General features: G+C 34.6%; 109 protein-coding genes (2 of these 109 running past the window's edge). 70 read left to right on the top strand and 39 right to left on the bottom strand.

All coding sequences use genetic code 11. The features are described from left to right. From Q1A60_RS08955 to Q1A60_RS08905, 11 genes are all read left to right on the top strand, one after another. Positions 1-1,758: the 3' portion of a TonB-dependent receptor gene (locus Q1A60_RS08955; protein WP_299766064.1), read on the top strand. It extends 618 nt beyond the left edge of the window; 1,758 of the gene's 2,376 nt are visible here — the last part of the coding sequence; the start codon falls outside the window, past its left edge; it ends in the stop codon at positions 1,756-1,758. Positions 1,759-1,815: 57 nt separating this feature from the next. Beyond that, positions 1,816-2,646, top strand: a complete 831-nt coding sequence (locus Q1A60_RS08950; RefSeq protein ID WP_299766066.1) for a DUF4249 family protein — start codon at positions 1,816-1,818, stop codon at positions 2,644-2,646. Positions 2,647-2,659: 13 nt separating this feature from the next. Then, positions 2,660-3,553, top strand: a complete 894-nt coding sequence (locus Q1A60_RS08945; protein WP_299766068.1) for a DUF4249 family protein — start codon at positions 2,660-2,662, stop codon at positions 3,551-3,553. Between the two features lie 68 nt (positions 3,554-3,621). Further along, the gene (udk, locus tag Q1A60_RS08940; protein WP_299766070.1) at positions 3,622-4,230 is read left to right on the top strand and encodes a uridine kinase; all 609 of its coding nucleotides are present in this window, start codon (positions 3,622-3,624) and stop codon (positions 4,228-4,230) included. 22 nt (positions 4,231-4,252) lie between these two features. Continuing rightward, positions 4,253-4,585: a septum formation initiator family protein gene (locus Q1A60_RS08935; protein WP_299766072.1), complete on the top strand. Its 333-nt coding sequence runs from the start codon at positions 4,253-4,255 to the stop codon at positions 4,583-4,585. Next, positions 4,572-5,939: a methylmalonyl-CoA mutase subunit beta gene (locus Q1A60_RS08930; RefSeq protein ID WP_299766074.1), complete on the top strand. Its 1,368-nt coding sequence runs from the start codon at positions 4,572-4,574 to the stop codon at positions 5,937-5,939. Before Q1A60_RS08935 ends, Q1A60_RS08930 begins: the two co-directional genes overlap by 14 nt. A gap of 24 nt (positions 5,940-5,963) precedes the next feature. Continuing rightward, entirely contained in the window at positions 5,964-6,536 is a 573-nt protein-coding gene (locus Q1A60_RS08925; RefSeq protein ID WP_299766076.1) for a hypothetical protein, read from the top strand. Positions 6,537-6,541: 5 nt separating this feature from the next. After that, positions 6,542-8,677, top strand: coding sequence for a methylmalonyl-CoA mutase (scpA, locus tag Q1A60_RS08920; protein ID WP_299766078.1), 2,136 nt, complete (start codon positions 6,542-6,544; stop codon positions 8,675-8,677). Positions 8,678-9,144: 467 nt separating this feature from the next. Further along, positions 9,145-10,641 carry a hypothetical protein gene (locus Q1A60_RS08915; protein ID WP_299766080.1) on the top strand — a complete coding sequence of 499 codons (1,497 nt, stop codon included), beginning with the start codon at positions 9,145-9,147 and terminating at the stop codon, positions 10,639-10,641. 129 nt (positions 10,642-10,770) lie between these two features. Then, on the top strand, positions 10,771-12,210 hold the full coding sequence (locus Q1A60_RS08910; protein ID WP_299766082.1) for an MBOAT family O-acyltransferase: 1,440 nt from the start codon (positions 10,771-10,773) through the stop codon (positions 12,208-12,210). Further along, positions 12,210-13,130, top strand: a complete 921-nt coding sequence (locus Q1A60_RS08905) for a hypothetical protein (protein ID WP_299766084.1) — start codon at positions 12,210-12,212, stop codon at positions 13,128-13,130. The genes Q1A60_RS08910 and Q1A60_RS08905 overlap by 1 nt, the downstream gene beginning before the upstream one ends. On the opposite strand, the gene Q1A60_RS08900 is transcribed toward Q1A60_RS08905, so the two are convergent. Beyond that, positions 13,127-13,966 (bottom strand): 1,4-dihydroxy-2-naphthoyl-CoA synthase, encoded by an 840-nt coding sequence (locus tag Q1A60_RS08900; RefSeq protein WP_299766086.1) that lies wholly within the window; start codon positions 13,964-13,966, stop codon positions 13,127-13,129. The genes Q1A60_RS08905 and Q1A60_RS08900 overlap by 4 nt on opposite strands. Before the next feature lie 47 nt (positions 13,967-14,013). Here Q1A60_RS08900 and Q1A60_RS08895 point away from each other — a divergent pair, with 47 nt between their 5' ends. The 4 genes from Q1A60_RS08895 (at position 14,014) to Q1A60_RS08880 (ending at position 16,715) form a co-directional block, all read left to right on the top strand. After that, the gene (locus Q1A60_RS08895; RefSeq protein WP_299766088.1) at positions 14,014-15,147 is read left to right on the top strand and encodes a C1 family peptidase; all 1,134 of its coding nucleotides are present in this window, start codon (positions 14,014-14,016) and stop codon (positions 15,145-15,147) included. 144 nt (positions 15,148-15,291) lie between these two features. Beyond that, positions 15,292-15,711 carry a hypothetical protein gene (locus Q1A60_RS08890; RefSeq protein ID WP_299766089.1) on the top strand — a complete coding sequence of 140 codons (420 nt, stop codon included), beginning with the start codon at positions 15,292-15,294 and terminating at the stop codon, positions 15,709-15,711. Between the two features lie 114 nt (positions 15,712-15,825). Further along, positions 15,826-16,239 (top strand): hypothetical protein, encoded by a 414-nt coding sequence (locus Q1A60_RS08885; RefSeq protein WP_299766091.1) that lies wholly within the window; start codon positions 15,826-15,828, stop codon positions 16,237-16,239. 53 nt (positions 16,240-16,292) lie between these two features. Continuing rightward, the gene (locus tag Q1A60_RS08880; protein ID WP_299766093.1) at positions 16,293-16,715 is read left to right on the top strand and encodes a hypothetical protein; all 423 of its coding nucleotides are present in this window, start codon (positions 16,293-16,295) and stop codon (positions 16,713-16,715) included. Between the two features lie 8 nt (positions 16,716-16,723). Here Q1A60_RS08880 and Q1A60_RS08875 read toward each other — a convergent pair whose 3' ends face one another. The 5 genes from Q1A60_RS08875 to Q1A60_RS08855 form a co-directional block, all read right to left on the bottom strand. Beyond that, positions 16,724-17,557, bottom strand: a complete 834-nt coding sequence (locus tag Q1A60_RS08875; protein WP_299766095.1) for a S1-like domain-containing RNA-binding protein — start codon at positions 17,555-17,557, stop codon at positions 16,724-16,726. A 101-nt stretch (positions 17,558-17,658) separates the two neighbouring features. Then, positions 17,659-18,000: a DUF2853 family protein gene (locus Q1A60_RS08870; protein WP_299766097.1), complete on the bottom strand. Its 342-nt coding sequence runs from the start codon at positions 17,998-18,000 to the stop codon at positions 17,659-17,661. A 79-nt stretch (positions 18,001-18,079) separates the two neighbouring features. Next, positions 18,080-19,798, bottom strand: a complete 1,719-nt coding sequence (gene menD / locus Q1A60_RS08865) for a 2-succinyl-5-enolpyruvyl-6-hydroxy-3-cyclohexene-1-carboxylic-acid synthase (RefSeq protein WP_299766099.1) — start codon at positions 19,796-19,798, stop codon at positions 18,080-18,082. 48 nt (positions 19,799-19,846) lie between these two features. Beyond that, positions 19,847-20,968 (bottom strand): chorismate-binding protein, encoded by a 1,122-nt coding sequence (locus Q1A60_RS08860; RefSeq protein WP_299766101.1) that lies wholly within the window; start codon positions 20,966-20,968, stop codon positions 19,847-19,849. Then, positions 20,968-21,390 (bottom strand): hotdog fold thioesterase, encoded by a 423-nt coding sequence (locus Q1A60_RS08855; protein WP_299766103.1) that lies wholly within the window; start codon positions 21,388-21,390, stop codon positions 20,968-20,970. Before Q1A60_RS08855 ends, Q1A60_RS08860 begins: the two co-directional genes overlap by 1 nt. Positions 21,391-21,422: 32 nt before the next feature. Between Q1A60_RS08855 and Q1A60_RS08850 the strand changes: the two genes are divergently transcribed. The 3 genes from Q1A60_RS08850 (at position 21,423) to Q1A60_RS08840 (ending at position 23,363) form a co-directional block, all read left to right on the top strand. Beyond that, positions 21,423-22,004, top strand: coding sequence for a GNAT family protein (locus Q1A60_RS08850; RefSeq protein WP_299766105.1), 582 nt, complete (start codon positions 21,423-21,425; stop codon positions 22,002-22,004). Positions 22,005-22,060: 56 nt separating this feature from the next. Next, on the top strand, positions 22,061-22,717 hold the full coding sequence (locus Q1A60_RS08845; RefSeq protein ID WP_299766107.1) for an esterase: 657 nt from the start codon (positions 22,061-22,063) through the stop codon (positions 22,715-22,717). A gap of 79 nt (positions 22,718-22,796) precedes the next feature. Beyond that, positions 22,797-23,363 carry a hypothetical protein gene (locus Q1A60_RS08840; protein WP_299766109.1) on the top strand — a complete coding sequence of 189 codons (567 nt, stop codon included), beginning with the start codon at positions 22,797-22,799 and terminating at the stop codon, positions 23,361-23,363. A 27-nt stretch (positions 23,364-23,390) separates the two neighbouring features. Here Q1A60_RS08840 and Q1A60_RS08835 read toward each other — a convergent pair whose 3' ends face one another. From Q1A60_RS08835 to Q1A60_RS08820, 4 genes are all read right to left on the bottom strand, one after another. After that, positions 23,391-25,148: an FG-GAP-like repeat-containing protein gene (locus tag Q1A60_RS08835; protein WP_299766111.1), complete on the bottom strand. Its 1,758-nt coding sequence runs from the start codon at positions 25,146-25,148 to the stop codon at positions 23,391-23,393. A 278-nt stretch (positions 25,149-25,426) separates the two neighbouring features. Beyond that, complete coding sequence (gene dnaK, locus Q1A60_RS08830; RefSeq protein WP_299766113.1) at positions 25,427-27,343, bottom strand: molecular chaperone DnaK; 1,917 nt, start codon at positions 27,341-27,343, stop codon at positions 25,427-25,429. A 135-nt stretch (positions 27,344-27,478) separates the two neighbouring features. Then, positions 27,479-28,756 carry a Y-family DNA polymerase gene (locus Q1A60_RS08825; RefSeq protein ID WP_299766319.1) on the bottom strand — a complete coding sequence of 426 codons (1,278 nt, stop codon included), beginning with the start codon at positions 28,754-28,756 and terminating at the stop codon, positions 27,479-27,481. Beyond that, a complete protein-coding gene (locus Q1A60_RS08820) occupies positions 28,753-29,121 on the bottom strand; it encodes a S24 family peptidase (protein WP_299766115.1) in 369 nt (122 codons plus the stop codon). The genes Q1A60_RS08825 and Q1A60_RS08820 overlap by 4 nt, the downstream gene beginning before the upstream one ends. Positions 29,122-29,352: 231 nt before the next feature. On the opposite strand from Q1A60_RS08820, the gene Q1A60_RS08815 reads away from it, so the two are divergent. The 5 genes from Q1A60_RS08815 to Q1A60_RS08795 all read left to right on the top strand — a co-directional run bounded on the left by Q1A60_RS08815 (position 29,353) and on the right by Q1A60_RS08795 (position 33,117). Then, positions 29,353-29,967, top strand: coding sequence for a hypothetical protein (locus Q1A60_RS08815; RefSeq protein ID WP_299766117.1), 615 nt, complete (start codon positions 29,353-29,355; stop codon positions 29,965-29,967). 12 nt (positions 29,968-29,979) lie between these two features. Beyond that, positions 29,980-30,324, top strand: coding sequence for a hypothetical protein (locus Q1A60_RS08810; protein ID WP_299766119.1), 345 nt, complete (start codon positions 29,980-29,982; stop codon positions 30,322-30,324). A 123-nt stretch (positions 30,325-30,447) separates the two neighbouring features. Then, a complete protein-coding gene (locus Q1A60_RS08805) occupies positions 30,448-31,113 on the top strand; it encodes a CPBP family intramembrane glutamic endopeptidase (RefSeq protein ID WP_299766121.1) in 666 nt (221 codons plus the stop codon). Between the two features lie 58 nt (positions 31,114-31,171). Further along, on the top strand, positions 31,172-31,684 hold the full coding sequence (locus tag Q1A60_RS08800; RefSeq protein ID WP_299766123.1) for a GNAT family N-acetyltransferase: 513 nt from the start codon (positions 31,172-31,174) through the stop codon (positions 31,682-31,684). Then, positions 31,681-33,117, top strand: a complete 1,437-nt coding sequence (locus tag Q1A60_RS08795; protein ID WP_299766125.1) for an L-serine ammonia-lyase — start codon at positions 31,681-31,683, stop codon at positions 33,115-33,117. Before Q1A60_RS08800 ends, Q1A60_RS08795 begins: the two co-directional genes overlap by 4 nt. A gap of 117 nt (positions 33,118-33,234) precedes the next feature. Here Q1A60_RS08795 and Q1A60_RS08790 read toward each other — a convergent pair whose 3' ends face one another. Continuing rightward, positions 33,235-34,638: a hypothetical protein gene (locus Q1A60_RS08790; protein WP_299766127.1), complete on the bottom strand. Its 1,404-nt coding sequence runs from the start codon at positions 34,636-34,638 to the stop codon at positions 33,235-33,237. A 406-nt stretch (positions 34,639-35,044) separates the two neighbouring features. Next, positions 35,045-35,551 carry a nuclear transport factor 2 family protein gene (locus tag Q1A60_RS08785; protein WP_299766129.1) on the bottom strand — a complete coding sequence of 169 codons (507 nt, stop codon included), beginning with the start codon at positions 35,549-35,551 and terminating at the stop codon, positions 35,045-35,047. 60 nt (positions 35,552-35,611) lie between these two features. Between Q1A60_RS08785 and panB the strand changes: the two genes are divergently transcribed. From panB to Q1A60_RS08745, 8 genes are all read left to right on the top strand, one after another. Next, positions 35,612-36,430 (top strand): 3-methyl-2-oxobutanoate hydroxymethyltransferase, encoded by an 819-nt coding sequence (gene panB / locus Q1A60_RS08780; RefSeq protein WP_299766131.1) that lies wholly within the window; start codon positions 35,612-35,614, stop codon positions 36,428-36,430. 69 nt (positions 36,431-36,499) lie between these two features. Then, positions 36,500-36,835, top strand: a complete 336-nt coding sequence (locus tag Q1A60_RS08775) for a gamma-glutamylcyclotransferase family protein (RefSeq protein ID WP_299766133.1) — start codon at positions 36,500-36,502, stop codon at positions 36,833-36,835. An 88-nt stretch (positions 36,836-36,923) separates the two neighbouring features. Further along, positions 36,924-37,157, top strand: coding sequence for a thioredoxin family protein (locus Q1A60_RS08770; protein ID WP_299766134.1), 234 nt, complete (start codon positions 36,924-36,926; stop codon positions 37,155-37,157). 61 nt (positions 37,158-37,218) lie between these two features. Then, entirely contained in the window at positions 37,219-37,947 is a 729-nt protein-coding gene (locus Q1A60_RS08765) for a hypothetical protein (protein ID WP_299766136.1), read from the top strand. Between the two features lie 7 nt (positions 37,948-37,954). Further along, complete coding sequence (locus Q1A60_RS08760) at positions 37,955-38,218, top strand: DUF2024 family protein (protein WP_299766138.1); 264 nt, start codon at positions 37,955-37,957, stop codon at positions 38,216-38,218. A 70-nt stretch (positions 38,219-38,288) separates the two neighbouring features. Then, the gene (locus Q1A60_RS08755; RefSeq protein ID WP_299766139.1) at positions 38,289-38,897 is read left to right on the top strand and encodes a helix-turn-helix domain-containing protein; all 609 of its coding nucleotides are present in this window, start codon (positions 38,289-38,291) and stop codon (positions 38,895-38,897) included. Between the two features lie 6 nt (positions 38,898-38,903). Beyond that, a complete protein-coding gene (locus Q1A60_RS08750) occupies positions 38,904-39,605 on the top strand; it encodes an RluA family pseudouridine synthase (protein ID WP_299766141.1) in 702 nt (233 codons plus the stop codon). A gap of 226 nt (positions 39,606-39,831) precedes the next feature. Further along, positions 39,832-43,404, top strand: a complete 3,573-nt coding sequence (locus Q1A60_RS08745) for a T9SS type A sorting domain-containing protein (RefSeq protein ID WP_299766142.1) — start codon at positions 39,832-39,834, stop codon at positions 43,402-43,404. 198 nt (positions 43,405-43,602) lie between these two features. On the opposite strand, the gene Q1A60_RS08740 is transcribed toward Q1A60_RS08745, so the two are convergent. From Q1A60_RS08740 to Q1A60_RS08720, 5 genes are all read right to left on the bottom strand, one after another. Then, positions 43,603-44,673 (bottom strand): family 16 glycosylhydrolase, encoded by a 1,071-nt coding sequence (locus Q1A60_RS08740; protein ID WP_299766144.1) that lies wholly within the window; start codon positions 44,671-44,673, stop codon positions 43,603-43,605. A 231-nt stretch (positions 44,674-44,904) separates the two neighbouring features. Continuing rightward, positions 44,905-46,812, bottom strand: a complete 1,908-nt coding sequence (locus tag Q1A60_RS08735) for a lipoxygenase family protein (protein ID WP_299766146.1) — start codon at positions 46,810-46,812, stop codon at positions 44,905-44,907. Between the two features lie 104 nt (positions 46,813-46,916). Further along, on the bottom strand, positions 46,917-47,777 hold the full coding sequence (locus Q1A60_RS08730; RefSeq protein WP_299766148.1) for a DMT family transporter: 861 nt from the start codon (positions 47,775-47,777) through the stop codon (positions 46,917-46,919). Between the two features lie 18 nt (positions 47,778-47,795). Beyond that, positions 47,796-48,473, bottom strand: a complete 678-nt coding sequence (locus tag Q1A60_RS08725) for a hypothetical protein (protein WP_299766150.1) — start codon at positions 48,471-48,473, stop codon at positions 47,796-47,798. A gap of 204 nt (positions 48,474-48,677) precedes the next feature. Then, the gene (locus tag Q1A60_RS08720) at positions 48,678-50,240 is read right to left on the bottom strand and encodes a hypothetical protein (protein ID WP_299766152.1); all 1,563 of its coding nucleotides are present in this window, start codon (positions 50,238-50,240) and stop codon (positions 48,678-48,680) included. Positions 50,241-50,358: 118 nt separating this feature from the next. On the opposite strand from Q1A60_RS08720, the gene Q1A60_RS08715 reads away from it, so the two are divergent. The 9 genes from Q1A60_RS08715 to Q1A60_RS08675 all read left to right on the top strand — a co-directional run bounded on the left by Q1A60_RS08715 (position 50,359) and on the right by Q1A60_RS08675 (position 60,226). Then, positions 50,359-51,531: a 2-isopropylmalate synthase gene (locus Q1A60_RS08715; protein ID WP_299766154.1), complete on the top strand. Its 1,173-nt coding sequence runs from the start codon at positions 50,359-50,361 to the stop codon at positions 51,529-51,531. 582 nt (positions 51,532-52,113) lie between these two features. Then, a complete protein-coding gene (gene leuC / locus Q1A60_RS08710) occupies positions 52,114-53,499 on the top strand; it encodes a 3-isopropylmalate dehydratase large subunit (protein WP_299766156.1) in 1,386 nt (461 codons plus the stop codon). Then, entirely contained in the window at positions 53,499-54,113 is a 615-nt protein-coding gene (gene leuD / locus Q1A60_RS08705; protein WP_299766158.1) for a 3-isopropylmalate dehydratase small subunit, read from the top strand. The genes leuC and leuD overlap by 1 nt, the downstream gene beginning before the upstream one ends. A gap of 487 nt (positions 54,114-54,600) precedes the next feature. Further along, positions 54,601-55,716, top strand: coding sequence for a 3-isopropylmalate dehydrogenase (gene leuB, locus Q1A60_RS08700; RefSeq protein ID WP_299766160.1), 1,116 nt, complete (start codon positions 54,601-54,603; stop codon positions 55,714-55,716). A gap of 569 nt (positions 55,717-56,285) precedes the next feature. Further along, a complete protein-coding gene (locus tag Q1A60_RS08695) occupies positions 56,286-57,320 on the top strand; it encodes a metallophosphoesterase (protein ID WP_299766163.1) in 1,035 nt (344 codons plus the stop codon). Between the two features lie 80 nt (positions 57,321-57,400). Beyond that, a complete protein-coding gene (locus Q1A60_RS08690) occupies positions 57,401-57,820 on the top strand; it encodes a hypothetical protein (RefSeq protein WP_299766165.1) in 420 nt (139 codons plus the stop codon). A gap of 24 nt (positions 57,821-57,844) precedes the next feature. Continuing rightward, a complete protein-coding gene (locus Q1A60_RS08685; protein WP_299766167.1) occupies positions 57,845-58,198 on the top strand; it encodes a hypothetical protein in 354 nt (117 codons plus the stop codon). Positions 58,199-58,276: 78 nt separating this feature from the next. Further along, positions 58,277-58,582: a hypothetical protein gene (locus Q1A60_RS08680; RefSeq protein WP_299766169.1), complete on the top strand. Its 306-nt coding sequence runs from the start codon at positions 58,277-58,279 to the stop codon at positions 58,580-58,582. 360 nt (positions 58,583-58,942) lie between these two features. After that, a complete protein-coding gene (locus Q1A60_RS08675) occupies positions 58,943-60,226 on the top strand; it encodes a Zn-dependent hydrolase (protein ID WP_299766171.1) in 1,284 nt (427 codons plus the stop codon). Positions 60,227-60,307: 81 nt separating this feature from the next. Here the strand turns inward: Q1A60_RS08675 and Q1A60_RS08670 are convergent, their stop codons facing one another. Together Q1A60_RS08670 and Q1A60_RS08665 are read right to left on the bottom strand one after the other, a co-directional pair. Beyond that, positions 60,308-63,934: a M1 family aminopeptidase gene (locus Q1A60_RS08670; RefSeq protein WP_299766173.1), complete on the bottom strand. Its 3,627-nt coding sequence runs from the start codon at positions 63,932-63,934 to the stop codon at positions 60,308-60,310. 56 nt (positions 63,935-63,990) lie between these two features. Beyond that, positions 63,991-64,881 (bottom strand): ABC transporter ATP-binding protein, encoded by an 891-nt coding sequence (locus Q1A60_RS08665; protein WP_299766175.1) that lies wholly within the window; start codon positions 64,879-64,881, stop codon positions 63,991-63,993. 299 nt (positions 64,882-65,180) lie between these two features. Between Q1A60_RS08665 and Q1A60_RS08660 the strand changes: the two genes are divergently transcribed. Beyond that, complete coding sequence (locus Q1A60_RS08660; protein WP_299766177.1) at positions 65,181-65,984, top strand: CPBP family intramembrane glutamic endopeptidase; 804 nt, start codon at positions 65,181-65,183, stop codon at positions 65,982-65,984. A gap of 190 nt (positions 65,985-66,174) precedes the next feature. Here Q1A60_RS08660 and katG read toward each other — a convergent pair whose 3' ends face one another. The 3 genes from katG to Q1A60_RS08645 all read right to left on the bottom strand — a co-directional run bounded on the left by katG (position 66,175) and on the right by Q1A60_RS08645 (position 70,363). After that, positions 66,175-68,370 (bottom strand): catalase/peroxidase HPI, encoded by a 2,196-nt coding sequence (gene katG, locus Q1A60_RS08655; protein ID WP_299766179.1) that lies wholly within the window; start codon positions 68,368-68,370, stop codon positions 66,175-66,177. 203 nt (positions 68,371-68,573) lie between these two features. Beyond that, positions 68,574-69,281 carry a LytTR family DNA-binding domain-containing protein gene (locus Q1A60_RS08650; RefSeq protein ID WP_299766181.1) on the bottom strand — a complete coding sequence of 236 codons (708 nt, stop codon included), beginning with the start codon at positions 69,279-69,281 and terminating at the stop codon, positions 68,574-68,576. Then, positions 69,281-70,363 carry a sensor histidine kinase gene (locus Q1A60_RS08645; protein ID WP_299766183.1) on the bottom strand — a complete coding sequence of 361 codons (1,083 nt, stop codon included), beginning with the start codon at positions 70,361-70,363 and terminating at the stop codon, positions 69,281-69,283. The genes Q1A60_RS08650 and Q1A60_RS08645 overlap by 1 nt, the downstream gene beginning before the upstream one ends. Positions 70,364-70,575: 212 nt before the next feature. Here Q1A60_RS08645 and Q1A60_RS08640 point away from each other — a divergent pair, with 212 nt between their 5' ends. The 4 genes from Q1A60_RS08640 to Q1A60_RS08625 all read left to right on the top strand — a co-directional run bounded on the left by Q1A60_RS08640 (position 70,576) and on the right by Q1A60_RS08625 (position 75,192). Continuing rightward, a complete protein-coding gene (locus Q1A60_RS08640) occupies positions 70,576-71,544 on the top strand; it encodes an ankyrin repeat domain-containing protein (protein ID WP_299766184.1) in 969 nt (322 codons plus the stop codon). A gap of 21 nt (positions 71,545-71,565) precedes the next feature. Further along, positions 71,566-72,948: a serine hydrolase domain-containing protein gene (locus Q1A60_RS08635; protein ID WP_299766186.1), complete on the top strand. Its 1,383-nt coding sequence runs from the start codon at positions 71,566-71,568 to the stop codon at positions 72,946-72,948. Between the two features lie 127 nt (positions 72,949-73,075). Next, on the top strand, positions 73,076-74,212 hold the full coding sequence (locus Q1A60_RS08630) for a serine hydrolase domain-containing protein (RefSeq protein ID WP_299766188.1): 1,137 nt from the start codon (positions 73,076-73,078) through the stop codon (positions 74,210-74,212). Between the two features lie 83 nt (positions 74,213-74,295). Further along, positions 74,296-75,192, top strand: a complete 897-nt coding sequence (locus Q1A60_RS08625) for a hypothetical protein (protein ID WP_299766191.1) — start codon at positions 74,296-74,298, stop codon at positions 75,190-75,192. Positions 75,193-75,339: 147 nt separating this feature from the next. Here Q1A60_RS08625 and Q1A60_RS08620 read toward each other — a convergent pair whose 3' ends face one another. The 6 genes from Q1A60_RS08620 to Q1A60_RS08595 form a co-directional block, all read right to left on the bottom strand. After that, positions 75,340-76,518: a hypothetical protein gene (locus Q1A60_RS08620; protein ID WP_299766193.1), complete on the bottom strand. Its 1,179-nt coding sequence runs from the start codon at positions 76,516-76,518 to the stop codon at positions 75,340-75,342. 380 nt (positions 76,519-76,898) lie between these two features. Next, a complete protein-coding gene (locus Q1A60_RS08615; RefSeq protein WP_299766196.1) occupies positions 76,899-77,246 on the bottom strand; it encodes a hypothetical protein in 348 nt (115 codons plus the stop codon). 19 nt (positions 77,247-77,265) lie between these two features. Further along, on the bottom strand, positions 77,266-77,625 hold the full coding sequence (locus tag Q1A60_RS08610; RefSeq protein WP_299766198.1) for a hypothetical protein: 360 nt from the start codon (positions 77,623-77,625) through the stop codon (positions 77,266-77,268). Between the two features lie 78 nt (positions 77,626-77,703). Then, positions 77,704-78,210, bottom strand: coding sequence for a hypothetical protein (locus tag Q1A60_RS08605; protein WP_299766200.1), 507 nt, complete (start codon positions 78,208-78,210; stop codon positions 77,704-77,706). A 19-nt stretch (positions 78,211-78,229) separates the two neighbouring features. After that, on the bottom strand, positions 78,230-78,946 hold the full coding sequence (bshB1, locus tag Q1A60_RS08600) for a bacillithiol biosynthesis deacetylase BshB1 (RefSeq protein ID WP_299766202.1): 717 nt from the start codon (positions 78,944-78,946) through the stop codon (positions 78,230-78,232). A 46-nt stretch (positions 78,947-78,992) separates the two neighbouring features. Beyond that, positions 78,993-80,168, bottom strand: a complete 1,176-nt coding sequence (locus Q1A60_RS08595; protein WP_299766204.1) for an aminotransferase class I/II-fold pyridoxal phosphate-dependent enzyme — start codon at positions 80,166-80,168, stop codon at positions 78,993-78,995. Positions 80,169-80,256: 88 nt separating this feature from the next. Here Q1A60_RS08595 and hutI point away from each other — a divergent pair, with 88 nt between their 5' ends. The 7 genes from hutI to Q1A60_RS08560 all read left to right on the top strand — a co-directional run bounded on the left by hutI (position 80,257) and on the right by Q1A60_RS08560 (position 85,931). Beyond that, the gene (hutI, locus tag Q1A60_RS08590) at positions 80,257-81,486 is read left to right on the top strand and encodes an imidazolonepropionase (RefSeq protein ID WP_299766206.1); all 1,230 of its coding nucleotides are present in this window, start codon (positions 80,257-80,259) and stop codon (positions 81,484-81,486) included. Next, the gene (locus tag Q1A60_RS08585) at positions 81,483-82,052 is read left to right on the top strand and encodes a hypothetical protein (RefSeq protein ID WP_299766208.1); all 570 of its coding nucleotides are present in this window, start codon (positions 81,483-81,485) and stop codon (positions 82,050-82,052) included. Before hutI ends, Q1A60_RS08585 begins: the two co-directional genes overlap by 4 nt. 5 nt (positions 82,053-82,057) lie before the next feature. Next, positions 82,058-83,062, top strand: a complete 1,005-nt coding sequence (locus tag Q1A60_RS08580) for a formimidoylglutamase (protein ID WP_299766210.1) — start codon at positions 82,058-82,060, stop codon at positions 83,060-83,062. Continuing rightward, on the top strand, positions 83,052-83,519 hold the full coding sequence (locus Q1A60_RS08575) for a GNAT family N-acetyltransferase (protein ID WP_299766212.1): 468 nt from the start codon (positions 83,052-83,054) through the stop codon (positions 83,517-83,519). Before Q1A60_RS08580 ends, Q1A60_RS08575 begins: the two co-directional genes overlap by 11 nt. Positions 83,520-83,521: 2 nt before the next feature. Further along, on the top strand, positions 83,522-84,313 hold the full coding sequence (locus Q1A60_RS08570; protein ID WP_299766214.1) for an MBL fold metallo-hydrolase: 792 nt from the start codon (positions 83,522-83,524) through the stop codon (positions 84,311-84,313). Positions 84,314-84,316: 3 nt separating this feature from the next. Then, positions 84,317-84,763, top strand: coding sequence for a nuclear transport factor 2 family protein (locus Q1A60_RS08565; protein ID WP_299766216.1), 447 nt, complete (start codon positions 84,317-84,319; stop codon positions 84,761-84,763). 217 nt (positions 84,764-84,980) lie between these two features. Further along, positions 84,981-85,931, top strand: coding sequence for a hypothetical protein (locus Q1A60_RS08560; RefSeq protein ID WP_299766218.1), 951 nt, complete (start codon positions 84,981-84,983; stop codon positions 85,929-85,931). A gap of 56 nt (positions 85,932-85,987) precedes the next feature. On the opposite strand, the gene Q1A60_RS08555 is transcribed toward Q1A60_RS08560, so the two are convergent. Next, positions 85,988-87,868, bottom strand: a complete 1,881-nt coding sequence (locus tag Q1A60_RS08555) for a T9SS type B sorting domain-containing protein (protein ID WP_299766220.1) — start codon at positions 87,866-87,868, stop codon at positions 85,988-85,990. Between the two features lie 204 nt (positions 87,869-88,072). Between Q1A60_RS08555 and Q1A60_RS08550 the strand changes: the two genes are divergently transcribed. After that, positions 88,073-88,654, top strand: coding sequence for a hypothetical protein (locus Q1A60_RS08550; RefSeq protein ID WP_299766222.1), 582 nt, complete (start codon positions 88,073-88,075; stop codon positions 88,652-88,654). Between the two features lie 75 nt (positions 88,655-88,729). Here the strand turns inward: Q1A60_RS08550 and Q1A60_RS08545 are convergent, their stop codons facing one another. Together Q1A60_RS08545 and Q1A60_RS08540 are read right to left on the bottom strand one after the other, a co-directional pair. Then, positions 88,730-89,611 carry a hypothetical protein gene (locus tag Q1A60_RS08545; protein WP_299766224.1) on the bottom strand — a complete coding sequence of 294 codons (882 nt, stop codon included), beginning with the start codon at positions 89,609-89,611 and terminating at the stop codon, positions 88,730-88,732. A 130-nt stretch (positions 89,612-89,741) separates the two neighbouring features. After that, entirely contained in the window at positions 89,742-91,766 is a 2,025-nt protein-coding gene (locus Q1A60_RS08540; RefSeq protein ID WP_299766226.1) for a S9 family peptidase, read from the bottom strand. A 357-nt stretch (positions 91,767-92,123) separates the two neighbouring features. On the opposite strand from Q1A60_RS08540, the gene Q1A60_RS08535 reads away from it, so the two are divergent. Continuing rightward, positions 92,124-92,675, top strand: a complete 552-nt coding sequence (locus Q1A60_RS08535; protein ID WP_299766228.1) for a hypothetical protein — start codon at positions 92,124-92,126, stop codon at positions 92,673-92,675. Positions 92,676-92,735: 60 nt separating this feature from the next. Here the strand turns inward: Q1A60_RS08535 and Q1A60_RS08530 are convergent, their stop codons facing one another. Further along, a complete protein-coding gene (locus Q1A60_RS08530) occupies positions 92,736-93,179 on the bottom strand; it encodes an Lrp/AsnC family transcriptional regulator (protein WP_299766230.1) in 444 nt (147 codons plus the stop codon). Positions 93,180-93,293: 114 nt separating this feature from the next. Here Q1A60_RS08530 and Q1A60_RS08525 point away from each other — a divergent pair, with 114 nt between their 5' ends. From Q1A60_RS08525 to Q1A60_RS08485, 9 genes are all read left to right on the top strand, one after another. Continuing rightward, positions 93,294-93,719, top strand: coding sequence for a hypothetical protein (locus Q1A60_RS08525; RefSeq protein WP_299766232.1), 426 nt, complete (start codon positions 93,294-93,296; stop codon positions 93,717-93,719). 217 nt (positions 93,720-93,936) lie between these two features. Further along, entirely contained in the window at positions 93,937-94,779 is an 843-nt protein-coding gene (locus Q1A60_RS08520; protein WP_299766234.1) for a helix-turn-helix domain-containing protein, read from the top strand. Positions 94,780-94,846: 67 nt separating this feature from the next. Then, positions 94,847-95,740 carry a pirin family protein gene (locus Q1A60_RS08515; RefSeq protein WP_299766236.1) on the top strand — a complete coding sequence of 298 codons (894 nt, stop codon included), beginning with the start codon at positions 94,847-94,849 and terminating at the stop codon, positions 95,738-95,740. 43 nt (positions 95,741-95,783) lie between these two features. Continuing rightward, complete coding sequence (locus Q1A60_RS08510) at positions 95,784-96,638, top strand: phosphatase PAP2 family protein (protein WP_300007549.1); 855 nt, start codon at positions 95,784-95,786, stop codon at positions 96,636-96,638. A gap of 14 nt (positions 96,639-96,652) precedes the next feature. Beyond that, positions 96,653-97,006, top strand: coding sequence for a hypothetical protein (locus Q1A60_RS08505; RefSeq protein ID WP_299766240.1), 354 nt, complete (start codon positions 96,653-96,655; stop codon positions 97,004-97,006). A gap of 299 nt (positions 97,007-97,305) precedes the next feature. After that, positions 97,306-97,452, top strand: a complete 147-nt coding sequence (locus tag Q1A60_RS08500; RefSeq protein WP_299766242.1) for a hypothetical protein — start codon at positions 97,306-97,308, stop codon at positions 97,450-97,452. Between the two features lie 73 nt (positions 97,453-97,525). Further along, a complete protein-coding gene (locus Q1A60_RS08495; RefSeq protein ID WP_299766244.1) occupies positions 97,526-98,074 on the top strand; it encodes a carboxymuconolactone decarboxylase family protein in 549 nt (182 codons plus the stop codon). A gap of 43 nt (positions 98,075-98,117) precedes the next feature. Then, the gene (locus Q1A60_RS08490; RefSeq protein WP_299766246.1) at positions 98,118-98,507 is read left to right on the top strand and encodes a hypothetical protein; all 390 of its coding nucleotides are present in this window, start codon (positions 98,118-98,120) and stop codon (positions 98,505-98,507) included. Between the two features lie 116 nt (positions 98,508-98,623). Continuing rightward, positions 98,624-99,331, top strand: coding sequence for a hypothetical protein (locus Q1A60_RS08485; RefSeq protein ID WP_299766248.1), 708 nt, complete (start codon positions 98,624-98,626; stop codon positions 99,329-99,331). A 71-nt stretch (positions 99,332-99,402) separates the two neighbouring features. Here the strand turns inward: Q1A60_RS08485 and Q1A60_RS08480 are convergent, their stop codons facing one another. Beyond that, positions 99,403-99,897: a Rid family detoxifying hydrolase gene (locus Q1A60_RS08480; protein ID WP_299766250.1), complete on the bottom strand. Its 495-nt coding sequence runs from the start codon at positions 99,895-99,897 to the stop codon at positions 99,403-99,405. Positions 99,898-100,033: 136 nt separating this feature from the next. On the opposite strand from Q1A60_RS08480, the gene Q1A60_RS08475 reads away from it, so the two are divergent. From Q1A60_RS08475 to Q1A60_RS08455, 5 genes are read left to right on the top strand one after another with little or no spacing between them, the layout of a single operon-like run. Next, a complete protein-coding gene (locus Q1A60_RS08475) occupies positions 100,034-101,578 on the top strand; it encodes a helicase HerA-like domain-containing protein (RefSeq protein WP_299766252.1) in 1,545 nt (514 codons plus the stop codon). Positions 101,579-101,583: 5 nt separating this feature from the next. Then, on the top strand, positions 101,584-102,138 hold the full coding sequence (locus Q1A60_RS08470) for a hypothetical protein (protein ID WP_299766254.1): 555 nt from the start codon (positions 101,584-101,586) through the stop codon (positions 102,136-102,138). Positions 102,139-102,173: 35 nt separating this feature from the next. Then, positions 102,174-102,539: a cupin domain-containing protein gene (locus Q1A60_RS08465; protein ID WP_299766256.1), complete on the top strand. Its 366-nt coding sequence runs from the start codon at positions 102,174-102,176 to the stop codon at positions 102,537-102,539. 2 nt (positions 102,540-102,541) lie between these two features. Continuing rightward, positions 102,542-103,381 (top strand): alpha/beta hydrolase, encoded by an 840-nt coding sequence (locus tag Q1A60_RS08460; RefSeq protein ID WP_299766258.1) that lies wholly within the window; start codon positions 102,542-102,544, stop codon positions 103,379-103,381. Between the two features lie 5 nt (positions 103,382-103,386). Continuing rightward, positions 103,387-103,806 carry a VOC family protein gene (locus Q1A60_RS08455; RefSeq protein ID WP_299766260.1) on the top strand — a complete coding sequence of 140 codons (420 nt, stop codon included), beginning with the start codon at positions 103,387-103,389 and terminating at the stop codon, positions 103,804-103,806. Between the two features lie 332 nt (positions 103,807-104,138). On the opposite strand, the gene Q1A60_RS08450 is transcribed toward Q1A60_RS08455, so the two are convergent. The 4 genes from Q1A60_RS08450 to Q1A60_RS08435 all read right to left on the bottom strand — a co-directional run bounded on the left by Q1A60_RS08450 (position 104,139) and on the right by Q1A60_RS08435 (position 111,741). Continuing rightward, on the bottom strand, positions 104,139-109,175 hold the full coding sequence (locus Q1A60_RS08450; protein WP_299766262.1) for a T9SS type A sorting domain-containing protein: 5,037 nt from the start codon (positions 109,173-109,175) through the stop codon (positions 104,139-104,141). A gap of 680 nt (positions 109,176-109,855) precedes the next feature. Beyond that, on the bottom strand, positions 109,856-110,725 hold the full coding sequence (locus Q1A60_RS08445) for a DUF5777 family beta-barrel protein (protein WP_299766264.1): 870 nt from the start codon (positions 110,723-110,725) through the stop codon (positions 109,856-109,858). Between the two features lie 37 nt (positions 110,726-110,762). Continuing rightward, positions 110,763-111,314 (bottom strand): YceI family protein, encoded by a 552-nt coding sequence (locus Q1A60_RS08440; protein WP_299766266.1) that lies wholly within the window; start codon positions 111,312-111,314, stop codon positions 110,763-110,765. Further along, positions 111,307-111,741 carry a hypothetical protein gene (locus Q1A60_RS08435; protein WP_299766268.1) on the bottom strand — a complete coding sequence of 145 codons (435 nt, stop codon included), beginning with the start codon at positions 111,739-111,741 and terminating at the stop codon, positions 111,307-111,309. The genes Q1A60_RS08440 and Q1A60_RS08435 overlap by 8 nt, the downstream gene beginning before the upstream one ends. Before the next feature lie 231 nt (positions 111,742-111,972). On the opposite strand from Q1A60_RS08435, the gene Q1A60_RS08430 reads away from it, so the two are divergent. Continuing rightward, entirely contained in the window at positions 111,973-113,121 is a 1,149-nt protein-coding gene (locus Q1A60_RS08430) for a LytTR family DNA-binding domain-containing protein (RefSeq protein WP_299766270.1), read from the top strand. A 211-nt stretch (positions 113,122-113,332) separates the two neighbouring features. Further along, positions 113,333-114,073, top strand: a complete 741-nt coding sequence (gene ppgK, locus Q1A60_RS08425) for a polyphosphate--glucose phosphotransferase (RefSeq protein WP_299766272.1) — start codon at positions 113,333-113,335, stop codon at positions 114,071-114,073. Between the two features lie 151 nt (positions 114,074-114,224). Here the strand turns inward: ppgK and Q1A60_RS08420 are convergent, their stop codons facing one another. Together Q1A60_RS08420 and Q1A60_RS08415 are read right to left on the bottom strand one after the other, a co-directional pair. Next, positions 114,225-115,112: a bifunctional 5,10-methylenetetrahydrofolate dehydrogenase/5,10-methenyltetrahydrofolate cyclohydrolase gene (locus tag Q1A60_RS08420; RefSeq protein ID WP_299766273.1), complete on the bottom strand. Its 888-nt coding sequence runs from the start codon at positions 115,110-115,112 to the stop codon at positions 114,225-114,227. Between the two features lie 44 nt (positions 115,113-115,156). After that, positions 115,157-115,343, bottom strand: the 3' portion of a protein-coding gene (locus Q1A60_RS08415; protein WP_299766275.1) for a four helix bundle protein. 176 nt of this gene lie beyond the right edge of the window; only the last 187 of its 363 coding nucleotides appear in the window; the start codon falls outside the window, past its right edge — the gene reads right to left on this strand; the stop codon is at positions 115,157-115,159.

The following is a 115,343-nucleotide window of genomic DNA, read 5'->3' as shown; positions in this document are numbered from 1 at the left end:
AAATTATATAAAGGAGGAATCCCTGCGCGATTTGGAGGAAGAGTCTCTTCTGTATTGGACATTTATCAAAAAGAAGGAAACAGTAAACAATTTAAAGTGAATGGTGGATTAGGTCTTATCTCGAGTAGACTACTCATAGAAGGTCCTATCAAAAAAGAAAAAGGTGCTTTTTTAGTAGGAGGTCGTTCTTCCTATGCAAATTTATTCCTACCTCTTTTTGACATAGACAATAGAGCTTCCTTTTTTGACCTCAACACAAAACTTAATTACAAGATTAACGATAATAACAGTATTTACTTATCTGGTTACTTTGGTAGAGATGACTTTAGCATCAGTGATAGTTTCTCAAATAATTATGGAAATGCAGTAGGGAACTTTAGATGGACCCATCTTTTTTCTGATAAGCTTTTCTCTAACTTATCCATTATTTATAGTGATTACTTTTATGGTCTTGATCTTGATTTTGTAGGATTCACATGGGATTCTGGGATCACTAATGCAAATCTCAAATATGATTTAAAGCATTACCTCAATGACAAAATTCAAGTGAATTATGGAATTAACAATGTGTACTACTCATTTAATCCTGGTAAAATAGAACCCAATAGCGAAGAGTCAGGTATTGTAGAAGACCAACTTACCAAACAATTTGCCAATGAATTTGCAGCATACATTGATGTGGAACATAAAATTACAAACAAGTTAAATCTACAATATGGATTGCGTTGGAGTAATTTTGTACGACTAGGACAAGATGAAGTAAATGTATATGTAGATGATAACCCCGTTGTTTTTGATCCTTTCCTCCTTATCTACCAAGGAGCAGAGATTAATAATGTAGACACTTCTTTTAGCCGTAGTGACAAACTTGCTACGTTTAATACATTAGAACCTAGATTTGCATTATCCTATGCATTTAATGATGACACTTCTATTAAAGCAAGTTATACCTATTTAGCACAGTATATTCATTTATTGTCAAATACAAGTTCACCAACACCATTGGATGTTTGGACACCCAGTGGCCAATTTGTAGATCCCCAATTATCAGATCAATATGCACTTGGTTTTTTCAAAAATCTAAAAGACGATGCCTATACCATAGAGACAGAAGTTTTTTATAAAGCTATAGATAATCGTATAGATTACATAGATGGTGCTGACCTTATTGCAAATGACGCCATCGAACAAGTCATTTTAAGTGGTGAAGCTAGAGCTTATGGACTTGAGTTCTTATTCCGAAAAAATGAAGGGAAATTTACAGGCTGGTTAGCATATACTTTATCAAAATCAGAACAACGTACACCAGGTAGAAATGAAAACGAAGTAGGTATTAATTTAGGACAATGGTACAATACACCCTATGATAAAACACATGACATTTCTGTAAATGCAAATTATGAACTCAGTGATAGTTGGCGTTTTGGAGGAAACTTTATATACCAAACAGGACAGCCTACAAACTTTCCTGTTGGCCAGTTTGAATTCCAAGGACTTGTCATTCCTACCTATGGGTTTAGAAATGAGCAACGGCTACCAGATTTTCATCGTATAGATCTATCTGCAACTCTTACGCCTAGAAAGAATAAAAACAGAAAATGGCAATCTGAATGGGTATTTAGTGTCTACAATATATATAATAGACGAAATGCCGCTTCCATTAATTTTAGACAGAATCAAGATACAAGAAGAAATGAAGCCATACGTACGTCAATTTTTGGTGCTATTCCATCGGTAACTTATAATTTCAAGTTTTAAGTGAGACATCTAAGCTACATAATACTTTTATACCTCTCATGCATCAGCTGTGAAGATGTGGTAGATGTAGACTTGCCACCAGAGCAACCAAAGCTTGTGGTAGATGCACTGATACGACTTAATTTGGAAGAAGAAGCATCACCCTTACGTATTAAAGTAACCACTACTGGAGCATTTTTTGATGAAGTCACCCCTACACCACTCACAGGTATGCAACTTCAAAATGAAGCTATCACTACAATTGCTGGAGTTGTTTTTCTTACTCAAGATCCAGATAATCCTAATGAATATGTTCCAGGTTCTGATGAAGCAGGTCCAAGTCCTGGCGGACTTGTAAACAATGATTTTTTCTTAGACGGAAGACTTATTCTAACATTTACATTTGAAGACGAACTCTATCTCGCTGAAACTCGTTTTACACCTGCACCACCTATTGATACTATTGTGCAAGGAGATGGAACGCTATTTGATGAAGATGACACCGAAGTGATTGTTACGTTTACAGATATTCCAGAACAAGATAATTTTTATGTATTTGATTTTGATTTTAATGAGTATCTAACCGTAGAAGACCGTTTTTTCCAAGATCAACAATTTGATTTTTCATACTTCTATGATACCAATTTAGAAGCTGGCGATGTTACAAATATTAGCATTTTAGGAGCAAATGAATCCTTTTATAATTATATGGGATTACTTATAGAACAAAGCGATCTTACAGATAATGGCCCTTTTCAAGTTCCCGTGACAACCGTACGCGGGAATATTTTAAAAGCAGAAGGCGTAGACAATATTAATATTTTTGATAATGTAGGAAGACCTCAAGAATTTGTGCTTGGGTATTTTGCGGTATCACAAGAATTTAAAACTAGTATTACTATAGAATAAGGATATATACCCTATGAAAAAGACATTTTTATTTTTACTAATCATAAATCTATTTACGAGCTGCGAAGATGTTGTCGATGTAGACCTTGACTCAGAACCACCTCGTCTGGTTGTTGATGCATTAATCCGTGTAGATACTTCTGAAGAACTCACGGAAGCAAACATTAGAGTCTCACTTAGCTCTCCCTTTTTTGGAGAAATACAACCCGCCGAAATTCAAAGTATGCAAATTCAAAATGAAGAAAATGGAAGCTTTGTCCCTTATGAACCTGTACCTGGAGAACCTGGACTGTTCCGACCATTCCCTACAACAGTATCTCCTGTGATAGATAATAAGATTCTAACTAGTTTCCTTCTCAATCCAGAACCAATATACATCTTTAGTATTACCTACCAAGATGAACTCTACTTAGCAAGAACATCATTTGTTCCCACTACTCCTATAGATAGTATTGTACAAGGTGAAGAAACACTATTTGATGAAGATGATACCGAAGTTATTATCTCATTTACAGACCAACCAGATCGAGAAGACTTTTATGTATTTGATTTTGATTTTGGAGAGTTTCTTGCCGTAGAAGACACCTTCTTTGAAGGACAAGACTTTGAGTTTTCTTATTTTTATGAAGGAGATGATTTTCCGCTAGAGTCTGGTCAAGAAGTCACCATTAGTATTCTAGGTGCCGATGAAGCCTTTTACACCTATATGGAACAACTCATTATTCAAAGTGACCTTACAGATAATGGGCCTTTCCAAGTACCCGTATCGACTGTAAGAGGAAATATCCTAAATGCAGAAGGAATTGATAACATTAACATATTTGATAATGTAGGTAGACCAAATAGTTTTGCATTGGGTTATTTTGCGATTGTTCAAGAATTTGAAAATACCATTGTGATTGAGTAATTTTTCAAACACAGTCTATTGATGACTGTATTAGTTTTTTCTACCTTTGAACCAAAATAAATAAACGCATGCTTATTATAGGAATTGGAGGCGGTACTGGAAGTGGAAAAACAACTGTTGTAAATAAAATCATTTCTGAAAATCCTGAAAGTGAAGTTACGATCATTTCGCAAGATTCATATTACAAGGATCTTTCCCATCTTGATTATGACTCAAGAACCAAAGTAAACTTTGATCATCCTAACTCTATAGATTTCAAACTACTTTGCAGTCACCTAGCACAATTGCGTGAAGGCAAATCTATAGAACAACCTGTATACTCTTTTGTAGAGCATAACAGAACCGATGAAACAGTTACTACCCATCCTAAAAAAGTAATTGTAGTAGAAGGTATTTTAATTCTTACTGATCCAGCAATACGTGATTTATTTGATATAAAAATATTTGTACATGCAGATAGTGATGAACGTTTAATACGCCGTTTAAAACGTGATATCGCAGAGCGTGGTCGCGATCTTGAAGAGGTATTAAACCGATATCAAAACACACTTAAACCTATGCATCAACAATTTATTGAACCTACAAAAGAATATGCAGATATGATTATTCCAAATAATCGTTATAATACTGTAGCTGTAGATATTGTACGTACAATAATAAATGAGCGCTTATCGTAAGCGTTTTAGTATCTTCGTAATTATGGGATTGAAATCATTACAACATAAAAAATGGTTTAAAATTATAAGTAACAAATATGTACTTATACTTCTCATTTTTATTATCTGGATGTTATGGTTTGATGGAAACTCCTGGCTCATTCACAATGAACTTAATGGAGACATTGATAAACTTAAAGGAAACCAAGAACACTTTGAAACGAAGATAAGAGAAGATCAAGCCCAAATCAAAAAACTCGAAGATAGTGCAGGTCTTGAACGTTTTGCGCGTGAAGAATATTTAATGAAACAACCTGACGAAGAGATTTACATCATAGAATACGAAGATAGTATCCAGACGAATGACAAAGAATAAACTCTTTACCAATTTTGACTCCGTGTCTTCTAAAGCTTTCAAACAAAAAATACAGTTTGATCTTAAAGGCGCATCCTATAATGACACCCTAGTTTGGCATAGTAATGAAGGGATAGATATTAAGCCATTTTACCATAGAGATGAGGCAACAGATTTTCCAGAAGTACCCGGAATGCCCTCTACTTGGTATATTGGAGAAGATATTTTTATACAAGATGCTAGCAAAGCAGCACAAACCGCAAATGAAGTTGTATCATCTGGCACAGAAGCACTCTATTTTAGTGCTGATGCTCCTTTTAATATCCAGCAATTATTTAAATCACTAACGCAGGCAGAAGTTCCTATCCATTTTAAATTACAATTTCTAGATGAAAATTTCTACCAAGATATCATCAAGAAAACCGGAAATCGTGCTATATATTTACATATAGACCTCATCAATCATTTAGCTGAAGATGGCAATTGGTATCATAATTTAAAAGAAGACCATCGTATTCTTGACACGATACTCCAAAAAGAAACAAATACGTTATCTATAGATATAGATCTGTATCAAAATGCTGGAGCAACTATGATACAGCAACTTGCATATGGATTAGCCCATGCAAATGAATACTTAGCACATCTAGAAAAACTGAATGTTTCATTACCATCTATTACGTTCCAAGTAGCTATTGGGTCCAATTACTTTTTTGAAATTGCAAAACTTCGTGCCTTGAGGCAATTGTCAACTGTTTTGATGCAGGAGTACGCTTTCGCGAAAGCGGTCACAACCCACATCATTGCTAGACCAACACGCCGTAATAAAACCATTTATGATTACAATACCAATATGCTTCGTACAACAACCGAAGCAATGAGTGCGGTATTAGGCGGTGCAGACACTGTGATTAATATGCCCTATGATTATATCTATCATAAAACAAATGATTTTGGACAACGCATTTCTCGCAATCAATTGATTATTCTAAAAAAGGAAAGCTATTTTGATGCTGTAAGCAATCCATCTGATGGAACCTATTATATAGAAGCAATCACAAAACAGCTAGCAGAAAAAGCATTAGCACTTTTTAAAGACATAGAACAACAAGGAGGGTTTCTAAAACAACTTAAAGAAGGAACTATACAACGTAAAATCAAAGAAAGTGCTCAAAAAGAGCAAACTCAATTTGATACTCAAGAAAAGATTCTTCTCGGAACCAATAAACACCCTAACCCTGATGATCGTATGAAAGCAGCATTAGAGTTATATCCTTTTGTTAAGATCAATCCAAGAAAAACACTTATTGAACCTATCATAAAACAACGTCTATCTGAAAAGATGGAACAAGAACGTCTTAAAACTGAAGTTTAATCTTTTAAATCTAAAATATACATTATGAAGAAAATTGTTTTTTTAATTCTAACAACGATACTCATTACAAGTTGTAACCAGAAGGCTAAATTCGATTTTAAATTTGCAGATAAAGAACAAGTCATTTCTTGTTCTGAAACCCATAACGCTTTACTAAATGAAGCTTTGTATAGTTTTGAAAACGATTTATACACAAAGTATGACTCTATAAATAGAAGTAATATAAAAGCATATGGTTCTTTTATATACAGAGGTATGGATGGATCTGCAAAATATAATGAGATCATGACTCCTAATACGTTGCCTCTAGTAAATGAACTTCTTGCTGCAAATATTCTTATTAAAGATAAAGCTACAAGTCATCTTAATTATGAACATCCAGCAGTAAAATGTGTTATAGATAATATTAAAGATGAAGATTTAAGAAATACAATGAATGCTCTTATCGACACAAAAACGATGAACCCAAAATTATTTAATTCTCGTTTTAGAAATTTTGGGCGTAATGCAACAAAAGATCGTTACCTCGCTTTATATATAGGATTAGATGGATATTACCAGCAAATTCTCAATGTAACACCGCAAGAAGCACCCTAATACGAATGACTAGAAAAAAGCTAGACCATATTACTTTAGATTCTTTACAGACTGCTGTAAAAAATACTACCGTTAAAGAAGTTACACCTACAGCAGAAACTATAGATCTTAAAAAATCATATAGTAAAGAAGATATTGACACCTTAGAACATTTGGATTTTGTAGCTGGTATTGCGCCTAATTTAAGAGGTCCTTACAGTACTATGTATGTACGAAGACCATGGACCATACGACAATATGCAGGGTTTTCTACTGCCGAAGAAAGTAATGCTTTTTACCGTCGTAATCTTGCTGCAGGACAAAAAGGACTCTCTGTTGCTTTTGATCTTGCTACGCATAGAGGATACGATAGTGACCATGAACGCGTGGTAGGTGATGTAGGAAAAGCAGGTGTGGCTATAGACTCTGTAGAAGACATGAAACTATTGTTTGATCAAATACCTCTAGATCAAATGTCTGTCTCTATGACAATGAATGGCGCTGTACTTCCCATCATGGCGTTTTATATTGTTGCCGCAGAAGAACAAGGCGTTGCTCCTGAAAAACTCTCAGGCACCATACAGAATGATATTTTGAAGGAATTTATGGTGCGTAACACTTATATCTACCCTCCTACGCCTTCTATGCGTATTATCTCAGATATTTTTGAGTACACCTCTAGGGAGATGCCTAAATTCAATTCAATATCAATTTCAGGATATCACATGCAAGAAGCTGGCGCAACTTGTGATATCGAACTTGCCTATACGCTAGCCGATGGCCTTGAGTATATACGTACAGGATTGAAAGCAGGAATGGATATTGATACATTTGCACCTCGTTTATCTTTCTTCTGGGCGATAGGAATGAATCACTTTATGGAAGTAGCCAAAATGCGTGCAGCGCGTATGTTATGGTCAAAACTAGTATCACAATTCAATCCGAAAAATCCAAAATCATTAGCATTACGAACGCATTGTCAAACCAGTGGATGGAGTCTTACAGAACAAGATCCTTTTAATAATGTAGCACGTACCTGTATCGAAGCTACAGCTGCTGCTTTTGGAGGCACACAAAGTTTACATACCAATGCGCTTGATGAAGCCATTGCATTACCTACAGATTTTTCGGCACGTATAGCGCGTAACACACAAATATATCTTCAAACAGAAACAGAAATCACCCGCACGGTTGATCCTTGGGCTGGAAGTTATTATGTAGAATCTCTTACGGATGCTATTGCTCATAAAGCTTGGGAACTTATTCAAGAAGTAGAAGATTTAGGAGGAATGACCAAAGCTATAGAAGCTGGAATTCCTAAATTACGTATTGAAGAAGCTGCTGCTCGTAAACAAGCACGTATAGATAGTGGCCAAGACATTATTGTAGGTGTCAATAAATACCGCCCAACCGAAGAAGAATTCCTTGATATTCTTGAAGTAGATAATACAAAAGTACGAGATGGTCAGTTAGCTCGATTAAAAAACATTAAAGAACAACGTGACACTGCAAAAGTTACACAAGCGCTTACTAACCTAACAGAAGCAGCTCGGTCTGGTAAAGATAATTTATTAGCTCTGGCTGTAGTTGCTGCCCGGGAACGTGCTACTTTAGGTGAAATTTCAGATGCCTTAGAAAATGTGTACGGTAGGCATAAAGCAACGATAAAATCATTTAGTGGCGTGTATAGTAAAGAAATTAAAAAAGATCCCGCTTTCGCGAAAGCGCAACAACTTGCAAACCAATTTGCCGAGTTAGATGGTCGTCGCCCTCGTATTATGATTGCAAAAATGGGACAAGATGGCCATGATCGAGGTGCCAAAGTAGTCGCAACTGGATATGCAGACATAGGCTTTGATGTAGATATTGGCCCATTATTTCAAACCCCAAAAGAAGCTGCCAAGCAAGCCATGGAAAATGATGTTCATATTCTAGGGGTTTCTTCGCTTGCAGCGGGTCACAAAACATTGGTTCCAAAAGTAATTGAAGAACTTACAAAGCTAGGTCGTCCAGATATTATGGTAATTGTAGGGGGAGTCATTCCACAACAGGATTACCAGTTCCTATTTGACGCTGGTGCCGTTGCGGTTTTTGGACCTGGAACTAAAATAAGTGAAGCTGCCATTGGATTATTAGATATTATGATAGCGCATATTTCGTAAAACGAAACTACACTATATTACAACTACAAAGATTTTAATATATAGTATATCCATTTTTGGTATATGTTACTAGTTATTTTGTTCTAGGACTTAGAAAACATCATAACCAACTATAAACAAACAATATAGACAATAAAGTGTATTTCTAATGTTTTACAAAAATGAAGATAGCGCTTAATGCGCTAAAATAGTATCTCTAAAAAAACAGGTAAAAACACCTGTTTTTTTCATTAATCTAGTTTCTATTTTTGCAATGATAATAGGAATGTGTAATCCTTGGGGGAGGCTTATGCGCTCATCAAACTATTCACTTTCTATTATACTATAATCATATATTTTTCATACTACCTCTGGTTTTTCTATCCAAAACGCATAGAAAAACATATAACTTAAGATGTTGATTATATGATTTATAAATAAAAAAAAGTACTTTAGCGCTTGAAACTATTAACCTATTCTTAATTACCATGAAAAAATTATCCTTATTTGCTTTTATTATGATGCTATGTATAGCATGTAGTGTAGAAGAAGAAACAACACTTGACGAAGGAACAAACCTAGAAGTAGTCCTTGAAAATTACAAAGGAGTATTTACAACTACAGATGGACTAACGAGAGGAGCATTAGATGTAACACTTTCTGAAGATAAACTTTCTGCTACTGGTACCCTTACCTTATCTACAGGAGAAGTGGTAAGTATCTTTACAGATCAAATTATAGATGTAGGTAACAGAAAAGAAATTGAATTTACATCAAATGAGCTTTCTTTTACAATGACTACGGGAGCAGAGGAAGAAATTATGGAAATAGAAGCTGTTACGTTTAGAGGTGCTGAGAGTTCTATTTTAGTAGGACAAAGTTCAACGAGAGCACCGTTAAATCCTATTTTAGGAACTTTTATATGTATAGATTGCCCAGCGCCATTAGATAATGGTAGCACTCAAACATTTAATTTTTTAGTTTCTGCAGCAGATATGGATGGAAATTCTACTGTAACATCACAAACGACACTTGCAGGAACTGTTTATAATGGAGTTGCAACACAATCTGGATGTTCTGATAATGGGGATCAAACTACTTGTAATTTAAATAGTGGTACTGTACCTGGAGTAACGGGCACTGCCTTTAATCCTGGTGGCGGTCCTGTCACTTGGAGTGGAACACATACCTTTAATAATGGTCCTTCTGGAGGAGATGATTGCTCTACAGCGTCAGGAACTTGGACTTGGAACTCTAGTACAATAGGAACCGTTGGAGGTGATTTCACTAGTAATATTAGTGGTGATTGTCCTCCTCCTTTAACAACTTTACTATTTGAAAATTTTGAAACTGTATCTGGAACTCCTTCAAGTACTGGATATATACTACGTGATGAATTTCCTAGCTCACCAGACTTTGGAGTAATAGTTGAAGATATTTCTGAATCTATTTCTGAAGAAGATTATGTTGGTCGTGTTGCATTATCAAATTTAGCGGCTGGTAATAATAGTTTTGCAGGTTTTCAAGGAGATCGTTTTTTTGGAGTAAATGACACTGATGGCGTAGGATCTTACAACACTAGTACAGATTTTATTTCTATAAATTGGAATGATGTATCTACTATGGGATTCAGTACGATTACAGTAAGTGCCCTTTTTGCAGAAGGCGCACCAGTATCTTGGGATGGATTTGGTAATACTTCAGAATTACGAGTAGAATATTCGTTTAATAGTGGAGCTACATGGACTCCTGTATTCTCTATATCTCCAACAACAGCAACAAGTAATACTCCTGCAGGTTTTGATCCTGAAAATGATGGTCTAGGAGATGCCACTATAGTACTTGGCAATAATTTTAGAGAATTATCAGGGTCATTTGCAAACCCAGGAGCAGCTCCTACAGTAAGCATACGTTTCTTTATAGAACACCTTACGGGTACTGATGAAGATGTTGCATTTGATAATGTAACTATCTCTGGAAACTAAGAACGTTTTCTCTTTAACATATATAAAGGCTATCAAAATTTTGATAGCCTTTATTTTTTACATAAGTAAAAGCTAGACGCTTTATCATTCTATTTTTTATATTGCGCTGGCTAATTATAAGAAACCCCTGTGTTATTTAACTCCTTTGATTTTGGACTCTTTTTACCTATTGTCTTTATCCTCTATTGGATAGTAGGCAGTAAACGTATACAAGGTCAAAATACGGTATTACTTATTGCGAGTTATTTCTTTTATGGGGTTTGGGATTGGCGTTTTTTAGCACTCATACTTGCAAGCTCATTGGTAGATTTTTATGCTGGTAACTATATCAGTAAAGCCAAAACACAACAAAAAAGGCGACTCTGGTTATATAGTAGTCTTAGTTGGAATCTCGGGGTCTTATTTGTCTTTAAGTATTACAATTTCTTTCTAGACAACTTAAAAACACTATTCGAACTTCCAGAAAATACGTTTACAACACTAGATATTATTATTCCTGTAGGTCTTAGTTTTTACACTTTTCAAACCATAGGCTATACCATAGATGTATATCGCAAAAAAATTGAGCCAACTCAAGACATTCTAAAATTCTTATGTTTTGTGAGTTTCTTTCCGCAGTTGGTAGCTGGTCCTATAGAACGTGCTAGTAAGTTATTACCTCAGTTTAGTAAAGAACGCTCTTTTAGTTATGATAAAGCAAAAGATGGACTACGTCAATTACTTTGGGGACTCTTTAAGAAAATAGTCGTTGCAGACAATATTGGCGTTGCAGTATTTGCCATATATAGTCACCCAGAAGACTATGGTTCAATTACGATCATCTACGGTGCTTTCTTATTCTTATTCCAACTATATGCAGATTTTTCTGGATATTCAGATATAGCCATAGGAACTGCAAAGTTGTTCGGATTTGATTTAAGTACAAACTTTAAACTTCCATATCTAGCCAATAGCGTTACAGGTTTCTGGCGTAGATGGCATATTACCTTATCAAAATGGTTTCAAGATTATGTATATGTACCATTAGCTCAAGGAAAAGCGTTACGATTTTTTTCAAAACCATCTAGAAAAGCTATAAGCCTTTTGATAACAATGGGAATGATAGGACTATGGCATGGAGCTAATTGGACCTACCTTGCTTTTGGTTTATTACATGGGGTTCTTATCGTTATAGAAGGAACTACGATTACGAGTAAAGGAAAAAAAATAAAATTACACCAATGGTTAGAAACGGGTGTGATTTGGTCAAAATTTTATACCGTAACCTTTCTGGTAGTATCTTTGATTTTCTTTCGCGCAAGCTCCTTAAATAAAACTATTTTAATGCTTAAAGAAGTAATTACTCAGAATGTTGCTTTTTATGACCTTGACCTTATTATTGGTAGAAAAATAGGGTTTCTAGCGATTATGGTTATAGCAGAAGTGTGGAGAAAAAAATATACACATCCATTTATGAAACTGGAAGGTGTATTTCCAAAAGTAGTACGATGGAGTATGTATTATTTCTTGATATTTGCGATTATTAGATATGGAAGACCTCAAGAAGCCTTTATTTATTTTCAATTTTAATGATTAAAAAATTCGTCATACAGATTTGTATTTTTTTGATTCCCGTAGTCATAGGATATGCTCTTGTCGAGAATTATACACGTAACCTCCCACTTACTCCAAAAATTAAATCAGATTATTATAAAAAAAACAAAGAAGATATTGAAGTATTAGTTTTGGGAGCTTCTCAAAACAGAGATGCTATTAATCCAGAGTTTTTATCTCAAAAGACATTAAATATTGCTTTCCCTGATCAAGATTATTATGTAAGTTCTAGATTATTAGAGCAAGTAGGACCTACCCTACCGTCCTTAAAAACTGTTATAATTCCTATATCTTATGGACATTTTGAGACAGCCCCAAACCAAAAAGACACATGGAAAAATAGCATGTATCGCCACTATTTTGGAGCAACCGTGTCTGATAAATTCACATACTTCAAAGACAATTTTTTATATATAAGTTTTCCAAATTATTATTCTACTAAAATAAATGAGCATAAAAAAGGAACAACTAAAGTAGATTGTAATGTCTATGGGTATAATAAAAACATAGAGAGAGCATTATTCTATACACATAACTATGATAGCTTAACGATTATAAAGCAACCTATCCATATAACCCCTACAATACCTCATCCAGAATATGTCTCTCAAAATGTAAATAAACTTGAAGATATCCTAGACTTTTGTACTGAAAACAAGTATAAAATCATTTTATTAGAAACCCCTACGACAAAACGGTTTAAAGAACAAAGAATTCCTGAAGTACTTCATAGAAAAGATAGCGTGTTATCTATGATTATCGCTAAATATAATGTACAACATATCGATGCAAACTCAAATAACGATTACAACTTAAAAGATCATAGAGATAATAATCATCTAAGTACACAAGGAGCTGAAAAGTTTACCAAACTTTTAGATAAATTAATCAATTAAGGAATCCATTTTTTATCAAAATTAGGCGCTCGCTTCTCCAAGAATGCATTTCTTCCCTCTTTGGCTTCGTCTGTCATATAAGCTAGTCGGGTAGCTTCTCCTGCAAATACTTGCTGTCCTACCATACCATCATCTGTAAGATTCATGGCAAATTTGAGCATCTTTATAGAAATTGGAGACTTTGCTAATATCTCTTGTGCCCATTGATATGCGGTACCTTCTAGTTCTTCATGAGGGATTACAGCATTTACCATTCCCATTTCATAAGCGTCTTGTGCAGAATAATTACGCCCTAAAAAGAAAATTTCTCTAGCTTTTTTCTGCCCCACCATTTTTGCTAGATATGCAGATCCGTATCCTCCATCAAAGCTTGTTACATCAGCATCTGTTTGCTTAAAGATAGCGTGTTCTTTACTTGCCAGTGTTAAATCACACACTACATGCAAGCTATGTCCTCCTCCTACTGCCCATCCCGGAACTACCGCAATCACTGCCTTAGGCATAAAACGTATTAAACGCTGTACTTCTAAGATATTAAGTCTATGATATCCATCTTCTCCTACATACCCTTCTTTACCTCTAGCATTTTGATCTCCTCCGCTACAAAAACTATATACACCATCTTTTGTAGAAGGTCCTTCTGCAGAAAGTAAAACGACCCCTATAGAGGTATCTTCATTTGCATCATAAAATGCATCATATAACTCACTGGTAGTTTTAGGACGAAATGCATTACGCACATTAGGTCTGTTAAATGCTATTCTAGCTACTCCGTTGCTTTTCTTATACGTTATATCTGTATATTCTTTGGCAGTTTTCCATTCAGGATGTATCATAAACCTTATTTTAGCGTAAAAATAACCCTTTATTCGTATTCATAGAAATGAAAAAGTTCACCTTTTGTATTATTCTTGTTTTTGCTTTCGCGAAAGCGGTATTAGCACAAGACACAAACGCTCAATATGTATTTACTGACCTGATAGATTTAGACGCTAATCCAGTCATAAGTCAAGGTAATACAGGCACTTGTTGGAGTTTTTCTACCTCATCATTTTTAGAAAGCGAAATTGGACGTATCACTGGTAAAAAAGTAGACCTTTCTGAAATGTATACTGTACGTAATACCTACCCTGCAAAAGCAGAAAATTATGTAATGAGGCAAGGGAAAGCACAATTTAGTGAAGGGGGTCTTGCTCATGATGTGATAAATAGCGTTGCTAGATTTGGACTTGTACCTATAGATGCATACACTGGTCTTGCCCCTACCGAAAACAACCATAACCATGCAGAAATGGTAACTGTTGTAGAAGCAATGCTTAACGCTTATATAGAAAATCCAGGCCGTAGATTAAGTAAAAAATGGAAACCTGCTGTAAATGCTGTTCTTGATACGTATTTAGGAGAACAAGTGAAAGATTTTTCATTTGAGAATAAAAGATATACTCCCAAAGAATTCTCCGATGAAATGGGAATAAAACCGAGTGAATATATCTCTCTTACATCTTTTACGCATGCGCCATTGTATAGCTCATTTATTCTAAATATACCTGATAATTTTTCTAATGGGTCTTTTTACAATGTACAACTAGATGAATTTATAGAAAGTATTGATCATGCATTAGAAAATGGTTATACCATCACATTAGACTGTGATGTAAGCGAACTCTCTTTTTCCTCCAAACAAGGCGTTGCTGTAATTCCTGCTCAAAAAGAAAATGCAAAACTTGCTGTATTAGGACCTGAGGAAGAAAAAGTGATTACGCAACAATATCGCCAAGATGAATTTGAAAACTACAATACTACTGATGATCACTTGATGCATATTACTGGAAAAGCTAAAGATCAACATGGGACGATCTATTATAAAGTAAAAAACTCTTGGGGAACAAATCCTGACCGTACAGCGTATGAAGGGTATGTATACATGAGTGTTTCATACATACGTCTTAAAGCCATTTCTGTACTAATGCATAAAGAAGGCCTACCAAAAAACATTTCAAAAAAAATAAAGCTATAATACAAACCAAGCTCCAAAAGTGCTGATTCAAAACACTTAATCGATAAAATCAATCTTTTCATCGATTATTAGTTATTTATTTTACTATGCGTACATAATAAAAAGGAGTGTATGCTACCTTTGTAGTCTAATAAATATTGGGGTATGTATTTAGAAAATTCAGCTATAAACAAAGAGGTGAAAAAAGTTCATCAACTTTCTAATGGAACGATCTACGTTTTTGAAAATTTTTTGGTTTCCGAATTTAAAGAAGGAGCAATCATAGATTTTGATTGTTTTGTTCAGCTTTACCATTATCTTAATTCTTATAGTGAAAACAAACAATCGTTTGGTTATATTTCTAATAGAGTTCATAAATACACTGTAAAAGTGGCTGATTTTATGAAAACAAAATCGCTAGGTCAAAAAGCATATCCTATGGCTGTAGTTACTTACGATGAAGAAGGTGAGAACACATTTAAGTTTGAAAAACAAGTAAACAATTGTCAGGCTATTTTATGTGAATCATTAGATAAAGCAGTTACATATTTAACAAATAATATACTTAATGTTAAACTACATTAAAATGTCTTAACGTACTAGTTACATATCGTATTTTTGCGCACCAATCAATAAAAAAACCTTAAAACACAGCTAACTTTTAAGGGTAATCACTTGTAAAACATAATAGTATATTTTATGTATTTGATTGATTCGAGTTTAAAAAATGAAATAAAGAAAATCCATTATTTAAAGAAAGCTACTGTATTTATATTTGAAAATTTTTTAGTTGTTGAATATAATCAAGACGCTATTGTAGATTTTGATTGTATTGCTGAGACGTATCATCTTTTAAGTCATTATAGTGAACAAAAAAATTGCTTTGGTTATATTTCTAATAGAGTACATAAGTACACTTTAAAAATCGCAGATTTTATAAAAATCAAATCTTTGGCGCAAAAAAAGTACCCAACGGCTATTGTTATATATGATGAGCAAGGCTTAAATGAGTACAAATTTGAACAACAAATAGCTAACTGTAAAGCTATTGTATGTAAATCCCTTAATGAAGCTGTTAATTCACTATCGCTATCTTTAACAAAAGCATGTTAAAGATGGTGTGATTTTTGCAGTAATTTATTAGATTGCTATATAAAACTACACATATGAAAAAATTAATTTTAGTATTCCTTTTTCTTCCTATAGTAGGTTTTGCTCAGGGATTAGATTTTGAAACCACAAGTTTTGAAATTAAAGCTGTAACACTTACTAATACTACTAGAAGTTTACTTTCATATGACCTTAACAATGAGCAAATCCCTACTAAGATCAAAAAATTTGACACACGCTCTAGGCAAGAAATTTATAATGCCAGTCAATCTTTTATTTATGCAGTAAGAAGTAATTTTAAAGCAAAAAATACCAAAAACCCAGTGATTACGATAGCACCTCTAAGCGAAAATAATAGATATGCTTTTGGTGATAATGGATCTGAAGTAAAGAATATAGCTTATAAACCTTCAACAGGAGGAAATATATTTTCTGCATATTGTGCAGGTGTTTATGCCGCAAATAATGCTAGAAATTAGCAAACTCTCTAAGCAATGCTATAAATACCATCTTCTTTAATAAGTATCTTACGATCCCTATATAGTGTACCTATTGCTTTTTTAAAACTCTTTTTACTAAGACCTAATTGAGATTGAATATCTTCTGGATCAGATTTATCGTGTAATGGTAAAAAACCATCATTAGCAGCCAACTCTTCGTATATATATTGTGCATTAGGTTCTATGCTTTTATAACCTTCTTCTTGAAGTACAATATCTATTTTACCATCAGGACGTATTTTTTTCACCCATCCTTCTAGTTGATCTCCCGTACGAATATCTTCAAAAATATCTTCTTTATAAATAAGACCTCTGTATTTAGAGTTTACAATGGCATTTGCACCACGATCTGTAATATGAGAAATTAGTAAATCTACTTTATCAAATTTTTTAACATCTATCTGATCATTAGAAAGATACTTTATAGTCTTACTTGTTGCAGCAAGTCTGTTGGTTTTTTGATCAAGGTACATGTATACGATATACCAACTTCCTTCCTTCATTGGTCTTGCTTGTTGTGCAAAAGGAACAAAGAGTTCTTTTTCTAAACCCCAATCTAAAAAAGCACCTATTTTAGATACTGTGGTACAGCGTAAGTATCCAAAACTATTAAGTTCTATATATGGTTTTAATGTTGTTGCAACTGGACGTTCTTCATGGTCTAGGTACACATAGACATCTAATTCATCCCATATTTTATATTCTGTTGGGACATATTTATTAGGCAATAATACATCATCACCCGCTTCATTAGATAAGAAAAGACCTGGTTCTGTCTCTCTATCTATTCTCATTCTATGGTATTTTCCAATTTCTAACATACGTTGTAAATAAGGTGCAAAAATACAATTACTTCTATCAAAAAGCGCTTTAACTATATATTATAGTTAAAGCGCTTAAATAGATTGGTTAGTTAAGTAGCCTATTTATATGCTGATTCTTTTTTGAAATGCTTTGTAAGCATGTAATACACAACCGCACGGTACTTATTACGGTTAGATTTTCCATAAGTATCTATTACGCTAGCAATAGCACTGTCTAATTCTGCTCCGTCACTAAGCCCTAATTTTTTAATTAAAAAATTATTTTTTACCGTAGCGAGTTCGCTCTCATCACTTCCAGACACAGTTGCTGCATCTGCATTATAAATTGATGGTCCACAACCGATAGTTACCTTTGTAAGAAGATCCATGTCAGGAGTCATTCCACACTTGTTTTTTAAGTCATCTGCATACTTTGCGATGAGATCGTCTCTTTTGCTCATAATGATAAAGTTACTTGTTTGGTTTAAAATTTAATGTTCTTAAAGATAAAATATTTTCTAATACTTAGCCAATATTTTTTTATTTGATGTGTTTAAAGTAATTTAACAGCACTTCATCGTTGATTTTACGCGGTGTAAAGATTTCTAGTAATGAAGGTTGATCATTCAATGCATATAATTGATCTTTTGCAAAAACACATTCTTCTTCATTATTAGCTGTTAAATAGTTAAATCCATACATAGCGCACAATTCTTTTGCCGTTAATTCATGTGTTGTTTCAAAAAAAGTATCAAATCCATCAGTATTTTTGTCTCTGTTAGGTAAGATTCTAAAAATACCACCGCCACTATTATTTATGACTATAATCTTAAAATCTTTAGGTATATAATCATTCCATAATGCGTTACTATCGTAAAAGAAGCTCAAATCACCTGTAATAAATGTAGTAGGTTGTTGTGTCGCTACAGCTGCTCCAATAGCTGTACTTGTACTTCCATCAATACCGCTTGTCCCTCTATTACAATATACTTGAAGTGTTTTATTTAAGTCAAATAATTGTGCATAACGTACAGCACTACTATTCCCTATTTGTAATATAGAGTCATTAGGTATTGCTGACAGTATATGATCAAACGCCTTAAAATCACACCAAGGCATTTGTTGTATATATGAAGTATGTAATTGGTCTCTTTTAGAACGAATAGACAACCAATACGATTTATATTTACTAGCGGCCTGTTCTAATTTTGGAATAATACGCTTAAAAAACGTATTAGGCATTAACTCAAAATGTTTATTCAAGCAAAAATAAGTGTCATATGCTTTTTTAACATCAATATGCCAATGATGTTTAGGCTGATAATCACGTAAAAAAGCTTTTATCTTTTTTGAAATGACCATTCCTCCAAATGTGAGTAAAATATCTGGTTGTAACTTTTTAAACCCTTCATCATCTAAAGACCCTATCATATTATCAATACGCGTAACAAAATCAGGATGTTCTATGTTTGATGTTGTTTCTGTAAAAACGATCACAGACGGATCTGCTCCTAACCAATCAATGATTTCCTGATCTATTACCTGAGGTGGATTTACGCCTACTAATACTATTTTACGAGAAGCCGTATTCCAAATATCTGCAAAGGGTTGTAATTCTAAATCTGTTATTTCTTGCTCTATAGGTCGCGGTGCTACTTGTATAGGTGTTACTGTTTTTTCTTCAACCATCTCATATAATGGCTCGTAAAAAGGGACATTAATGTGTACTGGGCCGCTATGTTCAATAGCCATATTAAGCGCTTTATTAATCTCTTGCTCATTATGACGCCTGCTTTCTACTATTTTCTGAATAAGATGTTTATCCGTAATTGTTTCTACGGGCACGATCTCAGAATATAAGTTTGCCGAATACATGATGTGATTTTCAAACACATTTTTTTGACGTATTGTTTGTCCATCTCCTATATCAATACGTTCTACAGGTCTATCTGCACTAATAACGACTAGTGGAATATCACTATAAAAAGCTTCGGCTATTGCAGGATAGTAATTAAGCAAAGCACTTCCTGATGTACAGACTAAAGCAACTGGTTTTCTTGTTTGTTGTGCAATCCCTAGTCCAAAAAAAGCAGCACAACGCTCATCTACAATACTATATGCTTTTATAACTGGGTTTTTGGTAAATTCTATAGTTAATGGTGCATTACGTGATCCTGGAGAAATCACAACTTGTGTTATTCCTTTACTTAAGCAAAGACTAACGATAGATTGTGCAACTGGTATTTTAGAGTGCTTCATGTTGTCCTGTAAAAATACGACTCTCGACTGATAATTCAATATAATATGTTAAAACAACACACTCCCCATAGTCTCAAGCTTATGTCTAGTTTCCTCCCATTCTGACTCTGGGATACTTGCTGCGGTAATCCCTCCGCCTACATATACTTGCGTCCCTTTTACCGTATGTTCCATACAACGCAAATTCACAAAAAGATGCGTATGTTTTTTTACACTTCTATACGCTAAGTTTTCTACATTACGTCTTGATGTAGAACGATTCGTTTCACTTTTAATATTGAGTTCACCCAAAAATCCTGTATAATAAGAACGATCATAATTTTCATTTCCTATAATGAATTCTTTTGCATCTTCCACTGGAAGTCCGCAAACAGCTGGTGTGGGATGTAATGCCTGAATGATTTCTTTTAAAGAAACTTCTGTTTCATCTACACTTGCAGAAATAGCAGTTTTCAAATGCAGTAAGTTTCCTGCCTTATGATTTTCTACATCACCTACAGAAAGATTTTTAGTAAGTGGTTGTAATTTAGAAACGATCGTATCTGTAACTAATTGCTGCTCTTCTTTCTCTTTAGCTCCCCATGAGATTATAGTGTCAGGAATATACTTTTGAGTCCCTGCTAGTGACATTGTATGTAATGTTCTATTTTTTATTTCTAATAGTGTTTCCGGGGTAGCACCAAGCCATAATCCAATGTTAGGATGATACCATATATAAACAAAAGCAGTGGTATACGCTTGCAATAGCTTTTTAAAAACAGCAATAGGATTTGATAAGGTATTTGGAAAAGTACGCTTTCGCGAAAGCACAACTTTTTGTAACACCCCTTCCTTAATTTTAGAGATTCCATCTTCTACTAACTCAAGATGTCGTTGCTTCTGAAAAGCATCTTCTTCTGGCATGTTAATTTCTGATCCATCATGTATTATTCCTGTAGCACTATACTCACAATGTATAGCGTATGTATCTGGTATAATAATACACTCTTTTGCATTATCAAAAGGAGCAAATACAAATCCGCTTTCTTTAAAATCTTTACTATAATGTGTATGACTATTTTCTTGATAGAAACCCTGTAATATAGTACTATTTGATTTTCTATAGGCTACAAATGGAAGCGCATCATCAAATTGCTGTGTAATATGTTCAAAGAAAGAAGCTTCTGTCATTATTTTTTAGGTAATGCAATTGTAGTCAATTTTACTTTAGATATTAATAGGTCTTCTTCATCTACCACATCTATATTCCAAAGTTGTGTCGTACGGCCTTTATGTATAAAAGTGGCTTTGGCATATACCATACCGTCGCGCTTACTTTTTACATGATTTGCAGATATTTCAATACCTCTCACATACATACTTTCTCCATCCAAAAATAGAAAACTAGCAGCACTCCCTACACTCTCTGCAAGTGCGACCATGGCACCGCCATGTAGAACTCCATCTGGTTGATGAACTCTAGGGGTTACTGGCATTTGTGCCACAAGAAAATCTTCACCAAAATCAATATACTTGATTTCTAGTGTTTCCATCAATGTGTTTTTACAACTTTGAGCAAGTCTTTCCAGTATTTGTTCTCTAGTCAAATTCATTGCCGTATTTTTATACAACGAAGATACGATATATGAAAGCAAAGACCTTAGAAAATAAGCGTGCAAAATTACTTCCCCTAGAACCTTTTCACTATAGAGATTTATTGCCTCTTTCTAAAGAAGTGGATCTATATCAATTTGGATCGTCAGATATCTCTACACCTAAAAAGTTAAAAGCATATATGAAAGAAGCTTTTGATAAAAAGGAGTTAGGACATGCATTACCTTTTATTATTTATGATAAGAAATTAGAGCGTTTTGCAGGAAGTACTCGGTTTGGAAATATAGATAAGAAAAACAAAGTAGTCCATATAGGGTGGACATGGTTAGGAGACGATTTTCGCGGAAGCGGTTTAAACCAACATGTCAAATATCTAATGCTTCAATATGCCTTTGAAAAATTGTATTATGAAAAAGTAGAATTTAGAATTGATGAACGTAACATACGCTCTAGACGTGCTGTCGAAAAAATAGGAGGTGTTTTGGAAGGCATCTTACGTAAGAATATTATTACGAAAGAAGATTTTAGACGGAGTTCTGCCTGTTATGGAATTTTACGGGAGGAATGGCCTACTATCAAAGACACTATTTTCAAAGATATTAAGAAGAAATAAGCTTTTTTAAATACTAGTAATAACAATTTATTCGCTTTCGCGAAAATGTATACAGAATGACAGAAAATCAAATTTCATATACACATACCAATACCTATACAACGCTTAACTCCTTTACGACCTCAACCAAAAACGTATGGTTGGTTTTTCATGGTATGGGGCATCTTACACGCTATTTTAGCAAGCATTTTGAAGGATTGAATAAAGACGAGAACTATATTATTGCTCCTCAAGCGCCTAGTAAATACTATCAAGACAAACGTTTTAAATATGTAGGTGCCAGCTGGCTCACCAAGGAAAATACAGCATTAGAGAAAGAAAATGTACTCGCTTATATAGATTCCGTTTGGAAGAGAGAATCTGAAAAATGGAAAGGACAGTCTATTAACCTCATCCTCATGGGATATTCCCAAGGGGTATCTATTGTTACACGATGGGCAAGTAGCCGAAAAATAGATTGTAAACATCTTGTATTACATTCTGGGGCGATTCCGCACGAATTAATACCTTCCGATTTTGAATACCTATCTCCTACTGCTACTGTTACGTATCTCTATGGAGATAAAGATGAATATATTAATGAAGCTCGTAAAACAGAACAACAATTAAAAGGGACCGCGCTTTTTAGAGACAGACTTCAAGTAGAAGTTTTTGATGGCATACATGAAGTGAATGAAGCCTTTATTAATAATTTAACACAACAGCCTCACTAACATAAAACACGTATTAATACGGTCATAAAGAATACTATTAGCACTTATTTTTAGTGTTACCTTATAACAACACAAAACTATGGGACATTTTGTAAAATTTCTTTTACCCTATAAAGACGATAACGGGAATTATCTTTCCTCAGATTCACAAGCAACCTCAGTCATTGAGGAAGCTAAAAAACGTATAGATGCCGGTGCCAAAGGAGTCGCTATCACCTATTCAGCTAACTATGGACAAACCTTAGAAATCCATAAGACCTATAATGCTGGAGATTGGAACACACATACAGGTGGAGCAAATCAAGCTGGCGTCATTACTGCTATGGAAAATTTTATGGGAACAACAGAAACTGCATTACAAGGCAAGTTACAAATTGCACCTATCACGACAATGAGTTATGAATCTAATAGATATGGTGATTATACCCATAAAGAAGTTGTTGAAGCAGATCTTAAGTATATAAAAAATCTACTAGACCAAGGATGGGATGTGCTAGGTTGGATAAATCAAGATACTAATCCTGAGTATGCGGTAGGAGGCGGTGTCGCTAAGAGTCGTGACCAATATGGAAAACCTTATTTTCCTAAGGAACTTAGTGACCTAGTACAAGAAACTTTTAAAAAATATGCTACTGATCACATATAAATAAGAATAACTATAATATAAAAAAAGCTACATTTTAATTAATTTCTTAGTCTGAAGAAGCCTTTCATTATTATAAAATAATAAAAAATAAGTTCCTCTATATAAGTTAGTAATAGATAATATTTCTTCATTATTTTCTATAGAATAAGTAGTTACAAGTTGTCCTAGTATGTTGTATATTTTGACTTCATTATTCCCTTCTATAATGTTTGGCATTTTTACAGTAACAATATCACTTGTAGGATTCGGGTATAACTGTAATTTAAAATTATTTTCTAGGTCTTCTAACGACAGAGGAAATTGTCCTTCTGTAATAGTAAGTGTTTGATTTACCACTACATCTTCTATAAAATCTATATGACCACTTAACCATGTGATTTTCACATAATCAATAGAAGTAGTGTCTCCTACTCCAAAAGACTCTGTATCTGAATTTTGACTCAAATAACTCTCTACACTAGTAGTGACTCTATATTGCTTTTCGCCATCTATACTAATTTCTATTCTAGAGCCATATCCATCGCGGTTACTTTCTACCCCTTCAAGATGTATTTTTAACCAATTATGGGTTACCGACTCATGATATCTATTATTCCATAAATTAAATGTATAGGGTTCTCTATTTGCCACGACAAGATCTAAATATCCATCATTATTATAATCTCCCGTAGCATTCCCAAAAGAATGGGCTAAATCGGTTTCAAAACCATTACTAAGAATTCTGCTAAATGACCCATCACCATTTTGATAATAAAATGCTGCCGATACTTCTCCGTTATCATTTGTATCGTCAACTCCGCTTACATATAAGTCAAGTCTACCATTATTATCCATATCTATAAAACTTGCTCCCCAAGATATCCTATCGAAGCTCACTCCGGATGGAATGGCTATTTCTGAAAAAGTTCCATCACCATCATTTTTCATCAGTGCATTTGCAGGGACAGGAAAGTCCGAATCATAAGCAGTATTCGTTATATATACATCTGTAAAGCCATCTGCATTATAATCATCTAATCCTACAGACATAGCATCCATTACATATCCTGCTTCAGCTTGTAGGGTCATATCTGTAAATGTACCATCCCCATTATTATGAAATAAAATATTAGGAGTAACTTTTCTGTCATTTATAAGGAAAATATCTAACCACCCATCATTATTATAATCAAAAAATGTCCCTTGAAACGTAATCATACTTACATCTCCAATTCCAGATAATTCATTGACATTCTCAAAGGTTTCATCTCCATTATTTCTAAACAACATATTTGGTATGACCTGGTCTAAATCTCTATTACTTAAAAAAAGATCCAAATCACCATCATTATCATAGTCCCCCCAAGAGCCACTATTTGTCTGAAGCACAATATCAGGAAGTCCTGCAGCTACAGTAATATCTGTAAAGATAAAATCATCATTTCTGTAGAGCCTATTTTTATCTTCTTCACTCGCTACAAAAAGATCTTTATCTCCGTCATTATCAAAATCAATCCAAACAGCTTGTTTTAAAGACATAGGAAGCTGATCTAACTCATAAGTAACTTCTTCAAAAATTCCATTTACATTTTTGAAAAAACTTATGGATTCTCCATCATCTCCAGATACTGTAATATCATCCCATCCATCATTATCAAAATCACAAAAAGAAACCCCCGTACCAAACATAACAGCATTTGAGAAGTTAAAGTTTACACTTTCAGAAACTTCTTCAAATAACACTTGACCGTATCCAAATAGACACGAAAAACAACAAAATAAAAATGTAGCGTAAGGATACTTCATATACTAATCCTATTATATTAAATTATAATTATGTACTTCTAATATGTTATTTAGTAGGATTAGTTTACAGTAAACTAGACAGTTAAATTAATAAAAAAAAATAAAAATCATTGGATATTTACACAAAGATTTTTTAATACATAGGAATTCGCTTAAAGCGAAAATAAAAACCTCTAGATAGTACTATCTAGAGGTTTCATATATTATTATGAAGATACCCGCTTTCGTGGGTATAAGCGATTCACATACTTTTTGCTTCGCAAAAAGTGGTTCTCTGCTTACTTCACTTCTTCAAAGTCTACATCTTCTACATCGCTAGACTCATCTCCTGCGCCAGCGCCTCCTGCTTGTGCATCAGGTCCTGGTTGTGCTTGATCTCCGCCTTGTGCTTCTGCTTGCGCTTTGTACATCTCTTCAGAAGCTGCTTTCCATGCTTCATTGATTGCATCAAGCTTTGGTTGAATAGTGTCTACATCTTTTGTTTCAAAAGCTGTTTTTAATTCTGCAAGTGCATCTTCAATTGGTTTTTTCTTATCATCAGATAATTTCTCACCAAATTCTTTTAACTGCTTTTCTGTTTGGAAAATCATTCCATCAGCTTCATTAATCTTATCTGCAGTCTCTTTTGCTTTTGCATCTGCATCTGCATTTGCTTCAGCCTCAGCTTTCATTTTAGCGATTTCATCTTCTGTAAGTCCAGATGATGCTTCAATACGAATATCCTGAGATTTGTTTGTTGCTTTATCTGTAGCGCTTACTTTGATGATTCCGTTTGCATCAATATCAAAGGTTACTTCGATTTGTGGCGTACCACGTTGTGCTGGTGGAATTCCATCAAGGTGAAAACGTCCAATAGTTTTATTATCTGCTGCCATAGCACGCTCTCCTTGTAATACATGGATCTCTACTGATGGCTGATTATCTGCGGCTGTTGAGAATACTTGTGACTTCTTTGTTGGAATCGTTGTATTAGCTTCAATAAGTTTTGTAAATACATTCCCCATTGTCTCAATACCTAATGAAAGTGGTGTTACATCAAGAAGTAAAACATCTTTTACATCTCCTGTAAGTACACCTCCTTGTATTGCAGCTCCTACGGCTACAACTTCATCTGGGTTTACTCCTTTTGAAGGTGCTTTTCCAAAGAATTTCTCTACGGCTTCTTGTACTGCTGGAATACGAGTAGATCCTCCTACTAAGATAATCTCATCGATATCTCCAGTACTTAATCCTGCTGCTTTAAGCGCTGTTTGACAAGGCTCAATAGTTCTTTTTACAAGATCATCAATAAGTGCCTCAAACTTTGCACGGCTTAATGTACGTACTAAGTGTTTTGGTCCGCTTGCTGTAGCTGTTACATATGGTAAGTTGATCTCTGTTTGTGTAGAAGAAGAAAGCTCAATTTTTGCTTTCTCTGCAGCTTCTTTAAGACGTTGTAAAGCCATTGGGTCTTTACGTAAATCCATGTTTTCATCTGCAATAAACTCTTCTGCAAGCCAGTTGATGATTTTTTGATCTACATCATCTCCTCCTAAGTGTGTATCTCCATCTGTTGCCAATACTTCAAATACACCATCTCCTAATTCTAGGATAGATACATCATGCGTTCCTCCTCCAAAGTCAAATACTACGATTTTCTGATCGCTATCTTTTTTATCAAGTCCATATGCAAGTGCTGCTGCTGTAGGCTCATTAATAATACGCTCTACTTTAAGACCTGCAATTTCTCCAGCTTCTTTAGTTGCTTGACGCTGACTATCATTAAAGTATGCAGGTACTGTAATTACGGCACGAGTTACATCTTGTCCTAAGTAATCTTCTGCAGTCTTCTTCATTTTCTGAAGTGTCATTGCAGATAATTCTTGTGGTGTATATAAACGACCATCTATATCTACTCTAGGTGTATCGTTATCTCCTTTTACTACTTTATAAGCAGAACGTTCTGCTTCTTTTGAGCTTTCGCTGTATTTATTCCCCATAAAACGCTTGATAGAAGCGATTGTTTTTGTTGGGTTTGTTACCGCTTGTCTTTTTGCTGGATCTCCTACTTTAATTTCTCCTCCTTCTACAAACGCAATTACAGATGGTGTTGTACGCTTACCCTCAGCATTAGGGATCACTGTAGGCTCGTTACCTTCCATAACAGCGACGCACGAATTGGTAGTTCCTAAGTCAATTCCTATGATCTTACTCATTATATTATAGTGTTTAAGTGTTATTTATTTTTTTTTACACTACACAATAGTCAATCATTATGCCACTGCTTATAAGCTGACAAGCTGTCATTTTTTTGCTTTCGCGAAAGCAAAAACAGCAAAACATAAAAACGTCTAACCCCTTTTTACATCTATAGTTAGTAACTCTCGCCACTGTGTCGTATATCTAGGACTTCGCTCTCGTTTGATAAGTTCCCACTCTTCTACTCGCGTTCCAATCATGGCAGAAGACACGGTCGTTTTTCCAAATTTTCTATTCAATACATCTAGCGTATGCATCAAATTACTATCTGAAATCTTAGAGCGTTTTTCAAAAAGGTTGCCTTGTACATAATGTTCTGGTATTAAACCTGTCAGGTTTACAGCTACCTTTTTGTATCTATATCCAGGTTTATAAATACAGTGCAATGCTTTACGCGCCTCTGCAATAAGCGCAAATGTATCGTTGGTAGGTATAGGCATGGTTACCGTCATACGATTCTTATACTGCTTATCTATAGTACTGTGATAATTTGTATACACAGCGACATGTATATAGGTTGCACATGATTTTTGAGCACGTAATACCTCAGCCACTTCGGTAATATAATAAGCACATGCTTCTTCTATTCTCCCTAAGTCAGGTAATTTTTGCCCAAATGATTTTGCGGTACCTATCGCTTTTTTAGGATTGGGAACTGCCATAAATTCTAAACAGGACTCGCCTCGTAACTCTTTCCAAAGACGTTCACCTACTACAGTCATCTCTTTACGAACCCATGCCAGCGGTAAGTTTACAAAGTCTATCGCTTTAAAAACACCAATAGCCTGAAGTCGTTGTACATGTTTTTTTCCAATACCCCATATATCACCTACTTCTGCCCATTGCAATGCTTCTATACGTTTGGCGTCTGTATCCATAACATACACATGATTGTATTTAGGAATTTTCTTTGCCATACGATTTGCCAGTTTAGCCAATACTTTTGTTGGTGCGACTCCTACACCTACTGGCAACCCTGTATATTTATAAATACGCTCTTTAATCTCAAATCCATAAGCACACATATCTATATGAGATAACCCCTTCACATCAAGAAAAGCTTCATCAATACTATAGACTTCTACAGAAGGAGAAAATGTCTCTAAGATGTTCATCACGCGTTGTGACATCTCTCCATATAAAGTATAGTTAGAAGAAAAGAAAGTCACCTTATTTTCTATAAGAATATGTTTAATTTTGTAGACGGCTTCAAACATAGGGATATGAGCAAGTTGTTTTGCTTCTTTATTTGCTGCAATAATACAGCCGTCATTATTACTTAAAACTACGACAGGTTTCCCCCATAAGTCGGGCCTAAATACTTGTTCGCACGAAGCATAAAAACTATTACAATCTACCATTGCGATCATCGTACGCAATGTATTATATATGTGATGACTCCCCAGAGTACAAATGCTTCTTGCGCTTTATCAAATGGAATACGTAGTATCTTAAATCCTCCGTCTTGAACTACGAGTGCTAAATCATTAAAATTTGGTTGCAAGGACCTATCTATAATAAGTACATCTTTGTCTAGAATTGAAAAACCCTTCCAAGTATCTCCTTTTACACGTACATAAAATGTAGCATCTTTATGAATAGACAGTTCTTCATTAAGATCTATAGATGCTTCCATATAATGTGTGGCAGCACTAGGAAACCCTGTCTGCTTTGACACTTCAGCTTGATGACGGTTTTTACTGACATTAACTTTTCCTGACACTTCGATTTCCATAATTCAAAAATATGGAAAAAATACCATTTAATGGACATATTCCATATTCAATATATTAAGATCTATGTAACTCAATAATCATATGTTATAAATCCGTATTTATACGTGTAAATAACAAGGGCTATTTCTGGATATTTATGACCCCCTATATTTTGATCACAAATCATACAAATTAATGGGTAATGCTCGACTCCTATTATTAAAGATCTGGCAATATAAATAACCTGTACAATGGATATTGAAATTACTTTTATCAACAATTCTAATGATATGAATAACTCTAATGTTGTCATTTTTCAGAAAAACGTCACTACCAATTTTGATTCTACTACTATCGCATGGAAAGTCATTAAAAATTGCGGTCGTAACTGGAGTCATAAATTTACCTATCCAATGTCATTTCAAGTAGCAGCTGCCGATTCTTATGGAAATATATCAGACCAACAAGCTGCAACTAATGGTCAAAAATGGGAGATTATACGTTCAAGTTCTGGAGATATTCTTCAATTAAGTTCAGACCTTAGCGCTAATCCAAATGAAGTCGAGATCAAAAATAGTCTTCCAACAAGTTCTATAGATGCGCTAATTTATAAAAGTGGAAATATCATCGCTTCTAAAACTGGCGTTTCTCCTGGAGAAAAAGCAGTATTTCAATTTCAACCCGAAATATATGTTGGTGTAAATTCTCAAATAGAACAAGGACAAACTATAAACGCTGCAATCATAAATGATTTTAATCAAAAGTTTTCATTATACGGACTCACCAAAGCAAATCTAATTATGACAGGCGGAGGTGTAGGTCCCACAGCAATTCCATTTACATTTGATCTTGTTCCTACTTCTTAAATTATAAATACAATGTCATACACTTATATATTAAATGGTTGTCACGAAAAACAGTTTGTTTTTGAATTTTCTTTTGATAATGAATCCAAACTAACCAGTGACCTTTCAAATTCACGAGCTGTATCCTATAAGCTATACAGAAAAGATAAGCCAGATGAAGGTTTTAATTGGGAAGGGTGTTTATCTTCAGATACCCAAATCCCATTCGAACTTTCCTTCGTAGATAAAATTGACATCAAGGGAATCATGCGACTTTACATAGGACATGGAAGGGATTTTATATGGATAGATGTTTCTTATTGTCAGGAACTACAACAACATTTTGAAGGTAATATTATTGAAATACCTATTACATAAAACATTTCTAAAGTCATTTAGATACACTATTTAATACTGCAAGAATAGATTTGTCTTTTTAAAAGGAAGGCTAATGTAACAATTCAATTATTTTACATACCTATTGAAGTATACAATTACTACATGACCTCTAGCCAAAAAACAGTACTGCTTTTTAAAACATTTTTTAAAATGTGGGGATTATACATCCTCTTTTTTATCACAGTTTTGATACTCAGTATCTGGATTCCTGAACTCAAAGCAGATGCTTATGAAGACACGACCCTCAAAGAACTTCTACAAAGTAATCCATTTAAACTTTTTGTGTTGGCATGTATTTTTGCTCCTATTGTAGAAGAAATGATGTTCAGAACACTTATCAAACCTACTCATACAGATATTATATTGTTTATAAGTGCGTGGCCAGTTTTTATAGGATTGCGTTTTCTTCCTAGCGGAATACATTGGGGAGTTATCCTTGCCTTTGGTGCTGTACTTCTCTTTACCATATTTTATATTCTAAAACATCTGATTACAGAAAGTCATACACAGCGATTACGTAGGTTTCTTCATAAATACCTCACTATTATCCTCATTATTGTATCTGTCATTTTTGGACTCGTACATATCAATAACTATGTAGACACATTTGTTATTGATCTTGCGTTACTCGTTCTTATTGTCCCTCGTATTATTTCAGGTTTTCTAATGGGATGGATTAAAATTAAAAACCAAGGACTCATCTGGTCTATGGGACTTCACTTTATGAACAATGCCTTTGTAGTAGGTTTGGGAATATTAGCTAGTTAATTTCAATTTATATAATAGAACACAAAATCAGTATCACTAGTATCTTTATCTTTACAAGGTGCAGTTTACTCCTATTCACATACAGGATATTAATACCCTTCGTACGTTAGCCACACGTACATATACAAATGCTTTTGCTCATAAGAACAAACCTGGCGTATTGGAGAAGTATGTGGTATACGCTTTCGCGAAAGCGCATTTAGAAAAACAACTTTTAGCCCCAGACTCCTATTGGTATTTTATGCAACAAAACGATACCATTATTGGATATCTTAAACTTAATATAGGCAATGCACAAACAGAATTTCAAGATAAAAACGGACTCGAAATTGAACGTATCTATATCGATTCTCCCTATGTAAATCAAGGATTTGGAAAAAAAGCAATAGATTTTTCGATTTCTGAAGCACTTAAACTGGAAAAAAACTACATTTGGTTAGGCGTTTGGGAAGAAAACCCAGATGCAATTCGATTTTATAAAAGGTGTGGTTTTAAGATCACTGGCACACATCACTACGATATGATTGCCGAAATTCAGACAGATTACATCATGCAATATGATCTTACATGAAAGAAAAAGAAATAGAGTGTATCTCTGTATTTGATATGCTAAAAATAGGAGTGGGTCCATCCAGCTCCCATACATTAGGCCCTTGGCGTGCCGCTAGACGTTTTATAAAAAAGCTCAAAGAAGATAACGTATTTGATACTGTAGATCGTTTACATATAGATTTATATGGTTCTTTATCACTTACTGGAAAAGGTCATGCTACAGATGTCGCCGTAATGATGGGGCTTCTTGGAGCAGACCCTCAAACGTGTGCTATTGATGCTATCCCTACAACGATTGAGAACATCAAAACAGCTAAAGAAATTTCTTTTAATAGCGAGCGTACCATTTCTTTTGATCCCGCCGAATCTATAAAATTTAATCGTGACTTTTTACCATTCCACCCTAACGGAATTACATTTAAAGCACATGCGGGCGAGCACGTTATTGAAGAAACGTTTTATTCTATTGGAGGCGGATTTGTTGTGCAAGAAGAGCGTAAACGTTCTGAACTAAAAGTACATCAATTTCAATGTTTTCCAAGACCTGTCGAACTAGCAACAGATCTTCTCGCCTATTGTAAAAATGAAAATAAATCGATTTCTCAGATTGTTTTTGAAAACGAATTATACCTCAACTCAGAAGAAGAAATTAATGAGCGTTTCAAACAAATTTGGGATGTCATGCTAGACTCTATGTATACGGGGTGTCATACAGAAGGAACCTTACCTGGCGGATTAAATGTACGTCGTCGTGCGTATGACAGTCATAAAAAATTACAAAAAGGAATCTCATATACTGATAAATATGAATGGATTGAAGCGATACGTGGTACAGAAGTCCGCTTTCGCGAAATTTTAAAATGGGTGTCTTGCTTTGCATTGGCTGTCAATGAAGTAAATGCCTCTTTAGGACGTGTTGTGACGGCTCCTACGAATGGAAGTGCAGGTGTTATACCAGCCGTTATGATGTATTATATGGTCATTGAAAATCACGATGCCAATTTTGAAGATGTCCGAAAGTTTTTATTAGTTGCAGGAGAAATAGGAAGTCTCTTTAAGAAAGGGGCGACCATCTCTGCTGCTATGGGTGGGTGTCAGGCAGAAATAGGGGTTTCTAGCGCTATGGCTGCAGGAGCTTTAACTGAACTTATGGGAGGAACACCAGATCAAGTGCTCGTGGCTGCAGAAATTGCGATGGAACATCATCTAGGGCTTACCTGTGATCCTATAGGCGGTCTTGTTCAAATTCCGTGTATCGAACGTAATGCGATGGGAGCTATCAAAGCAATTAATGCCTGCGAAATGGCATTAGATACAGATGCTGCCAATGCCAAAGTGCCACTCGATAAAGTAATCGAAACCATGTGGCAAACAGCGCAAGACATGAATACAAAATATAAAGAAACCAGTGAAGGTGGACTCGCTGTTAATGTAGGAATGGCAGATTGTTAAAAGTATATTAGTATTTCTGAGTTCTTACAAAACAATATCTTGACCTATATAAAAGACAAAAGCTAAGGAACATTACATTCCTTAGCTTTCTATCAAAATCAAACAAACTTCAAAATATTATATCGCTACAATACCTTGTGTATTTGTGTCAGGCAAGTTGTTAGACTCTTCTGATATAAGTTCTAATGATTGTCCATTAATTCTATAGATTCCAATGGTACCATCTAATCCGTAAAGTTGGTATAAGAATTGCCCGTCGTCAGAAATCCACATATCAATCCATCCTTCTGTACTTGCAAAAGCATCTGGACCGTTATCTGCGCCTCCCGTTCCTGTTCCTTGTGCTGCTGTTTGATCTAGTAGTGTTACAACTCCATTATCAAAACTATATGCTGCTAATCCTGCTTCAATAGCATTAGATACAAAGAAGGTGTTTCCATCGGCTGTAAAGTCTAACCAACATGCTGTTCTTCCTGTATTATTTTCTCCAGATGCGACATCAAGGCTTATAGGTGTTAAACTACCATCACCTTGTATTTGCCACGTAGATACCGATCCATCTTGTAATGCTGGGAATGCTGGTGGTGTTCCATCTGGTTGAAATTCTCTTGCTTCTGTTACTACCACATAATTATTTCCTACAATTTGGAACCCAATCGCAGAGGGTAAGTTTCTTCCTTCTGCATTATTTCTTAAGGTTGATGTTGCAGTTGCTACTGATGAAGCACTTAATGTTCCATCGCCTCCTACGCTGTATACGGTTAACTCATCTTCACTTCCAGATCCTAAAGCAGAAGCTCCAGAATTAATAGAGGCAACTATCAACCATTGTCCATCTGGTGAGAATTGCACAGCAGATGGGCGTATAGGAAGATCTCTCGTAGATCCCGCTATGGCTTGTAACGAGCCGTCATCTAATAACCAGTACCCAGTTATTGTTCCTTGATGCATAGGCTCTCCTCCTGCTAAGAACTCTGGGCGTGTAATATTAGATACATACACTAATCCTCTGGTTCCATTTACCGTAACTGCTCCCGTAGTCGCAATACTATTGGGTCCTATAGCTCCTGTATCTAAAGATTCACCAGCTATTTCTAAAGAGAAATCATCTGCAATATTAAAAGATGTAATCGTATTACTTCCTGCGTTTACAGCTAATAAGTTTTGATTATCATCTGTTTTTGTAAGTGCATATGCAGAAATTAAAGGGTCTAATCCTTCACCTCCATCATAGTCCCCGCCATTACCTCCTGTTGCAAAAGGTCCAATAGGAGTAAGTGATCCGTCGTCTGCTCTTCCGTATGCTATAATTGTATTAGGTCCTTGTACATTTCCCGCAACTTGTCCTTCTCCATTTGTCATGGCATATACTGCGCCTACAAAATCTACAGTTCCATCGTCATCGTCGTCAGTATCATCTTCTCCTACAACAATAGGTGTATTATCGTCATCAGAATTACAGGATACAAACGTAATAGATAGTGCTAAAAATGCGATAAGCATTATGTTGATCTTTTTCATTTTTTTTAGTGTTTAAATTTTTGATTTTGTTTGTTATTCTTACTGTAAAGTTTGGCCAGAACTACCGCAAAAATTTTAAACGCAAGTGCTATATTCTTGCTATTAACTTAGTGTTAAGGAAATTTTCCTACTTACGTTATCAAAAAATAAAAATGAAACACTTATGAAATTAGAATACACAAGAAAGAGAATAAAGTACTGAAATAAAGATTTTTAAAACAAAAATCAATGCAGTACTGTTTTATCACAAAATGGCATATTGACATTTTTAAGATAAAACTTTAACAGGTTTTAACAACTAAAGAAGGTGAGAATGAAGTGAAGTTGTGTAAGCTATCTTACATAAATTTAAACCCTAACGTCAATTTTATAGATATTACATATATAAACATAAGAAAAGGTGATACTAGCCACGCTTAATACCACAGCCATCCCGATCTCTTGTATCTACGATATAAAAGATTTTCCATACGCCATCGCGTTTAAAGAGTTGAAAACTATTGGTGCCACAATGGCTTAATTCGCCATTTATGTAAAAGGAATATGGGGTCCACACATTTGCCATCGCTTTATTATCATCTATTTGAACTTTATAGCTTTTAATACGCTCTTCAAATTGGGTTTCATCAGGAATAGAACAGATAGATGTTAAGAAGCCACTAAAGTCCTGTTTACTTAATACGACTTCTCCTGTTCTGTTCTTACCAATGGATTGCATAAGTATTTTTTCGTGAACAACACTTTTAATAATGATAGAGTCTTGTTTATGAAATCCTTCAAAAAAACGTTCTACGAGTTGTTTTACTTCCGTTTCTTCATTTGATAACGATGTGGTTTGAGCTGTGGTGATTTTCGCGAAAGCGAAAAAAACAAGTCCAAATACCATTCCTATAATAATATATTTACCCTTCATAAAAATCATGATTCATATAGCTATGTAATTTACTACTTTTGTAGGATAAAACATAACCGAATGTCTGTCGCAAAAAAAGAATATAAACGTATTACTGTTAAATCGCTCACTGAGATGAAAAATCGCGGTGAAAAGATATCAATGCTTACTGCCTATGACTACACCATGGCAAAAATTGTAGATGGTGCTGGAATAGATGTTATTCTTGTAGGCGACAGTGCATCTAATGTCATGGCGGGTCATGAGACAACACTTCCTATCACATTAGATCAGATGATTTATCATGCTTCTTCTGTGATACGTGCTATAGATCGTGCATTGGTTGTGGTAGATCTTCCTTTTGGAAGTTATCAAAGTGATCCTAAAGAGGCATTACGTTCTGCCATACGTATTATGAAAGAAAGTGGTGGTCATGCGATCAAAGTAGAAGGAGGTAAAGAAATCAAAGAAAGTGTAAAGCGTATTCTACATGCAGGTATTCCAGTAATGGGACATCTAGGATTGACTCCACAGTCTATCTATAAATTTGGTACATATACAGTACGTGCAAAAGAAGAAGAAGAAGCTGCAAAACTAAAAGAAGACGCCTTAATGCTTGAAAAAGCAGGATGCTTTGCGATTGTTCTGGAAAAGGTTCCTGCAAAACTTGCACAAGAGGTTGCCGAAAGCTTAACAATACCTATCATAGGAATAGGTGCGGGTGGTGGTGTAGATGGGCAAGTATTAGTTACGCATGATATGCTGGGAATGACACACGAGTTTAATCCTCGTTTTTTAAGAAGATACCTAGATATGTATACTGAGATGACTAATGCTTTTAAACAATATGCAACAGATGTCAAGTCTCAGGATTTCCCGAATGAGTCTGAACAGTATTGATTTTTTATGCTCCTGTCTGCCAACGAGACAGGTTTGCAAAAGCGTATATAATCGTATGCACAATTCTATATGAATCAGTATCTCTTTTCTTACGGGACACTCCAAACCGAAAATGTACAGCTAGAAACATTTGGGAGATTATTGTATGGCTCTAAAGATGCACTAATAGGTTATCGATTAGAACAACTACAGATCAAAGATCCTAAAGTTGTAGCACTAAGTCAAGAAGCCTATCATCCAGTTGCGATACCTACACATAAAAAAGAACATGTTATAGAAGGCCTTTGCTTTAAAATTTCTACACAAGAACTTGAACATGCAGATACCTACGAAGTATCTGACTATAAACGTATAAAAACAATATTACGCTCTGGAAAAGAAGCTTGGGTATATATAAAATCTTAATTAATACTTTTTTTTTATATTATATAGTTAGGATTCCTAATTAATTTATATATTTGCATCATTATTAATTTTTAAAACTAAAATACACATGAGTAAAGCCACTTTTTATCACGCAGGATGTTCTGTATGCGCTAGTGCAGAAAGCGATGTTATCAACTTACTAGGAGAAGAAAATCTAACGATAGTAGATATCGCGCAAGACAGAAGTAGAATTTCAGAAGCAGAAACCGCAGGTGTACAATCTGTACCGGCCTTAGTTACTGAAAATGGAAATGTATTACATATCAATTTTGGAGCTTCTATGGCTGATGTAATTGGTTAATTCTTAAATTATATAGTTAGGATTCCTATCTAAAAAATCTTAACTATTAATATGTATTCGTATGAAAACAACAACTTCATTAATTATCGCCTTATTCTTTGCTGGGATATCTGCCATTGCATGTACAGATAAAAAAGAAACGTATAAAAATGATGATTTTGCTATTACAAAAGTAGCAGTCACTCATCACACTGATTTACAAATGACCGTATGGGAAATTACGGTGAAAGGAAAAGCAGGCCATACCACCCCTATTCCTGTAGGGCAACTAGATGGTGCTCCTGTATTAGCTTATGTATTTCCTACAACATTAAAACCTACCGATGTTGGTTTTAATGACACAGAAGGTATTGTAGCCCTAGGTCTTACCTCTCATCCCGACTTTGATGACACCCCATTATGGGATGAAAATAAAGATAAAATCTTCGATAATGACGGCATTATATGGCATCCACATTGGGTAGTACTCGTTCCTGACGATCGTGTTGAGGGTGGTCTTGCTGTAAAACAATTTAAAAAAGGAGATACGAGTGTAACCCTCCCTCCTACCAACCCAGGAATGCCAATGTATATGGATTCTCCTGGCTATCAAGTAGTGACTACAGGAACTACTATCAAGGTATTAATTCCAGATTATCGTATCGGATCTACTAATTTTTCATATGATGGTGTTACTTCTTTTATGAAAGTAAATACAAGTAAAGAAGATACACCTATGTTAGGTGTATATGAAGTATATAGTGTTGCAAGTGGAGACCTTTCTTTACCTTATAAAGTAAAGCAAAATTAAAATCGTTATGAAAGTAAATGTTTGGGACACCTATGTTCGAAAAAATGATGGGACGTTAATGCATTTTGATATTCTCGCTCCTATAGAAATAGTAAAAGAAGAAACCATCTTTCAATATGGAGATGATTATTTAACAACTAAAGAAGTTCAAATTAAATCTTTGAGTACTTCAGAATGTCGTTTATGTCATATGGAAACAGCTCCCGAAGAAGTTGTGACTTCTATCCAAGAGAAAGGATACCATATTATAGAGTTACAAAATTGTGATTAATGGCACATCATATACTTAGGATTACTAACTTTGCCTATAGCATATCAAAAGCTATAGGCACTGTTTGCTTATGAAAAAAACAATATTTAATACTGAGCATCAAGACGACATCGCTAATAAGGTTGTCGTAGGGTTAGAGCGTATTTCTGAAGCGTTCAAAGTACTTCTTTGGGAACATGCAAAAGTGGTAGGGCTAAGTCCTATTCAGATACAAATTTTATTATTTGTTGCAAATCATAAACTAGAGATGTGCACTGTAAGCTACCTTGCAAAAGAATTTAATATTACAAAACCTACGGTGAGTGATGCTGTAAAAGTATTACTTAAAAAAGAGTATATTCAAAAGAAAACAGTTTCTACAGATAGTAGAAGTTATGCCATAGCGCTTACGCAAACAGGAACTAATGTACTGCTTCAGATAGAAGATTTTGCACTTCCTATTAAACATCAATTAGGAACTATAGATAAGGGTGAGGTACAACAATTATTCCATACGATTACAAAATTAATTTACGGTCTCAACACTTCTGGTATTCTCAGTGTACAACGTAATTGTCATAGCTGTGCGTTTTATGAAAAAAAATCAGGAGGGCATTATTGTCATTTTCTAAAAAAACCATTAGAAAATCATGAAATTCGTCTAGATTGCCCTGAACATGAAGCAAAACCTACAGCTTAATTCGTTATGGCACATACGCACTCTACTCCTACTAATTTACACGTCATTTATGAAGACAATCATCTGATTGTGATCAATAAGCGTGCTGGAGATATTGTACAAGGTGACAAAACGGGAGATGCGCCATTAAGCGATGTTGTCAAGCAGTATATTGCCAAAAAATATAATAAACCTGGGGCTGTATTTTTAGGAGTTGTCCATCGGCTAGATCGCCCTACGAGTGGAATTGTTGTGTTTGCTCGCACCAGTAAAGCACTCACACGCCTCAATAAGTTATTTTCAGAGCGAAAGACACAAAAAACCTATTGGGCATTGGTCAAAAAACACCCTTCACAGGAACAAGCAACCCTTACTCATTATCTAAAACGCAATACAAAGCAGAATAAAAGTTACGCTTTCGCGAAAGCGGTACCAGATTCAAAAGAAGCAAGTCTTACCTATAGCGTCATCAAAAAACTAAAGACCTTTACCCTTCTTGAAATTGACTTACATACAGGAAGACATCATCAAATACGAAGTCAACTGACGGCTATCGGGAGTCCGATACGTGGGGATTTAAAATATGGTTTTGATCGTTCTAATAAAGATGGAAGCATTAGCCTACATGCACGTAAACTTACGTTTATACATCCTGTACAGAAAGAGAAAATGACTTTTATTGCTCCGTTACCCAAGGGAGATACTGTTTGGGAAGCGTGTGAAGAGTAATGGATAAGTATGTAAAGAACATCTATATTTTTAGTTCGTTTAGTCCTTCTTATCAGATCGATTAAGATACTTACTCCCATATAAAAACACTATCCTTCCACCTTTATATATCATTCTCCTAGTTAGCATATTGTATCCTATCTTAAGCTTGTTTAACAGCTATGTCAATCTAGGTTTTATATACTATATTTGGTTATTATTTGAAATCACCTAAACCATAGTTATTTTGAAAAAATTATTACTCATTTTATTACTAATCACCAACACTATAAGTTATAGCCAAGTTGACTTATTAAATAATCGCTTATCTGATATTTCATTTAGTACAGGTAGTATAGATTCTATGTTTGAAATGGATATAGATGAAGATGGTGATCTAGATGTCGTCTTTGGGTCTTTTACTAGTGGAAAAATAGGATGGTATGACAATTTAGATGGGCAAGGAACCTTTAGTAATTTAAAAATTATATATAGCGAAACAATATACAATAATCCTGAACGCATAAGTTCTTTAGTTCCTGCAGATATAGATAATGATGGTGATAAAGATCTTATTGTTGCAGCATTTGATACAGATACTATTTTTTGGTTAGAAAATCTTAATAATGGAGCATTTTCTCCTAAACAAGTTATCATGTCTAATCTCTCTTCGCCTATAACAATGTTTATAGAAGACATAGATGGAGATACTTTACTAGATATCGTTTTGGCATATGATTATGATGAACTTGCATGGCTGAAAAATATAAATGGCCAAGGGAATTTTGCAGTACCTAATGATATTGATCTATCTATGATAAATATAGACTCTGTATATGCAGCAGATTTAGATAGTGATGGAGATAATGATATTATAGCAAATACATCTTCTACTGATAATTATGTCAAAATAGTATGGTTTGAAAATACAGATAATTTAGGAACTTTTGGAAATAGACAAGAAGTATATACTTTTCTTCCTGAACCTAACTATTCCATTGTTTCTGAGGTACATGCCGCAGATATAGATAACGACTCAGATCAGGATATTATTTTTGCCATCAATAACGAGTTAAAATGGCTAGAAAACACAGATGGACAAGGTGATTTTACAACAGACCACCCTATATATTTTATTGGAAATAGAGAACGTTTTAATCATTTAGACATTAAAGACGTTGACAATGATGGAGATCTTGATATTGCATCTGTAGCTTCTGAACATCAAGCATTAGATGATGTAAGAATACACGAAAATAATGGAGTAGGTGCTTTTGGTGTGGATTTGGTTGATGATTTTACCTATGGTCCTATCAACATCCAAATTGCTGATATAAATAATGATGGATTACAAGATTTAATAACAGGAAGCTCTTTTATAAGGTGGTATTCTAGAAATAATGATGAATCTTTTAGTGCACAAAAAGAAATTTCAAAATACTGGTCTAGACCATCATATCCTTCTATAAAAGATATTGATAATGATGAAGACCTTGATATCATTTGTGTCATTAACGAAAGAATCGTTTCCTATGATAACACAAATGGATTAGGAGATATGGGGTTACAGAAAGTAATAGGTAGAGTTTATGGAGAAGCAGAACTTAAAACAGCAGATATTAACGGTGACTCCTATGAAGATTTATATGTAATACACGGAAACTCCACTCTTGAATGGTATAGCAATGATACACAAGGAAGTTTTGACGGTCCAATTTTTATAGATAATACAGGGTATCACTCCCCAACTGCTGGAGATATAGATGGTGATGGTGATCTTGATATTGTATATTATAAAAATAACAATAACACTGCTTCTTTTGGTTATTACATCAATACAAATGGTCAGGGTAATTTTAGCGCTCCAGTAAATATTAGTTTACTAGTAAATAGTCGCGGAGTTAATGAACTTATATTATCTGATATAGATGGAGATACTGATTTAGACATTATATATGCTATTAATGATGGCTCTGGATATGGAAAGATAGCATGGTTTGAGAACACAGACGGATTAGGAAATTTTGGAAGTCAAAATATAATCACATCAGACCCTAGTAATAAAGTAATTACGGCAGATATTGATAGTGATGGAGACCTTGATATTGTTTCATTTTCTAGTGAAGATGAGCTCGTTGAATGGTATGAAAATACAGATGGGCAAGCAAATTTTAGCTCTGGACAAATCATAGATAATACCTCTTTTAGTTTTAGACCTAGAGAAATGACCCTTGAAGATATAGACCATGATGGTGATCTTGATGTCATTATTGCATCTCGTAATAATGCCACATTGTTTTGGTACGAACATCTTAATGGAATAGGAGATTTTGATAGTAATCCAAATGTAATGTCTACAGATATAGATGGAACTAATTTTGTAACAACTGGAGATCTAAATGGTGATGATATTAGTGATATCGTAACTACTGCAGATGAAGATAATCATGCTATTTCTTGGTATAAAAATAATGGGTTACTTACCAATAGAATTAGAGGAACTGTTCTTTATGATCAAGACAATAACGGTTGTGATACCAATGATTTTGTAGTTCAAAATGCCAGAGTAAAAACAACCAATGGAACTGAAATAATTGAAACATTTACATACCAAAACGGATTTTATCAACTATTTCCTGAACAAGAGGGTGAATACACAACCGAAGTAATATCACTTTCTCCTTATTTTTCAACAAACCCTTCTCAATATGTTGACACTTTTTCTGGTGTCAATAATACACTTGAAGCTGATTTTTGTATTCAGGCAACTGATGTGATAAATGATGTTAGTATTACTATATTACCTACTAGAAATGCACGACCTGGATTTATAGTAACTTATGTAGCTACTTTTCATAATGAAGGCACAACAGTATTAGACGGATCTATTGATATAGATTTTAATGATACAAAACTTGAGTTTATAAATAGTAGTGAAGAAACTGCTAGTCAAACCAATGGAGTGCTTACTTTTAATTATTTAGATTTTCAACCTTTTGAAACGAGGAGCATCGAATTGATATTTCAAGTACTTCCTCCTCCTATTGTAGAGATAGATGAGGTTTTAGAATTCACAGCTACGATCTATCCAATTAACGGCGATGAGACTGAAGAAAATAATATATTTTCTTTACAACAAACCGTTATAGGCTCATACGACCCTAATGATATTACTGTTATAGAAGGAGATCAAATTTTAATTGATCAGACAGATGATTATTTACATTATATCATTAGATTTCAGAATACAGGGACTGCCAGTGCTATTAATGTTACTATAGAAAATATATTACACCAAAATTTAGACTGGAATACATTATCACTTGAAGCTATTAGCCATCCTTATACTGTTCAAATACGCAATGAAAACGAAGTGTCTTTTACATTTGAAAATATAAATTTACCAGATAGTACTTCAAACGAACCAGAGTCACATGGATTTATAAGTTATAAAATCAAACCAAAACCTGCTATCGAAATAGGTGAAATAATGACTAATTATGCAGATATTTTCTTTGACTTTAACCCTGCAATTAGAACCAATACTGTAAGCACAGAAGTCGTTGATGAAATTTTAGGTGTGACTGAAAACACAGCATTTACATTTCAAGTATATCCAATACCAACTACCGATGTATTATATATTGAATCAAATCAGCAAATCTCATCGATACGTATTTATAATGTCATAGGAAGTAATGTTTCTAAAAGCAACTCAACAAATACTATAGATATTTCTCATTTAAAGTCTGGGATGTACTTCTTAGAAGCGAGTACGGCACAAGGAAAATCTACTATAAAGAAAATTATTAAAAAATAAACTACCTCGTAGTATTATACCCTTTGGCGATACCAATAAATTCATAATTAGATCTATAAATTAAAAAGGTATTCTATGATTTAAGTACTAGGACTATGCATGTATTCATACCTAGTATTTAATTATAGTGTACGTAAAACCTTTATTCATTTTAAAGATATAAAGATTATTACTTAAACAATGATCTTTACTTACTGATTATCGTTTAATCACACGTCTTGTAACACTGGTTTGTCCTATTTCTAGAGTAAAGAAATATACCCCTTTTGTATATGTAGATACATCTATCGAAGTATTCTCATTTTGTAAGACAGTTGTATGTAGTTTTTGACCCGTTATAGAATATATAGCAGCTTTAGCTCCTATTAGCGATGGTGCGACTTGCAATGACAACGTATCTATCACTGGATTTGGAGAGAGTTGGATTTTACTATCTAAGTCTTGATCTGCTACTGATAATGTAGAGTCTTGAAATACACGTATATAATCTATTTCTAGAGCACTCTCTGTAAAAGAATCTAAAATTTCTGGTAATACTGCAACATTCAAAAGAATATACTGATTAGCATCAAAAGGCCATGTATCAGCATTCTGTACGGATGGTTCATAGGTATAATGTTGTACACCATCAACACTAAACACCATACGATCAGGCGTCCATTCTAATGCATAAATATGAAATGCAGATGAAGCCGTGGCAATCGTTTGTCCTCCTTTATTAACTGTATTTCCAAAACTAGAAGGCGTATGCATAGCACTTTGTACATAGTTTTGATTACTTCCCCAATGCTCCATGATATCGATCTCTCCACAGGCAGGCCAAGAGACTTCTCCATTTGTTTCATACCAATAGCCACCAGGTTCTGTGATATTTTGTCCTAACGTCCACATGGCTGGCCAAGTACCTATTCCTATAGGTAATTTTGCTCGTATCTCTACATAACCATAGGTAAATGCAAACTTAGAATTTAGTCGTGCTGAAGTATGTGATTTGGTAGATCCTTGGTCTGTAAATGTTTCTTTAATAGCTACTATCTTTAGAGTACCATCACTTACAAAAGAATTCTCTATGCGATTGGTATAATGTTGTATCTCGCCATTGTACCAACTATCTCCATTAGGCAATTGGGTTTGGTGATGCCATTTTACTTCATCTAAAGGGCCTTCTACATTAAACTCATCAGACCACACTAGTTGATAATTACCTCCTTGTGCACAAACAGGCAGGCCCATACAGCCTATAAAAAATAATAGTATAAAGTTTTTCATAGCATTTCTATTATTGAACCAAAAAGATACAATAACGGGAAGTGTATACCATAAAATCTACCTATACATGACTACAACATTCTAGGTATTATCAGGTTTTTTGAAGAAATTTTACGTTTACGTTATAAAATGAAATGTTAGAAGCATACGCTTTCGCGAAACTGCCTGCCGGCAGACAGGAGCGTACATATCTATAATTTATTTATAATTGAATCACAGCTAACAACTATTTTAAGTCTCTATACTCGCTGGCCATTGATGAATTAACGGTGAATTATCATCACTATAGTCTACAATAAATTCACCTACTTCGTTTCTAAATTCTTCTAGAGCTTTGTTTCTAGGATCCTCTTTCTCTGGGAAATATAAACTCGTATTATTTCCAAACAATGGTAACAACGGTTCATAAGGTGCCGAGAAAATAAAGATGTAATAGAAGGTCATCATAGAACCTATAGTCCCCGTATTAGGTAAATAGCGCAATACATCTTCTTTTGTAAAATTAGTATCGTTGGGTGCTACGATAGTTGTTTTTTGAAGACAAGGAGGATAATTTGCTACAAAGGATAAGGCAGGTCCTAAGGATCGCATTTGTCTAGAATTACCGTGTGTCACCACTCTATAGATTAAACTAATCAATACTGCTTTAAGTTCTTTTTTACTACTCATCATAGGGAGACCACGTATATTTCCTTCTTCAGGATTTGAGGCTGCTGCTATCCAGTTTTGAAGTTCTTCATCTTTAGAGACATCTTCATCAGTCGCATAGGTGGTTTCGACAAAAGTAGTTGCCATTTTTTCTGAAACATCCCATAATCTTAGTAATTGTCCTGCAATAGGGAAACGGTCCCAATCTTTTTTGTCAGAGAAGTCTTCTTTACGAATTCCGAATTTCTCTAATGTAACTTTAGGATCATCGCCAAAAAATTCTCGCCCGGTAGCAAAGGCATTGGTGAGTTGTAAAAAGGAATCGGTGGTTGAAAATGACGTTGGGGGTCCTATTGTTTTCCAAAGTAAGAATAAGGCATCGTTAAACCCTATTAGGTATTTTGATTGCGGATCTAATAATTTTCTAAGATCATGGTCTTTGGATACATTATTAAACATCGTCATTTGCATAGAGGCAGATACGATATGCCAATGATATACATGTCCTAACCATATTCCATATACAGTGACTGCTGTTCTTGCTGCTGATAATGCAAAGATCCACGTAGCGTCTGTGCTATTTTCTTGTGTATACATTTGTGAAGCACTTGCATCTTTCTTTGAAATCTGAACACAAATAGGTGCTAATTCTTTCGTGTTTTTGTCTTGTTCTAAAAGGACAAAAGCACCTGGCGTCCACCTATCAAAACCAGCTACTTGACTCGCTTCAAATTGATTAAAAATAGTTAAATCTATTGCATATAGTAGTCCTTGTTTTTGAATAGGCTCTAAAAGATCTTTCCATTGACTAGAGAATACATTTTTTACTTTTTCTAAGAAATCCCCCTGAACTTTTTGAAGAATTAATAAATTATACGCGAGTCCATTCTCAGCAATCGTTGGCCAAAATTGTTTTGTCGCTTCTTTTGGGTCTTTTAAAATGGCTGCATATTCTTTTTCATAACTTTTGATTCCATCTCTATAAACGTTATAATAGTTAGTCCAAGACATGGTAAAGTCTTCTGGTTTGTCAAGAAAAAAAGAGGTGAATGTTTGTTCTTTGTCTGCATGCTTAGGAAAGGATGCTTTTTCTAGATGGGGATTCAAGAGTTCTTTATGTAAAAACTCTTTTTCATCAGATCTATGTAGTCTTTCCAAAAGTTCTTTTCGGTCTTCTTTTCCTACATCAATCTCTTCTGTATCATACATAAAGGTATAGGCACTTTGGGTGACACCATCTAATGTATATTCATTACTCAGACCTGCTTTAGCCATTTTAAATTCTTCGGCTCTGAGTCCTAGCTTAACGACAGTTTCAATGGTTTCTGAAATGATGAATGGTACGGCAGGCATTGCCGTAAGTCCTTTTTCTCGAATAGGTAAATGATGTACTTTTTCAATCTCTTTGACTAGCTTTTTAATAAGATAATAGCCTACAAAAATTACAGTAATGACACCAATAAGCATTAGAATGTATTGCCAAATTTCCATGGTTATATAGTTTAGCCTACTAAACTACACCACTATTCCGTTGAAAAACAGCGTATATACACCTATTTTTCAATAATTTCAGCAGATACTTAAAATTCAAAATGTTACTTCACTGCTCTCCTGCTCTCTACCACCACACTTACTAAGATCAATGCGCCACCAATAATAGTACGTATGCCTGGAATTTCCTGTAGAAATAAAATTCCTAAGATGATTCCATAAATAGGTTGTGCACTACTCATTAAACTCGCTGTAGTGACTGAGAAATGCTTAAAACTAGATAGAAATAACGTATGCCCAATAGTGGTAGTTAATAAACCAAGGAGTGCCAAATAGGGCCATTGTTCTTGTACTGATGGCCAATTAACATTCATAAATAAAACAGGAATCAATAACACTGATACAATCATAATTTGATACCACATCAAGATAGTCCCTTCATACTTCTGTACTTTTGTTTTCATGATGAGGTTTCGTAATGCATAACAAAATGCAGAGATGACTCCTAAAATAATAGCCAATGTCGCATCACTTTCTAAACTAAATTCTGGTGCCAATAAATACAACCCAAATAGTACAAGGATAGCTAGAAAAATATGAATGGTATGAAATTTTGTTTTGAGAACTAAGGGCTCTAGTAAACTTGTAATCACAGGATACGTAAATATAGAAAGCATGCCTATGGCTACATTAGATAGTTGTAAGGCATAAAAATAGAGTACCCAATGCACCCCTAATAATATCCCTCCAATCAAAATAGCCCCACGATCTTTGGAAGCGATATGCCAAGACGATTTACGCCATAAGATAAAGAGTCCTAAAAACAGGGCTGCAAAAATACCTCGTAAAGCAATGGTAAGTTCTGGCGGCAATTGTATAAAGCGTCCAAAAATCCCTGACGTACTAATAAATAGCATTGCCAGATTAATTTCTAGGATAGGTCCTAAGGTTGTTTTTTTAGTCAATACTTAATTTCTTATTTTTTAATGAGTCGTATAAACCCCATAACCATTCCAAAAAAGATAATGATGATAAGGGTTTTCTCTATTAAACTTTGTTCTTATTTCATTATAATTAGATAAAGCTAAAACTTTTTCTAAAAATACATCTAAACGATCCTTTTCATAATTGACTCTCCTGCTTGAAGACGGAAATAATTGAAATACATAATTACCGTCTTTTATAAATTCTATACTATTTTGAAAAAAGGTCCTATAACTTGTTTTTTTTAGGTCATAATTATGTTTATCATATAGTATTCTATTAGCATCATCATCAAAACTTTTTTTGATTTCCTGACAAACTTCAACAGAGAGTGTTTTTTTAGTAGTATACATCTCTTTTTTTCCATTCTCCTGTACTCCGTATATAAAAAAGAATACAGTCCCTGTAAAAACACCTTTATCTTCAACAACTTCAATAATACTATTATTTGTGCAATATCTAAATACAAATTCAGAATCAACATTTTGAAGGTTAGAAAACCCGAGCTCTTGAAGAACTTTATTTTGTTTGATATATCTCTTATTTGCTAATTTCAGAAAATAATTCTCCATACGTTCACCCACTTTTTCTTTTAGCGTTCTCTCTACCTTTACTTGCTCTTGACCATATATTAAACTTGTAAAAAGGATTATCATTAATAGTAGTAAAAATCTCATACACTAATTCTTAGAAGTTGATTAATTTCTATCAAAAATAAAAACACTATTATTTTCAAAAAACACCCAATGAGTAAACAGGAAGTATCGATGAGGTAACTGGAAGCATAGGGATTGTTTCTAAACGAAGTGTATTTTCGCGAAAGCGGAAAAATAGTTACTTAAATTAAAATCAAAAATCTCCAATCAAAATTCGTTACTCATTTACCGCATCAATGCTTTGGCTTTTTCTTTAATCACTTCAGCTACAGGTCTGTCTTGAATTTTACTTTCTAACCAAGAAAGTACATCCAAATATAAAAAGGCTCTTCGCTCATAAGGATCATCTTCGTAGACTTTTAACTTCTTATATAATTTCTTGAAAGCTCCTTTCAATTCATGCGGATAAATATTCTTAAGCCCTTGCACAAAATTGATCATCTCTTTCTGTACTTCGTGGAGATCGTCCATCTTTAGTAAGAACTTATAGGTACTACGAAGTAAGGATTCCAAATGATAATCTTTAGCCGCTTCATAATGCGCAATCAAATTGAGTAGTCGCGCAAAACACATCAAATCCTGTCGTGTTTTCAAACTCTTTGCATTGATAATTTTAGAGAGATACTCGATACACTTTGTATAATTTTCAGAACCGAAATAAAGACATGCAATTTTATAGTAAAATACCATAATATGATGTTCATCAATACGGTATTTAGGCGATGCTATTCCTTCCATAACCTCAGTAACAAGACCTTCATAATCTTCATAATCGCCCACCATAAAACGATGATTGAGTTTATTACTGTAGATATATAAAAATAGTAAGGTCTCTAAATTATCCCCTTTCGGGAAATTTGAATCGTCTTTAAGACCTTCTAAACGTTGTAAAGCAGCATCAAACTTGGTGCTCATTTTCAGATAAAACAACGATTCTAATAAGTAATGTTGTCCTTTTAAAAAGAATACAGGATTCCGTTGAATCATCGTAGGATTATCTTCAAATAACAATACCCAACGCTTGGCATATTTATAACACGAAACAAAATCCTGTATTAAAAAATTATACCATAAATGCGCTTTGTATAACCAGAGTTTTTCTCTAAACCCTAAAGAATCATAATCATATGCTGGTATTGCTTTATCAAAATAGGCTTTAATTTCTTGGCGTTCTTCATCACTTCGCACATAGCCAGTACGCAACATCATCCCATATAACTCTAAAGACATATTTGAGAGTTTGCTGGTCATCACATTCGCTTCACTTAACTCTTTAGATTGTTCAGAAAGCTCATCTGCACGTGATAAGATACTCCGTGTGATATATTGCGTTTCAATGACTTTTTCTAATTCTACAATTTCATAGGCGATATTCTTTTCTTCATTTTCAATCGCCATGAGTTTGGCTTTATCCAATACTTTAAGGCTTTGCTTATACAAGCCTTTTTGATACAATATGGTAGCAAAGTCTAACTGTTCACGTATTTGCACTCTAATATTACGATGCAAAGGCGTCAATCTAAGACTCACGAGAATTTGTCTATATAAATGTGCTTTAAGATTTGATAACTGTAATTTAGTAACGACTCCTTTTTTAATGATGACCTGTTCATCATACTCCTTCATTTTATCAAGCACATCAAAAAGCGCCATAAATTTTGCATCTGTATTTCGTTCTAATCGACCTACATACAACTTAAATTGTCGTTTTTCACTTTTAGATAAAGACTTCACCAACACAAAAAGAGCGTCACTTTCTTCATTTGGCGTTGTAATGATTTTTCTCATAAAAATCTATGATACAGATACTTAAAAAAATTAAAAAGCAATTTAACATCGTAATAATCAACGAATTTGACATCGCTTAGCTGTCTCCAATATATATATTCGTAATTAAAAACAAATCATGTCCAGAGATAAAATTCAAATATTTGATACGACCCTTCGAGATGGAGAGCAAGTACCGGGATGCAAACTAGCAACGAAAGAAAAACTAACCATTGCAGAGCGTCTGGACCTTTTGGGCGTTAATGTCATTGAAGCAGGATTTCCAATTTCTAGTCCTGGTGATTTCACTTCTGTAGAAGAAATTTCAAAACTTGTCAAAAATGCAACCGTATGCGGTCTTACAAGAGCCGTAGAAAAAGATATCGAAGTTGCTGCACAAGCATTAAAATATGCTAAATATCCACGTATACATACAGGTATCGGTACCAGTGCATCGCATATAAAACATAAATTTAATAGTACGCCTGAAAAAATTATAGAACGTGCTGTAAAAGCAACTGCCTATGCAAAGAGCTTTGTCGAAGATGTAGAGTTTTATGCAGAAGATGCAGGACGTACAGACAATGAATATTTAGCTCGTGTACTTGAAGCTGTTATTAAGGCAGGAGCTACCGTGCTTAATATTCCTGATACTACAGGCTATTGTTTACCCGATGAATATGGCGCTAAAATGAAATACTTACGCGAAAATGTAAAAGGAATCGAAAATGTGATCCTTTCTTGTCATTGTCATAATGATCTAGGACTCGCTACTGCCAATTCTATCGCAGGAGTACAAAATGGTGCAAGACAAATAGAATGTACCATTAATGGTATTGGAGAGCGTGCAGGAAATACGTCTCTAGAAGAAGTCGTCATGGTGCTAAAACAACATCCATATTTAAATTTAGACACAACCATTAATACGCAATTATTATACGACACGAGTCAAATGGTGAGTGAAAAAATGGGAATGCCTGTACAACCTAACAAAGCGATTGTAGGTGCTAATGCCTTTGCACATAGTTCAGGAATTCATCAAGATGGTGTGATTAAAAACCGTGAGACTTATGAAATTATAGATCCCGCCGACGTAGGTGTAACAGAAAGTGCTATTGTATTGACAGCTCGTAGTGGTCGTGCGGCACTCGCCTACCGCTCTAAGAAAATAGGGTACGAACTCACAAAAGATCAATTGGATGTGGCGTACACTAATTTCTTATCGGTTGCTGATCGTCAAAAAGAAGTACGCGATCAAGATATTCATAGGATTATGGAGACAGTTCAAATTCAAGCAGGTGTTCTGGCGTAAACAAAGCTATTGGTTATTAACTCTTAGCTTTTAAGGTTAGGCACAAAAATAGAGTACTACTCTAAAATAGAGTAACACTCTATTTCTATACGAATGTAAAATAGGAAGTAATAAATAGATTCCCGCCTTCGCGGGAATGAAATGAAGCTTCCCTCCTAAGAAGGTGTCATACTGAGCCTGTCGAAGTGAGGGATTGAGAGAGGTGTACTAAAAAAACATAAAAAGACACACCCCTAACCCCTCTTCATAGAGGGGAACACTGACGGAATATACCTTCTTGTTAAAAATTAAAAAGGCATATTCAGTTATTTCAGTATAAACAATTAAAAATCTATTAGATACATTTAGAAATATCTAATTTTATATAAATTAAACATCAAATTTTAATCCGAATGACGAATTAGAACTTCGTAATGAGATTTGAAAACACAATAAAATATAACATTTTATGAGTTTTAGCATAGCATCGCTACGGTCAAACTCAAAAATGTAGCGTAGCGAAATATTTTCAAGTGTATTCAAGTCGTAATAGATTTTCTAATACATCATACGGATATAACACCAGCCTTAACAGGCGTACACATGGGAAAAACATTATTTGATAAAGTTTGGGATGCACACGTGGTAGATACGATACCTAATGGGCCTCAAATTTTATATATAGACAAACACTTAATTCACGAAGTCACCAGTCCGCAGGCATTTAATGAGTTGGAAGCAAGAGGCATTCCTATTGCCCGTCCAGATCAGATTGTAGCCACAGCAGATCATAATACACCTACCGTAAATCAGCATTTACCTGTTCAGGATCCGCTTTCGCGAAATCAACTCGAGCAGCTCACTAAGAATTGTGAAAAACATGGGATTACCTTATACGGTTTAGGACATCAGTACAATGGCATTGTCCATGTGATGGCTCCCGAATTAGGCATCACACAACCTGGGATGACGATGGTATGTGGCGATAGTCATACCAGTACGCATGGTGCTTTTGGAAGTATCGCTTTCGGAATCGGTACAAGTCAAGTAGCACAAGTATTTGCTAGTCAAAGCTTGCTACTTAAAAAACCAAAAAGCCTTCGTGTCACTGTAAATGGTACATTACGTCCTGGCGTTTTACCTAAAGATGTGATTTTATATATCATTTCGCAAATAGGAACCAATGCAGGTACAGGTTATTTCTGTGAGTATGCTGGAAATGTATTTCAAGACATGTCTATGGAAGGCCGTATGACCGTTTGTAATATGAGTATTGAAATGGGTGCTCGTGGCGGGATGATTGCACCAGATCAAACGACGTTTGATTATATAGAAGGAAAGAAATTTGCGCCGCAAGGGGACGCTTTCGCGAAAGCGGTATCCTATTGGAAAACACTTCCCACTGATACTGATGCTACTTTTGATAAAGAATATCATTTTGACGCCGCAGATATTGCACCAATGCTTACCTATGGAACCAATCCAGGTATGGGCATCAAAATCAACGAGCATATTCCAGAAACAGGTGATATGACTTTTGAAAAAGCATTGGAATACATGAATTTTAAAGGCGGATCACAATTACTAGACACTACGATTAATTATGTGTTTATAGGCAGTTGCACCAACTCTCGTATTGAAGATTTTAGAGTCGCTGCTAGTTATGTAAAAGGGAAACAAAAAGCTCCTAATGTAAATGCATGGTTAGTGCCCGGATCACAACAAGTCGTAAAACAACTAGAAGAAGAAGGCCTCGTTGAAGTCTTTGAAAATGCAGGATTTACGCTTAGAGAACCTGGATGTTCTGCTTGCCTTGCTATGAATGACGATAAAATCCCATCAGGCGAATATTGTGTTTCTACCTCCAATAGAAACTTTGAAGGACGTCAGGGACAAGGATCTCGCACCATACTAGCAAGTCCGTTGGTAGCCGCAGCTACTGCCATCGAAGGAAAAATAGTAGACATCACTAAAACAATACTTGCGTAATGGAAAAATTTACAACATTAACAACAACAGCCATTCCGTTACCTATTGAAAATATAGATACTGATCAGATTATTCCTGCCCGCTTTTTAAAAGCAACCGATAAGAAAGGATTTGGCGATAATGTATTCAGAGATTGGCGATACGATGCTGAAGGAAATCTCAATGAAGAATTCCCATTAAATGCACCACAATATGCAACTGCACAAATCCTCGTCGCTGGCGATAATTTTGGTTGTGGCTCTAGTCGCGAGCATGCGGCTTGGGCGATTGCAGGTTATGGACTTAAAGTCGTGATTTCAAGTTTTTTTGCAGATATTTTTAAAGGAAATGCTCTTAATAATGGGCTTCTTCCAATTCAAGTAACACCAGATTTCTTAAACCAATTACTTACATGTGTGCAAGAAAACCCAAAAACAAAAATCACTGTCGATTTGGAAAATCAAATTGTAGAATATATAGGCATATATAACGAACAAATTCAAAAAGGAAAAGAAAGCTTTGACATAGATCCGTACAAGAAAGTATGCCTGATCAATGGATATGATGATATTGACTTTTTGGTAAGTAAAAAAGAGACCATTGAAGCTTTTGAAAAAGAACGAATGGTATTTTGAGATTCCCGCCTTCTCGGGAATGAAATGAAACTTCCCTCCTAGAAAGGAGGGAATAAGGGAGGTGTTAAAAGTAAAAACACACCCCTAACCTCTCTTTATAGAGGGGAACAAAAACCTCCCTCCTAGGAAGGTGTCATACTGAGCTTGTCGAAGTGAGGGATTGAAGAACGGGAATGAGAATAAAGGACATTGAGTGATTTTAAAACGTAACAAAGTGAAGATTTAAAATCGTATCGAAATGACTGACTAGTATACTAATGATAAGATTCCCGCCTTCGCGGGAATAAGATGAAACCTCCCTCCTAGGAAGGAGGGATTGAGGGAGGTGTTAAAAGTAAAAACACACCCCTAACCCCTCTTCATAGAGGGGAACAAAAACCTCCCTCCTAGGAAGGAGGGAATGAGGGAGGTGTTAAAAACAACCCTTTATTAAAAGGAAGTATATAATGAAATAAAAAGACCCTCGTGAATAGACGGGGCATGAATTATGAACTACAACATTGCTATTATTCCTGGAGACGGGATAGGACCAGAAGTGACTGCACAGGCTCAAAAAGCACTTGATGCTATTGCAGATATGTTTGATCATCATTTTACATATAAGACTGCATTGATGGGTGCTTGTGCGATTGATGCCACAGGAAATCCACTACCTGAAGAAACGATTGATATTTGTGAAGCAGCTGATGCGATTTTATTTGGTGCGATTGGGCATCCAAAATATGATAATAATCCGAATGCGAAGGTGCGTCCTGAACAAGGATTACTACGTCTTCGTAAATCACTTGGACTCTTCTGTAATATCAGACCTGTAAAAGCCTATAACCAACTTATTGATAGATCACCGCTTAAAAGAGATCGTATTGAAGGTACAGATATTTCTATTTATCGCGAACTCACAGGCGGGATTTATTTCGGAGAGAAGCATTTAAGTGACGATGGTCAAGTAGCCTCCGATGGATGTTCCTATTCGGTAGAAGAGATTAGTCGTATTGCGCATTTGGCGTTTAAGGAAGCGCTTTCGCGAAAACGTAAACTGACACTTGTTGATAAGGCTAATGTGTTGGAAACATCGCGTTTATGGCGTAAAACAGTCACCGAAATAGCAAAAGACTATCCAGATGTAGCTCTCGATTTTCTGTTTGTAGATAATGCAGCTATGCAAATGATCTTAAACCCGAAACAATTTGATGTGATCTTAACGGAGAATTTATTTGGTGATATTATCTCTGATGAAGCAAGCGTGATAGGAGGTTCTATTGGGTTATTAGCTTCGGCATCTATTGGAACAGACAATGCGTTATTTGAGCCTATCCATGGTAGTTTTCCACAAGCAACCGGCAAAGATATTGCCAATCCGTTAGCAAGTATTTTAAGTGCTGCGATGTTATTACGTCATTTGAATTTACATAAAGAGGCAGCGCTTATAGAAAAAGCAGTTGAAAAGTCATTAGAGCTAGGATTTACTACTGAAGATTTAAATGCAGAAAATCCATTTGGCACTTCGAAAGTAGGTGACTTCATTGCTGATTTTATTTTAAACCCAGAAGATCCAAACCGTAATTTTGAAAACATATTTGTGGGACAGAGTACTATAATATAATCCCCGCGAAGGCGGGGATCCCGCGAAGGCGGGGATCCCGCGAAGGCGGGGATCCCGCGAAGGCGGGGATCCCGCGAAGGCGGGGATCCCGCGAAGGCGGGGATCTCGCGAAGGCGGGGATCTCGCGAAGGCGGAGATCTCGCGAAGGTGGGAATCTCACAAAGGCGGAGATCTCCCAATAATAGAAACTACTCGAAGTTAACTATCAAAACGAGTATCTCATAGAAACATACTATTAGCCATAGCAGCAATGCTAGGTTTCTTGGAAAGCCAGACTTTTGTGTACATGTCTGGCTTTTTTATTGGAATAAACTTTTCTGGTGGATTGTGGAAAACCGTAAAGTGGTGTACTAAGAAGAAAGTAAGTTTAGTATCGATTACAAACGCTTACAATTATTTACAGTCGTTTGTAATCAATTTTTGAGATTTTCTATAAAAGCCTAAAACGTCTAACAAACAATAAATTACACGTTTTATTTCTTAAAAAATACGTTAAATTTGAGGAAAATACACATATATAAAATAACATACATGTACTTTATACAGTAGTTATCTACAAGCACAAGAAAATGAGTAAAACATATGTCATAGGAGATATTCATGGATGTTATGATGAATTCATTGAATTGTCCAAACAAATTGGAATAACAGATGATGATTTGATAATATCTCTTGGCGATATAGTAGACAGAGGTGCCAAATCTGTAGAATTATTTGAATATTTCAAAAGACGGAAGAATTCAGTGGTTCTTATGGGAAATCATGAACGTAAACATCTAAATGGGATTCTAAGCTATTCTCAGGAGATTGTTAAAGTCCAATTTCAAGATAAGTACAATGAATTCCTAGAATGGCTTAAGACATTACCATATTTTTATGAGACAGAATCCGCAATAATTGTCCATGCATTTTTTGAACATGACAAAAAACTTCATGAACAAAAAGAAGAAGTTTTAGCTGGAACTACCTCTGGAAGCAGGTACTTGAAAAATAAATACGAAGAAGGAAAATATTGGTCAGATTTTTATACAGGAGAAAAACCAATAATTTATGGACATCATGTGGTGGGTGAAGAAATAAAAATAAAGAATAAAACTTATGGTATTGATACTGGAGCATGCCATGCAGGAATGTTAACGGCAATTGAGCTACCAAGTTTTACCATTCATCAAATCAAAGTTGACAAAGACTACTGGAAAGAGGAACAATCAAAATGGCAAATTCCAGTTCTTGAATCTAAAGACTGGGAGAATATGAAAATTTCTCAAGTACATAAGCAAATTCAGAAACTTGAGTATAAAGAAGAACAAGAAGTAAAAGACTTTCTTCAAAATCAAAAAATATGGATTTCTGATATCGAAGAACTTTTAGAGGAGTTAAAAAACGAGTTAGAAAATTTGACATTAGAATTGAAAAATAGATTTGCAGACAACTTTAATCAAGAAGTTGCAAAATTAAATTTCAGAACCTTCATTTTTAAAGCCAAATCTAATAATTTGACCATAGAAGATTTGAGAAAGACTCTTGATACTCCGCAAAAAATAATTGACTTAGCTACAGAATTGAATATTAATAAAATACCTAAAAGAAAAGCCAGTAGATAACACTGTATAACAAATCATAGCCGCCTATCGGCAGACTACGCTTGTTATACTAAACGTTAACGTTTATCAAATGTCACTAAATGACTATGAATTTGATTTTAAAAATATGGATATGGATAACGTTCTTAAAGAACAAAAATTCATTACCCACAAAATCTAAAATCATTCATCCAAAAATGGAACATGAAGGTATGTCTGGAGCATTTATTTGGGAAGATGAAGGTTTATGGGATATAAGGAATCACCATCTATCAGATGCTTTTAAATACGTCATTCATCATCGCATGACATTAGTTGTGGGGCCTGAAAACGATGTCGGAGTGATGCGTTCTAAAAAATTTGATAAACGTATTTTTGAAATGGCTAAAAGATATTATCCTAACTGGATTGGGTTTGATGAAGCCAGATGTTCATATAATCCCGAAATAGCAGACAGAATGATGCGCATCCGAAAAGTGGCATATTGGCGATTTCAAAAATTATTGAATGAAGAGTATTAAAAAATAATATTATAATCAATTACCATGATAAAATCACTCCTACAAAAACTATTTGGTTCTCAAGAGAAACAAAATGCCATCAAAAATGATTTAAAAAGCCCTTCTAATAATCTTGTTTCAGAAAGCACTCCTTTAAAGAAAGGAGAAATACAAACCATTTTGTTACCTGATTTTGGAGGCCAAAAAGGATTGGTTTTAAAAAAATGGCATGTTCAGTTAGGGGATATTGTGAAGAGTAATGCTATTGTTTGTGTCATAGAAAATAAAAATATCACCTTTGAACTTGAAAGCTTTTATCATGGAAAAATAATAGCGATGTGTCCACTTCATAAAGAATTAGAAACAGGTTCAGAAATTCTACAAATAGAAGGTATATAAAAACCAGTTATATAACTTAAAACACTTAGATTTTACATAAATTAGATAATAGTTACTATCAAAACAGCATCACACAAAATGAAAAAAGTACTAATTCTACTTATTTTAATTGCTTTAAATTTTATAGTCTATTATTTTCTCACTGAAAAAATAGGAATTAATGCTACTTATATAGAAATAGTTACCTTGTTAATCACAACCATTATAGGTATTCCTTTATGTTCATTAGTACCTGCTTTTATTAATTATAAAAAGAAATTACAGATACATCACACTTATATCCCTTTTAAAAAGATATACTGGAATATATACGTAAATACATCATTGGCCTTTTATGCTTGTATGATTTTAATTGCAGTATTGACATATTTTAAAGTTACATAATAGCCTATTTTTAATATGCCTATTTATTTTATACGTAGATATTTAAATCTGTAAAAAAACGAGTATTTATCTTCTAGCTAGAAATAGTCGCTTTTCAACAAATCAAGCCAAGCAAAATTCAAAAAACACAGTAGTATGGGCGTAGGTTTTAATATTGATGTTAGGTATTAAATGTATATACTTCTTTATATGCTTTCGCGAAATCGAACTTATCAGATTCACGACCAAAGGGAGAGCGTAGCGTTAAAGCGTATAAAAGGATACCCTATGAAAATTAGATAAAATAGCTATTATTTTTTATCGTACCTTTTTCTTCATAACACAGCTATTATCATATTAGTAATACAAATAAACCATCTCATGAAGACAACACTCTCCTTTCTAGCTTTCTTTTTAATTGTATCCATTACGTATGCACAAACGCCAAAAGTCAATCAAGACCGTTTGGAAAAGTCTATTTTTGAGCTGGCAGAGTTTGGAAAAAAAGAAAATGGAGAGACCAGTCGTGTAGCGTTTAGTCAAGCAGATATTGAGAGTCGCACCTATTTGATAGCACTAATGAAAGATGCGGGACTTGAAGTAACAATTGATTATGCAGGGAATATTATTGGTAGAAAAGCGGGATCAGATCCATCCAAAAAACCTATAGCTTTTGGTTCACATACAGATACCGTTCCTGATGGTGGAAATTATGATGGTTGTGTAGGGTCGATGGCGGCTATTGAAGTGGTAAAGACCTTACAAGAAAACAATGTCACGACACAGCATCCTTTAGAATTGATTATTTTTTCTAATGAAGAAGGCGGTGTCATGGGAAGCCGTGCCTTGGCGGGAGAGTTACCCGCAGATGCCTTGACGATTGTCAATAGTACAGGTATCTCTATGGGAGATGGGATCAAGGTGTTAGGAGGAGATCCTTCAAAACTACAAGAAGTGATTCGTAAAAAAGGATCACTTGCGGCTTTTTTAGAACTACATATTGAACAAGGTGGCATCTTAGATCAAGAGCAAATCGATATTGGAGTTGTAGAAGGAATTGTAGGTTTAAACTGGTGGGATGTTACGATAGAAGGGTTTGCCAATCATGCAGGAACAACCCCTATGAATGCGCGTCAAGATGCGCTTTTAACTGCAGCAAAATTTATCATTGCAGTAAATGAAACAACGAATAGCTTTGAAGGCAAACAAGTTGGTACGGTAGGTCGTATCAAAGCGGAACCTGGTGCTCCCAATGTAATTCCTGGAAACGTAACCTTGAGTTTAGAAATACGCGACCTTTCGGCGAAAAAAATTAAAGAAGTATATGCTGCTATTGAAAAGCGAGGCCTAGAAATAGCCCAAGAAACAAATACCAAAATCACATTTACAGCACTTTCTACCACTGGAAAACCAGCGCTTACCGATACACGTATTCAACAACAAATTGCAATAGCTACAAAAGCTTTAGGGTTATCACACATACAGATGCAAAGTGGTGCGGGACATGATGCTCAGGATATGGCATTAATTGCACCTACAGGAATGATTTTTGTTCCTAGTAAAAATGGAATTAGCCACTCACCAAAAGAGTATACTTCTGCTGAAGATATAGCAAACGGAGCTAATGTGTTATTACAAACTATTCTTCTACTGGATAAAGAATAAAGTTTTGAAGATATTTTATAGTAAAAATCCTCTAATCAAATTCTATGATTAGAGGATTTTTAGCATACTACTAAATTTTATTTATTCAGTTGAGGAGGTATTTTCTGTGACCTTTTCTCTATTATCTCTAGCTCGACGATCAATTAATTTATTAAACGGGTCAACTCCTACTTCTACAGGCTTTTCATCTACGATAATGTCAAAACTATTATGAATGTCATTTACCTTTAATTTCTTAAGGTATAATACATTTTCGTTGCCTGTTTCTTTATCCTTCTCTCCAAATACACCTACTTCAACATAATCTGCAAGAGGCATAGATACAATAGGATCATCTTTTCCTTCTGGAGTAAATGTCAAACTGTCTCCTTGTATAGAGGTATAATCTTTCTTCCCTTTTTCATAGGATCTATACTTACTGACTAATGCTTTTACATTGACAGCATATTTCCCATTTGGTAATTCCGTATATGTGGCATCATCTACTTTATTGTCATATATAGTAATTGTTTCAAACATATCGGAAATTAGATACTGTAAAGAATCTGGAGTCACTTTTTTAAGATCATCTACAAACTCAGTAGCTACTGGATATGGAGCTCCTTTGAATTGATACTTTTTTGCAAAATTCTTTGCGACCCCATTAAATTTTTCTTCGCCTATATAATCACTAATTGCATAAAGTACTAATGATCCTTTTTGATAATGGATGTATTGTTGATTTTCATTATACATTAAAGGTTGTTCTTTTATACTTTCATTAGTTCTTCCTGTTAAATATCCATTCATAGCATCCTTTAAAAATCTACGCATTTGATTTTTACCATACACCTTTTCAAGAACTTTAAGTGAGCTATATTCAGACATACTTTCTGAAAGAAGTGTTGCTCCTTTAGCCTGTGCTCCTATTACTTGATGTGCCCACCATTGATGTGCAAGTTCATGAGCTGTAATCGCCAGTGGGTAATCTACAGCATCTTGATCTTCATCATCTACATCTGCCACAAAACCTACCCCTTCGCTAAAAGGAATTGTATTTGCAAATGCTTGTGCAAAACTTCCGTTCTGTTTTGGAAACTCTATAATACGCACTTGTCTATGCTGATAAGGTGTATAACTTCCATTAAAATAATCAAGACCTTCTTTCATCCCTTTCATCATACGATCTAAATTATACGTATGATCAGGGTGATGATAAATTTCAAGATTAATTCCTTTATATTCTTCTTTCATTACAGCATATTTTCCGCTTAAGAAAGAATAAAAGTTTAACATCTTTGAATCCATCTTATAATGAAAATATGTACGACCATCTTCTTCCCATTTTTTAATAAGATACCCGGGAGCAATCGCTATTTGATCAGATGATGTACTTACTGTTGCTTCAAAATCAATCCAATCGCTATAACCGCCTATATAATTGCGATTTCTAGCATTTGGAGTATCTGGATCTGGAAGTCTATCTTTAGGTGGTAAGTCATATTTTTCTCTTACCTGTATGTTCCTAATCTCAAAGGCTTCATTATATCCTATTGAAGGGAATATACCCGAATTTACAAAAGTTCCATTTGTAGAGATTGGCGAATTATTATCTAAAAATTTATTGGCTTTATTTTCTGTTGTAAACTTAAAAACTAATGTATCGCCTGGGAGCATTGGTTTTTCAAATTGATACATCTTATAGTCATAGTCTTCATTATCATATACGATTTTTGCTTCTCGATTTAATGTGATTTCTGTGGGGTAATCTGTTAAATTCACATGTAATGTATCTATGGCTACACTATCTTGATTTACCAATGTAAAAGTAGCTCCTGCTTTAAAATTACGCTCTTCTGTGTACATATCCATAAAGGTATTTACCGAAATAAGCCTTGGTTGAGGTATCCCTGCAAATTTTCCTAATTCACGTTCTGCATTTACACGTAATTCTTCACGCTCTTTTCCTGTAATACGTTCGTTTTCTACATTATTCATGTACCAAGAATAACTTCCTATTCCTAGAAATACAATAAGGCTTACGGCTGTTATTAAAAGTATGGGTCTATTTAATCTAGCTTTCGCGAAAGCAAAACGATTTTTAACACTCATGCCTGTACCTCGTCTATAGAATAGAATAGCAATCATTAAGAGTATCATTCCAAACGAAATCCAATACGCTCTGAAAGCATAAAATCTTGGTAAACCTATACCATATCCATTAAAATCTGATGGACTTGGTGCATTTCCTGAATTAAAATCATAAATCGCTTGATCAACACCTATAGCTCCTTGTACTAAAGGTATGGCTATCGCAATAATTAATAAAGTGACAAGACCTATCCATTTATTTTTAATTAAAGTATGTACTAATAAAGCCAAGAGAATCCATGGGACATACCTAAATACATTGATTAAAAAAGCTTGGAATATGTACAAATCAATCTGATAATCGTAAAATCCTTTTACTGTTTGAAAAGCAATACCACACAGTATTAATACTAACTGTAAAAATGCAGTCATAATAAATAATGACACTCCTTTAGAAACGAGAAAAACCCAATTTTTAGTAGGAGTAACATCTACAATTTGATTCAAATGAGCCATCCTTGCTCGATCCATCAAAAACCCTGAATACAAATGAATTAACAGGAAAGAGAACAATACCATATACGTAGATGGTTGCGCCAACATGCTCCATGTTTTAGGTAAAATAGCTGTATTGAAAATTAACTGAGAAAAACTCATCATCACAAATGTCAATACAATCGCTAAAAACGTAATAATGATAAATGGCCAACCTGTTAAAATATAACGGGTATCATTTTTAATAAGATGCCAAAGTGTTTTCATTTTTCCTGAAAAAGAAAAATCTGTAGTTACTTCAGGTATCACAACACGCTCTACCTTACTAAAATTCTTTTTAACTGCTTTTACCGTTTTCTTTTTAAATAAGTTAAAAGAAACGGCATTTTGAGAAAAGTTAAAACGCCCTATAATTCCTAGTAAAATTAGTAATGAAATTGCTCCCCAAAGAAGACGATTATAAAGTAAACTCCCTGACATTGGAATTGACTTTTCATTTTGCTCTACGGGTGTCCAAAACTCTGTAGCATCTGCAAGAGCTACATTGGCCATAGGGTCAAATAATGCATAATAAAACTTATCATCTGCAGTATCAGACGCACTTGTCGCTATGAGTTGTATAATGATCATAGTAAGTACGGCCATGAAACCTATGTTTAGGTTACGTGTAAAAACAACAATTGCAAATACAATAGCACTATAAAAAAGTACATTAGGAAATATAATAAAAGCAAAAGGTTGGATATAATTCCAAAGTTTGAAAGGCCCTAACAATGATTCATTAACTCCAGGTAAAACAGATCCTAATAGCAATCCCAATATGATTGCGAAAATAATAATAAGATTAATGGTGACTCCAGCTGCAAATTTCGCAAGTAAATATTTAAACTTGGTCAATGGATAGGAGTATAATACATTATGCATATTATTTTTAAAATCCCTATGTATCGTTCCTCCTGTAATAGAAGGAATTAATAGATAGGTAAGTATTGCCAACTGTGATAAGATGCCCGTAATTGCTAAAGGACTATTAAGGTATGAATTACTCGTAACTGTAACATTCTCGCTACTAAAAACGCCTAACCCTACGGCCATAATTAATCCGCCTAGTAAAAACATAATTGCGGCAAATATGTAAAACATTGGTTTCTTAAACCACGTTTTTATTTCGTGTAAATAGATCGTACTAAACATAATGATTATAGAGTCTCAACGTGATTATTTTGATTAAGTGTTGTGAAGTACACATCTTCTAGTGTTGCTTCTACACTTTGAAATGCTGCTCCTGGAGATACGTCACCATATACTCTTACATCAAGATCATTGGCATCATTAAAACTTGAAGAAATCACATTATGTTTTGATTGTAATGCATCCATCTCATCTTTATTAGCACTGGTTTTCCAAATTTTCCCTTCTAACCCTTTTACTAATTCTTTGGGGGTACTTTGTGCAAGTATAGTTCCACCATTAAGAATAGCCATATCTGTACATAATTCTTTTACATCATCTACAATATGCGTAGAGAAAATAACAATATGGTTTGTTCCTATCTCTCTCAATACATTTAAAAACCTATGTCTTTCAGCAGGATCAAGACCTGCCGTAGGTTCATCTACAATAATTAATTTAGGGTTATTAAGTAATAACTGTGCAATACCAAAACGTTGTTTCATTCCTCCAGAATAACCTGCCACATGTTTATTACGAACATCACTTAGGTTTGTAACTTCTAATGCTTTATCAACGATTGTATTTCGTTCCTTTTTATTAGTAATTCCTTTTAAACTAGCAAAATAATGAAGTAAATCACTGGCACTCATTTTAGGATAGACTCCAAACTCTTGCGGCAAATAGCCTAACTGTTTTCTAAACTCAATTTTATTAGTAAGAATATCTAATCCATTAAAATCAATATGCCCCGTATCTGGTGCTTGTAATGTTGCGATGGTTCGCATCAATGAAGACTTTCCTGCTCCATTAGGTCCAAGAAGACCAAACATTCCTGCTTTGATATCAATAGTTACATCATCTAACGCTTTTACGCCATTATTATATGTTTTTGAAACATTCTTTAAACTGAGAATCATAAAAATTTCTTTTAAGTTGTAACGTTAGTCTATTATAATTTTAGCTTGTTACAGATTTAGAGTAAATAATTGTATCTATCTTAAGGAAGACAGATACATCTTATAAAGTAGGTAAAATATCTTAACTAATTATAACACTGAACATCAAACAGTAACACTATTCCACACCATGCATTTTATAAGAATATTTTATTCTTGTGAGAGTATAAAAAATACCATTTAACCTACATTATGTACCTAAGGCAACCATTTCCCTGAAAGGAACGTCTTTATATATACAAACTAACAAATACGTTTATATGAAGAATTCAATCAAAGCATTGCTCATTATAATCATAGCATTTGGAACCTATTTTGTTTTTGATGATATGTACTTCAAGACTCTTAGAAAATGGTTATTTGAAATCACAAATCAATTAGGAGTAAGTCACATAGTAACGTATTTAATTTCTGGAGTCCCGCTTTTTATGGGAGTGCTCTTCATAGGTCGTAAAACTGATTTTTTTCAAAACTTAGGACTTGACAAGTCAATCACCAAAGGTTTCCTATTTGCACTTGTTTGTACACTTCCTATGTATATTGGTTTTAGTATTGTTTTTACTTTCAACTCAGAGATATCACTTAACACGTTTTTGATTTCAATAGTTTCGGCAGGTTTTTTTGAAGAATTATTTTTTAGAGGGTTCTTATTTGGATTGTTATTTAAAAGGACCACACTTGGATTTATTCTTTCTGTTCTATTTGGTTCCATTTATTTTGGTTTTTTACACCTATATCAAAGTACTGAATTTGCAGAATTATTAGGAATTTTCTTAGTTACCTTTTTAGGAAGTATTCTATTCTCTTGGGTTTATACCGAATGGAATTTTAACATCTGGATTCCTGTTTTCTTGCATATGCTCATGAATCTGTCTTGGGAATTGTTCTCTGTAAGCGACAATGCATTTGGAGGTATCTATTCAAATGTATTTCGATTACTCACCGTAGCATTCATTATTGCATTGACAGTATATTATAAAAAGAAGAAAGGAAAAAAACTAGAGATAACAAAAAAAACGCTTTGGTTACAAAACACTCCTAAGTTTATTAAAAACATACATTAAACATACTGATGAATGTTTCTTTATACGCTTTAGCGCTACGCTCTCCCTCCTGTCGTGAATCTCACAAGTTCGATTTCGCGAAAGCGTATTTAGTAAGATTCACTACCACAACGTTAAAACGTAAAAAAAACACCCTAACCAAAAACAGTTAGGGTGCTTACTATAAAACTATAGGGGGAATTATATAGTATTAAATATCAAAACGATCTGCATTCATCACTTTTACAAAGGCGTTTACAAAATCGTTTACAAAACGAGTTTCACCATCATTAGCAGCATATACTTCAGATACTGCTCTTAATTCAGTATTTGATCCGAAGATAAGATCTGCGCGTGATCCTGTAAAGGTCATATTTCCTGTACGACGATCTGTTCCTGAGAACAATGTATCATCAGATGAAAGTGCATCCCATGTGTATGTAAAATCAAGAAGGTTTACAAAGAAGTCGTTTGATAACTGACCAACTCTATCGGTAAACACACCTACTTTAGAACCATTATAGTTGGCTCCTAATACACGAAGTCCACCTACAAGTGCTGTCATTTCTGGAATAGAAAGATCTAATAACTGTGCTCTATCTATTAATAATTCTTCGGCAGCAGCTGTTTGGTTACTTTTTGCAAAGTTTCTAAACCCGTCTGCTTGTGGTTCTAAGAATTTGAATGACTCTACTTCTGTTTGCTCTTGTGAAGCATCTCCTCTTCCGCTTGTAAAAGGAACGGTAATATCATGACCTGCACTTTTAGCAGCAGTCTCAATCCCTACACTACCTCCTAATACAATAAGATCGGCAATAGAAACAGTACCTGAAAAATCTCCTTGGATTTTTTCATATACAGCTAGTACTTTTGCTAATTCTTCTGGGTTATTTACTTCCCAGCTTCTTTGTGGCTCAAGACGGATACGTGCTCCATTTGCTCCTCCTCTTTTATCAGTATGTCTAAATGTAGATGCCGATGCCCAAGCTGTAGATACCAATTGAGATACTGAAAGTCCTGAAGCAGTAATCGCTTGTTTAAGAGTAGCTACCTCAGCATTACTTAATGTAGTCCCAGCTGGAACACCATCTTGCCAGATTAGCTCTTCACTTGGCACTTCTGGACCTAAATAACGTCCTATTGGTCCCATATCACGGTGTGTCAATTTGAACCATGCGCGTGCAAATGCATCTTCCAATTGTTCTGGATTGTCTCTAAAGCGTTGAGAGATTTTTAAAAATTCTGGATCTACTTTTAATGCCATATCAGCATCTGTCATCATAAGTGCTTGTCTCTTGCTAGCATCACCAGCTGTAGGTGCTGTAGGTGCTCCAGAATCGGCTTTAGGGGTCCATTGGTTAGCACCCGCTGGACTCTTTGTTAATTCCCATTCAAAATCTAAAAGCACTTTAAAATAGTCATGATCCCATTTATCTGGATTTGGTGTCCATGCACCTTCTAATCCACTTGTAATTGTATCATCTAATACACCAGTAGCATATGTATTTTTCCATCCTGTACTCATTTGCTCAATAGGAGCGCCGTGTGGCTCTACTCCAACATATTCGTCTGGATTTGCAGCTCCGTGTGCTTTACCAAAGGTATGTCCTCCAGCAGTAAGTGCTACGATCTCCTCGTCATTCATTGCCATACGACCAAAAGTAATTCTCATGTCATAAGCAGATCCTAATGGATTTGGAGTTCCGTCTGGTCCTTCAGGATTTACATAGATAAGTCCCATGTGTACTGCTCCTAATGGTGCTTCCAATGTATCTCTTCCTTCAGAAAAACGAGCATCATTTCCTAACCATTCTTTTTCAGATCCCCAGTAGATATCTTGTTCTGGCTCCCATACATCTTCTCTTCCAGCTCCAAAACCAAATGTTTTAAGTCCCATAGACTCAATAGCAACATTACCAGCTAAGATCATTAAATCTGCCCAAGAAATTTTATTCCCATATTTCTTTTTAATAGGCCATAATAATAAACGTGCTTTATCAAGATTTCCGTTATCTGGCCAACTATTTAAAGGTGCGAAACGCAACGTACCGGAGCTAGCACCACCTCTACCATCACCAGCACGATACGTTCCTGCACTGTGCCATGCCATACGAATAATTAATCCTCCGTAATGTCCATAATCTGCTGGCCACCAATCTTGTGACTCAGTCATAAAGTTTGTCAAATCCTTCTTTAACTCAGCATAGTCAATGCTATTAAAGGCAGCAGCATAATCAAAATCTTCTCCTACAGGGTTAGATTTTGCTGCATTTTGTCTCAGTATATTTAGTTTCAATTCATTAGGCCACCAATCTCTGTTGGTTGTACCATTTCCAGCCGTTTGTTTATGAGCACCTCCCATTACTGGGCATTGACTTATATCGCCTCCTTTATGATGATTATCCATTATATATATGCTTTTTAGGTTTATAAAGTATCAGTACGCAAAATTACCATTATCATACACAAATACACTATAAAATTTATCTATTTGATTTATCTATGCATTGGCAAATCTTATAGTTTCATATACCTCTTATTGATTAAAGCTATATACGTTACTGCCCGCCGGCAGGTAGGTTCGCGAAAGCGTATAAAAGAATACCATAACTACTCATTTTTTAAAAAGCCTAAGACTTGCTCTTTATAACTAGCCCCTATAGGAATTTCTTGCGTTGCGATCTCTACATCTACCGCAGTAAAGGCTGTGATTTTTGAAGTATTTACAATATAAGAGCGATGTATTCTAAGGAAATAGGCAGGAAGCTTGGTTTCAAAATCACTAAGTTTATCTTTAGTCACAACGCGTTCTTCTGCGGTATGAATACGGATATAATCTTTGACACTCTCTACATATACTATATCTTCAAATAAAACCTTGATGTATTTTTTATTTGCATTTACATAGAGATGATCGTTTGTAAATTCCTTTTTAACAGAAACATCTGGTGCTTGAGGGAGGTTTGATATCGTTTTGTATTTATTGATTGCTTTAAAGAAGCGGGTAAATGAAATAGGTTTTAATAAATAGTCTACAACATCTAGTTCATAACTCTCAATCGCATAATTACGATATGCTGTTGTAAAAATAATCTTAGGACTGCCTTGTAATTCTTTTGCAAAATCAATTCCAGAAAGTAATGGCATTTCAATATCTAAAAAGATAAGTGCTATATGTTCTTTTTTAAGTAACTCAAATGCTTCTATAGGGTTTTGAAATGTAGCCACAAGGTGTAAGTCTGGTATCTGTGCCACATGAGTTTGCATCACTTGGATAGCAAGAGGTTCATCATCTATTATAATACAAGGTATACTCATTATTTCTTCATTAAATCTATAGTCAGTTGTACTTCATAACTCACTTCCGTATCCGTTATTTTTAACGTATGCGCATTTGGATAATGTAATTCTAATTGACGGCTTACATTGGTAATTCCTATGCCTCTATTTGTAACACCAACGGTATCGTTCTCCATAGTGACTTTTGTATTATACACACGTAAATAGAGTTGGGAATCCTTTTCTTGTAAATGAATATGAATTTTAGGATTCAATGGATTTTTACTAGCGCCATGTTTAAACGCATTTTCAATAAATCCTAGTAAAATAAGAGGCGCAATTTGTGTCGTAGCACTTCCTAATTCGTGCGTAAAGTCTAAATCCAACTGATCTCCATATCGTATACGTTCTAAATCAATATACCCTTGAATAAGTGTCACCTCTTTATGAAGCGCTATCGTGGGCTCGTTACATTGATACAATATATAGTCTAACATCTCAGAGAGTTTTAAAACTACCTCCGGAGCAGCATCAGACTTACTGAGCGTTAACGCATAAATACTATTGAGTGTATTGAACAAAAAATGCGGATGAATCTGCGCTTTCAAAAACTGTAATTCTGTTTTGGCTTTTTCTTTTTGTAATACTTCGAGTTGGTGCTTTTCTTCAAATCCTTTCTTGATACTCTTTATAGCAATCATTAAGAATACGATCACATACACCGCAGGAAAATATACATAGAGTAAGTAAAAAGGGTCTGCCAAAATCTCTAAAAGCGTTTCTGTTTCAAATACACCTTCTCGTGTTAATGGCTCAGCTATATGTACGGTACAAATCCTAGCAAACACTACAAATATATATCCAGAAACTAATGCCAAAATTACAAACCAAACATATCGCTTTTTAAAAAATAATGTTGGTATAAGGTAATAGTTCAAAAAATAGGCTACAGCTAATTGCGAAGGTAATAATGCCAAATTATTGATCAGATGACTTACAAAAGACCCTGAATTAAGAGATCCTAATAGCGTAAATATAAATAAGAACGAACTCCAAAATAGGATATGTGACAACACTCTGTGCTGTACGATTCGATCTAACCATGGAAAGTTTGTACTCATAATTCGAATCTAAAATACATAATATCTATTCGTTTCTTTCTTCAAATAGACGAATCTCAGATACCAACATCTCAACATCTATTTCCTAACGATAAAATAAAGATATACAAACAAACCTCCTTCTGTCTTTTGCAAACCTATGTTGGTCTATATTTTACAGATCGCTTCCTTCTTACTGATACTTTTGAGTCAAATTTAAAATTCATCACATCATGAAAAAACGAATCATTTTATTAGTTATGTTTTGTGTTTCCGCTTTCGCGAAATCCCAGTCAACCTCATGTGAAGCTTTATTACAAGCTGTTAGAAACGAACAAGTAACCACCGTTACGCAGCTCTTAAAAAAAGAAAATCCTAATTGTTCGTATCGAGGTATGGGAGAACCAAGATCCCCGCTAGGCGTTGCAGCTTATATAGGACATCTAGAAATTGTCAAATTATTAATTGACGCAGGAGCCCGTACTAATTACAAAAGTAGAGGCGATGCAAGTGCTTTGATGATTGCTGCACAACAAGGACACCTAGATGTAACTACCTATCTAGTTACTAAAGGAGCTGATGTTAATGCAACTATTAATGGAGACGGAACTCCGCTTATGGCAGCGATCCAAGGCGGAAACATCAACATTATAAAGCTATTATTAGAAAAAGGAGCCAATCCAAATACCAATGTAAAAGGAGATGGAAATGCCATGGTTATGGCTGGAAAATCTGGAAATCCAGAAATACTACAGTTAGTATTACAATACAACCCTAACATCAATAAAGAATCTTTAGGTGATGGTACAGGGCTTATCCAAGCAGTTTCTAGAGGGGACCTAGCAATGGTCAAAGCAATGGTTCAAGCTGGAGCTGATGTTAATCAAAGCAGCCGTGGAGATGGAAACCCTCTTATTATGGCATCTAAAACAGGGAATCTTACTATTGTACAATTTTTAGTCGAGTCTGGAGCCGATGTAAATATGCATGTAAAAGGAGATGAAACTCCATTGATACAAGCTGCATGGAACGGACATCTTGCTACTGTAACGTATTTAGTGGGTCAAGGTGCTGAGGTAAATAAAACCGTGCGAGATGGATATTATCTCACTTCTGAAAAACGAAATGCCCTCAAAATGGCAATACGCGGACAGCATACCGATGTCATAGCTTATCTTAAAAGTATAGGTGCTAAAGAATAATCACTTTACAAAAATAGTCTTATGAATTTGATAAAACATTTCTATCTATTGCTTATACTCCTTGTAGGTAGTACAAGCAATATACAAGCACAACAGGAATATCCATTACTCGATACTATTGTTACCTCTTTTTTAGAAACAGCAAATCTTCCTGGAATTTCTATAGCCGTGAGCCAAGATGAGCAACTAATCTATGCTGAAGGATATGGGTATGCCGATCTTGAAAACAACATCCCAATGACACCCGATATGCAATTACGTACTGCATCTGTCGCTAAAGTTATTACAACAACAGCACTGGGAAAATTACTCTCAGAAGGGAAGATAGATTTGGATGCTCCTATTAAAACCTATGTACCTTATATAGATAAACAGTATGCACAACTCACATTGAGACAACTTACAGGACATACTTCTGGTATGGCACATCGTCCAAAAGGAAATGCATATAAAAAGAAACAATATACCAGTATTCAAGAGAGTACTCAGTTATTAAAAGCTCCTTTATTATTTGAACCTGATACACAATATCAATACTCAACCCATGCTTTTAATCTAGTAGCTGCTGCTATAGAAGGGGCTTCTGGAACATCTTTTGAAACGTATCTCAAGGAAGATGTTTTTAATGTCTTGGGAATGCAACATACATTTCCCGAAAACATCAAACAACTTTCTGAAAAAGATGCACAATTGTATTATCATAAAAAAGGAAAGCTTCATAAAGAAAAACTCACAAATGCTAGCTACAAATTGGCTGGTGCTGGATTTAGAAGTACCCCAACAGATCTTGTAAAGATGATGCATGGATATACCAATGGTTTTATCTCTTCTGAGGCAAAGAAAACACTATTTAAAAGTCATCAACTTATAGATGGATCCACTACACAAGTAGGGATTACATGGCGATCTTCTATTGATATTTTTGGTCACAATGTTATTGAACATGCTGGGAGTTGGCGTGGTACGCGAACTGTGATTGTCCATTACCCAAAAGACAACTTGAATATTGCCATTATGATTAATGCAGATAGTCAAATCATAATTGAAGAAACGGCACATCTATTGGCATATATAATCCGAAATAATGCTTCAGCGGTTACTTCATCACTTGATATAGATAAAAATATTTCGGTAACCGCAAGGCTCAATAATGAGATTACAAAACACTCAGGAACATTTAGATTTCAAGAAAATCAAGGATTGCTTACGGTAGCTGATCTTAATTTTATTTCGTCTGCTCCTATTTTATATATCGGCAAACAGCATTACGTTGCGATAACTAAGGCGGGGATACTATATCTCCAAATGACCGAAACAGAAAATATCCAAGGGAATCTATTTATATATCATACGAGACATAAAACAACTCCATTAGAACATACACCTTTGATAAGTTTTCAATAAGGGTTAAGGTGAGTACGCTCCTGCCTGCCGGCAGGCAGGTTCGCGAAAGCGTATAAAGAATAATTCACAAAAGAGTACCTGTCTGTTATTTACATGGCATTAAAAAATAAATATCTTGCAGGTACTTATGAAGAATACATTCCTTAAAGTCACAAGTATTGTTGTTATTGCTGGGTTGCTCATATGGGGAACGCTCAAAATAGTAATCGCTTCAAAAACGGCTGTTCCATATCTTGAAATTACGACCTCGATTACTTCTTCCGAAGGAAAAGAAGCACTAGATACTTGGTTGTCTACCTTAGCATCTGATGATAAATTTAATGGAGGTATTTTACTTATAAAGGAAGGGAAACCAGTCTTTATGAATACTTATGGGTATACAGATCATACTCGTACAAAAAAGCTCACCACGGCATCCTCATTTAGACTTGCTTCTGTATCAAAACAGTTTACAGCCATGGGAATTATGTTGTTAGAAAACAAAGGACTCCTTGACTATGATTCTCCTGTCACAAACTATATTCCTTCATTTCCATATCATGGTGTTACTGTTCGTCATTTACTAAACATGACTTCGGGTATTCCAGATGGCTACTTACAGCTCGCCGAAAAACACAAAGCAGAGATTGGTAATGAATTAAGCATTCAAGAAGCGGTCACATTACTATGTGAATATCCGTCTAAAGCAGCACCCTCAAATAGTTGGTACAACTACTCAAACTCTAACTATATTTTATTAGCAGGAATCATTGAGAATGTATCTAAACAATCATTCGAAAACTATATGCAACAAGCCATTTTTGATCCTTTAGGTATGGAAAATGCACGTGTATGGAATTTATTTTCGGGTACAAAAAGCTTTCCTAATAAAACGCTTGGTTTTGAAAAACAAAGAGATCAATATATTCCTATGTACCCTACATTTATAGATGGCGTTTCTGGGGATGGAGGTGTCTTTGCTAGTTTAGAAGATTTTGTTATTTGGGATACAGCATTGTATGGTACTTCCCTACTCCCGCAAGAAAAGATACAAGAGGCATTTAAAGGACCTACTCTTACAAATAATACCATATCTGAATACGGTTTTGGTTGGTCATTACAGGGCGATGTCGTTCAGCATTCTGGAGGTTGGCTTGCAGCACGTACATTTATTTATAGAAATACTAAAACAAAAACATGTTTGGTTATGTTAGATAACAGTGCTAATACTTGGCATTTTGTTAGTATTCAAGAGAAACTTATAAAAACAATAGAAAACTTTTAAAAGATAATTACGTATTTAACACTTCTATAGGAAAGCTTTTAGTGTGGATTTGCTACTTTTAATACTCATTAATTAACCACATTATGAAAGCTTTATACACCCTACTCGCCTTAAGTATTTTATGTATTTCTTGTAATACGAATAAAAAGGAAGAAACCGCTAAAAAAGAAATTGCTACTGCTGAGGTTATTGAAACACCTACACCACTTAAAGCTACATTTATAACAGAAACGTTGGGCCTTACACATTGTGAGTCGGCGGTATATGATAAAGACAATGATGTGATTTATGCCTCTCTAATAGGAAATAGAAAACCTGGAGATGGATCTATTGCAATTGTAGGAGTAGATGGAAAACTCATTAATGCGAAATTTGTAGCTGGATTGAATGATCCTAAGGGAATTGCCATTACGAAAGATAAATTATATGTTTCTGATGTTACTGAGCTTGTAGAAGCAGATCTTAAAACAGGAAAAGTTTTAAATAAATATACTGCCGAAGGCATCGAGTTTTTAAATGATGTCGCTATTGCGCCAGATGGTGCTATTTATGTATCGGATACACGTACCTCAAAAATTTACAGATTAGATACCGAAGGGAATTTTGATTTTTGGCTCGCCGATCCAAAATTAGATAATCCAAATGGGTTGTTAATTCAGGGAGATACCATGTACGTGGCTTCTTGGGGAGGTGCTCCTGAAGGTGGCCGTGTTTCTAAATTTGATATGAATAACAAGAAAATCACATCTGTCACAGAAATTATTGGAAATCTGGATGGTATACGCCCTTATGATAAAGATCACCTTATCATCTCAGATTGGCGTAGCGGAAAAGTGCATCTCATGAATTATGACGGTACCACAAAAGAGGTCGTTACTGTAGGACAAAGTGTAGGCGATATTGCCTATATCAAAGAAAAGAATTTATTGTTATTGCCTATGAATACCCAGAGTCGTTTGTTATTTTATGAGTTGAAGTGATTTAAACTTTTTTGAAACTAAAAAACAGGTTGTTGTTATTTGCAATTCCAAACGTAAATAAACCACTATGGAATGTAAACCCATAGTGATTCATTTAAGAAAAGACCTTTTACATCAGAAATGGTATACCAATGACTATTCTATGAGTTATGAAAGTTTTACTTTTTGAGTACGCTTAATTTCCTGTGGAATAGGTCTACTGGAACTTGTATAATCCCATTTTCCTTTTATAACTCCTTTACTATTAAATAAAGTATACCGATCTATAGGTAACCAATGTAATAAGAAGATATCATCTTCGTCTATTTTGAGTTGTCTGTATTCTTGGGTTATTCTTTCTTTAATACTTTTTTCTTCAGAATTTGAAGATTGATTAATGGTTTTTGTTTGGTTTTGATATTGATACGCAAGTTTTAATGTTGCACCTACTTCTCTTCTCCCTTTGACAGTCTCTCCACCTTCAGACACACCTACTTCTGCACTACCTTTGCCATAAAGTTCAATGGAGGTATTGAAAGTGTGCCCTACCGTTTTTTCGACACTTTTATAGTCAGAACTTTTGAAAGCAGATGTATATTCTGTGTCTATAGTTGTTTTTTGATTCTTTGACAATGTGATTATATCAAGTTGTTCAGCACTCCATAGTTTTTCATGTTGGAGATAATAATACGGGCTCAGCTTTATTTGATCGCTTTTTGTTCTATAATCAGTATCTGTTATCAAAGCAGCAGGAATTGCCTGTTTTGAGATTACTTTATTTCCCCATTCTTTTGTGGCTACTTCCTCATAATTTTGAGGAGGAGCAAGATCGCTAGTGGTCAAAATAATAGATTCTTGGAGATTTTCTGCTTTAGGTTGAACGATATCTACAGGAACAAATTTTAGTTTTGATAAATCATAAGGATTTTTTGATGGGAATACATAATGATGTGAAGCAAAGTCAAAGTTTAAATCTACTCCAATTCCGTTTAGATAATACCATTCTTGACTTTCATCAGTTTCTGAGGCTGGTCGTGGTGCTATTTGAAAATTAAATCTGAGTAAATCTGAGTCCTGAGGATGAATAATACGTGCACGATCATGCTCTAAGATCACTTCTAGTTCTGGCCATCCCACTACAACTATGCGATAAGTTCCCTCACTGCTTGGGTCTGGGTACAAAAGAAATTTTGAGTAATCACTAAAACTAGATGGGTTAGGTAGTGTCCTTTTCCATAGATGCCCACTAGTTCCTGAGCCATTTTCTTGGGCTATATATTGATCCTTAAGGCTTGTTTGTATTTTAAAAAAACACGTCTTGGTTGTTAATGTTTTGAGTATTTCCATAATATCCTAAATGAGTATAGTTAATTCTTTTCTGAATATGATGGGGGAAACAATTTTAGTACATCATATTTCTTAATAAAATATTGTGTACAAGCAATATTTTGATCTTGTTAAGAGTGTATATCTTGTAAAATGTAAAGGTCTGGTATTGAAATTCACTATTTACAAGTATAAATACCTGATTTTAATTTTGTAAATTACCTGAAAGACATATATGCATCTATTTTACACTAATGCATTAAAGTTCATATCTTTTAGGTGCTCACATAAAAAATAATGATAGTCTTTATATTTTTTGATATCTAGATAGCGGTAAGATGTGCATCTAGTCTAAAACCTAGAAACTGCCCTATACAATATGAAAGAACAATAATAGTTCTTTAGTCTTTTACGGGATATACTTTTAAATGATGTGTTACTGTAGAATCTACTGGAAAAACAGGCATCGGTTCTGTTTTTATATCTGACAATGGATATATAGGCATTTTATTTTTAGATACTATTACTTCTTGTTTAGGTTCTGAAAGTAACTTTAAGCTTTCCTGAAGTTCTTCTAGATTTTTTCCTAGAGATAGAGATGTTGTATCTTCTTTTTCCTCTAATTGTTTTTTATACCAAGCAAAAGGCGCATAACTAGTAATGTTTTCTTCTTCCTTAGCACCCGTAGTGCTTTGCGCAAAAAAGGGCGTGCAAAAACATAGTAGTAAAAGAGTTAGTGTTGTTTTCATGGTCTGTAATAAATCGCAATTATTTAATCTGAAAATAGTCTAATTTTTCGTTTCTCGGATATATTTTATAATAGTGAGTATTAGTAGTATCTATTGGAAGGTCTGGCATTAAAGATAATCCTTTAGGCCCTTTATAATCAGGAATTTTAAGTATAATAGGCAACTTAATATTCTTTTTATTTTTTATAGAAACTCTTATATCTGACATTTCTTTTTGATGCTTTTTTTCTAATAAAATAGCATTTTTAATCTCCTCTTGTTTCTGATGCCAAATAAAAGGAGTAAGGTTAGAAATCTCGTCTTTTGTAGTTTCTATATCTTCTTGCGCAAAAAGGGATGTACAAAAACATAGTAGTAAAAGAGTTAGTGTTGTTTTCATAACTCTAAAGATAGAAGGTTGTTTTTTATGATACTGTTAAAGGAATGTTTTTTAACAGTATAAATACAATGATTATATTTAATAAAAAACAGCATAATGTCTTTTTTGCCTTTCTTGAACTATTTTTTCAAGAATAAAAGAGATAAGTATATAGATAGTAATGTAAGGGTACTTAATTATACTTTTTGTCATTAAGTAAATATCACCAGAAATTCCTACAAGTAATAAAAGAACAAATCCACACCCTCCCTTTACAGAACTAAAATCATAATATTTAGTCATAAAGCCAGCTATTTCCTTAAGATGTTCATACCATAAGATTCGTGACTTCTCATATGTTAATTCTATAGATCTTAATGTTTGAAGAGTCTCAAGATAAACTAGAAGTTGTTTTTTAATTTCATTTTCCCTCTGCTTCTGTACTTCACTTCTCTTTATAGGTTTATCTACAAGATGATAAATAAAATTCCTGACTGACTTGGGATGTATAAATTGTTTTTTTTCTGGACGTATACTATCCAACACTTCTTTAAACCGTGTTTTAATCTGATGATCTAAATCTTTTACTTCATTAGCTTCATCCATAAAAGAACCTAAAAATGATTTAGATCAAATCAAAAAGACTATCTACTGCAGGATATCGCTCTACATTAAATCCTTCGGCATGATCTGTTCCTATAAGTCTTCCTAAATCTCGTGCTCTGTAGTTGATACTTTCTTTAAACGTCAAACTTGAAATAGGCGTACTTCCTTCTTCTGAGTTTGGGTCATGAAATTGTGTCTTATAAGCAAATACCGCTTCACACTTTTTATCTATAAACCCACTCACATCTACGACAACATCAGGTTTGATATGTTCCCACTGCTCGTAATGATATACAGTTTTAGGGCGCCATTTTTCTTGAACAACACCATTCCTTTTCGTTTCAATTTTTACAAGACCACTTAAAAAGCACGCATCACTTGCAAGTTTACTTCCTTTTCCATGATCTATATGCCTATCATCAAGTGCATTACACAATACCATATCTGGTTGATAAGCACGTATGACTTCTATAATTTTCAATTGACTTTCTTTATCATTTTGAAAGAAACCATCTGCGAGTCCGATGTTTTCACGTACACTCACACCTAGTATTTTAGCAGCATCTGCAGCTTCTTCTTTTCTAGTTTCTGCTGTACCTCGAGTTCCCAATTCTCCTCTCGTTAAATCAAGGATGCCTACCTTTTTACCTCTTGCTATTTCTTTGGCGATAGTCGCACCGCATCCTAATTCTACATCATCAGGATGAGCACCTATGGCGAGTATATCTAATTTCATTAATGATTTTTTAATCGTTGCATTCTATGTCGTAATATTCGTTCTTTTATAACACAGGAACTTCTACTTGAGCAGCTACTTTTTGTAACGCCTGCTCAATATCTGCAATAATATCTTTTTTATCTTCAATTCCAACAGAAAAACGAATCAATCCATCGGCAATTCCTTGTCGTGCTCTTTCTTCTTCTCCTAAAAGAAGGTGAGATGTTTGCGCTGGCGAAAGCATCGTACTCTCAACACCTGCAAGACTCATGGATGGTTTTATAAGCTGTAATGATTTCTGAAAAAGTTCTGGATCCAGTCCTTCGGCCAGTTCAAAAGAAAGCATCCCTCCATATCCTTTCATTTGCGCTTTAGCTAAGGTATAATCAGGATGTGATTTTAAACCTGGATAATACACGCGATTTACGTGTTCATTCTTATCAAGCCACTTGGCTAGTTTCTTTGCATTTTTATTTTGTGCTTTTACACGTATAGCCATCGTCTTCATACTTCGTTCTAATAACCACACCGTCATATCACTCAAGCTCCCGCCAAGGTTTTTTCCTAAATTCCAGATACGGTCAATATGCTCCTCACTTGCTGCAACAGCTCCAGCACAAATATCACTATGTCCGCCCATGTATTTGGTAGCACTATGAATCATAATATCAATTCCAAACCTCAGCGGATTCTGATTAATAGGCGACGCAAATGTGTTATCGATCATCGTGACAATTCCGTTTTCTTTCGCTAGATCTGAGACCATTTGCATATCTGTAATGGTCATTAATGGATTGGAAGGTGTCTCTATGTATAACACTTTTGTTTTAGGTGTGATCGCTTTCGCGAAAGCGTCCTTATCCAAACCATCTGTAAACGTATAGTCGATGCCATATTTCTTAAACTCCTCAACGACTAGGTTATACGTCCCTCCATATAAGGTTTTTTGAAGCACAATATGATCCCCATGTCGTAAAAAAGCAAGTAAGGTAGTACTTACTGCCGCCATTCCGCTTCCAAAAATCATAGCTGCTTCGGCACCTTCAAGCGCTGCAATTTTCTTGCTCAATGCTTCTTGGTTAGGGGTATTAAAGTATCTTGGATATCGTTTTACATCCACATCCATAAAGGCATATGATGAAGACATATAAATAGGCGATACCGCTCCTTGAAACTGTTCGTCTTTTACTTCACCAACGTGTGTACAAATCGTATTTACTCCTTTTTTATGATTATTCATAACCTTCGCTTTTTTTATCTCATAAAAATACAAAAAACAATTCCTTATTTTATTATATAAGAGATAAAGTAAGTACCTTTAATTTTTAATGAAACTCATTACCAACATACACCAATTACTTGTTACTGGTGAATATACGGCTCCAGTACGTGGGAAAGCCATGTCCCAAATGCCACACATACATAACGCATATCTTCTCATTAAAGAAGATCGTATTCATGACTATGGCGCTATGCTGGATATTCCTCACATTACAGATGCAGAAATCATAGATGCTACTGGTAAAATTGTATTACCTATGTGGTGTGACTCACATACACACCTTGTATATGCGACAGGTCGGGAAGACGAATTTGTAGATCGCATTAATGGTTTGTCATATGAAGAAATAGCAAATCGTGGCGGTGGCATTTTAAACTCTGTTGCCCGCTTACGATCTATGAGTGAGGATGCATTATTTGAAGATGCTTCAAAACGATTACAGCATCTTATATCCTTAGGAACGGGTGCTATAGAAATCAAAAGTGGGTATGGTCTTTCTGTCGAAGCAGAACGGAAAATGCTTTCGGTAATTAAAAGACTTAAATCGCACTTTGATCTTCCCATAAAAGCAACCTTATTAGGAGCACATGCCATTCCTTCGGAATATAAAGATGATCGAGAAGCCTATATCCGTTTGATTATTGAAGAAATGATTCCCGCTTTCGCGAAAGCGGACTTATGCGACTTTATAGATGTATTTTGTGAATCTGGTTATTTTACCGTAGCCGAAATGGAAGCCATTCTAAATGCTGGAAAAGCTCATGGATTACAACCTAAAGTACACGTCAATCAATTTAATGCCATTGGCGGCATCGCAGCAGCCGTAAAATATGATGCGCTATCGGTAGACCATCTTGAAGAACTCGTCGAAGAAGATATAGAAGCACTCAAAGGAAGTACCACTATTCCTGTGGCATTACCAGGCTGTTCTTTCTTTTTAAGCATTCCATACACTCCAGCACGACAACTTATAGATGCAGGTTTACCACTCGCAATCGCAACAGATTACAATCCAGGGTCTGCACCTAGTGGCAATATGAATTTTGTTGTCGCACAAGCATGTATACAACTGCGTATGACGCCAGAAGAAGCCATTATTGCTGCTACCATTAATGGTGCTTTTGCAATGGATGCTGCTTCAGAAACTGGAAGTATCACCAAAGGAAAAAAAGCAAATCTCATTATAACAACACCCCAAAAGTCTTACAACACCATACCTTACAGGTTTGGACACCATCAAATAGAACAACTCATTCTAAACGGAAAAAGACTATGAGTTTACCAAACTTTAATTTAACAGGCGGACAGCCCGTTTCAGATCAATTTTTAATTAAAAAAATTAAGACATTTCACGATGCCGTGCGTTATATCCATAACCTTCCCTATGGACGTAATAAAAACCCACGTAATATTGCTAGCATTATACGAGAAGGTGTAGGAACGTGTTCTACAAAAAATGCGTGTTTAAAAACACTTGCCGAAGAAAATCAAATTCATAGTATCAGTCTCAATCTCTGTATTTTTTCTATGACAGAGCAAAACACACCCGGTGTAGGAAAGGTACTTAATGCTTATGGACTTTCCTATATTTTAGAAGCGCATACCTTCTTAAGTTATGATAATGAACGGTATGATTTTACGTTTCCAAATAATTCTAAAAAGTTATGGGAATCTGATATTCTTATAGAGACTACGATTGATCCTGACCAAATTCTTGATTATAAAATTTCATATCATAAATCTATTCTTAAAGATTGGATACAGCGTGATAACATCCCCTATTCTCTTGATAAAATATGGGCGATTCGAGAAGCCTGTATTCATTCTTTAGAAAAAAAATAAATCCGATGATTCAGCTTCATATCCAATCGCAAGAAACGCTAGAAGAAATCATTTCGAAAAGAGATGGGGAAACAAAAATTGGAGAAAAGTTACAGTATTGCTTCAGTCTAGAAGAGATTGAACAAAGTACTGCCAAGTATGTCGTCTTTGGAATCGCCGAAGATTATGGGGTTCGTGCAAATTATGGAAAACGAGGTACAGCCAATGCATGGGATGCATTCTTACATACTTTTGTGAATATCCAGGAAAACGATTACAACAAAGGAAATGATATTTTATTATTAGGGTATGTCTCTGTAACACCCGATGATATCAAATACACCACACCTAAACCCATTTTGGGAGATGTTGTAAAACGTATTGATAAAAAAGTCGCATATATTGTCCAAACGATTGTCTCGGCTGGTAAAATTCCTATTATTATAGGAGGAGGTCATAACAATGCCTATGGGAATATTTTAGGAACGAGTAAAGCCTTAGGACATCCTATTCATGTGATGAATATAGATGCGCATACCGACTTACGGACGACAGATTACAGACATAGCGGTAATGGTTTTTCATATGCCCTTTCTTTAGACACTCCCGAAGAAGCATCTTTAGATAAATACACCGTTTTTGGATTGCATAAAAATTATACTCCACAGTATATTTTTGATCTTTTCAAAAAACACGAAGATAGGCTACAGTATCACTTTTTAGAAGATACTTGGAATCTTGACACTCCTATCGCACGGCAATTTGAGAACGCATTACAATTTGTCTCTCAGGCGCCTTTTGGTTTAGAATTAGATTGCGATGCGATTACTAATTTCCCAAGTAGCGCACGTACGCCTAGCGGTTTATATCTTAATGACGTGAGACAGTTTATCATGCATACTGCTGCTCAAAAAAATTGCCGTTATTTTCATATTTGTGAAGCTTCTCCTGGAAGAAAGAAAGCTGGGCAAGTAGGAAAAGCTATTAGTTATTTTGTTACCGATTTTATACGCACACACCATGCAGATTAGCAACTATTCATCTACATATGCATCCGATTTTAAAGCACTAAATATAGAGTGGCTTGAAACTTTTTTCTATGTAGAGCCTTATGATAATGAAGTTTTAAGTAATCCAGAAAAGTATATTATTTCTAAAGGAGGTCATATATTTTTTGCACTTATAAACGATAAAGTAGTAGGCACTGTGGCACTCATGCCTATGGAAGAGCCTCATGTCTACGAACTCACCAAAATGGCGGTAGATACGTCCATACGCGGGAAAGGTATCGGGCAAAAATTAATAGCGCATTGTATCGCTTTCGCGAAAGCGGAAAACGCACCAAAACTTGTTTTGTACTCTAATACGATTCTTGAAAATGCCATCTACATTTATAAAAAATGGGGATTTGTAGAAATACCACTAGAAACAACATCAAATTACGACAGAGCTAATATAAAAATGGAATTAATCTTAAACGAAAACTAGGTATGAAACATCTTGTTATCTTATTACTCACCTGTATTACTTTTATAAGTTGTAAAGAAAAACAAACCGAAACTGCTACGGTATCACCTCCTGTAAAAGAAGTTTCAACAAAAGCAATCACCCAAGAACTTCCTTTTAAAGTACATCCTATAAGCCATGCAACCATGGTATTACAATGGGGTGACACTACGATCTATATTGATCCTGTGGGTGGCGCTGAGGTATTTGCTGACTACCCGCAACCAGATCTCATCCTTGTAACAGACATACATGGAGATCATTTAAATGTCGCAACCATCGAAGGACTTGATACTTCGAAGGCAAAAATCATGGTACCGCAAGCTGTCGCCGATAAAATGCCTGAAGCGTTTGTACCGCAACTCGATGTGCTTAACAATGGAGATAGCAAGGAACGTTTTGGCTTTTCTGTAGAAGCGATTCCTATGTATAATTTACGAGAGGAAGCATTGAAGTTTCATACCAAAGGACGAGGTAATGGCTATGTCATTGAAAAAGACGGAACACGTGTATACATCTCTGGCGATACTGAAGATATTCCAGAAATGCGAGCACTTAAAGACATCGATGCTGCTTTTGTATGTATGAATTTACCGTACACCATGACCGAAATAAACGCCGCCGATGCAGTCATAGCATTTGCTCCTAAAACTATATATCCATATCACTACAGAGGCACTGAAGGATTAAGTGACGTAGCTAATTTTAAAACGATTGTCAATAAAGGGAATCCTGCTATTCATGTGGTGCAATTGGACTGGTACACTAAAAAGTAAACTATGAAAACGCACATACTCTCTTTAGTGATCATTATTCTTTCTATTATGGGATGTCAACATACTGACACTACGCAAGATGTTGAAAAATGGAAAACTGAGATTATGAATGTGGAAAAAGCATTCAATGATATGGCTCAAAAAGAAGGCCTGATCAAAGCCTTTGAATTTTATGCTGCCGAAGACGGTGTGATACGACGGGGTAAGAAAGTAATAAAAGGTAAAAAAGACATCGCAGCTTGGTATAAAAAAGATGTGCGCCCTAACGAAACACTTACTTGGACACCTACTTATATTGAGGTAAGTAGTGCTGGTGATATGGCATTTACCTATGGTGATTATACATTTACATCCCTAGATTCATTAGGTACTAAAAAGGTAAATAAAGGAATCTTTCATACCGTATGGAGAAGACAAGCTGATGGCACTTGGCGATTTGTTTGGGATTAAAATTATTTTTCAGTAATCTGTTACTACATGTAACAAATAGTACACCTTTCCTACATATAATTATACGACACCTAACTTAACTAAATGATCATTAAATAGTACTACGTTGATTATCAAAAGGTATTTGCTTGCAAATGAAAATTCAGAAAATAAAAAATCATTAAATGAATTAATAATTCAAAATATAAACTGACTACTTAAAATTCAGAAACAAAATATGACCATACGCCTTTTAATTCTATTCTTAATTGCATCTATACAAACTCAAGCACAATCCACAGAAAATACAGCTGATATCACTTCAGAAAAAACAGAAAAACACATTAATATTCCTGGAACTCGTTTATTTATAATACCACCTAATGGTTTTAAACTTTCCAATAGTATAATTGGTTTAGAAAAAGGAGACAACACTTTCATTCAAATTTATGATCTTATTGGAGGTGATTTTTATTCAAATGCTAAAACTTTTAATAAAGAAAATTTTGAAAGTAAAGGTGTGAAAGTTTATGAGTATAAAGAATTTAAACTTAATGAATACCCAAGTAAGTATGCGTTATTGCAAGGAGATCCTACAATGAAAGCAATTAATTTAGTTTTTGGAGACACTACTTTTTCAACGATGGTTATGGCTTTATACGCTCCTTTTGATAATGATATTGAAAAAGAAATTAAAAAATCCATACAATCTATTTATTATGATAAAGAATTCAAAATAGATCCTTTAGCTTCTGCAAAATTTACACTTGATGATAATGCATCTATTTTTAAATATGCAAAATCTACTTCAGGTCTTGTTCTATATTCTATTGACGGTATAGACAAAGATTCTTATGAAAATGAACCTATGATTATGGTTACTACATTGCCAGCAGACCCTAGTCTAACATTAAAGAATGTTTCTCTATTAATGCAAAATGGTCTTAAGGATAGTGGTATGAACATAGATGAATTAAAAAATGAATCCACTACAGAATTAAATGGGCTACCAGCATATCAAGTAGAAGTTTATGGAACTACAAAAGGAGAAGAAAGTATTTTGTATCAATTAATAGTTGCTGACAAAGAGAAAATAGTCTGTTTCCAAGCGATAGTAAAATCTGAATTTGATAAAAACTTACTAGAAGTAAAAAAACTTGCAAAAACACTTAAGTTAAAACAATCATGATTAGCAGATTATCATAGGTTTTTATTTATAAATATACGCTTTCGCGAAAGCGTATATCACCTTAATAAAGAGATGTGTCCTACAACCACACGGTCGTCTATAGTGATTTCATACCAATAATCATCGGGAGCTAATTCTTCGCCATTGTAAACCCCATTCCATTGGAAAGTGCGTCCATTACCGTTTGCGAGTAATTTCCCAAAACGATCAAATACGCGGATAAAGCTGGACGAAAAGAACGAAGCATCTGGAAGTCTGAAAAAATCATTGATTCCGTCATTATTAGGTGTAAAAAATGTAGGGATATTAAAATGATAAAATTCTATGAGTATAGGAGGACATCCAGTATCATTTCTAGCAAATATTACCTTTAACCCGCCCGGTACATTCCTAAAAACTGGTGTACTTCTATAAAAAATACCATCTAATGAATATTCAAAATTCCCTTCGTTTTCTGTTTCTATAATGATGTTCTCTCCTGCAGAGAAGATAGTAGAGATTACTGGTGAAGCGAGCCCTTCAACTTGAAATGTCTTGGTTGCACTACATCCTAGATTATTAGTTACTGTAACAGTGTATACGCCTCCTGTTGTTATTTGTATGGAAGATGTCGTTTCTCCTGTAGACCATACATAGTCAACATTTGATATTCCAGCAGAAAGTGTTTTAACTTCTTGTTCGTTACAAATCTCTAGTGTTTCTAGAGGATTTGCAAAAAACGGAGCTTCTAAAAAACTAAGCATTACAGGAGTCCTGGAAGTGCTTCCACAATCAGTCCCTGCAATAAATGATTGTGCATAAAATGTTCCTGCTTCTTCAGTTGTATAACTAGTCCCAGTAGCTAATACTTCTGTGCTCGTCTCACTAGCATACCAACGCACTTCTGATCCTTGAGTAGTTGTCACCGTTAACGCTGGAATTTCAATATTTTCGCAGGCAGCAATATCACCATTACTTACAGGAGCTTCAGGACCTTCTATAAATTCAATACGATAAGAGTTTGAAAAAAAAGAACAAAATACATTTCCTAAATTATCGGTATCTGTAGCGGTATTTACTCTATAAAAAGTAGAAGTTGAAATACTAGGAGTTACGTATGTTACTGATGTTGCTCCTAAGATATTCGTCCAATTTTCACCATCTGTACTCTCTTGCCATTGGATAAAAACATCTGGGGTAGCTGCAACTGTAAGTGTTGTACTTAAAGCCGTTTGATTATTACATATAATGAGATCCTCTTCCCCAGAAACATCTGAACGTATTGTTGTAATATCACCACAAGCTCTGAAAACAATATCGTCAATAGCTAGATCATTCCCACAGCCCCCATTACCATTATTGATCATTTTTAAGATTACCTCTGTCTGCCCGACACCTGTTTCAAAAACCAAACCATATTGAGCCCAGATAGGTGTTGCTGTTCCATCGATATCTCCCGTATCGCCAGATGCGAGTAATATCGTATCTGTACTATCCCATATTTGAAAACGAACATTCACTGGAATTCCTGTATTAGGACACTCTCCAGAACTTATATTATATAAATTTATAAGAAATGCTGAAAACTCATACGAAGTATTTTCACAAAGCCCTTCTATGGTTCTATTATAAAACTGATCGGCAGTAAAACTAGCATTTACAATAAATGCTCTTCCATCTACATCACCTGGCGTATTATCTAAACCTGAATGGAAAGCTCCTAATTGTTGTAATTGTGATGATATGGTATAAAAACCATCTTCTGGACCACTATCTACGTAAGTATACGTGGTAATGCTTGGATCTAATGGAGGTCCATTAGTGGTTCCTGAACCAAAATCTTCTGTAAAAATGGGATCACCCAAATCACCTTCACAAAAACCCAACTGACCATATACTGTATCAAAGGAAATGATACAGCACAAGAAAATAAGTGCTTTTTGTGTAATGCTAGCCATTTCTTTCAAAGATACAGTAAGAAAGAAGTGTCTTCAAAAAATAATTCTAAGGATAATATAAAATCAGATAGTATATACACTAAAAAATTCCGCGAGGATAGACATTATAGAAAATACTATTAACTAATTGAAAAGACGTATTCACTAACTAAGTCTTTTGGATGAGTTAAACAATAAATAGATTTGGTTAATAATCTAAGCCAAATGAAAACTTTTCTATATACAATTATATTACTCTTGAGTTTTGAAAATGTTTGTGCACAAACAATGAATGAAAAATATATGTTCTTCTCAAATTCAACAACATCTTCAGAATATATCGAATTTATCACTGATTCAACTTTAACATATAAGCCCTACTATTCTGGTATTGGGTGTAGTTTTGCAAAACCGAGAAAAAGATCATCTAGTCGTACCTATAAAGAATATAATTATGTAAAGAAAAAAGACACTATAACTATTTTTGGCTTTAATGATTCGAATGATATTAAATATCGAATTACCGAAAATAATTATTTTGAAAATGCAAAAACAAAAGAAATTTATGTTTTAAGAAAGATACTTGACAAACATGAGAATGTTGTAATTACGTATAATAACAACTATTATCAACTTGAATTAAATGGGGTTATAACTAAAAACAAGAAGAAAAATAAAAAAATCACTAGACTTTTAAAAAGTAAAGACACTTCTAAACTTACTATAAAAACATATAGAGCCTATGAAGCTTTTGAAAAATTTGGTTATAAATATGTGTTTGGAGTCATTGAATTAACAAAAAAGTAATACGTTTAAAACCAAAAAATTCCGCGAGAACCATACAGTCGCATCGCGGAATTTTCTTCAAAAGTGTATCTTTCTTTACTTGAGTGTAAAGCTGGTTTGAGCTATAAGCATTTCTTGATCATATACATTTACTTTATATACACCTGCCTCAAAGCTATCGCCTATGGGAGCTATATTTTCGCAAATATCTAATGCTGTATTCTCATAGTAAAATTTAGATACTTTACTGTAAGTAATTGTTTCTTCTTCAAAGGTAACTGTTTTATTAGCTCCTAAAATAGTATTAGAAGGATCTGTAACCTGTACATATAGTATTCTATCCCCAGCTTCAGCAAGTCTGTTTTGAGGTACTGTAAAGCAAGCTCTTACTTTGTCTACTCTACGTGCACGTGCATTTTCTACTAGTTTTCCAGAAGAACGCTCAATAACACCCACGGCTTTTAATTTATTTACAGCTAACGCAGCTCCTAATTCTACACGCTCTACCAGTTTATTATTCTCTAAGGATAATGAATCCCCTACTCCACGTTGTACTTCTAGTTCATAGCTTGTACTATCTACTCGCATTGCTAACAATCTATTACTACCACGTAATGAATCATTTTGAGCAAATAAGAAATCACGTTCTTTACGAAGTTTAAATACTTCTGCTCTATATTTTCCTAAGCTCGCAATGGTCACTTCTTTTTCATTAATATTATCAATAAGTGTCTGAATTCTATCTCGAGCATCATTAAGCTCGGTATCCTTTAGATTATTCTCTTCAATCACGACATCATATTTGTCGTTCATCTCTCTCAAATTTGCAAGGACTACATTTTTTTCTTTGGTAAGTTCTGCTTTTGTCTCTTTCTCTTGATTGTATAATTTAAAAGCAAATGCGCCAGCAACTACTAATAGTACAGCGAGAATTCCCGTAATGATTTTAATTCCGTTATTATTCTTCTCGTTTTCCATGATTTTAAAATTTGTATTTAATGGTTATACGTATAACGACCGTATTTGGATTATGGTGTTTATTATTTTGCGAATGTAATCACATTTAAAATACAATTAACATTCTTTCATAAAGTTTCGCTAAAAACGATTATTTGGTAAACTTTTTAAACCAAGCTAACGTATGGTTCACTTTTGTGATAAGATTACTTGGTCTAGCAGCAATACCGTGTGATGCTTCAGGAATCTCTACAAGTACCGTTTCTTTTTTTCTAATTTTCAATGCATGATACAATTGTTTGGCTTCACTAGGAGGCGTACGCAAATCATTCATCCCTACCATCACCATGGTGGGTGTCTCTATATTTCCAACTAATGATAATGGTGAAAATTTCCAATACCCTTCAAAATTCTCCCAAGGTTGTCCTGGATAACGAGAGTTTGCATATCCATAATAATTATCGGCAACCAATGTTTTTGAAATCCAATTCATCACAGGTTTTGCAACCACCGCAGCTTCAAATCGATTATTTTTTCCTATCATCCAAGCTGTCATAATCCCTCCAGCACTTCCACCAGTGACATATAATTGATCCTCAGACGTAATTCCTTTTGCAAGACAAGCGTCTACTCCATCCATTACATCATCATAATCTTGTCCGGGGTAGTTATTATAAAGTAGGTTCCCAAATTCTTCTCCATAACTAGTACTGCCTCTGGGATTCGGATAAAAAACGACATAACCTGCCGCTGCATATAATTGTATTTCTGCCGAAAAACGATCTCCATAATTTAAAATAGGACCTCCATGATTTTCAACAAGCAATGGATATTGCTTACCTTCCTCATAAAATGGAGGATATACAATCCACCCTTGAATCTTTCGTCCATCATACGATGAGGTATACCATAACTCTTCTACCTTTCCTAAGGTTCTATACCCTAAAAGATCTTCGTTAAGTTGCGTACGGATTTTAGGTTGTTTCCCTTTTGCATATAATATCCCTAGATCTGCTGGGCGATCTGGTTGAGAGTAGGTAAATGCAATGGTTCCATTATTAGAAACACTATAACTACCACTTGCATAAGGGCGTCCTAACGTAGTTCCTCCAAGATCATCAGCCAGTTTTGTTGTTTTTCCTGAAAGGGTCACCTGCGCAATTTTTGAATTTCCTTTATCATCATATGTACCATATAGGGTCTTGCTATCTGCTGCCCATTGTATATTTGAAATACTACGATCTAAATTTGTGATTATTTCCTTTTTACCACTGCCATCTATATTCATTGTATACAAACGCGTTACTTGATAGGTTTGTACTTTATCATCAAAGCCTATATATGCTATCTTTTTTCCATCTGGTGATACTATTGGATTATTATCTGGCCCATTACGATCTGTTAGTGCTTTTATGATTCCTGTTTGTGTATGTACACTATATATTTCGCTATTGCGAAAATCATATTCCCAATTTTCATTTCGGTTTCCAGAAAAATAAATTTGCTGTGCATCCTGAGACCAACTTAATGAACCTCCATGATTAAAGTTTCCAGACGTAATTTTACGTGCTGTTCCGCCTTCTGAAGAAATTACATATATATGACGAAATCCAGGTTTTAAATATCCTTGTCCATCTGCTTCATGTTTAAAACGATCTGTAATTCTAGGAGCTGGAGCCCACTTTGCTCCTTTCGGCTTTTTAGGCATACTTGTTATTACAGGAGGAGCAACATATTCCATTGCACTAAAAGAAAGCCATTTTCCATCTGGTGACCAACTCAATCCCGAAGGGCTATTTTCTAATTGACTTAATTTTGCCGTAGTTCCAGATGCAATCCAATAAACAAAGAGTTCGCTTCCATCTGAAGTACTCGCAACATAAGCGATCTTTGTCCCATCTGGAGACCAACGTGCTTGCGATTCGTTACCGTTAAATGATGTAAGCTTATGATGATTTGTTCCATCTGAATGAATCATCCACAAATTTCCCTTGCTTCGATCCTTCATAATATCAAACCCTGTACGTCTATATACCACGACAGTTCCATCGGGTGATATTTGAGGATCTCCTGCATATTCTAATTCAAAAACATCGAGCGCTTCAAAAGCTTTATGTTGTTGTGAAAAAAGCACACTACTTAAAAGCAATATAATACAGAGACTTACGTACTTCATAATTTTGGTTTAATAATTACATAGTTTATATAAGGTCTAAAATAGTAAATCTTATAATGCTAATAACAGCTTGACTGTAATTTACAATTAAGATTTAAGTTGATAGCATCATTAATTTTTAATCAAAATGTTAGTTTTAAACTTTTAAACGATCTATTACCATTATGATTTGTTCATAAGCACGACTTTATTATCTAAATAATAAACCAAGAAAGTCAAACATCGAGACTTTCTTATCACTTGTCGAATATATTCAAATCATATACGTAAAATGTATGTGTACCGTTATAAATAGTATACTTTTATGTTATACTATTCGCCCTTATAGTTATTATAAAAAGTAAAACCCAACTTAATATGTATGATGATGATGATGATAACCACAATTATGATATAGACTCTTGGAGGCAGTTACCTGTGTTCATTCAGGCTGAGGTTATCTTAAAATTAGTAGAGCATATAGTAGATTGTATTCCTAAAGAAGATAGTAATGCATCTTCTCCGTATGAGTATTCATTATTTGACTACCACACGGCTAGTATGATGGAGAATGCACTAATCATTCCTGGAAAAATTGCGGGAATTCATGGCGTAGAACTCTATGATATAAAAATGGAAAATGCAGTAATCATTCGAAAAGCTGCTCAAGAAATCATTACAAATTTACGAGGACTACAAATTGCAGGGTTTAAAGAAGTAGAATATCTGGAGTTATTACGTAAAGAAATAGAAGTTCTTCGTCCTCTATTTGCAGAATGGGTAAAAACATTCAATCCATACAATTATATTATAGACCGTTGGGGATTATTTAATCCACCAGGAGTAGACTATAATGATAAAATGCCTGGTAATGATTTACCGTATGACAATAATCATCTCTTCGAAGATTTTGATAGTGATGAAGATTAGTTTCTATCTTTATCTGTGATAGGTTAGATATACGCTTTCGCGAAAGCGTATACACCCCAATTACTTATTCAATTTTAATATCGGGTTATAACGAACTACTTGAGAAAGCACTATTTGTGTTTTAGACTCACCGTAACTTATAATTTGATCTATAAATTTTTCTAAGTGTTGCTGGTTATGCAAAACCACTTCCATGACAATATTTTCATTTCCAGTAATACGATAACAATTTATTACCTCTTCTAAGGTTTTTACTTTTTCTAAAAAAGGTTTTAATTTTCCCATAAAGGCCCGTAAAGTGATAATAGCTTTAAATTGATATCCCATTTCTAGTGGAGAAACAATAGCTTTAAAACCTGTAATGACTCCCATATCTTCCATTTTTTTAATACGCTCAGAAACCGCAGGAGAAGTAATTCCTACCTGTCTTCCTATTGCTGCATTAGATTGTCTTGCATTTTCTTGCAAACATTTTAAAATCTTAAGATTTAATTCATCTACCATAAGTTTTAAACTTTATTTTCAAAAATACATTATTTCTAAAGACAAAATGCTTTTTTGCTTTAAAATCAAAAGTTAGGATACCCTTTTTGGATTGTAACTTTGTCATTATAAGAAATGGCAAAAGCACACGATCACATATCACAACCTGAAATACCTGTTAAAGATACCACCCTCTATAACAAGGCATTAGACATCTACACATTATCTAGATCTATTACATCTTATTTAACAGATAATAAGACTGTAAATGCATTGTATACATCTGACAACGAATCTGAAAATACTCTAGAAGAAATCGTGATTAGTGCTGTAACATTACCTTCAAAAATTGCCATAGCACAAACCACAAAAAATATACGTCTTAGATTAGATTCTACAAATAGCATTATACATCATATAGATAAGATACGTGCTAATTGTAAAAAGCTACGAAAAATCTCAAAGCGCAACAGAGAACATATGCGTATATTATCTTCAGAAGCTTTAAAATTTAAGAAGATGTACAGACAGTGGAACATTGCTATTACCCAGCAAAACTAACCATTTGTTCTTACGCTTTACATTCTTATAATAAATTACACACCCCTCGATTTATAGTAAAATCTTTTGTTTATTACTGTCATTTTATGGAATAAACAGTATAAAATGAACAGTCTTTAGCCAATTATTTTTCACCATTTATAGTGTCTATAAAAATAATGTTAGAAAAAAATAAACTTTACTGTAAGTTATGGGAAGAAAAATAGACAATGTTTGTATGAAGAAGCAATTTTCAGAATTTACCACGAGTGCCGTTTTTTATTACGGTGATGAAGAAATATTATCCCCCTATTCAGAATCTAAGCCCTTATCACTATTTACGTTTATTTGGGCACAAAAAAATCCTGTTTCTTTAAAACTAGATCAAGTAGACTTTATACTTGAACCTGGTCAAATCATTGCACTTACACCATTACATCATTTACAATATATTGAAGGAAATGCTGTAGTTTATCAATTTAATAGAGAATTTTACTGTATTAAAGATCATGATAAAGAGGTAGGATGTGTTGGGATTCTGTTTTATGGGAATTCAGAGCTACCTGTTGTAACATTAGAAGAAGATCAAAAACGTAAACTTGAAATGTTACACGAGGTCTTCTTAGAAGAATTAGAAACAAAAGATAGCATACAAGCAGAGATGTTACGCCTATTGATGGCTCGTTTTATTATTAAAATTACACGTCTTATAAAATCTCAAGGGCATTATGGACAAGTGCATGATGAAAAACTAGAGATTATACGCATGTTTACATTTTTAGTAGAATGGCATTTTAGAAAAGAGCATTCTGTTTCTTTCTATGCTGGACAATTGAATAAATCTCCAAAAACAATTTCAAATTACTTTTCAAAATTTGATAAAACACCTTTACAGATTATTCATGATCGAATTGTACTTGAGGCAAAAAGGTTATTAACCTACACCGATAAATCTGCAAAAGAAATTGCATTTGAAGTTGGGTTTCAAGATGCTTCACACTTAAGTAGACTTTTCAAGAAGCAAACAGGAGAATCTCCATCGGCGTTTAAAAATAAAACAAAACAACTTGTTATAGCCTAATTATAACTGTATCTATTTAGTATCGTATTTCTTTGTATTTTTCTAGTACGAAGAAATACGTACATATATGTCAAATACAGGGTTAATTATAGAAGAACGAAGTCGGGATATAGGCGACTTCTTAGTAGGACGGCTATTACCATTTCGCAAAAAAAGAATGGTGGGCCCTTTTATTTTTATAGACCATATGGGACCTACTGAACTAGGCCCCGACCATTATATGGATGTAGACCAACATCCTCATATAGGGATTGCTACACTAACATATCTCCTAGAGGGTAAAATAACCCATGAAGACAGCATTGGAACACATCAAATCATACAACCAGGATCTGTAAACTGGATGGTGGCAGGTAAAGGATGTACGCATACAGAACGTACACCGCAACAAGCCAGAAATAACAGAGAGGTTTTTACAATGCATGGCTATCAAATATGGGTAGCACTTCCTAAGAATCTAGAAGACATAACACCTGAATTTCATCATATAGAAGCAGCTTCGTTACCAAAATGGTCAGATCAAGGAGCTCAATATACACTTGTAGCAGGCCAAGCTTTTAATAAAACATCTCCAGTTCCTGTACACTCTAATTTATTTATGATTGCTATCACTACGACGGCAGCACATACATTTGTAGCAAAAGATAATGTAAAAGGTGAAATTGGGATTTGTATTGTAGATGGTAGTATTACGGCATGCGATCAAATTCTTATGTCTGGTAATATGCTCGTTAGTAAGATCGAAGATGTATGTACTATCAACATTGCCGCAAATAGTCACATTCTTATCTTTGGAGGTGAACCTTTTCCTGAAGAGCGTCACATTTTTTGGAATTTTGTAAGTCATTCTAAAGAAAAAATTGAAAATGCAAAACAAGCATGGGAAGCTGGTCTATTCCCAAAAGTACCTAACGACTCATCCTATGTACCATTACCAAAACCTCCAAGTTTTGGTAAATAATGTATATTGCAAAAACAGTCTTCATATATAACACAAAATAGTAATGCTTTTGAAAAATTATATACTCCTTATCGTATGTTGTTTCGTAACGATAACTACATATAGTCAGAAACGTTCATTAACTTCTCAAGAACAAGATAGTTTAAACATTTGGCAACTTGCAAAATACGATGGTGCTTCTGCATTAGGAGGGCTATTACATGCATATAGTCGTCCTGCACATTGGGATGGTGAAGATTGGGCAACGTTTGGATTTGTTGCTGGAGGAACAGCATTATTATATTTTGTAGATGATGAAACCAGTGAATTTTTCAGAAATCAAGAAGACTCCTCTCCCACGATCTTAAAAGAATTTGGAGAACGTTTTGGAAGTCCTCAAGTCACCTATGGGATTACTGGTTCTGTCTATTTATTTGGATTATTTACCAAAAACGAACCTGTACGAGAAACTGGTGTATTATTAATATCATCTGCAACAGCAGTAGGCTTAATCCAAACTGTATTAAAAACAACCGTAGGAAGATCCAGACCTCAAAATGGAGGAGATAAATTTGACTTTAAACCATTTAGTGGAGAAGCTGGTTTTAGATCTTTCCCTTCAGGGCATACCATACTATCATTTACAACAGCCTATGCAATTGCAAAACAGTTTGATAATCCTTGGGTAAAAGCAGGTATTTATACCGTAGGTATGATCTCTCCTATATCACGTATTGTAAATGGTGCTCACTGGCTTACAGATGTGGCACTTAGTATCGCTATAAGTATCGCTACTGTTGACGCTATAGATAATTACCTAAATGCAAAAAAACGATACCCTGGAGATAAGTACAAAAAAGGAATTACTTGGAATATCAACTTTGGTATCGGAAGTATGGGGATTGTAGGGCGCTTCTAAAAAAAATAATCCTAATGCCTTTTGAGTTTTTTATCGAGTGGTTGTATCCACTACCTCTAAGACATAAAAAAATGTTTGGTATTGATGCATTTTATATAAACGACCGTATTGTATTTGCATTATGTCAACATGAAAAATACCATTTAGATAATGGCATATGGATAGCGACTAAAAAAGAGCATCATCAAAAATTAAAACATCAACTCAAAAGTGTTAGACCACTTTTATCTCTAGGAATAAAAACATGGCTTGTCCTTCCTGAAGATCATGAAGCTTTTGAAGAAGATGCAAATACACTTGTATCATTACTAAAAGTGGGAAGTCCTCTTGTAGGTAATATCCCTAAGCCAAAAAAAAGAAAACCCTAAAAATAACTTTTTAGGGTTTCCCAGCATCAAATTGGGGGAAAGACATATTTAAGAGTAATATGGCTCTGTAGACTCATATTATATTTAACTTAACCATTTACTAGAAAGTCTACATATTATCATATACGTTCAGATATGTTTTTTGGACGTCATCACTTCATATTTTTTCTTTTTCATACAAAAAACAGTCATTTTTATCTCAAAGAGGTAATATTGACATTCACTTGGGAATATATGGCTACTCAATCGCTGTAAGATTATCGCTAAACCCTAGACCAAGTCATCAAATAAAAACAACGATGGCAAAACAACATATATCCGTATTAAATCTTATAGAGGTTTTCAGAAAAGGGAAAGCAAAGTTTATAGAATCTATAAATCCAAAAATGTATTGTTCTCAAAAACATTTACACGATTACTACTGTGACCAAGAAGCTTCCTTCTAAATATAAAAAATCACGTACGCTGAGTACATCCAATATAAAAATCAAAACATCAAACAAATAAAAAATAGAAATTATGAGCACATTTAATGTTCCAACAAAAGACCAAGTAAACGATACAAACAAAGCAATATTCGAAAAGTTAGAAGGTATGTTAGGATTTGTACCTAACCTATATGCAACGTATGCACATTCTGATAACGCATTATCAAACTACTTAACATTTGCAAATGCTCCTACTTCGCTTAAAGCGAAAGAAAAAGAAGTAGTAAACCTTGCTGTAAGTGAAGTAAATGAATGTAACTATTGTCTTTCTGCACACACAGCTATTGGAAAAATGAATGGTTTTACTGATGAGCAAATTTTAGAATTAAGAGCTGGAAATGCTTCTTTTGATACGAAACTTGATTCACTTGCAAAACTTGCTAAAAATATTACTGAAAATAGAGGCCGTGCTGAAGAAGCTGTAGTAAATAACTTCTTGAATGCAGGATGGACGAATGAAAACTTAATAGATACTATTGTTCTTGTAGGAGAAAAAACAATTTCAAACTATATCCACAATACAACTCAAGTGCCAATTGATTTTCCAGTGGCACAACCATTAGACAGCGTAGTAGCTTAATTCAAAATTCAAATAAATAACACACACACTTAAAATTAAAAAAATGAAAAAAGTAATTGCATTATTCGTATTAGTATTCACAGTATCATTTGCAGCACAAGCTCAAGACAAAATGATGAAGGACGCTTCAAAAACAATAACATTAGAGCAAACTAAAGGTGAATTCACTCAAAAACAACTTACAGTTTCTGAAGGAACATATGTTTTTGAAATCGATAATAACAATGTAGGTCATAAAGTAGGTTTTGTATTAGTACCTAAAGGAAAAGATGTTTCTAATCCAGAAAACCATATCAAAACTGCGTATGTTACTGCTGCTGTAGAAAATAATACTACAGGAACGTCTAACCCTACAAAATTAACAAAAGGAGAATACGTATACTTCTGTCCGCTTAACCCAACATCGACAGATAACGTTCTTATCGTAAAGTAACAATTCATATTGCTACTATCCCCCTAAAAAGACCGCCTATATGGCGGTCTTTTTTATATATACACTTCCCTACTATTAATGATACTTTCAGTACTTTTGTCTTAAAATAAGACACTATGAAAACTATTTATTTAGCAGCTTTTTTTGCCTTTCTACTAGGGAGTTGTAAAAATGAAACTACACAAGAAAAAGGAGCTGAATTATCAGGTACAAACGTAGAGACTACTACAAAAAAGAAAGAATCTACAGAAGCAGAAAAAATTGCCATTGCAAATGGATTTGAACATTGGGATGCTGTTTCTCAAATAGACTTCACTTTTAATGTAGACCGCGGAGGGCAAAACGTAGCTAAACGTTCTTGGTCTTGGAAACCAAAAACTAATGATGTAACGATGACTAATGGGGACCAAGTTGTGTCTTATAATAGAGCTACGATAGACAGCCTTTCACAAAGAACAGATCAAGGATTTATTAATGATAAGTTTTGGTTATTAGCACCTTATCAATTGGTATGGGATGAAGGCACGAATATAACAGTACAGGATACTGCAACGGCACCACTTTCTCAAAAACTAGCTAAAAAACTAACCATAGTATATGGTACTGAAGGAGGATACACTCCCGGTGATGCTTATGACTTTTATTATGACGATGATTATATTATAGATGAATGGGTATTTAGACGAGGGAATGCACCTGCTCCTTCTATGATGACTACATTCTCAGACTATCAAGATTTTGAAGGACTTAATATTTCAACCTCACATAGTGATAAAGAAGGTGGTTTCAAATTATACTTTACTGATATAAAAGTGGTCAAGTAATACATCATAACACATAAAAAAAGAGGCTAACAACATAGATTGAATAGCCTCTTTCTTATTATAAATAGTCATTAACGCTTTACTGCAATCACTTCAATTTCAATCTTTGCACCAGCAGCTAAAGCTTCGGCGGCAAATGTAGTACGTGCTGGTTTTTGAGGTAAGTATGTTTTATAAATTGCATTAAAAGCAGCAAAATCTTTGATATCGTCTAATACGACAAGTGACTTTACAACGTGACTCATATCCATATCATGATGTGCCAATACTGCTTTAATATTTTCTAATGTTTGTTTTGTCTCTGCTTCAATACCCCCTTCTACCAATGTTCTTGTGCTTTGATCCATACCAATCTGACCCGATAAAAAATAGAGATCCCCTACTTGCACAGCGTCAGAAAATGGCGCATTTGCTTTTTTAGGTTCGTGAGATGCATGGTAGGTGACTTCTGTTGGAGTTTCTGAAATGATTTTTTCATCATCAGCTCCTACAGACGTAGTGACTTTTGTTTCGCATGAAAAAAAGAAAATAGAGAGTAATAGTACAGATAAAAGGTTCGTTTTCATAGATACAGTGTTTTTGATGAGATAAATGTAACAGATAATTATCGCTTTTTTAAGGGATTGTTTATTTTTATGCTTTCGCGAAAGCGTATACAGAAAAACACCCAATAGCATACATACGCTTTACAACCAATAAATTATGGATACTAAACAAGATTTTTTTGATTTTATAACTGCTGGAAATACGTTTAAAGGTGACTTTATTACGATGGGAGCAGCAATGCTGGAAGGAGAAACCATAACAAATGCGCATGTAAAAGTTCCTTTAAAAACATTAAATCGCCACGGATTAATTGCTGGTGCTACGGGAACTGGAAAAACAAAAACACTACAAGTACTTGCAGAAAATCTTTCTGATCAAGGAATACCTGTTTTAATGATGGATATGAAAGGGGATCTTTCGGGAATTGCAAAGGCAAGTCCCGGGCATCCAAAAATTGATGAACGTCACAAAAAAATAGGAGTTCCCTTTGAAGCTAAGGATTTTCCTGTAGAAGTTCTGACACTTTCTGAACAAAATGGGGTACGCTTAAGAGCTACCGTAAGTGAATTTGGACCTGTTCTATTTTCTCGTATTATAGATGCTACGGTAGCACAAGCTGGTATTATTTCTATTTTATTTAAATATAGTGATGACAATAAATTACCGTTACTAGATTTAAAAGATTTTAAAAAGATCTTGCAATATGCAACTCGCGAAGGAAAGAAAGAAATCGAAGAAAATTACGGTCGTATCTCTCCTGCATCTTCAGGATCTATACTTCGTAAAATTGTAGAATTAGAACAACAAGGTGCTGATATATTCTTTGGAGAAAAATCATTTGATACCGAAGATTTAACCCGTGTTACAGACGATGGACGTGGGATTATTAATATTGTACGTCTTACCGATATACAAGATCGTCCAGGCTTGTTCTCTACATTTATGTTGAGTTTACTAGCAGAAATTTATTCGACATTTCCAGAACAAGGAGATAGTGATCGTCCAGAATTAGTGATCTTTTTAGATGAAGCACATCTTATATTTAAAGAAGCATCAAAGGCACTTCACAATCAAATAGAGAGTATTGTAAAATTAATACGTTCTAAAGGAGTGGGACTCTATTTTGTCACACAAAACCCTACAGATATTCCAGAAGGTGTCTTGAGTCAGTTAGGATTAAAAATTCAACATGCACTTCGTGCTTTTACGGCTAAAGATCGTAAAGCCATAAAATTGACTGCAGAGAATTATCCTGATTCTCCCTATTATGACACCAAAACGGTATTAACTTCGTTAGGAATAGGAGAAGCACTTATATCTGCTCTTGATGAAAAAGGACGTCCTACTCCACTAGCAGCAACTATGCTTAGAGCGCCAATGTCTCGTATGGATATTTTAACACAACAAGAACTTGATGCTATTAATACAGGTTCTAAACTCGTTAAGAAATATAGCGAAACCGTAGATAGAGATAGTGCCTATGAATTATTAAATAAAAAAATAGAAAAGGCAAACGAAGAAGAAGCAAAAGCAAAAGCAAAAGAAGAGCGAACGAAAGCTTCAAGATCAAGTTCTAGTGGTAGACGAAGTTCTTCAAGAAAACCAGCACAGAGTGCTACATCAAAAGCAATTATTAAAGTTCTTACAAGTGCTACCGTAATACGTGGCGTATTTGGAATTTTAGGAAAAATGCTTAAATAATTAAATTGAAAACAGACCCAATTCTCATGAATCGTATTTATATCACATTACTTATACTCACTGTATGTATTACTTCTTGTTCTACAAAAGACACTTCATTTTCTGTAACCAATGAGGCTGTAGGACCTGTAATAAAAACAACAAAAACGAGCGAATTAAAAGCGTTATTTAAAGGACCAACGGATAGTCTCGTAAAAACAGATTCAGACAATTATGTGCTTTTTGAAAAAGGAGGTACTAAATTAATGAAACTGTCTGCAAAAAAAGAAGACAAAGAAATTATTGATCATATTCAATTTTTTGATGATCGTTATACAACTCAAAATGGGATCTCTTTAAAAAGTACATTTAAGGATATTCAAGCTGCATATACGGTTAAAAAGATCAGTAATATGATCGACTTTATTATTGTTTCTGTAGAAGAAAGTGAAATCTACTTTATTATAGACAAAAAGCATTTATCATCAGAAGTGCGATTTAGTACCAGTAGTCGATTAGAACCTATACAGGTACCAGGAGAAGCTCCGATTAAGCACTTTATGTTTTCTTGGCCTTTATAATAACGCTTTGTATTGTACATAAAAACCAACGCTAGATGAAAAAATCATATCATATACAGAATACTCCTTTTGTAGTTCCTACTACAGATGGAAAAGTTATAGAAGAGCATTGGGGACGTGCCACCGATGGTAATCAAGAGATTAGTATTGCGCATATGATTGCTCCGTCCGGATGGAGTGAGCCTTTTCAAACACCCGAATTTGATGAGTATACATATATCATTAAAGGGAAAAAACAATTTATTATTGATAGAGAAACGGTCGTATTAGAAGCTGGACAATCTATCAAAATCAATAAAAACACAAGAATTCAGTACAGTAATCCTTTTGATGAAGCTTGCGAATATATTGCTATTTGCACACCCGCTTTTTCCCCAGATACCGTACATAGAGAAGCATAGGTTTGAAAAAAATCCTCATCAAATTACTACCTAAGATTATTGGCACTCAAATTAATGCCATGTCTTTATGGTCAAAAAAAGCAGCTGCCCGTAAAGCATTTCTGATTTTCTGCACCCCAAGAGGGGGTCGCATTAAAGAAGATCAATCTGCATTTCTAAATGCTGCAAAAGATGAGCAATTAAAAATTAATGATAAAGTCACTGTTCAAACCTATAAATGGGAAGGTTCTGGACCTACAGTTTTACTAATACACGGTTGGGAGAGTAATGCGCACAGATGGTGGCGTCTTATAGAAGTATTACAAAACCATCAGTATAACATCATTAGTTTTGATGCGCCGGCACATGGAAACTCTACGGGTAAAATTTTAAACGTTCCTTTATATACAGAGAGTTTAGAAATAGTCTCTCAACATTACAAACCTGAATTTCATATTGGACATTCTGTAGGAGCATTAACAACCATCTTCCATTACTACAAACATCAACCAACGCATATAAAGAAGTTAGTAAGTTTAGGCGCACCTTCTGAGCTTTCTGAAATCATGAAAGATTATCAGAAGATTCTGAGCATGAAAAATAGTGTTATGAGAGGTATAGACAATCTCGTACAACAACGCTTTGGTTTCTCTATAGATGAGTTTTCTGGGTATAATTTTGCACAATCTATAGATATTCCTGGTCTCATTATACATGATGTATATGATAAGATCACTCCTGTAGAAGCCTCTAGAGGGATTCATGAAAATTGGAAAGACAGCACATATATAGAGACTTCAGGTCTTGGACATTCACTATATCAAGACGAAGTACGTAATCATATTATCGAATTTATAAAATAAAACTCATGAGCACTCTAAGACCTTTTCATCTAGCAATTCCTGTAGATAATGTAGAAAAAGCACGCGTATTTTATAGAGATATTCTACAACTTGAAGAAGGAAGGAGTAGTAATCATTGGGTAGATTTTAATTTTTTCGGTCATCAACTTGTGATTCATTATAAAGAAAAAAATGCTGTAGAAGAACATCATAACAAAGTAGATGGGAAAGCGGTCCCGGTACCTCACTTTGGCGTTGTACTTGAGTGGAATGATTTTCACGCTTTCGCGAAAGCGATAACACCTCACATCACTTTTATTATTGAACCTTATATTCGGTTTGAGGGATTGGTAGGTGAGCAAGCCACTATGTTTTTTTATGATCCCTGCGGAAATGCTCTTGAATTCAAAGCCTTTAAAGACGACAGTCAGCTTTTTGCCAAGTAATTACATTACTTATTTACTCAAAAACTCACAAAACATTTTGGTTCAATAACCACTATCATATCCATAAGTAGATCCATCTGTTGCCCCATCTATAGTACCCATCATTACACCTTCAACACCTTCTGTAGTAGTATTAGTAGTGACTCCTATATTTTTTTTGATAGTCTATAAACTTCATTATTTACTATTACTTTTTGTGTAATATATGTTTAAGGCTACTATTTCTTACTATACAAATATTCACATATAAAAAGGTCGTCAATTTCTTGACGACCTTTCCCCAACCAATCATAAACAAGAATTCATTACGAACCCTTATTACGTTTAATTCATTATCTCTTTACAAAACGCTTTATTGTTCTTATGCTTGAAGCTTCATCAATCACTTCCAATAAATACATTCCATCACTCAATCTTGACACATCTAATGTGTTATCTTGAGCAGTGAATTGTTCGCTCATTACAACTTGTCCTGTTATAGAGTATACATTAATAGCGTATCCATTGTTCACACCTCCTAATGAGATATTTAAGAACGACGTTGTTGGATTTGGATACATGCTTAAATTAACATCTACTTGATTATCTTCTACTGCAAGTACATCGGTACGTATTACTTCTACAAAATCTTCTGAGATATCTGAACAATCTTCATCTCTTAATACTTGTAAAGGCTGTCCTATAAAATCAGGAATACTAGCTCCTAATCCTCTGTAAGACCATCCCCAAATTGCACATGTTCCTAATCCTGCTCCTTCAAGATCAATCTCACTTGAGTTTGTTATTCCAAGAATAGTCTCTGCATCATCTGTATCTGTGATTACATATTGGAATGTTAAGTTTGGAGAATCATTCTCATGTTGTACCACTATTGGGTTTGGTATACCGTCACCTACTAAGATTGTCACAGAGTTATCTCCTGTAACGATCGTTGTATTTTCTCCAATTGTTTCTGTAGCATCTATGTCAACACTTACTGTTCCTCCATCTGCAGCTTCTCTAATAACCGTTATTGCATTGTCAGATATATCTGAACAATCTAAATCATCAAGAGCTGATAATGGCTCTCCAATTTGATCTAATCCATTTCCTGGGACACCTCTATAAGACCATCCCCAGATTTCGCAAGTTCCGGCTTCTACTGCATTTAAATCAATACTGTTAGTAGCAACTACATTTAAGATTAATCCTGTCTCAGCGTCTGTAATTACATAACGGTATGATAAGTTTGGAGAATCATTCTCGTGTACGACAACTATTGGATCTGCTTGTGAATCTAAACAGATGACAGCTTCTGTATCTCCATTAAAAGTCGTTGTTCCATTTGGATTTCCTGTTGCTTCTAAATCAATGGCTACAGTTCCTCCATCAGCAACTTCTCTCAGTACAAATACTGAATTTAATGAAAGAGCTAAACAACCGCTATCTACAAATTCAAAAATAACATCAAACTCCTGGCCTATAATATCCTGACCATCGTTTGGTAATACTCCTGATAATCCGAAAATTTCGAATTCTGAATTAGTTATTCCATTCAAATCTACAACACTACTATTATCTGTTGTTAAAATGATATCTTCAATTAAAGAAGTCTCAAAATTAAATACTAACAAATAATAAGGTAATTCTGATCCTGTAGTGTCTACATCTATAACTAATGGATCTGCTTGTGTATCTCCACATATGATCGCTACAAAATCATCTTCAAACGTAGTTGTACCATTTGGATTTCCTGTCGCTTCTAAATCTATAGAGATTGTAGAATCTACATCTGCAGCTTCACGAGTTACACGGATTCTATCTTCTGAGATATCTGAACAATCAGCATCTCTTAACGCCTGTAATGGCATTCCGATAAAACTATCATTGTCAAGTCCTCTATAAGACCATCCCCAGATATCACAAACACCAACTCCAGCTCCGTCTAAACTAATCTCGTTAGTAGCAACGATTGCTAAAATCGTATCATCGTCTGTAGTTGCATCTGTAATTACGTAGTTATACGATAAATTCTCTGCTGGTGTCTCATGGAACACTACAATTGGATCAGGATTACCATCTACACAGATACTTACATCAAAGTCTCCGTCGATACGTACTGTATTTCCTCCCGCAGCTTCTGTTGCCTCTACATCAATTCCGATGATTCCTGCATCTGCCTCTTCACGAGTTACACGGATTCTATCTTCTGAGATATCTGAACAATCAGCATCTCTTAACGCCTGTAATGGCATTCCGATAAAACTATCATTGTCAAGTCCTCTGTAAGACCATCCCCAGATATCACATACACCTACGCCAGCGCCATCTAAACTAATCTCATTAGTAGCAACGATTGCTAAAATTGTCTCATTATCTGTAGTTGCATCTGTAATTACATAGTTATATGATAAATTCTCTGCTGGTGTCTCATGGAACACTACAATTGGATCAGGATTTCCATCCACACAAATACTTACATCAAAGTCTCCGTCAATACGTACTGTATTTCCTCCCGCAGCTTCTGTTGCCTCTACATCAATTCCGATGATTCCTGCATCTGCCTCTTCACGAGTTACACGGATTCTATCTTCTGAGATATCTGAACAATCAGCATCTCTTAACGCCTGTAATGGCATTCCGATAAAACTATCATTGTCAAGTCCTCTGTAAGACCATCCCCAGATATCACATACACCTACACCAGCGCCGTCTAAACTAATCTCATTAGTAGCAACGATTGCTAAAATTGTCTCATTATCTGTAGTTGCATCTGTAATTACATAGTTATATGATAAATTCTCTGCTGGTGTCTCATGGAACACTACAATTGGATCAGGATTACCATCTACACAGATACTTACATCAAAGTCTCCGTCGATACGTACTGTATTTCCTCCCGCAGCTTCTGTTGCTTCTACATCAATTCCGATGATTCCTGCGTCTGCCTCTTCACGAGTTACACGGATTCTATCTTCTGAGATATCTGAACAATCAGCATCTCTTAATGATTGTAATGGCATTCCAATAAAACTATCATTGTCAAGTCCTCTGTAAGACCATCCCCAGATATCACAAACACCAACGCCAGCGCCATCTAAACTAATCTCATTAGTAGCAACGATTGCTAAAATTGTCTCATTATCTGTAGTTGCATCTGTAATTACATAGTTATATGATAAGTTTACTGAAGGTGTCTCATGGAATACTACGATTGGATCAGGATTACCATCCACACAAATACTTACATCAAAGTCTCCGTCAATACGTACTGTATTTCCTCCCGCAGCTTCTGTTGCCTCTACATCAATTCCTATAGTTCCTGCATCTGCCTCTTCACGAGTTACACGAATTCTATCTGCTGAGATATCTGAACAATCAGCATCTCTTAAAGATTGTAATGGCATTCCGATAAAACTATCATTGTCAAGTCCTCTGTAAGACCATCCCCAGATATCACAAACACCAACACCAGCTCCATCTAAACTAATCTCATTAGTAGCAACGATTGCTAAAATCGTATCGTCATCTGTAGTTGCATCTGTAATTACATAGTTATATGATAAGTTTACTGAAGGTGTATCATGGAATACTACGATTGGATCAGGATTACCATCCACACAAATACTTACATCAAAGTCTCCGTCAATACGTACTGTATTTCCTCCCGCAGCTTCTGTTGCCTCTACATCAATTCCTATAGTTCCTGCATCTGCCTCTTCACGAGTTACACGAATTCTATCTGCTGAGATATCTGAACAATCAGCATCTCTTAAAGATTGTAATGGCATTCCGATAAAACTATCATTATCAAGTCCTCTATAAGACCATCCCCAGATATCACAAACACCAACACCAGCTCCATCTAAACTAATCTCATTAGTAGCAACGATTGCTAAAATCGTATCGTCATCTGTAGTTGCATCTGTAATTACATAGTTATATGATAAGTTTACTGAAGGTGTATCATGGAATACTACGATTGGATCAGGATTTCCGTCCACACAGATATTTACATCAAACTCTCCAGTGATTCTTGTTGTGTTTCCGCCTGCAGCTTCTGTTGCTGCTACATCAATTCCGATAGTTCCTGCGTCTGCCTCTTCACGAGTTACACGAATTCTATCTGCTGAGATATCTGAACAATCAGCATCTCTTAACGATTGTAATGGCATTCCGATAAAACTATCGTTGTCAAGTCCTCTATAAGACCATCCCCAGATATCACAAACACCAACACCAGCTCCGTCTAAACTAATCTCGTTAGTAGCAACGATTGCTAAAATCGTATCGTCATCTGTAGTTGCATCTGTAATTACATAGTTATATGATAAGTTTACTGAAGGTGTATCATGAAATACTACGATTGGATCAGGGTTTCCGTCCACACAGATATTTACATCAAACTCTCCAGTGATTCTTGTTGTGTTTCCACCTGCAGCTTCTGTTGCTGCTACATCAATTCCTATAGTTCCTGCATTAGCTGCTTCTCTAATTACAGTAATAGATTCTTGAGATATATCAGAACAATCAGCATCTCTTAACGCTTGTAATGGACCTCCACCAAATGTAGCAAGAGCTCCAGCTTGTCCGCCAAGACCAGAGTAACTCCAACCCCATATTTGGCAATTGCCAACACCAGCTCCATCTAAACTAATTTCATTTGTAGCAACAATATTAAGAATTGTCTCTTCTTCACTATCATCTGTAATTACATATAAATATGAACGTGTTGCATCTGTTACATGATTTACAACTACAGGATCTGGATTTCCATCTACACAGATACTTACTTCAAACTCTCCTTGGATTCGAGTAGTGTTTCCACCTGCAGCATTTGTAGCATTTACATCAAGACTTATGACACCTGCATCAGCATCTCCCCAAGCTCCTGGGCTACCTCCTCTAGTTCCACCAGTATTAATAATTCCTGATACATCAGATGGAGGACATGTAAATGAAACTGATGCAGTCGAACGACTCCATCTTCCTGAATTTACTCCTTGAGCTAGTCTAAAACCAGCACCTGTTCCCCAACGTACATAATCTCTAAGAATGTTAGGGTTACTAGAACTAAAGCTAGAATTTGTAAATAACATTAAAGTACCACTTCCATTTGTTGGAATATCATTCCACGTTACCGTAATAGAAGCACCAGCTGCTAGCATCGTACTCTCTGTAGTTAATGACCCTACAGAATCATATCTAAATCCATTAGTACATAATTGATAACTTCCTATATCAACCGTTGTATCACCTGCATTGGTAATTGTTACTGCTTGCGCACTTGGCTCTAAGCTTGTAAACACAGGATCTGCCTGTGCATTGACACTTATGGTAAATAATACCATAATAAGCCAGAGACTTACATTAAATAGTTTTTTTTTCATGACAAGTAATTTTTTTTAATAGTAGTTTTAAAAAATTTATTTGATTAAACATTGGTAATTAAATAGCACTTACATTATTTAAGTGATTTACTTTGATGAATAACTGCCCATGATCATAGCACATCATCAGGCAGTTATTTTCAAATCAACAAATCAATTTAGCTAACGCAAACACTAACTATCTTTAAAGCGTAATTTGATTAAAAGGAATTATTGGTTTTCTATTTCCGTTATAATCAATATGGCTACTTATAATAATTTTCATTTTGAATTTTTTCGTTTTCTTTTTCTGATGCAAATAAACTATCAGAAAGCCCCTTATTACAAGTAAATATGTGTGATGTGGAAAAAATGGCTTTAAAAAGGAATTCTCGCAAGCCTTTATATACATAGGGTTACAAAGGATTCACTTCAAAAACCCGCAAAGAAAGGTCCATTCTACGGGAGATGCTCTTACTTCTTATAAAATTATATTAGGAAGCTTTAACGTTTGTTTTATACGCTTTCGCGAAAGCGTATAATGTCTATTTCTTATTTAAAAATGAATATCAACTCTTATACTATGGATATCTCATTATATTAAAGGAAGATTTATGAAGAAAAGTAAGGCTATTCTATATATGAATAAAAAAAGGGACACAAAACTGTATCCCTTTCTCATTATTTAGTATTGTGTCTGTTTATAATTGAATAAAGTAGGTGGCATGAAATCCAAAGTGAAGATTACCATCTCTAAAGTTGAAATTATTTTCTGTTTTAATAATGAATTTATCTTCTACAAGATTCCTAGCATTGGTAAGTTTAAATTGTAATAGCAAATCAGAGACTTCCCAATTAGCTCCTAAGCTAAATGGACCGTAAGTATCTACAAAATCTACAGGATTTGCCACATAATAATATTCTGATATAATAGAAACATGATTACTTACTTTATATCTCGCTCCAAAACCTAATGCAAAATGATTAGGGTTTGCTCCATCTACAAGTTTATCTTCTGCTCTATAGATATATGTTGGTGCGATTTGAAACGAAAAGTTTCTAGAAAACTTCCTAGCAATGAGCAATTGTGTTGTAGCTGCAAACTTATTTTCTGATCGTATTTCTATAGTCGAAGTGGGATCATTTACATCAGATAGTATTCTTTTAAAAGAAGATTTATTTCTATAAACGCCTCCTTGAAATAACGTGATACTGAATGGAAATTTAGATCCTGAGTCTCTTTGATAAAATAAACGATATTTTCCATATACATCTATAGATCTATATCCGGTTCCATATCCAGCTCCAACAGTTAAGCGATCTGAAATCCCATAATCTACACCTATTCTACTATTCCATTTATCGGCTGCAAATGTTTGTACACGCTCTGAGTCTGGAATAGGTCTATTCCAAAAACGATTCATAGAAGAAATTTCTAATACTCCTTTTTTACGAGTCTCTACAGAGTGTCCTATAGAAATATGCGTGCCTTTAAAGGTGGCTATTGTAGGTTGGGAATCTTCAACAGATGCCGCTTCCAAATCCTTTAAAATATCTTGTGCATGCGTCATGTGAACCATGCTCAAAAACAACAGCGTGTAAAGAAATTTATTTTTGATTATCATTAGGTACATATTGAAATTTAAAAGATACTTGAATATTTTTAGCAATATTGGGAGATAATATAGGAGGAACTTTGATTTCATAATCTTTAATAGACACCTCTAATGTTCCATTAATACTGTATACTCCGTCTGTATTAATTATTGTTACTTTAACCTCTACAGGTTTTGTAATACCTCTTAATGTAAACTCCCCATTTATGATCCTAGTTTGCGGCCCTTTTTGATTAGGATCAAAATCAACAATATCACCTTCAAATGTAGCCTTAGGATATAAGTCTGACTCTATATAACTTTCATTAAAGTGTTCGTACATTAATGATTTTTCGAATGTAAAAGCACGCATTAGAATCTGCACTCCTACTTTCTTAGACGAAGGATACAAGATACTCAGTACCTGATTATTGGTCGCCTGTATATTTTCCACAGAGGTGTATGAAAAGAATGTAATCTCCCCCTGTCTCGTAATATATTGATCTTGTGCATTTACAAAACCAATCCCATAAATTGCAAAAAATAATAGTAATAATTTATTCATTGACTTCTTCTATGACGATACAATTTAATAAAATTGCATCCATTAAAAAACCTTTAAGTATCCCTTTTACTTTTACTTCATCTCCTATTTTGAGTGACTCAATGATAGGAGCTTGATCTACTTGCATTTCACATAATACGAGTTGATCTATTTGATCACCTCTTAACAGTAATGAGTATTTCTGATCTCTATATGTGATTTGATATAATGTTCCTTTTATTTCAAGAGCTTTCTCTATATATTGATCAAAAGAAGTTTCTTTTTCATTATTAAAATTTTCAAATAACTCACTGGTTGTAATTCTAATTTCTGTTTTTGCCTCCCTAGTATCAATTCCATCATAATTAAAAATAGCGTATATCCCTATCAATCCTGCAATGCATATGATAGTAATTATACTTATTTTAATATATGAGTTCTTTTTCAAGTCTTTAATTATTCTAAAAAATTGCTTTCTTTAATAGAAAAACAATAAAGCCTATATTCATTATTTCTATCACAAATGTAACGCACCTAGTCTAGTATTCCCCTATTTTAAAGGGGTAAAATAGCTTAAACGGAAATTTTACCATTAAAAAGGAATCTCAAAACCTCAAAAAACTGCTACATCTACAACAATGTATTATTTTAGCTATATCATAAATTAACACACTTTTTAATGAAGTATCATCCATATTATTTGTACACAGCATTAAGCCTGTCTGTATTATATATTATTATAATACTTATAGCGACTCCATTCTTTATGCGTCTAAGTATGAATAATGCCTTATCTAATGATATCGAAGCTGCACAACAAGAAGCTCATATTATTGCCACTATGAGCGAGGGGATTACTATAAAATCTGATAAAGTAAAACTCCAAGAGTTAACAAATCGCATTCAGAAAAGTATTTCAGGAACCAATTCTAATAATATTTTTAATTCTGTATTAGATTGGTCTGGAAAATATATTTGTTATCCCGATAAAAAAAGTATAGGAAGTGCACCTTCTCAAAGTGATGCGCTCATCTCTGGTAAGCAAAATGAACTTACAGGAGAAGGATTATATGATATGATTTTTAAAAAAACAGATTCTATAGTTTCTTCAGAAATCATTAGGCTAACCTATGTTACAGATTCTGATTGGATCATTGCTAGCCATATTAATAAAGAAAAGGTAATTAATCAAGCGAGTACAATTCGCAGTCAAATCTATATTGCATTTATAATTATTGGCCTTATTACGCTCGTATTCTTTTTAGGATCTATACGCATTATAAGTAGTTATTATGAAAAGCAACTTGCTCTAAAAAACACAAAACTTGAAGATGGGGTCCTTAATTTATCAAAACTTAATGCTTCTTTAGAAAATTATCAGAAAAACTTATCTGATTTTAAACGAGAACGTGAAGAAGATCAAAAACCTGTTGAAGAACAAGTAGAAAAAACAGTCACCACCGAAGAAACCAAAATATCAAAAACTACTACAAAACAACGTATTCTCACCTATGTACGTAATGAGTTACTTCCTATAGCAACAGAAGATATTTCCTATATATATGTAGAAAACACGATTACATATATTGTACGTAAAGATGGTAAACGTTCTACGACCAGTGAGAGTCTAGATTTAATTTATTCCTATTTAGATGAGAAATCATTTTTTAGAGCTAATAGACAAATTATTGTTGCTATTTCTGCTATTGAGACGATTACTAAATTTGGAAACAGTAAACTTAAAATACAAGTAAATCCAACATCAGAAATAGATATTATCATCGGAAAAAATAAAGCCGCAGCATTTAAACAATGGCTAGACTTGTAAATAGTACTGTGTAGTACTGGTTTTATTGAAGAACGAGATGTAAATTCTATACGCTTTCGCGAAAGCGTATACTTTTACGTTTTTCAAATAAAAATAATTACCTAACAACAAACTCATTATATATTTTATTTGTTGAAATCTCGCTGATATTTTATTCATATTATTGAAAATAGTTATCTTCGGCTAGTTGACAAAAAAAGTTACGAACTCTATGCAAATTTTAGGCATCGATATAGGAGGAACTGGAATTAAAGGAGCTCCTGTAGATTTAGAAAAAGAAGATTATCTAGGGGAACGCTTTAGAATTCCCACTCCAAAACCAGCTACTCCTGATGCAGTTGCAGAGTGTGTCCAAGAGATTATTAATCATTTTAATTGGAAAGGTCCTGTAGGTGTTGGGTTTCCAACGGTGATTGTAAACGGGCAAGCTAAGGCTTACGGAAACATGGACAAAAGCTGGCTTAATGTACAAATAGACAAACTATTTGAAGAGAAAACTGGATTACCATGTACCGTTATAAATGATGCGGATGCTGCAGGACTTGCTGAAATGCGCTTCGGTAATGGGAAAGGAAAAAAAGGACTAGTTGCGGTTATTACTGTGGGTACTGGTATAGGTAGTGGTTTATTTTATAACGGACAACTAATCCCTAATTTTGAACTAGGACGTATACAGTATAAGAAGAAACCTATTGAATTTTACGCAGCTAATTCTGCTAGAAAAAGAGAAGAACTTTCTTATGAAGAATGGGCAGCACGTTTTGACTTTTTCTTAAAACAAGTAGAGCTTGTGTGTACCCCAGATTACTACATCATAGGGGGAGGCATTAGTAAACATATTGATACATTTAAACATGTACTCACAACAAATGTACCTCTTGTTGCTGCAAAAACGAGAAACCATGCAGGTTTAATTGGTGCTGCTTTTGCAGCTATGGAAGCATCTGAATAATAAAAAGGAATAAACCAAGATCCCACTGAAAAAAGTGAGATTAAATCAACTTACCATTTTGATTATGTCATACAGACTTCTCAAAATTGAGTTTCACTAATAAAAAAACGGATCAATCTCTTGATCCGTTTTTAATATATCTATAGTATAATTATTTACGCATTGCTCTATGACGCTCTCTTGCTAAGAGTGTGTTCTTAAGAAGCATAGCAATCGTCATAGGTCCTACGCCTCCTGGAACTGGTGTAATATAGGATGCTTTTTTACTTACTGCATCGTAATCTACATCTCCTGTAATATAATATCCACGTTCTCTTGCTTCGTCAGGAACTCGTGTAATCCCAACATCTATAATCACTGCATCATCTTTTACCATTTCTGCTTTTAAGAATCCTGGAACACCTAGTGCTGTAATAATAATATCTGCTTGAGAAGTGATTTGTGTAATATTTTTAGTGTGACTGTGCGTAAGTGTCACAGTAGAATTTCCAGGAAATCCTTTACGTCCCATTAAGATACTCATAGGACGACCTACAATATGACTACGTCCTATAACAACCGTATGCTTTCCTTTCGTTGATACATCATAACGTTCTAATAATTCTAAAATTCCAAAAGGAGTTGCAGGAATAAATGTACTCATATCTAGTGCCATTTTTCCAAAATTGGTAGGATGAAACCCATCTACATCTTTATCGGGATCTACCGCTAGGAGTACTTTTTGTGTATCTATTTGAGGAGGTAAAGGTAATTGTACAATAAAACCATCAATATCAGTATCCTGATTAAGCTCTTCAATTTTATCAAGTAATTCAATTTCACTCGTAGTGCTAGACATTTTTACAAGTGTAGATTCAAAACCTACACGCTCACATGCACGTACTTTGCTTCCTACATAGGTAAGACTTGCTCCATCGTTACCAACAATCACAGCAGCCAAATGAGGTACTTTCTCTCCATTGGCTTTCATCTTATCAACTTCTACTTTGATTTCATTTTTGATGTCGTTTGAAGTTTTCTTACCGTCAAGGATTGTCATATTTTTAGTATTTAGTTTTCAGTAAACACTCGCAGTATACAGTACTACACTCCGAATTTTGCTGGGTTATTAATCATATAGTTTAAGAGCTTCCCTACTTCTAAGCTCTTTATCATAAGGGCGTTTTCTTGCGCTACAGTTATGTATTTACATTCTTTTGCAAACTGTAACCAAACTTGAGTTTCACTATTTTCAGAATCACTATCAGTAAGTTTACTAATGAAGTGCTTT

It is taken from the genome of uncultured Dokdonia sp. (genome assembly GCF_947492535.1).
GTDB lineage: Bacteria > Bacteroidota > Bacteroidia > Flavobacteriales > Flavobacteriaceae > Dokdonia.
Note: the sequence above shows the minus strand (reverse complement) of the source record. Positions and strands in the feature narration are given on the sequence as shown.

Bases quoted from the DNA above. Each gene is read 5' to 3' on its own strand.
- Q1A60_RS08945 (WP_299766068.1), top strand. From the start codon at position 2,660: ATGAAAAAGACATTTTTATTTTTACTAATCATAAATCTATTTACGAGC.
- udk (WP_299766070.1), top strand. From the start codon at position 3,622: ATGCTTATTATAGGAATTGGAGGCGGTACTGGAAGTGGAAAAACAACT.
- Q1A60_RS08935 (WP_299766072.1), top strand. From the start codon at position 4,253: ATGGGATTGAAATCATTACAACATAAAAAATGGTTTAAAATTATAAGT.
- Q1A60_RS08930 (WP_299766074.1), top strand. From the start codon at position 4,572: ATGACAAAGAATAAACTCTTTACCAATTTTGACTCCGTGTCTTCTAAA.
- Q1A60_RS08925 (WP_299766076.1), top strand. From the start codon at position 5,964: ATGAAGAAAATTGTTTTTTTAATTCTAACAACGATACTCATTACAAGT.
- scpA (WP_299766078.1), top strand. From the start codon at position 6,542: ATGACTAGAAAAAAGCTAGACCATATTACTTTAGATTCTTTACAGACT.
- Q1A60_RS08915 (WP_299766080.1), top strand. From the start codon at position 9,145: ATGAAAAAATTATCCTTATTTGCTTTTATTATGATGCTATGTATAGCA.
- Q1A60_RS08905 (WP_299766084.1), top strand. From the start codon at position 12,210: ATGATTAAAAAATTCGTCATACAGATTTGTATTTTTTTGATTCCCGTA.
- Q1A60_RS08900 (WP_299766086.1), bottom strand. From the start codon at position 13,966: ATGATACATCCTGAATGGAAAACTGCCAAAGAATATACAGATATAACG.
- Q1A60_RS08895 (WP_299766088.1), top strand. From the start codon at position 14,014: ATGAAAAAGTTCACCTTTTGTATTATTCTTGTTTTTGCTTTCGCGAAA.
- Q1A60_RS08890 (WP_299766089.1), top strand. From the start codon at position 15,292: ATGTATTTAGAAAATTCAGCTATAAACAAAGAGGTGAAAAAAGTTCAT.
- Q1A60_RS08885 (WP_299766091.1), top strand. From the start codon at position 15,826: ATGTATTTGATTGATTCGAGTTTAAAAAATGAAATAAAGAAAATCCAT.
- Q1A60_RS08880 (WP_299766093.1), top strand. From the start codon at position 16,293: ATGAAAAAATTAATTTTAGTATTCCTTTTTCTTCCTATAGTAGGTTTT.
- Q1A60_RS08875 (WP_299766095.1), bottom strand. From the start codon at position 17,557: ATGTTAGAAATTGGAAAATACCATAGAATGAGAATAGATAGAGAGACA.
- Q1A60_RS08870 (WP_299766097.1), bottom strand. From the start codon at position 18,000: ATGAGCAAAAGAGACGATCTCATCGCAAAGTATGCAGATGACTTAAAA.
- menD (WP_299766099.1), bottom strand. From the start codon at position 19,798: ATGAAGCACTCTAAAATACCAGTTGCACAATCTATCGTTAGTCTTTGC.
- Q1A60_RS08860 (WP_299766101.1), bottom strand. From the start codon at position 20,968: ATGACAGAAGCTTCTTTCTTTGAACATATTACACAGCAATTTGATGAT.
- Q1A60_RS08855 (WP_299766103.1), bottom strand. From the start codon at position 21,390: ATGAATTTGACTAGAGAACAAATACTGGAAAGACTTGCTCAAAGTTGT.
- Q1A60_RS08850 (WP_299766105.1), top strand. From the start codon at position 21,423: ATGAAAGCAAAGACCTTAGAAAATAAGCGTGCAAAATTACTTCCCCTA.
- Q1A60_RS08845 (WP_299766107.1), top strand. From the start codon at position 22,061: ATGACAGAAAATCAAATTTCATATACACATACCAATACCTATACAACG.
- Q1A60_RS08840 (WP_299766109.1), top strand. From the start codon at position 22,797: ATGGGACATTTTGTAAAATTTCTTTTACCCTATAAAGACGATAACGGG.
- Q1A60_RS08835 (WP_299766111.1), bottom strand. From the start codon at position 25,148: ATGAAGTATCCTTACGCTACATTTTTATTTTGTTGTTTTTCGTGTCTA.
- dnaK (WP_299766113.1), bottom strand. From the start codon at position 27,343: ATGAGTAAGATCATAGGAATTGACTTAGGAACTACCAATTCGTGCGTC.
- Q1A60_RS08825 (WP_299766319.1), bottom strand. From the start codon at position 28,756: ATGATCGCAATGGTAGATTGTAATAGTTTTTATGCTTCGTGCGAACAA.
- Q1A60_RS08820 (WP_299766115.1), bottom strand. From the start codon at position 29,121: ATGGAAATCGAAGTGTCAGGAAAAGTTAATGTCAGTAAAAACCGTCAT.
- Q1A60_RS08815 (WP_299766117.1), top strand. From the start codon at position 29,353: ATGGATATTGAAATTACTTTTATCAACAATTCTAATGATATGAATAAC.
- Q1A60_RS08810 (WP_299766119.1), top strand. From the start codon at position 29,980: ATGTCATACACTTATATATTAAATGGTTGTCACGAAAAACAGTTTGTT.
- Q1A60_RS08805 (WP_299766121.1), top strand. From the start codon at position 30,448: ATGACCTCTAGCCAAAAAACAGTACTGCTTTTTAAAACATTTTTTAAA.
- Q1A60_RS08795 (WP_299766125.1), top strand. From the start codon at position 31,681: ATGAAAGAAAAAGAAATAGAGTGTATCTCTGTATTTGATATGCTAAAA.
- Q1A60_RS08790 (WP_299766127.1), bottom strand. From the start codon at position 34,638: ATGAAAAAGATCAACATAATGCTTATCGCATTTTTAGCACTATCTATT.
- Q1A60_RS08785 (WP_299766129.1), bottom strand. From the start codon at position 35,551: ATGAAGGGTAAATATATTATTATAGGAATGGTATTTGGACTTGTTTTT.
- panB (WP_299766131.1), top strand. From the start codon at position 35,612: ATGTCTGTCGCAAAAAAAGAATATAAACGTATTACTGTTAAATCGCTC.
- Q1A60_RS08775 (WP_299766133.1), top strand. From the start codon at position 36,500: ATGAATCAGTATCTCTTTTCTTACGGGACACTCCAAACCGAAAATGTA.
- Q1A60_RS08770 (WP_299766134.1), top strand. From the start codon at position 36,924: ATGAGTAAAGCCACTTTTTATCACGCAGGATGTTCTGTATGCGCTAGT.
- Q1A60_RS08765 (WP_299766136.1), top strand. From the start codon at position 37,219: ATGAAAACAACAACTTCATTAATTATCGCCTTATTCTTTGCTGGGATA.
- Q1A60_RS08760 (WP_299766138.1), top strand. From the start codon at position 37,955: ATGAAAGTAAATGTTTGGGACACCTATGTTCGAAAAAATGATGGGACG.
- Q1A60_RS08755 (WP_299766139.1), top strand. From the start codon at position 38,289: ATGAAAAAAACAATATTTAATACTGAGCATCAAGACGACATCGCTAAT.
- Q1A60_RS08750 (WP_299766141.1), top strand. From the start codon at position 38,904: ATGGCACATACGCACTCTACTCCTACTAATTTACACGTCATTTATGAA.
- Q1A60_RS08740 (WP_299766144.1), bottom strand. From the start codon at position 44,673: ATGAAAAACTTTATACTATTATTTTTTATAGGCTGTATGGGCCTGCCT.
- Q1A60_RS08735 (WP_299766146.1), bottom strand. From the start codon at position 46,812: ATGGAAATTTGGCAATACATTCTAATGCTTATTGGTGTCATTACTGTA.
- Q1A60_RS08725 (WP_299766150.1), bottom strand. From the start codon at position 48,473: ATGAGATTTTTACTACTATTAATGATAATCCTTTTTACAAGTTTAATA.
- Q1A60_RS08720 (WP_299766152.1), bottom strand. From the start codon at position 50,240: ATGAGAAAAATCATTACAACGCCAAATGAAGAAAGTGACGCTCTTTTT.
- Q1A60_RS08715 (WP_299766154.1), top strand. From the start codon at position 50,359: ATGTCCAGAGATAAAATTCAAATATTTGATACGACCCTTCGAGATGGA.
- leuC (WP_299766156.1), top strand. From the start codon at position 52,114: ATGGGAAAAACATTATTTGATAAAGTTTGGGATGCACACGTGGTAGAT.
- leuD (WP_299766158.1), top strand. From the start codon at position 53,499: ATGGAAAAATTTACAACATTAACAACAACAGCCATTCCGTTACCTATT.
- leuB (WP_299766160.1), top strand. From the start codon at position 54,601: ATGAACTACAACATTGCTATTATTCCTGGAGACGGGATAGGACCAGAA.
- Q1A60_RS08695 (WP_299766163.1), top strand. From the start codon at position 56,286: ATGAGTAAAACATATGTCATAGGAGATATTCATGGATGTTATGATGAA.
- Q1A60_RS08690 (WP_299766165.1), top strand. From the start codon at position 57,401: ATGACTATGAATTTGATTTTAAAAATATGGATATGGATAACGTTCTTA.
- Q1A60_RS08685 (WP_299766167.1), top strand. From the start codon at position 57,845: ATGATAAAATCACTCCTACAAAAACTATTTGGTTCTCAAGAGAAACAA.
- Q1A60_RS08680 (WP_299766169.1), top strand. From the start codon at position 58,277: ATGAAAAAAGTACTAATTCTACTTATTTTAATTGCTTTAAATTTTATA.
- Q1A60_RS08675 (WP_299766171.1), top strand. From the start codon at position 58,943: ATGAAGACAACACTCTCCTTTCTAGCTTTCTTTTTAATTGTATCCATT.
- Q1A60_RS08670 (WP_299766173.1), bottom strand. From the start codon at position 63,934: ATGTTTTACATATTTGCCGCAATTATGTTTTTACTAGGCGGATTAATT.
- Q1A60_RS08665 (WP_299766175.1), bottom strand. From the start codon at position 64,881: ATGATTCTCAGTTTAAAGAATGTTTCAAAAACATATAATAATGGCGTA.
- Q1A60_RS08660 (WP_299766177.1), top strand. From the start codon at position 65,181: ATGAAGAATTCAATCAAAGCATTGCTCATTATAATCATAGCATTTGGA.
- katG (WP_299766179.1), bottom strand. From the start codon at position 68,370: ATGGATAATCATCATAAAGGAGGCGATATAAGTCAATGCCCAGTAATG.
- Q1A60_RS08650 (WP_299766181.1), bottom strand. From the start codon at position 69,281: ATGAGTATACCTTGTATTATAATAGATGATGAACCTCTTGCTATCCAA.
- Q1A60_RS08645 (WP_299766183.1), bottom strand. From the start codon at position 70,363: ATGAGTACAAACTTTCCATGGTTAGATCGAATCGTACAGCACAGAGTG.
- Q1A60_RS08640 (WP_299766184.1), top strand. From the start codon at position 70,576: ATGAAAAAACGAATCATTTTATTAGTTATGTTTTGTGTTTCCGCTTTC.
- Q1A60_RS08635 (WP_299766186.1), top strand. From the start codon at position 71,566: ATGAATTTGATAAAACATTTCTATCTATTGCTTATACTCCTTGTAGGT.
- Q1A60_RS08630 (WP_299766188.1), top strand. From the start codon at position 73,076: ATGAAGAATACATTCCTTAAAGTCACAAGTATTGTTGTTATTGCTGGG.
- Q1A60_RS08625 (WP_299766191.1), top strand. From the start codon at position 74,296: ATGAAAGCTTTATACACCCTACTCGCCTTAAGTATTTTATGTATTTCT.
- Q1A60_RS08620 (WP_299766193.1), bottom strand. From the start codon at position 76,518: ATGGAAATACTCAAAACATTAACAACCAAGACGTGTTTTTTTAAAATA.
- Q1A60_RS08615 (WP_299766196.1), bottom strand. From the start codon at position 77,246: ATGAAAACAACACTAACTCTTTTACTACTATGTTTTTGCACGCCCTTT.
- Q1A60_RS08610 (WP_299766198.1), bottom strand. From the start codon at position 77,625: ATGAAAACAACACTAACTCTTTTACTACTATGTTTTTGTACATCCCTT.
- Q1A60_RS08605 (WP_299766200.1), bottom strand. From the start codon at position 78,210: ATGGATGAAGCTAATGAAGTAAAAGATTTAGATCATCAGATTAAAACA.
- bshB1 (WP_299766202.1), bottom strand. From the start codon at position 78,946: ATGAAATTAGATATACTCGCCATAGGTGCTCATCCTGATGATGTAGAA.
- Q1A60_RS08595 (WP_299766204.1), bottom strand. From the start codon at position 80,168: ATGAATAATCATAAAAAAGGAGTAAATACGATTTGTACACACGTTGGT.
- hutI (WP_299766206.1), top strand. From the start codon at position 80,257: ATGAAACTCATTACCAACATACACCAATTACTTGTTACTGGTGAATAT.
- Q1A60_RS08585 (WP_299766208.1), top strand. From the start codon at position 81,483: ATGAGTTTACCAAACTTTAATTTAACAGGCGGACAGCCCGTTTCAGAT.
- Q1A60_RS08580 (WP_299766210.1), top strand. From the start codon at position 82,058: ATGATTCAGCTTCATATCCAATCGCAAGAAACGCTAGAAGAAATCATT.
- Q1A60_RS08575 (WP_299766212.1), top strand. From the start codon at position 83,052: ATGCAGATTAGCAACTATTCATCTACATATGCATCCGATTTTAAAGCA.
- Q1A60_RS08570 (WP_299766214.1), top strand. From the start codon at position 83,522: ATGAAACATCTTGTTATCTTATTACTCACCTGTATTACTTTTATAAGT.
- Q1A60_RS08565 (WP_299766216.1), top strand. From the start codon at position 84,317: ATGAAAACGCACATACTCTCTTTAGTGATCATTATTCTTTCTATTATG.
- Q1A60_RS08560 (WP_299766218.1), top strand. From the start codon at position 84,981: ATGACCATACGCCTTTTAATTCTATTCTTAATTGCATCTATACAAACT.
- Q1A60_RS08555 (WP_299766220.1), bottom strand. From the start codon at position 87,868: ATGGCTAGCATTACACAAAAAGCACTTATTTTCTTGTGCTGTATCATT.
- Q1A60_RS08550 (WP_299766222.1), top strand. From the start codon at position 88,073: ATGAAAACTTTTCTATATACAATTATATTACTCTTGAGTTTTGAAAAT.
- Q1A60_RS08545 (WP_299766224.1), bottom strand. From the start codon at position 89,611: ATGGAAAACGAGAAGAATAATAACGGAATTAAAATCATTACGGGAATT.
- Q1A60_RS08540 (WP_299766226.1), bottom strand. From the start codon at position 91,766: ATGAAGTACGTAAGTCTCTGTATTATATTGCTTTTAAGTAGTGTGCTT.
- Q1A60_RS08535 (WP_299766228.1), top strand. From the start codon at position 92,124: ATGTATGATGATGATGATGATAACCACAATTATGATATAGACTCTTGG.
- Q1A60_RS08530 (WP_299766230.1), bottom strand. From the start codon at position 93,179: ATGGTAGATGAATTAAATCTTAAGATTTTAAAATGTTTGCAAGAAAAT.
- Q1A60_RS08525 (WP_299766232.1), top strand. From the start codon at position 93,294: ATGGCAAAAGCACACGATCACATATCACAACCTGAAATACCTGTTAAA.
- Q1A60_RS08520 (WP_299766234.1), top strand. From the start codon at position 93,937: ATGAAGAAGCAATTTTCAGAATTTACCACGAGTGCCGTTTTTTATTAC.
- Q1A60_RS08515 (WP_299766236.1), top strand. From the start codon at position 94,847: ATGTCAAATACAGGGTTAATTATAGAAGAACGAAGTCGGGATATAGGC.
- Q1A60_RS08510 (WP_300007549.1), top strand. From the start codon at position 95,784: ATGCTTTTGAAAAATTATATACTCCTTATCGTATGTTGTTTCGTAACG.
- Q1A60_RS08505 (WP_299766240.1), top strand. From the start codon at position 96,653: ATGCCTTTTGAGTTTTTTATCGAGTGGTTGTATCCACTACCTCTAAGA.
- Q1A60_RS08500 (WP_299766242.1), top strand. From the start codon at position 97,306: ATGGCAAAACAACATATATCCGTATTAAATCTTATAGAGGTTTTCAGA.
- Q1A60_RS08495 (WP_299766244.1), top strand. From the start codon at position 97,526: ATGAGCACATTTAATGTTCCAACAAAAGACCAAGTAAACGATACAAAC.
- Q1A60_RS08490 (WP_299766246.1), top strand. From the start codon at position 98,118: ATGAAAAAAGTAATTGCATTATTCGTATTAGTATTCACAGTATCATTT.
- Q1A60_RS08485 (WP_299766248.1), top strand. From the start codon at position 98,624: ATGAAAACTATTTATTTAGCAGCTTTTTTTGCCTTTCTACTAGGGAGT.
- Q1A60_RS08480 (WP_299766250.1), bottom strand. From the start codon at position 99,897: ATGAAAACGAACCTTTTATCTGTACTATTACTCTCTATTTTCTTTTTT.
- Q1A60_RS08475 (WP_299766252.1), top strand. From the start codon at position 100,034: ATGGATACTAAACAAGATTTTTTTGATTTTATAACTGCTGGAAATACG.
- Q1A60_RS08465 (WP_299766256.1), top strand. From the start codon at position 102,174: ATGAAAAAATCATATCATATACAGAATACTCCTTTTGTAGTTCCTACT.
- Q1A60_RS08455 (WP_299766260.1), top strand. From the start codon at position 103,387: ATGAGCACTCTAAGACCTTTTCATCTAGCAATTCCTGTAGATAATGTA.
- Q1A60_RS08450 (WP_299766262.1), bottom strand. From the start codon at position 109,175: ATGAAAAAAAAACTATTTAATGTAAGTCTCTGGCTTATTATGGTATTA.
- Q1A60_RS08445 (WP_299766264.1), bottom strand. From the start codon at position 110,725: ATGACGCATGCACAAGATATTTTAAAGGATTTGGAAGCGGCATCTGTT.
- Q1A60_RS08440 (WP_299766266.1), bottom strand. From the start codon at position 111,314: ATGAATAAATTATTACTATTATTTTTTGCAATTTATGGGATTGGTTTT.
- Q1A60_RS08430 (WP_299766270.1), top strand. From the start codon at position 111,973: ATGAAGTATCATCCATATTATTTGTACACAGCATTAAGCCTGTCTGTA.
- ppgK (WP_299766272.1), top strand. From the start codon at position 113,333: ATGCAAATTTTAGGCATCGATATAGGAGGAACTGGAATTAAAGGAGCT.
- Q1A60_RS08420 (WP_299766273.1), bottom strand. From the start codon at position 115,112: ATGACAATCCTTGACGGTAAGAAAACTTCAAACGACATCAAAAATGAA.